At 48.4% G+C, this 115343-nt stretch carries 106 protein-coding genes and 4 tRNA genes (2 of these 110 cut by a window edge); 55 read left to right on the top strand and 55 right to left on the bottom strand.

What is annotated here, in order from left to right; genetic code table 11:
- From V4534_06490 to V4534_06455, 8 genes are all read right to left on the bottom strand, one after another.
- Positions 1-388, bottom strand: the 5' portion of a protein-coding gene (locus tag V4534_06490; GenBank protein MES2504510.1) for a hypothetical protein. Its footprint begins 314 nt before the window's first position; the window shows 388 of its 702 coding nt (coding positions 1-388); it begins with the start codon at positions 386-388; its stop codon lies beyond the left edge, outside the window.
- A gap of 57 nt (positions 389-445) precedes the next feature.
- A complete protein-coding gene (locus tag V4534_06485; protein MES2504509.1) occupies positions 446-1378 on the bottom strand; it encodes a hypothetical protein in 933 nt (310 codons plus the stop codon).
- Positions 1375-1860, bottom strand: a complete 486-nt coding sequence (locus V4534_06480) for a type II secretion system protein (GenBank protein ID MES2504508.1) — start codon at positions 1858-1860, stop codon at positions 1375-1377. Before V4534_06480 ends, V4534_06485 begins: the two co-directional genes overlap by 4 nt.
- 78 nt (positions 1861-1938) lie before the next feature.
- The gene (locus tag V4534_06475) at positions 1939-3699 is read right to left on the bottom strand and encodes an asparagine synthase-related protein (GenBank protein ID MES2504507.1); all 1761 of its coding nucleotides are present in this window, start codon (positions 3697-3699) and stop codon (positions 1939-1941) included.
- 43 nt (positions 3700-3742) lie between these two features.
- On the bottom strand, positions 3743-4939 hold the full coding sequence (locus V4534_06470; protein ID MES2504506.1) for a choice-of-anchor tandem repeat GloVer-containing protein: 1197 nt from the start codon (positions 4937-4939) through the stop codon (positions 3743-3745).
- Between the two features lie 7 nt (positions 4940-4946).
- A complete protein-coding gene (locus tag V4534_06465; GenBank protein ID MES2504505.1) occupies positions 4947-6395 on the bottom strand; it encodes a hypothetical protein in 1449 nt (482 codons plus the stop codon).
- Between the two features lie 9 nt (positions 6396-6404).
- Complete coding sequence (locus V4534_06460) at positions 6405-8639, bottom strand: hypothetical protein (protein ID MES2504504.1); 2235 nt, start codon at positions 8637-8639, stop codon at positions 6405-6407.
- Positions 8640-8868: 229 nt separating this feature from the next.
- The gene (locus tag V4534_06455) at positions 8869-9132 is read right to left on the bottom strand and encodes a hypothetical protein (GenBank protein ID MES2504503.1); all 264 of its coding nucleotides are present in this window, start codon (positions 9130-9132) and stop codon (positions 8869-8871) included.
- A gap of 161 nt (positions 9133-9293) precedes the next feature.
- On the opposite strand from V4534_06455, the gene V4534_06450 reads away from it, so the two are divergent.
- Both V4534_06450 and cysS read left to right on the top strand, forming a co-directional pair.
- Positions 9294-9827, top strand: coding sequence for a DUF4360 domain-containing protein (locus V4534_06450; protein ID MES2504502.1), 534 nt, complete (start codon positions 9294-9296; stop codon positions 9825-9827).
- Positions 9828-9860: 33 nt separating this feature from the next.
- Positions 9861-11252 carry a cysteine--tRNA ligase gene (cysS, locus tag V4534_06445; GenBank protein MES2504501.1) on the top strand — a complete coding sequence of 464 codons (1392 nt, stop codon included), beginning with the start codon at positions 9861-9863 and terminating at the stop codon, positions 11250-11252.
- 19 nt (positions 11253-11271) lie between these two features.
- Here the strand turns inward: cysS and V4534_06440 are convergent.
- A tRNA-Gly gene (locus tag V4534_06440) sits at positions 11272-11346 on the bottom strand.
- A gap of 91 nt (positions 11347-11437) precedes the next feature.
- Between V4534_06440 and V4534_06435 the strand changes: the two genes are divergently transcribed.
- A complete protein-coding gene (locus V4534_06435; GenBank protein MES2504500.1) occupies positions 11438-12919 on the top strand; it encodes an SET domain-containing protein-lysine N-methyltransferase in 1482 nt (493 codons plus the stop codon).
- 1 nt (position 12920) lies between these two features.
- Here the strand turns inward: V4534_06435 and V4534_06430 are convergent, their stop codons facing one another.
- A complete protein-coding gene (locus tag V4534_06430) occupies positions 12921-13331 on the bottom strand; it encodes a hypothetical protein (protein MES2504499.1) in 411 nt (136 codons plus the stop codon).
- A gap of 4 nt (positions 13332-13335) precedes the next feature.
- On the opposite strand from V4534_06430, the gene ftsY reads away from it, so the two are divergent.
- The gene (gene ftsY, locus V4534_06425; protein MES2504498.1) at positions 13336-14208 is read left to right on the top strand and encodes a signal recognition particle-docking protein FtsY; all 873 of its coding nucleotides are present in this window, start codon (positions 13336-13338) and stop codon (positions 14206-14208) included.
- On the top strand, positions 14168-14629 hold the full coding sequence (dut, locus tag V4534_06420) for a dUTP diphosphatase (GenBank protein MES2504497.1): 462 nt from the start codon (positions 14168-14170) through the stop codon (positions 14627-14629). The genes ftsY and dut overlap by 41 nt, the downstream gene beginning before the upstream one ends.
- Here the strand turns inward: dut and V4534_06415 are convergent.
- Positions 14626-15210 carry a hypothetical protein gene (locus V4534_06415; protein ID MES2504496.1) on the bottom strand — a complete coding sequence of 195 codons (585 nt, stop codon included), beginning with the start codon at positions 15208-15210 and terminating at the stop codon, positions 14626-14628. The genes dut and V4534_06415 overlap by 4 nt on opposite strands.
- A gap of 53 nt (positions 15211-15263) precedes the next feature.
- The gene (locus V4534_06410; GenBank protein MES2504495.1) at positions 15264-15680 is read right to left on the bottom strand and encodes a hypothetical protein; all 417 of its coding nucleotides are present in this window, start codon (positions 15678-15680) and stop codon (positions 15264-15266) included.
- Between the two features lie 311 nt (positions 15681-15991).
- Between V4534_06410 and V4534_06405 the strand changes: the two genes are divergently transcribed.
- Positions 15992-16276 carry a hypothetical protein gene (locus V4534_06405; GenBank protein MES2504494.1) on the top strand — a complete coding sequence of 95 codons (285 nt, stop codon included), beginning with the start codon at positions 15992-15994 and terminating at the stop codon, positions 16274-16276.
- Here V4534_06405 and V4534_06400 read toward each other — a convergent pair.
- Together V4534_06400 and V4534_06395 are read right to left on the bottom strand one after the other, a co-directional pair.
- Positions 16276-16348: transfer RNA gene (locus V4534_06400), tRNA-Gly, on the bottom strand. The two genes, V4534_06405 and V4534_06400, sit on opposite strands and share 1 nt — an antisense overlap.
- Positions 16349-16392: 44 nt before the next feature.
- A complete protein-coding gene (locus tag V4534_06395; protein MES2504493.1) occupies positions 16393-17502 on the bottom strand; it encodes a DEAD/DEAH box helicase in 1110 nt (369 codons plus the stop codon).
- A 153-nt stretch (positions 17503-17655) separates the two neighbouring features.
- On the opposite strand from V4534_06395, the gene V4534_06390 reads away from it, so the two are divergent.
- Positions 17656-18720 carry a hypothetical protein gene (locus tag V4534_06390; GenBank protein ID MES2504492.1) on the top strand — a complete coding sequence of 355 codons (1065 nt, stop codon included), beginning with the start codon at positions 17656-17658 and terminating at the stop codon, positions 18718-18720.
- Here V4534_06390 and V4534_06385 read toward each other — a convergent pair.
- Positions 18717-19193, bottom strand: coding sequence for a hypothetical protein (locus tag V4534_06385; protein MES2504491.1), 477 nt, complete (start codon positions 19191-19193; stop codon positions 18717-18719). The two genes, V4534_06390 and V4534_06385, sit on opposite strands and share 4 nt — an antisense overlap.
- 99 nt (positions 19194-19292) lie before the next feature.
- Here V4534_06385 and lepA point away from each other — a divergent pair, with 99 nt between their 5' ends.
- Together lepA and lepB are read left to right on the top strand one after the other, a co-directional pair.
- Positions 19293-21083 carry a translation elongation factor 4 gene (gene lepA, locus V4534_06380; protein MES2504490.1) on the top strand — a complete coding sequence of 597 codons (1791 nt, stop codon included), beginning with the start codon at positions 19293-19295 and terminating at the stop codon, positions 21081-21083.
- Positions 21084-21090: 7 nt separating this feature from the next.
- The gene (lepB, locus tag V4534_06375) at positions 21091-22305 is read left to right on the top strand and encodes a signal peptidase I (GenBank protein MES2504489.1); all 1215 of its coding nucleotides are present in this window, start codon (positions 21091-21093) and stop codon (positions 22303-22305) included.
- A 51-nt stretch (positions 22306-22356) separates the two neighbouring features.
- On the opposite strand, the gene V4534_06370 is transcribed toward lepB, so the two are convergent.
- The gene (locus V4534_06370; GenBank protein MES2504488.1) at positions 22357-24237 is read right to left on the bottom strand and encodes a long-chain fatty acid--CoA ligase; all 1881 of its coding nucleotides are present in this window, start codon (positions 24235-24237) and stop codon (positions 22357-22359) included.
- Between V4534_06370 and V4534_06365 the strand changes: the two genes are divergently transcribed.
- The 3 genes from V4534_06365 to V4534_06355 all read left to right on the top strand — a co-directional run bounded on the left by V4534_06365 (position 24189) and on the right by V4534_06355 (position 27508).
- Complete coding sequence (locus V4534_06365; protein ID MES2504487.1) at positions 24189-26315, top strand: prolyl oligopeptidase family serine peptidase; 2127 nt, start codon at positions 24189-24191, stop codon at positions 26313-26315. The genes V4534_06370 and V4534_06365 overlap by 49 nt on opposite strands.
- A 558-nt stretch (positions 26316-26873) precedes the next feature.
- A complete protein-coding gene (locus V4534_06360; protein ID MES2504486.1) occupies positions 26874-27113 on the top strand; it encodes a hypothetical protein in 240 nt (79 codons plus the stop codon).
- Positions 27110-27508 carry a type II toxin-antitoxin system death-on-curing family toxin gene (locus V4534_06355; GenBank protein MES2504485.1) on the top strand — a complete coding sequence of 133 codons (399 nt, stop codon included), beginning with the start codon at positions 27110-27112 and terminating at the stop codon, positions 27506-27508. The genes V4534_06360 and V4534_06355 overlap by 4 nt, the downstream gene beginning before the upstream one ends.
- 37 nt (positions 27509-27545) lie before the next feature.
- Here V4534_06355 and V4534_06350 read toward each other — a convergent pair whose 3' ends face one another.
- From V4534_06350 to V4534_06330, 5 genes are read right to left on the bottom strand one after another with little or no spacing between them, the layout of a single operon-like run.
- On the bottom strand, positions 27546-28079 hold the full coding sequence (locus tag V4534_06350) for a nicotinate-nicotinamide nucleotide adenylyltransferase (GenBank protein MES2504484.1): 534 nt from the start codon (positions 28077-28079) through the stop codon (positions 27546-27548).
- The gene (pncB, locus tag V4534_06345; GenBank protein ID MES2504483.1) at positions 28057-29202 is read right to left on the bottom strand and encodes a nicotinate phosphoribosyltransferase; all 1146 of its coding nucleotides are present in this window, start codon (positions 29200-29202) and stop codon (positions 28057-28059) included. The genes V4534_06350 and pncB overlap by 23 nt, the downstream gene beginning before the upstream one ends.
- Positions 29203-29211: 9 nt before the next feature.
- On the bottom strand, positions 29212-32367 hold the full coding sequence (locus V4534_06340; GenBank protein MES2504482.1) for a methylmalonyl-CoA mutase family protein: 3156 nt from the start codon (positions 32365-32367) through the stop codon (positions 29212-29214).
- Entirely contained in the window at positions 32364-32774 is a 411-nt protein-coding gene (locus V4534_06335) for a hypothetical protein (GenBank protein MES2504481.1), read from the bottom strand. The genes V4534_06340 and V4534_06335 overlap by 4 nt, the downstream gene beginning before the upstream one ends.
- Positions 32771-33400, bottom strand: a complete 630-nt coding sequence (locus tag V4534_06330; GenBank protein MES2504480.1) for a dihydrodipicolinate reductase C-terminal domain-containing protein — start codon at positions 33398-33400, stop codon at positions 32771-32773. Before V4534_06330 ends, V4534_06335 begins: the two co-directional genes overlap by 4 nt.
- A gap of 83 nt (positions 33401-33483) precedes the next feature.
- Between V4534_06330 and V4534_06325 the strand changes: the two genes are divergently transcribed.
- The 3 genes from V4534_06325 to V4534_06315 all read left to right on the top strand — a co-directional run bounded on the left by V4534_06325 (position 33484) and on the right by V4534_06315 (position 34280).
- Positions 33484-33559, top strand: a tRNA-Asn gene (locus V4534_06325).
- A gap of 61 nt (positions 33560-33620) precedes the next feature.
- Entirely contained in the window at positions 33621-33887 is a 267-nt protein-coding gene (locus V4534_06320) for a hypothetical protein (protein ID MES2504479.1), read from the top strand.
- 66 nt (positions 33888-33953) lie between these two features.
- A complete protein-coding gene (locus tag V4534_06315; protein MES2504478.1) occupies positions 33954-34280 on the top strand; it encodes a hypothetical protein in 327 nt (108 codons plus the stop codon).
- 7 nt (positions 34281-34287) lie between these two features.
- On the opposite strand, the gene V4534_06310 is transcribed toward V4534_06315, so the two are convergent.
- From V4534_06310 to V4534_06285, 6 genes are read right to left on the bottom strand one after another with little or no spacing between them, the layout of a single operon-like run.
- Positions 34288-34704, bottom strand: coding sequence for a biopolymer transporter ExbD (locus V4534_06310; GenBank protein ID MES2504477.1), 417 nt, complete (start codon positions 34702-34704; stop codon positions 34288-34290).
- 3 nt (positions 34705-34707) lie between these two features.
- Positions 34708-35175, bottom strand: a complete 468-nt coding sequence (locus V4534_06305) for a biopolymer transporter ExbD (protein ID MES2504476.1) — start codon at positions 35173-35175, stop codon at positions 34708-34710.
- Positions 35176-35179: 4 nt separating this feature from the next.
- Positions 35180-35857, bottom strand: coding sequence for a MotA/TolQ/ExbB proton channel family protein (locus tag V4534_06300; GenBank protein MES2504475.1), 678 nt, complete (start codon positions 35855-35857; stop codon positions 35180-35182).
- Positions 35858-35859: 2 nt separating this feature from the next.
- The gene (locus V4534_06295) at positions 35860-36516 is read right to left on the bottom strand and encodes a TonB family protein (protein MES2504474.1); all 657 of its coding nucleotides are present in this window, start codon (positions 36514-36516) and stop codon (positions 35860-35862) included.
- A 7-nt stretch (positions 36517-36523) separates the two neighbouring features.
- A complete protein-coding gene (locus V4534_06290) occupies positions 36524-37303 on the bottom strand; it encodes a tetratricopeptide repeat protein (protein ID MES2504473.1) in 780 nt (259 codons plus the stop codon).
- Between the two features lie 60 nt (positions 37304-37363).
- Positions 37364-40135, bottom strand: a complete 2772-nt coding sequence (locus V4534_06285; protein MES2504472.1) for a valine--tRNA ligase — start codon at positions 40133-40135, stop codon at positions 37364-37366.
- Positions 40136-40177: 42 nt separating this feature from the next.
- Between V4534_06285 and V4534_06280 the strand changes: the two genes are divergently transcribed.
- From V4534_06280 to V4534_06260, 5 genes are all read left to right on the top strand, one after another.
- A complete protein-coding gene (locus V4534_06280) occupies positions 40178-40708 on the top strand; it encodes a hypothetical protein (GenBank protein MES2504471.1) in 531 nt (176 codons plus the stop codon).
- A 28-nt stretch (positions 40709-40736) separates the two neighbouring features.
- Entirely contained in the window at positions 40737-41357 is a 621-nt protein-coding gene (locus V4534_06275) for an SRPBCC family protein (protein MES2504470.1), read from the top strand.
- A gap of 44 nt (positions 41358-41401) precedes the next feature.
- Complete coding sequence (locus tag V4534_06270) at positions 41402-42016, top strand: SRPBCC family protein (GenBank protein ID MES2504469.1); 615 nt, start codon at positions 41402-41404, stop codon at positions 42014-42016.
- A gap of 112 nt (positions 42017-42128) precedes the next feature.
- A complete protein-coding gene (locus V4534_06265) occupies positions 42129-42779 on the top strand; it encodes a hypothetical protein (GenBank protein ID MES2504468.1) in 651 nt (216 codons plus the stop codon).
- A gap of 11 nt (positions 42780-42790) precedes the next feature.
- Positions 42791-45859, top strand: a complete 3069-nt coding sequence (locus V4534_06260) for a carboxypeptidase regulatory-like domain-containing protein (protein MES2504467.1) — start codon at positions 42791-42793, stop codon at positions 45857-45859.
- Here the strand turns inward: V4534_06260 and V4534_06255 are convergent.
- Positions 45856-46365: a hypothetical protein gene (locus V4534_06255; GenBank protein MES2504466.1), complete on the bottom strand. Its 510-nt coding sequence runs from the start codon at positions 46363-46365 to the stop codon at positions 45856-45858. The genes V4534_06260 and V4534_06255 overlap by 4 nt on opposite strands.
- A 105-nt stretch (positions 46366-46470) precedes the next feature.
- Here V4534_06255 and V4534_06250 point away from each other — a divergent pair, with 105 nt between their 5' ends.
- Genes V4534_06250 through V4534_06240 form a run of 3 tightly spaced genes read left to right on the top strand, consistent with a single transcriptional unit; the run spans position 46471 to position 48032 of the window.
- A complete protein-coding gene (locus V4534_06250; GenBank protein MES2504465.1) occupies positions 46471-47118 on the top strand; it encodes a hypothetical protein in 648 nt (215 codons plus the stop codon).
- Positions 47090-47422, top strand: coding sequence for a DUF423 domain-containing protein (locus tag V4534_06245; GenBank protein ID MES2504464.1), 333 nt, complete (start codon positions 47090-47092; stop codon positions 47420-47422). The genes V4534_06250 and V4534_06245 overlap by 29 nt, the downstream gene beginning before the upstream one ends.
- A 31-nt stretch (positions 47423-47453) precedes the next feature.
- Positions 47454-48032 (top strand): hypothetical protein, encoded by a 579-nt coding sequence (locus V4534_06240; GenBank protein ID MES2504463.1) that lies wholly within the window; start codon positions 47454-47456, stop codon positions 48030-48032.
- On the opposite strand, the gene glmM is transcribed toward V4534_06240, so the two are convergent.
- Entirely contained in the window at positions 48012-49367 is a 1356-nt protein-coding gene (glmM, locus tag V4534_06235) for a phosphoglucosamine mutase (protein ID MES2504462.1), read from the bottom strand. The two genes, V4534_06240 and glmM, sit on opposite strands and share 21 nt — an antisense overlap.
- Positions 49368-49462: 95 nt before the next feature.
- On the opposite strand from glmM, the gene rpsU reads away from it, so the two are divergent.
- Genes rpsU through recF form a run of 8 tightly spaced genes read left to right on the top strand, consistent with a single transcriptional unit; the run spans position 49463 to position 60972 of the window.
- On the top strand, positions 49463-49675 hold the full coding sequence (rpsU, locus tag V4534_06230; protein ID MES2504461.1) for a 30S ribosomal protein S21: 213 nt from the start codon (positions 49463-49465) through the stop codon (positions 49673-49675).
- The gene (ribF, locus tag V4534_06225; protein MES2504460.1) at positions 49672-50505 is read left to right on the top strand and encodes a riboflavin biosynthesis protein RibF; all 834 of its coding nucleotides are present in this window, start codon (positions 49672-49674) and stop codon (positions 50503-50505) included. The genes rpsU and ribF overlap by 4 nt, the downstream gene beginning before the upstream one ends.
- Before the next feature lie 13 nt (positions 50506-50518).
- Entirely contained in the window at positions 50519-50899 is a 381-nt protein-coding gene (locus V4534_06220) for a hypothetical protein (GenBank protein ID MES2504459.1), read from the top strand.
- A gap of 16 nt (positions 50900-50915) precedes the next feature.
- The gene (locus tag V4534_06215; GenBank protein ID MES2504458.1) at positions 50916-51935 is read left to right on the top strand and encodes a hypothetical protein; all 1020 of its coding nucleotides are present in this window, start codon (positions 50916-50918) and stop codon (positions 51933-51935) included.
- Positions 51936-51946: 11 nt separating this feature from the next.
- Positions 51947-55789 (top strand): hypothetical protein, encoded by a 3843-nt coding sequence (locus tag V4534_06210; protein ID MES2504457.1) that lies wholly within the window; start codon positions 51947-51949, stop codon positions 55787-55789.
- A 12-nt stretch (positions 55790-55801) separates the two neighbouring features.
- Positions 55802-59359 (top strand): zinc-dependent metalloprotease, encoded by a 3558-nt coding sequence (locus tag V4534_06205; protein ID MES2504456.1) that lies wholly within the window; start codon positions 55802-55804, stop codon positions 59357-59359.
- Positions 59360-59399: 40 nt separating this feature from the next.
- The gene (locus V4534_06200; GenBank protein ID MES2504455.1) at positions 59400-59915 is read left to right on the top strand and encodes a hypothetical protein; all 516 of its coding nucleotides are present in this window, start codon (positions 59400-59402) and stop codon (positions 59913-59915) included.
- Positions 59905-60972, top strand: coding sequence for a DNA replication and repair protein RecF (gene recF, locus V4534_06195; protein ID MES2504454.1), 1068 nt, complete (start codon positions 59905-59907; stop codon positions 60970-60972). Before V4534_06200 ends, recF begins: the two co-directional genes overlap by 11 nt.
- On the opposite strand, the gene V4534_06190 is transcribed toward recF, so the two are convergent.
- From V4534_06190 to ppk1, 8 genes are all read right to left on the bottom strand, one after another.
- On the bottom strand, positions 60952-62535 hold the full coding sequence (locus V4534_06190) for a S8 family peptidase (protein ID MES2504453.1): 1584 nt from the start codon (positions 62533-62535) through the stop codon (positions 60952-60954). The two genes, recF and V4534_06190, sit on opposite strands and share 21 nt — an antisense overlap.
- A gap of 74 nt (positions 62536-62609) precedes the next feature.
- Positions 62610-64271 (bottom strand): S8 family peptidase, encoded by a 1662-nt coding sequence (locus V4534_06185; protein ID MES2504452.1) that lies wholly within the window; start codon positions 64269-64271, stop codon positions 62610-62612.
- A 47-nt stretch (positions 64272-64318) separates the two neighbouring features.
- The gene (locus tag V4534_06180; GenBank protein ID MES2504451.1) at positions 64319-65191 is read right to left on the bottom strand and encodes a 50S ribosomal protein L11 methyltransferase; all 873 of its coding nucleotides are present in this window, start codon (positions 65189-65191) and stop codon (positions 64319-64321) included.
- Positions 65191-65514, bottom strand: a complete 324-nt coding sequence (locus V4534_06175; protein ID MES2504450.1) for an ATP synthase F0 subunit C — start codon at positions 65512-65514, stop codon at positions 65191-65193. Before V4534_06175 ends, V4534_06180 begins: the two co-directional genes overlap by 1 nt.
- A 3-nt stretch (positions 65515-65517) precedes the next feature.
- Complete coding sequence (atpB, locus tag V4534_06170) at positions 65518-66234, bottom strand: F0F1 ATP synthase subunit A (GenBank protein ID MES2504449.1); 717 nt, start codon at positions 66232-66234, stop codon at positions 65518-65520.
- 48 nt (positions 66235-66282) lie between these two features.
- Complete coding sequence (locus tag V4534_06165) at positions 66283-66882, bottom strand: biosynthetic peptidoglycan transglycosylase (protein ID MES2504448.1); 600 nt, start codon at positions 66880-66882, stop codon at positions 66283-66285.
- Positions 66867-67682, bottom strand: coding sequence for a polyprenyl synthetase family protein (locus V4534_06160; protein MES2504447.1), 816 nt, complete (start codon positions 67680-67682; stop codon positions 66867-66869). Before V4534_06160 ends, V4534_06165 begins: the two co-directional genes overlap by 16 nt.
- Positions 67682-69679 (bottom strand): polyphosphate kinase 1, encoded by a 1998-nt coding sequence (gene ppk1, locus V4534_06155; GenBank protein MES2504446.1) that lies wholly within the window; start codon positions 69677-69679, stop codon positions 67682-67684. The genes V4534_06160 and ppk1 overlap by 1 nt, the downstream gene beginning before the upstream one ends.
- 56 nt (positions 69680-69735) lie before the next feature.
- Here ppk1 and V4534_06150 point away from each other — a divergent pair, with 56 nt between their 5' ends.
- Genes V4534_06150 through V4534_06135 form a run of 4 tightly spaced genes read left to right on the top strand, consistent with a single transcriptional unit; the run spans position 69736 to position 73075 of the window.
- Positions 69736-70428, top strand: coding sequence for a tetratricopeptide repeat protein (locus V4534_06150; GenBank protein ID MES2504445.1), 693 nt, complete (start codon positions 69736-69738; stop codon positions 70426-70428).
- Positions 70415-70897 (top strand): hypothetical protein, encoded by a 483-nt coding sequence (locus tag V4534_06145; protein MES2504444.1) that lies wholly within the window; start codon positions 70415-70417, stop codon positions 70895-70897. Before V4534_06150 ends, V4534_06145 begins: the two co-directional genes overlap by 14 nt.
- Complete coding sequence (locus V4534_06140) at positions 70894-71424, top strand: hypothetical protein (protein ID MES2504443.1); 531 nt, start codon at positions 70894-70896, stop codon at positions 71422-71424. The genes V4534_06145 and V4534_06140 overlap by 4 nt, the downstream gene beginning before the upstream one ends.
- Positions 71411-73075: a secretin N-terminal domain-containing protein gene (locus V4534_06135; GenBank protein MES2504442.1), complete on the top strand. Its 1665-nt coding sequence runs from the start codon at positions 71411-71413 to the stop codon at positions 73073-73075. The genes V4534_06140 and V4534_06135 overlap by 14 nt, the downstream gene beginning before the upstream one ends.
- On the opposite strand, the gene V4534_06130 is transcribed toward V4534_06135, so the two are convergent.
- From V4534_06130 to V4534_06115, 4 genes are all read right to left on the bottom strand, one after another.
- Positions 73072-74634 carry a proton-conducting transporter membrane subunit gene (locus tag V4534_06130; GenBank protein ID MES2504441.1) on the bottom strand — a complete coding sequence of 521 codons (1563 nt, stop codon included), beginning with the start codon at positions 74632-74634 and terminating at the stop codon, positions 73072-73074. The genes V4534_06135 and V4534_06130 overlap by 4 nt on opposite strands.
- Positions 74631-76580, bottom strand: coding sequence for a putative inorganic carbon transporter subunit DabA (locus tag V4534_06125; GenBank protein ID MES2504440.1), 1950 nt, complete (start codon positions 76578-76580; stop codon positions 74631-74633). The genes V4534_06130 and V4534_06125 overlap by 4 nt, the downstream gene beginning before the upstream one ends.
- Positions 76567-77817 carry a SulP family inorganic anion transporter gene (locus V4534_06120; protein ID MES2504439.1) on the bottom strand — a complete coding sequence of 417 codons (1251 nt, stop codon included), beginning with the start codon at positions 77815-77817 and terminating at the stop codon, positions 76567-76569. The genes V4534_06125 and V4534_06120 overlap by 14 nt, the downstream gene beginning before the upstream one ends.
- 97 nt (positions 77818-77914) lie before the next feature.
- On the bottom strand, positions 77915-78094 hold the full coding sequence (locus V4534_06115; protein MES2504438.1) for a DUF6496 domain-containing protein: 180 nt from the start codon (positions 78092-78094) through the stop codon (positions 77915-77917).
- A gap of 121 nt (positions 78095-78215) precedes the next feature.
- On the opposite strand from V4534_06115, the gene V4534_06110 reads away from it, so the two are divergent.
- Positions 78216-80501 (top strand): bifunctional SulP family inorganic anion transporter/carbonic anhydrase, encoded by a 2286-nt coding sequence (locus V4534_06110; GenBank protein MES2504437.1) that lies wholly within the window; start codon positions 78216-78218, stop codon positions 80499-80501.
- Here the strand turns inward: V4534_06110 and coaBC are convergent.
- A complete protein-coding gene (coaBC, locus tag V4534_06105) occupies positions 80458-81645 on the bottom strand; it encodes a bifunctional phosphopantothenoylcysteine decarboxylase/phosphopantothenate--cysteine ligase CoaBC (GenBank protein MES2504436.1) in 1188 nt (395 codons plus the stop codon). The genes V4534_06110 and coaBC overlap by 44 nt on opposite strands.
- A 71-nt stretch (positions 81646-81716) precedes the next feature.
- Here coaBC and V4534_06100 point away from each other — a divergent pair, with 71 nt between their 5' ends.
- From V4534_06100 to aroC, 3 genes are all read left to right on the top strand, one after another.
- The gene (locus V4534_06100; protein ID MES2504435.1) at positions 81717-82235 is read left to right on the top strand and encodes a biotin transporter BioY; all 519 of its coding nucleotides are present in this window, start codon (positions 81717-81719) and stop codon (positions 82233-82235) included.
- 78 nt (positions 82236-82313) lie between these two features.
- Positions 82314-83819 (top strand): hypothetical protein, encoded by a 1506-nt coding sequence (locus V4534_06095; protein ID MES2504434.1) that lies wholly within the window; start codon positions 82314-82316, stop codon positions 83817-83819.
- A complete protein-coding gene (aroC, locus tag V4534_06090; protein MES2504433.1) occupies positions 83819-84844 on the top strand; it encodes a chorismate synthase in 1026 nt (341 codons plus the stop codon). The genes V4534_06095 and aroC overlap by 1 nt, the downstream gene beginning before the upstream one ends.
- Positions 84845-85437: 593 nt before the next feature.
- Here aroC and V4534_06085 read toward each other — a convergent pair.
- Positions 85438-85815, bottom strand: coding sequence for a hypothetical protein (locus V4534_06085; protein ID MES2504432.1), 378 nt, complete (start codon positions 85813-85815; stop codon positions 85438-85440).
- Between V4534_06085 and V4534_06080 the strand changes: the two genes are divergently transcribed.
- On the top strand, positions 85793-86890 hold the full coding sequence (locus V4534_06080) for a DUF4215 domain-containing protein (GenBank protein ID MES2504431.1): 1098 nt from the start codon (positions 85793-85795) through the stop codon (positions 86888-86890). The genes V4534_06085 and V4534_06080 overlap by 23 nt on opposite strands.
- A gap of 13 nt (positions 86891-86903) precedes the next feature.
- Here V4534_06080 and V4534_06075 read toward each other — a convergent pair whose 3' ends face one another.
- Positions 86904-87386 (bottom strand): acyl-CoA thioesterase, encoded by a 483-nt coding sequence (locus V4534_06075; GenBank protein ID MES2504430.1) that lies wholly within the window; start codon positions 87384-87386, stop codon positions 86904-86906.
- A gap of 29 nt (positions 87387-87415) precedes the next feature.
- On the opposite strand from V4534_06075, the gene V4534_06070 reads away from it, so the two are divergent.
- From V4534_06070 to V4534_06045, 6 genes are all read left to right on the top strand, one after another.
- A complete protein-coding gene (locus tag V4534_06070) occupies positions 87416-87967 on the top strand; it encodes an SRPBCC family protein (GenBank protein ID MES2504429.1) in 552 nt (183 codons plus the stop codon).
- The gene (locus V4534_06065) at positions 87951-88805 is read left to right on the top strand and encodes a cation diffusion facilitator family transporter (protein ID MES2504428.1); all 855 of its coding nucleotides are present in this window, start codon (positions 87951-87953) and stop codon (positions 88803-88805) included. Before V4534_06070 ends, V4534_06065 begins: the two co-directional genes overlap by 17 nt.
- Complete coding sequence (locus V4534_06060; protein ID MES2504427.1) at positions 88795-89088, top strand: hypothetical protein; 294 nt, start codon at positions 88795-88797, stop codon at positions 89086-89088. The genes V4534_06065 and V4534_06060 overlap by 11 nt, the downstream gene beginning before the upstream one ends.
- A 141-nt stretch (positions 89089-89229) precedes the next feature.
- Positions 89230-89303: transfer RNA gene (locus V4534_06055), tRNA-Cys, on the top strand.
- On the top strand, positions 89304-90248 hold the full coding sequence (gene mvaD / locus V4534_06050; protein ID MES2504426.1) for a diphosphomevalonate decarboxylase: 945 nt from the start codon (positions 89304-89306) through the stop codon (positions 90246-90248).
- On the top strand, positions 90245-91111 hold the full coding sequence (locus tag V4534_06045; protein ID MES2504425.1) for a hypothetical protein: 867 nt from the start codon (positions 90245-90247) through the stop codon (positions 91109-91111). Before mvaD ends, V4534_06045 begins: the two co-directional genes overlap by 4 nt.
- Positions 91112-91169: 58 nt before the next feature.
- On the opposite strand, the gene feoB is transcribed toward V4534_06045, so the two are convergent.
- The 4 genes from feoB to folD all read right to left on the bottom strand — a co-directional run bounded on the left by feoB (position 91170) and on the right by folD (position 96737).
- Entirely contained in the window at positions 91170-92921 is a 1752-nt protein-coding gene (gene feoB, locus V4534_06040) for a ferrous iron transport protein B (GenBank protein ID MES2504424.1), read from the bottom strand.
- Complete coding sequence (locus V4534_06035) at positions 92921-93163, bottom strand: FeoA family protein (protein ID MES2504423.1); 243 nt, start codon at positions 93161-93163, stop codon at positions 92921-92923. The genes feoB and V4534_06035 overlap by 1 nt, the downstream gene beginning before the upstream one ends.
- Before the next feature lie 44 nt (positions 93164-93207).
- Entirely contained in the window at positions 93208-94407 is a 1200-nt protein-coding gene (locus V4534_06030) for a thaumatin family protein (GenBank protein ID MES2504422.1), read from the bottom strand.
- Between the two features lie 1475 nt (positions 94408-95882).
- On the bottom strand, positions 95883-96737 hold the full coding sequence (gene folD, locus V4534_06025) for a bifunctional methylenetetrahydrofolate dehydrogenase/methenyltetrahydrofolate cyclohydrolase FolD (GenBank protein MES2504421.1): 855 nt from the start codon (positions 96735-96737) through the stop codon (positions 95883-95885).
- A gap of 57 nt (positions 96738-96794) precedes the next feature.
- Between folD and hisC the strand changes: the two genes are divergently transcribed.
- From hisC to V4534_05980, 9 genes are all read left to right on the top strand, one after another.
- Positions 96795-97877 carry a histidinol-phosphate transaminase gene (hisC, locus tag V4534_06020; GenBank protein ID MES2504420.1) on the top strand — a complete coding sequence of 361 codons (1083 nt, stop codon included), beginning with the start codon at positions 96795-96797 and terminating at the stop codon, positions 97875-97877.
- 10 nt (positions 97878-97887) lie between these two features.
- Complete coding sequence (locus V4534_06015; protein MES2504419.1) at positions 97888-98631, top strand: DUF2608 domain-containing protein; 744 nt, start codon at positions 97888-97890, stop codon at positions 98629-98631.
- A gap of 21 nt (positions 98632-98652) precedes the next feature.
- Positions 98653-99720, top strand: coding sequence for an AI-2E family transporter (locus V4534_06010; GenBank protein MES2504418.1), 1068 nt, complete (start codon positions 98653-98655; stop codon positions 99718-99720).
- Positions 99721-99777: 57 nt separating this feature from the next.
- Positions 99778-100068: a co-chaperone GroES gene (groES, locus tag V4534_06005; protein MES2504417.1), complete on the top strand. Its 291-nt coding sequence runs from the start codon at positions 99778-99780 to the stop codon at positions 100066-100068.
- Positions 100069-100088: 20 nt separating this feature from the next.
- Positions 100089-101762: a chaperonin GroEL gene (gene groL, locus V4534_06000; GenBank protein ID MES2504416.1), complete on the top strand. Its 1674-nt coding sequence runs from the start codon at positions 100089-100091 to the stop codon at positions 101760-101762.
- Between the two features lie 183 nt (positions 101763-101945).
- Positions 101946-102257 carry a preprotein translocase subunit YajC gene (gene yajC, locus V4534_05995; GenBank protein MES2504415.1) on the top strand — a complete coding sequence of 104 codons (312 nt, stop codon included), beginning with the start codon at positions 101946-101948 and terminating at the stop codon, positions 102255-102257.
- A gap of 2 nt (positions 102258-102259) precedes the next feature.
- Positions 102260-104011 carry a protein translocase subunit SecD gene (secD, locus tag V4534_05990; protein ID MES2504414.1) on the top strand — a complete coding sequence of 584 codons (1752 nt, stop codon included), beginning with the start codon at positions 102260-102262 and terminating at the stop codon, positions 104009-104011.
- Positions 104008-105267, top strand: a complete 1260-nt coding sequence (gene secF / locus V4534_05985) for a protein translocase subunit SecF (protein ID MES2504413.1) — start codon at positions 104008-104010, stop codon at positions 105265-105267. The genes secD and secF overlap by 4 nt, the downstream gene beginning before the upstream one ends.
- Before the next feature lie 59 nt (positions 105268-105326).
- Entirely contained in the window at positions 105327-108989 is a 3663-nt protein-coding gene (locus V4534_05980; GenBank protein MES2504412.1) for a phosphodiester glycosidase family protein, read from the top strand.
- Here V4534_05980 and mnmA read toward each other — a convergent pair.
- The 7 genes in view from mnmA to V4534_05945 are tightly spaced (at most 41 nt apart) and all read right to left on the bottom strand, a layout consistent with a single transcriptional unit that may run on beyond the window.
- Complete coding sequence (gene mnmA / locus V4534_05975) at positions 108986-110074, bottom strand: tRNA 2-thiouridine(34) synthase MnmA (GenBank protein ID MES2504411.1); 1089 nt, start codon at positions 110072-110074, stop codon at positions 108986-108988. The two genes, V4534_05980 and mnmA, sit on opposite strands and share 4 nt — an antisense overlap.
- Positions 110071-110856 carry an inositol monophosphatase family protein gene (locus tag V4534_05970; GenBank protein ID MES2504410.1) on the bottom strand — a complete coding sequence of 262 codons (786 nt, stop codon included), beginning with the start codon at positions 110854-110856 and terminating at the stop codon, positions 110071-110073. The genes mnmA and V4534_05970 overlap by 4 nt, the downstream gene beginning before the upstream one ends.
- The gene (locus V4534_05965) at positions 110849-112177 is read right to left on the bottom strand and encodes an HD domain-containing protein (GenBank protein ID MES2504409.1); all 1329 of its coding nucleotides are present in this window, start codon (positions 112175-112177) and stop codon (positions 110849-110851) included. The genes V4534_05970 and V4534_05965 overlap by 8 nt, the downstream gene beginning before the upstream one ends.
- Positions 112178-112218: 41 nt before the next feature.
- Positions 112219-112953 (bottom strand): hypothetical protein, encoded by a 735-nt coding sequence (locus V4534_05960; GenBank protein MES2504408.1) that lies wholly within the window; start codon positions 112951-112953, stop codon positions 112219-112221.
- 12 nt (positions 112954-112965) lie between these two features.
- Complete coding sequence (locus V4534_05955) at positions 112966-114180, bottom strand: lysyl oxidase family protein (GenBank protein MES2504407.1); 1215 nt, start codon at positions 114178-114180, stop codon at positions 112966-112968.
- Between the two features lie 17 nt (positions 114181-114197).
- Positions 114198-115007 carry a DciA family protein gene (locus V4534_05950; protein MES2504406.1) on the bottom strand — a complete coding sequence of 270 codons (810 nt, stop codon included), beginning with the start codon at positions 115005-115007 and terminating at the stop codon, positions 114198-114200.
- A protein-coding gene (locus tag V4534_05945) for a TolC family protein (GenBank protein ID MES2504405.1) crosses the window boundary here: on the bottom strand, positions 115000-115343 show its 3' portion. Its footprint extends 892 nt past the window's final position; 344 of the gene's 1236 nt are visible here — the last part of the coding sequence; its start codon lies beyond the right edge, outside the window; its stop codon occupies positions 115000-115002. Before V4534_05945 ends, V4534_05950 begins: the two co-directional genes overlap by 8 nt.

The raw sequence follows: 115343 nt of genomic DNA, 5'->3' as shown, positions 1-115343 counted from the left end.
GAGCGGTGAATTTTTCGTCCGACATGAAGGGCAGCGGTGCCTTCATGATATTGCCTAGCTTAACGACATATTTTTTAACCGTTGTTGCAGTGAAATCGTAGATTAGATCGAGATCTCTGGCTGAGCATTTGGCGGCAATTTTATCTAAGTGTTCGGTGCCGAATTCATCTATTGCTGTAGTTCTTATGCGATCTTCGAGATAGTTGACGAGTTTGCTATCAATACCCATCTCCGCATATCGATTTCCCATTTTGTATTCCATACTTTGAAGTATCTGATGGAAGGTGTCAGCGAGCCGGTTGCCAAATTCTCTAGAAATATCATTTATACCGTGCGCGCACAGTAGGCTGCTTGAAAGCATGAAAGCTGCCAGGGTTCTTTTTTTCATTAATCGTTCTCCTGCGGAGAACAACGCTTGGTGGCGCGGCTTTTAGTTCATGATCGGCTATTGCTCCAGCGCAACCGTGACCGTTTGACCTCTTTGCGCTGCAGCAGCTGTCGCTGTTTTGGTTCCTGAAGCGCCGGTGGTGGGTTTGGGAACCATGCTGGCCAGGAGCGTTATGCCATTGGTGGTGGCGTCGCTTCGGATATCAAAAATTTCGGTCATGCCCGTAGGAGCCGTAAACGTCGTGCCCCGGTTGATCCCATGAAAGGTGACGATCATGGTGTCGGTCACGGTTGTGGTTACCGTTGGTGCCGCCTGCGCGGTGGCGGAAGCGGTGGCGGCCGAAGCAGAGGCGTCAATGGGGTTTGTCGCGTTGGCATTTCTGAAGGTTAAAATGCCGGCTACGACGTCCTGATTTGAGTTCAAGGTGAAGGTATAAGAAGCCGGCTCTGAGCCAGAGGCAGTTTTTCGGTAGATTCTGATCACGCCGGTATTCGCGCTGGTTTGCGTTTGTGTCAACACCAAGGTCCAACCGGCGGGCGTGGTAAATGTGACCGCATTGGTACGTGCTGTGACGGCCGCTAACATGGTGTCGCCATTTTGAGTGCCCGTTGGAACGTTGACGACTAAAGAGGTGGTGCCGGTGCTAGTGCTAGTGGCGCTGGCTACCAAGAAAATAACGTCTCCGCTGTATGAGAATGTATCTGTCGAGTTACCGTAAGTGCCTGCCGCTCTGACTGTGCCCGCGGTGCGCGTGAAAGTCCAGGATGTGCCTACAAACTGCCTCGCCGGAATCGTGCTGAGCACCGCATCTAAAAATAATTGACGTTTGGCGAATTCTAGCCCGGCTCTGGAGGAATAGTAGGCTTGCGTGTTTTGCAACTGGCCTGTTCTTAAAGCTTGGTTTTCGCTGACCAATACAGGCAGGCCCATGGACATGGTACCGATAATGCCGATAGCGACCACTGCTGCAATTAATGAAGTTCCTCTCATTGTTGGCTAAACCCTTGATATTCGTTGCCGGTATTGGGCATGAATACGCGTGTGCGTAAGGTGTAGGGTAAATCGGTGGTAAGGCTAATTTCAATGCTGCGTACGTTGGCGGGTGTGGCGGTAACCACGCCGGATTGGTCGTAATAGGCAAAATTGAGGCTAGTAATATTGGAGAGTAGCAAGTCTGAGTTCCGATATAAACCGCCTGCGTAGCTATAGTAGAGAATGGTAGTTCCTACCGGGTATTGAAAGACCACATATGTAGCAGCGATGTTGGTTAATTGAGCGCTGGCTGGCAAGAGCCTTAACTCGCGAATCATGCGCTCCATGGCGTTTCGAGCTTCGGTAACACCTTGTCTTCGCGTGGTAATTAAGACGTAGTTATCGACTGCTGCCTTAATGCCAGGTGCTACCGCAAAAGCGATAACGCCTAAAATGGCGATGCTTAAAACGAGCTCGACAATGGTAAATCCGCGTTTCATGAACCCAATAGCTGCAAATCGCCTGAGCCGCCAAAGTTGAATTCTGTCTCCAATTTGACGTCTGCGATTAAAATAATTTCAGGGGCTACCCAGGCCTTCTTTTCTTCTTCCACCATGTTCAATCCAACTGACATATCGGGCCAAGAAAAAGGCTCTAAGCCAGACAGTCCGATATTCTCCCTTCGTTTCACGCAAGCCTACCTCAAGTTTGGGCCAAGTTTCAATCATTCCCGAAAGGCGCGCAGCATCTACTAACGGAGATACGGTGGGACAAACCGCCAACTGGGCCCATTCTTCTTTCATTTGATGGTACGTCTCGTCTATCTTAATTGGCCAGTGAGATAGTTGGTCCCCTTTGTCGACTCGAAGCCTTATCTCTTCTGACAGAAAGCCTTTCATTGATCGGCGAATCAAACTGCGGTTCATGCCTTTGCTTACAAATTGGTTGTTCGGTAAGCCAAGGCAGAATTCGACCAAGGCTTGATCGTGCGTGGGATCACGGACTTCGATGCCCCAGATCGCTCTTTCTGCACTAAAGAAAGCCAGCGCCTCTTGGACGAGGCCGCCGCTGACCATGGCCATCCGAGGATTTTGTAGGCGCCAGTGGTGCCTGTGAAAGATTTCTTTTTTTGCGCTCGCTGCCTTTTCAGAAATGGCGCATTGCTTAAGGGCCTCAGCCCAGGGCCGACCCAGCCAGTTGGTGCTTTGGCGCGCGAGGCGCCCTAGCTGTTGTTTTACGGTGTGGCCATGCCAAGAAATTGTCGCATTTCCCATGGCGCCACTTAAAAGAGTTCTAACGTTGTTTTTTGCCGCGGCTTCGAAAATTTCGTCCGTCCAAACACGGTTCCACGGATTTAGGGGCGGTCCGTCCAAATAGGGGTAACTGTCATTCAGGTTTGAAAATAGGTTTTTATTTTCGGAGCGCAGAATGGTTGGTTTTAGATTTGGATTTTTTCGAGTCAGCGACAGAACGTGGTGGGTATCATCTAGATTCCAACCAGGTTTTTGTTGTCCAGTAAAGCCAATGGGGGGAAATGCGCTATAGGTATGGATCGTTTGTCCCATTTGCGCGGCAAGGGCAGCCACAGAGGACGAGTCCAGGCCACCACTCAAATGGGCGCCTATGGGATACAGACTTCGAGACCGGCTTTTGATGGCGCTGGCAAATAGTTCTAAAAAGGCTTCTTCGTAATCTTGAGGCTTGGCAAAGTGAATCGGTTTAATGATGGGCCAATGACTGAATTTTTTGGTCGTGAGCTGTCCTCTGGTTAGGTGCAAGCTGTGGCCAGGGGCAAGACGATGGATATCTTGATAAAATGTTTGCTCGGGTGCGGAACTCATGAGCATCAGAAATTCCGAGGCCTTGTCTTGATTGGCGCGTTGCCTGATTTCCGGCAACGAAGTTAAGGCACGGATGGTGGTGGCAAAGGCCAAAAACTTTCCTGGACGGTAGGTGTAGTATAAAAGTCGCTGCCCTACCGCGTCTCTGAGGCAGGTTAGCTCGCCAGAAGCATTGTCCCAAAGGGCGAGGGCAAAATCGCCCCGCAAATTTTTGAAACCTTCGACGCCGTGTTTTTTAAAAGTATTTAGAGCGAAATCTGCATCGCTGCCTTCAAATTCACCATCCAGGCGAATGTCGTGCAGATAGCCGGCATGTGGTTTGTGGTTTTTTGATTCGGGTGTGTTGTAACGCACCAGTTGAACAAATCTGGCGCGGTGGTCCCCAAAAAAATGTTGCTCGTCTGGTTGGTAGCGAACCAGATTTTCCGCCATATAGTGTATTTTTTGCTCGAGTACAGCTTGGCTGCTGAGTGAAATGTAACCTGCGAAGGCATTCATGCGGCTGATTATACAAAGCTGCTGTTTAAATTGGTGTGATTCGCTAATCAATTTCAATGAGAGAGCCCAACGGTATCTGGCCGGTGAAATCGTAGAGTACGGTTAAGCTCAGACTTTCAAGGTTAAATGTGAACAAAACGCCTTTATCTGACGCGCCACCAGCGCTTGTCAGCCCGTAGAGGGCTCCGTCGCTTGCTGCACGCACCAGGCTGTCTTCGGGCGTTGAGCCGTGAACATTGTCGAAATTGTACTTAACTTGATATGCTGGCGTGGCACCAGGCTCAAAGCTGAACAAAACGCCTTTATCGGACGTGCCGCCGGCGCTGGTCAGTCCGTAAAGCTGCTCGCCAACCAAAAGGAGAGAGCCCTTGGGGTACGATCCTGTGGTGTCGGTAAAATCATATAGATCGGTGTAAGTTTTGGTGTCGGTGTTAAAGCTGAACAATACACCACATCCGTTGGCGCCACCTTGATATGTCAGCCCATATAATAGTCCGTCTGCCCCCTGGATCAACCTTCCTCGTGGATTAGCACCGCTGGTTGGATCAAAAGTCCATTCTTTTTGATAGGTTCTGCTGCCCAGATCAAAAGAGTAAAGCGTCCCTGCGCCATTGAGACCGCCGGCATAGGCGTAGCCATACAGCTTTCCGTCGGCTGACTCGATGAGAGCGCCATAGGGATTGCTGCCATCCGATTCAGCGGCATCGAATTCATGGACTACCGTGTAAACATCGCCCGCTGGATCAAATTCGAAGATAACCCCATTTCCTGTATTACCGCCGCCGGTAGCGAGGCCCACCAGCTTGCCATTTTGAACCTGAATGAGCGATCCTTTGGGAAGTGCGCCGTCTGTATCCGCAAACTCGTGTTTAATGCGGTACTCGCCCGAGCTTGGATCTAGTTGAAACAAGACACCAAAGCCATGCGAGCCGCCAACACTATGAAGTCCGTACAGTTTGCCATCAGAGGCTTTGAGCATTGCCCCATAAGGTTCTTGGCCCTTGGATGGATCTAAGTTTTGAATGCTTTCAAAGCTGCCGCCGCCTGTGGGGATGCTAAACAAGCTGGTGCCAGTGCTTCCCACGAGCCGATGGTATTGTTGTGGATTTACGGGAGGCGAAGTGGGATTTGAAGCAGGGCTGTCGCCCGATCCTGTATCGCCATTGAGAGACGAAGCTGACTGCTGCCGCGTGCAACTGGTAGCACTGACGAGCAAGATGGCGGCAATCAGCTTCAACATAAGGTTTTTACTTCCTGCCCCAACCCCGGCCCCATGAGCCGTGGTTGCCGTTGTTGCTTGGGCGTCCATGACGACCATTGCGTCTATCGTCATTGTCACCGCAAGAGGGCTTGCTGTGGCTTCTGGTTTTCACATCTTCGATATCCAAAACCTTGGTTGGTACGCATAGTTCGCGGTCTGATTTAAACTTAACTGTTTCGCTAATGAACTGATCGGTAAGCAAAACGCTCACGTACTCTTTCAAGCTGCTACGTCTTTGAATATCGTAACAAACCAGATTATTTTGAGCACTTTGGTTAGATTCTAACACGGTGCCGTCTGACAACTTGACGTTCACTGGCACGCAAAACTGAGTTGCTTTTCTTAAGTCATAACCTAGAGCTGGCGTGATTGCGCTATTGGCCAGTGTCACGTCTAAGTCATCATGATGATAGCGAAGACCATGGTATTTTTTGCCATGCCTATAGTCACAGCGCGACGAGCCTTTAGCAGGACCTTTTTCATCAAAGCCTTTATGCGAATAACCTTGGTTAATATCATAACAGACATAGTAGCTGCCTACGCCAGGCGTAGTAGAGCCTACGCTGGTAGGTGCCAGCAACGTGGTAGGTCTGGATATGGTGTATTGAGCGTTTAAGGTCTCAAAAATATTTTCGAATTTAACCTTTTTAGAGTTGTTTGAGTAAGAGCCACTCAAAGGATAGACATTGTATTGAAGCTGTCTATTGTTGATATTAACCGTGCTGGTTCCGTAGACTATTTGAGTAGGCAACGCGACATCGCTTAGGTCTTTAATGCTGTAAACGTTATCTATGTCAAAATCATCATTTTTCAGGGCAACTCGATTGGTTTTTGGATTGCTGCTGCTACTACGGCCAATATCTTTAAACAGCATGTAATAATCAGCTGTGTCAGGTAAATTAACGGTACCGTTAGAAATATAAACAACTTTATCTAAACCTAAAACGCTCGGGAAATTGCAGTCAGCTTCGTTATGTGAGTTCGCTACGATGGCGTAAGTGCCTGAAAGGGTAAACGTGTAGTTCAGCAGTGTCCAACCTGAGTTTCCGGTTAGAACGTCACCGTAGAAAAGCTGTAAGTTGTCGTTGTTGGGAAATTCTAGGATGATCGAGCCACTATCGTTATAGGGCATCGAGTCCACTGGCTCAAAATAGGTCCAAATTTGAATCTGATCGCCAGCAACAGCTTCAAAAGACTGACGGATGCTGTTATCTCTACAGCCAGCAGGAATAGCTGCGAAATATTCGCCCCCCACCGGGATATAATTGGTGTTGGTTTTGACAACCACCTGGGCATCGCGTCCGACTAAGTCATCGCTGATGGTCCAGTCAGATAGGCTGCCAGTTTCAAAGCCTGGATTTAGAATAATATCTTCGGCAAAGGCAAATCCTGCGCCAAGGGTCAAAATAGCAAAAAAATAAGTTAATTTATACATACTTAGCTCCTAAACACAGGTCCCCCCGCAACCAGCTAAAGGTGCATCTGCTTGCAAAATTGCGCTGACAAAGGCGTCAAACGCGGCTCCAGAAAAGGCTGTTGTGTCATCGCCTTGGAGCGCTGGCTGATTAAGGAATGGAAAACCTCCATTATGATTGTTTCCACTGGTCACACTGCCTATATAAGAATGTGTCAGACCTGCCGCCAAAACAACGGTTCTGCCGCAGCGGCAATTGGGCGCAGAGCCTGAAGCAGCAATGGTATAGCTCACGATGGTGCTGCCTAGATCTCTGATCCCTCGATTACCTAGTGAGCTTAAAGAGAAAAGGGTTGAGGTTGTTGTGGAAGTCGCACTGCTGAGGCACACCGTATAGTCGATGGTGGGCGCACTGGCTCCTAGGGTAAATTTCGATATAAAAGCATTGGTGCCCCCGGCTCGACATGCGCCAAAACCAGCCGTATCGCCTGATCCAGCGGTAAAGTTGCTGGTAGCAATAAATCCAGCGGGGCTAGTCATGCCAGTGATGAATATGTTTTCGCTGGCATCCACATAAAGGCTCTGTGGCGCGTACTGTAGGTCGTCTCCAACGCCTCCTCGGTAGTTCCCTGTGGTAACTGCCAGTTGAGATCCCGCGGTGGCTAGAGTGGTGCTGTATTTGCCGACAAATATGTCCAAACCCCCAGGCCGACTGCCTCCAAAACCGGTAAGATTGGCGTTGGTCGTGCCGCTAATAATGAAGCTGGCAGTGGTGGAACCCGTTTCTAGCCCACCGATTGACTGAATCCCCCCCGATGTTGGTATGCCTCTTATCCAGTTGGTCGTGGTATTGGCTGCGGGAAGTAGGCCGGTGGCGCTGAGTCTGGCGACAAATAAGTTTTGGGTGCCTGCTAGAGTAATAGGTGCCGCGGTGGTGAGAGTGCCGTCTCCGCGCTTCCAGGTGCTGCTGGAACGCGTTTCCCCGGCGATAATAGGCACGTTTGATGGGCCCAGGATAATCGCCTGGCCGACATCTCGTCCCGTTCCACCAATGATGCGAGCAGCGATGCCCGGAGATGCTGTGGTAAAGGTTGAGCTTAACTTGATAAATAGCGCATCACCTAGGGTGTCGCTTGCGGTGGTAGTTCCCACAATGGCGGCACAGGCACTGCCCGCGGTTGTGCAGCCCGACGTGGTGGTGTCTAAGACGAGTTGAGTTGCCTGTTGGAAAGTGCTTCCGGTTCCATTGATTTGCACCGAATAAGTGAGTGTGTATCGATCAGTCGCATTTCGGGTCAGTTTGATGGCAAAGCCGTCAAAATCTCCTGAACCCGTGGTGCTCCAGGGTGTGGTTGGGTGAGGGAAAGCTGTGGAATTCGTGTAACCAACCGCATAGACATTGCCGGCGGTATCCATTTTTAGGCTACTGACCACGTCCGTTATGGTGCCGCCTACGAACACTGAATAGTTGATCGCGCTGCCATCGGAGGAAGTGATGGTTATAAAACCATCGGCACTGCCGCCGAGAGTGTTGTCATTATAGGATGATGTGGCGTTAAATTTCTTAAAAAAGTTACTCGATTTCGACCAGCCGCCCACAGCAATCGCAGAGGTTGCAGAATTGTAATCGATGGTTAGCACCACCTCTTGGGCACTGCCTTCCAAATAGGCAGAACCGCCCATGGCAACGACAGGGTCTATGACGAGTTCCTTGGAGCGATCATATGAGCCTAGGTCGAAAGCAACGCGCTTTTTGTCGATGACTCGATAGGCACTCGCAATTTCATTTTTGCCCGCTTGGTTTAGTTGGTAAGAGATAGGTTTTTTAAGCAGGATCCTGCCGACTGCAGAGCTTACTAGTAAATCGCCAGTTTTGGTTAATCGAGTGCTTTTTTGTCCATTTAGAGATAACTCAATTCGTGAGGCATCGGCTCCGGGGGCCACAATAAAGTCATATTCGATGGCGTTGTCGCTGGGATAAAAAACGATATCAATGCCCGGATACATTGATTTATAAACTATGCTGCCAAAATGTCTGACATTTTCGGCCCAATATAGCTGATTCCCTACATAGTAAGCGCTTTTGCCACCGGTGGCGTTACCGCCATATACCTCAGGGTTTGGATTGCTGTTTTGGAAGGAAATCTCTAGGCCGTTGTTTAATGTTAGCCCTTTTTTGGTGAAGGCAAATAGGCGCGACTCCCCGCCCCGTCCAGCAAACAAGACTTTTTCTGGCCATTGGCCGAGATTTTCTTCGAATCTCATAGGGGAGTTGGGCTGACTTTGCGCGTTACTTCCCCAGAGGCTTAGTGGCAATAATATCGCAATCAGTGTGGTAAAAATTATTCGTTCCATATACCTATTATTATATATGAACCAATGATTGACAGTGCCACTTAAGGCCTGATTTATGAATTTGTTTTAATTTACAAGCATTAAGAAGGCGTCAAAGCCTCTTTGACTTATGACGCCCATTTTTTATAGACCCGCGAGTTTAGAATGAACCTCGGGTGTCTTCATCGTCAACGTCTTCAGATTGGAAAGGTCTTTTCAGATCTGCTTGTCCAATAGCTGTACGTCCAGCTTCGTTACGGGTTGTTTGTTGTTCCCATGGCTGTTTCTTTTGATTAATGGCGCTTCCTTTATCAAAGCCTTCGGATTTACGACCGCCACCTTGATTTAGGTTACCTTGTTGATTTACTTGATTTTTTTGGTTCCAATTTTGATTGGCCATTTGGTCTTTATATTTATTAGCCATATGTTTCCTCCTCGCAACAGATAGTCACTTTGTGTACTTTCTGTTCCTCTATTTTTAGATTAGATTAACCGTACACTTTAAGTCAAGTCAGTGTTCACCTCGGGGTGTTAGTTGGCCGTAATTGCTCCAAAATTTAGCCGTTGGAGCTAAAGCCATTAACGATGAAAAATTTAAGCTTATGGTTTTTGATATTTGGGATGCGGGCCTTTGCTGGTGAAATCACCATCGATCAAGTGGTCGTGGGGGGCTCTGGGTGCATGCCTACTACAACAGAAACTTTTTTGAGCTCCAAGCACCTATCTATACGCGTCGAGCCAGAAGCTTACGAGGTTATTTCGGGCGGGCGCAAGACCTGCATGCTGGTGCTGCCGGCGCATCTGTCTGCTCAAACCAAAGTGAAAATCGCTTCGATTGAATTTAAAGGTCAGCATGATTTGTCGGGGGGCGGCAGAGCCACGATTCAGGCGGAGCTTTTTGCGGCTGGGACAAGTGCTAAGCCCTTGAGCTGGTCCATGGGCGGCGCATCCCGCGGCCTCGACACTGTTTTGTTGGCGCCTGATGACCAAAGCGCGGTTTGGTCAGGTTGTGGCTCTAACGACAGCACCTCGCTGCGAATCAACACCAGTTTGTTGGTGCAAAACGGCAATATGAAAATCACCAGTATGCGGATTAAGCTGAGCGTAAGTCCTTGCTAAAGCGTGCAATGGCTATAAAAACCATTGCCAGCCATGGAACTTTCTTTTTTCAATACGCTTAAGCGGCTCGTAGAAACCTTCAAACCCATTGAGCCTGGCAAAGCTGGCCTATATACCTGCGGCCCGACGGTTTATAATTACGCGCATATTGGCAATTTAAGAACCTACATTTTTGAAGATATTTTGAGCCGGACTTTGAGCCTTGCTGGCTTTCAAGTAGATCACGTGATGAACATCACGGATGTGGGCCATCTCGAATCAGACGAAGATGCTGGCGACGACAAAATGGCACTGGCGTCCAAGCGCGAAAAAAAATCGCCTTGGGACATTGCCAGATATTACGAAGAAGCCTTTTTCAAAGACTGTGCTGCGCTGAACTTGTTGAGACCGAATTTGGTCTGCAGGGCCACGGAGCATATCGAAGAAATGCAGACCATGATTTCGACTTTGATCGCCAAGGGGCTCGCTTATTCGGTTGATGGCAACGTCTATTTCCGTATCTCAAAGTTTAAGGATTACGCCAAGCTTTCCAGGAGAAATCTTGACGAAATGTTGGATGTTGCTCGGGTGGATGTGGATACCCGCAAAGAGGATCCCAGAGATTTCGTTCTATGGTTTTCTCAAAGTAAATTTCCCAATCAAATCATGAAGTGGGAATCCCCCTGGGGCGTTGGCTTTCCAGGCTGGCATATTGAGTGCTCCGCCATGGCGTCTAAGTATCTGGGTGAGCATTTCGATATCCACTGCGGGGGCATCGATCATATTTCCGTACATCACACCAATGAGATCGCCCAGTCCGAAGGATGCTTTGGGCACCAGTGGGTCAATGTTTGGATGCACGGCGAGTTCTTGGTTTTAGATAAAGGCAAGATGTCGAAATCAAGCGGCGAATTTTTGACGTTGCAAACGTTAATCAAAAACGGCTTCGATCCCATGCATTATCGATATCTATGCTTGGGCGCGCATTATCGATCACAACTGTTTTTCAGCTACGAAGCTTTAGAAGGGGCGAAGAACGCATTTGAATCACTGAAAAACAGAGTGATTGGCTGGAAGCTCGACCCGCAAAAAGGCAGCACGCCGGAAAAAGCGGCTGAGTACAAAGCGCGTTTTGAAAAAGCGCTCGCCAATGATTTAGATATGCCAGTGGCCCTGAGCGTTTTGTGGGAAATGGCGAAAGACGCAGGGCTAGGCAGCGCGGCGCAGCTTCAATTGATCGCTCATTTCGACCAAGTGTTGGGTTTAGGTGTGGATAAGTTTCAAAAGCCGACGCTTTCCGAAGATCTGATGACCCTAATCGCCGACCGCGAGAACGCAAGAAGTTCGAAAGACTGGGCAAAATCCGATGATTTAAGAAACCAATTAGCCGAAAAAGGCGTCTTCCTAAAAGACGGCGCTACCGGTACCGACTGGTACATAAGATAGGGCGCCTGTATGGGTGTTTTGGAGCGGGAAAAGGGATTCGAACCCTCGACTTTAACCTTGGCAAGGTTACACTCTACCACTGAGTTATTCCCGCGCGATGACCCGTTTATGCAGCGATCGACTTTGGGTGTCAAGGGGTTTTCTGACTGCCTTGATCAAATTTAACGCTGTTATATATTGTGGCAATGCGATTCTTATTATTACTTCTATCTTTAAATCTGTCTGCTTATCGAAGTTTCGATTCTGAATACGAACAGGCTTCAAAAAAAATTCTCGGCAGTTGTACAGCTTCGGAAAAAGCGAAAAAGCTGTGTAAGCTTACCCCGGTTCATAAGGCAGTTTTGGCCGGTAATCTTAAGGCCCTTAAAGATCTAGCCGCTGATGGTGCGAAAATAGATGGTCTTGCGCGGTCCGGGTTTACGCCTGCTCATTTCGCAGCCCTGGCAGCAGATCGAAAGATGTTAGACACTTTGTATGATCTGGGCGCTTCTCGGACAGTTCGCGATGCAAACGGTGGCACACCTGACGAAATCTGGAACCGCACGCATATTGAGGATGCGCAGGTCAATTTGTGGAATGATGAACTCTCTGCGGTTGAGGCAATTACCGGCGAAGAATTCACCTCTAGAACGGGCGCCCGGTTTGTGACTTCGATAAAGATCAGTCCGCTTACCTTAGCTAAGGAGTGGATGGACGGTTTCAGGCCAGTACCGAGTGGCGTAATTGCGGCGTTTAAAGACGGTATCACAAAATCCTACAGGTCTTTCGAAGCAGATCGATCACCAAAACTTTATATCAAGAAAGTTGATGATGCGGTGGGTTACGGCTTATTCGCAAGCCAGGATTTTAAAAAGGGCGATATTATCGCCGAATATGAAGGCGAATGGATGCGAAAGCCGCCTACGGTGGATTCGGATTATAATACCCCCAATGTGGACGGTGCTCATTTGCGAGGTTATGCCGCTTTCGCCGCCCATGGTCTACCAAATGCATTTCACACCCAGCACCCCAAGACTGGCGGATTGCAGATGGTCGAAGTTTTGGTTGCCTCTAGGGATATCAAAGCTCATGAAGCGATTATGTGGAATTATGGAACCCATGAGATTATTTGGGAAATGTACAAGGAACAATCGCCGGCAAAGTTGGATGCTCATATCCTAAAAAACGGGCTAAAATTTGCCTCCACAGGATTTAGTTGGGAAAACATGGATAATCAAAACATCTTTGTATACGTGATGCAGACGCCGACGGTTTTCTTTAGACTGCTATTTGAACAAAGGATTCCTGCCGATGAATTGCAATTTATTTTAGAGCATGAATTGCTCGGCATGGGTTCGCATGATCCAATATTTGCCGCGCTACGCACCCGAACGATTGAGGCAATTCGTTTGACTGACGGAATGGGTCAGGCGGAACGAAAAGTTCTATGGGATTTTTTGGCTGAACGTGCAGCAGAAGGCAATTCGCAGATTTTCATTCAATTTTTGGGAAGTATCCAGAAATACCTTCCTATGTTGCCAAAATATTCTGACCTGGCTTGGCGTAAAACTTGGGTGGATACCTGTGATGTTGTAGAAAAAGACAGTAAATATGCCAAAAGAGGCGATTGCCGAAATCCTATTGTCTCCGAGTATCGCGAGCTATTTGAGCGAAAAAATGATCTCTAATCTAGGTTAGCAGCTGTCCTAGATTATCCTTAAACCAGGTATCTGCCAGTTGCCCATCTTCGAATTCTTTCTCGGCCGCTTTGAAGGTCGCATGATGAATGCACCTTCTTCCTGACCGACTTTGTGTCACCGGAAATTTCTGATGCAGCATCTCGTGGTGCAGCACGCGTTCGACGCATAGTTTAGGCACCGATGCACGATCCAGTGCGGGATGGATCACGATTTTCTTCTCCCTCGAGCAGTAAGAGCCTAATTTGATCGATCGTCTGCGCTTGGTGCTGGGGCCAAATTTGCCCCAAGTGATTCGCGCGTTGATTGCATTGTCGAAGTACTTAATATTTAATTCTTCAAAAATTTTTTCCAAGTCATGATAGACCCCCTTAGACAGGGATTTTTTCAGGTGATATGCCATTTGCATGATGTTTAGCATAATTGGATTTATTCTGATGCTGGGTTTTTTGGGCGGAATTTGGGCCGTTTTCCGCAAAAAGCCGGCTCCAGCTTTAACCGGCCATGCTAAAGATTTGGAAACAGCCCTGCTGAAGGCTGATTTTGGCGCCACCACCACCCGGGCGCTCCTGGGTGAGTCTCAAACGACTGAAGGTCTTAAAGAGGAAGTTCGGCAGATTTTAAGCCAAAAAGTTGCCTCAGGCCTGGAGCAAAAAGATTCACCTACGGTGATTTTGTTTGTGGGCGTGAACGGTGTCGGAAAAACCACTAGCATCGGCAAAGTTGCCATGCGCCTCAAGAATGAGGGCAAGCGCGTGATGTTGGGCGCCGGGGATACTTTCAGAGCAGCCGCTGGCGAGCAGCTAGCGGTATGGGCTGAGCGGACGCAAAGTGAGCTGGTTTCAAGGCCAAATGCTGACTCTGCTGCTGTGCTTTTTGACGCAGTTGCCAAAGCCAAGCAGGAAGGCTGCGATTTCGTTTTGTGCGACACCGCCGGCCGGCTGCATACCAAAGACAATTTGATGGAAGAGCTGAAAAAAGTTCACCGGGTATTAGGTAAGGCGATGCCTGGCGCGCCGCATGAAGTATTTTTGGTGCTGGACGGCACCACTGGTCAAAACGCATTGGCTCAGGCCCGAGAGTTCATGGAAGCCGCTCCCATTACTGGTATTGTTTTGACGAAAATGGACGGCACCGCCAAGGGTGGAATTGTGGTGGCAATTAACAAAGAGCTTGGTATCCCTGTGCGCTTTATCGGCACTGGCGAACAAGCCAGCGATCTTAAACCTTTTGATGCAAATGAATTTACGGAGGCCCTCTTTGAACCATCTCAGAATTAATATCACGGCAAAATCGGAAAATTTGATCCCTAAAAAAGGCACCGCTCATGCGGCTGGCTTTGATCTTTGCGCCGATTTGGACTCGCCTCGCACGCTGTCTCCCGGACAACGTTTGTTGGTTCCAACGGGCATATCGATCGCCCTTCCCGAAGAGTATGAAGCACAGATTCGCCCGCGCTCTGGGTTGGCGCTGAAAAATGGCGTCACTGTCCTTAACTCCCCGGGCACCATCGATGCAGATTATCGGGGTGAGATTCAGGTTATCTTGATCAATTTAGGTAGCGAACCATTTGAGATCTTGCCAGGCATGCGCATTGCTCAAATGGTGATCGCGCCCGTCACCGTGTCCGATCTGGTTTGTATTGATGCTTTGACCGCCACCGAGCGAAACGCTGGTGGCTTTGGTTCGACCGGCCTTTAGTTGGCTACCACTCCGATCGGTTCGTTTGGCACTGCGGCGGGCTGCGCCGAAACGCTGCGTCCTCCGCAGACCAAAGAGGGGATCATGATACTCAGTCCAAGGCCGAAAACGCCTAGGCCTGCATACAGCGCATAGAGCGAGTGTGTGTAGGTAGGCTCATCTCTTCGTGTTAGCAGGGCTGCGTGGTCAGCGGAATTCGGATCTTTGCACCCAATCACTGGGCATGTTTGATGAACGGTTTGCCAGAAGGTGCACGTGCAGTAGCCGGAGTCGTAGTAGCAACCTTGAGGATTGTTGTATTGGTCGTAATAACATGTGGTTCCACTTTGTGTGCAGTAGTAATATTGGCAACTCTGATAGCTGCAATCCCGTTCTGCCACGATCGTTTTTTGGCTGAAGCGAGAGGTGGCATCGCAATATTCTTCGTGCGATGCGGTTCCCGCGACGCTCCCAGCAACAATCGCTGTAACGGCTCCGATGCCGGTTAAAGTAGAACCGACCACCACGCCTGGGTAGTTTGCACCAATGCTTAGCTGGCAAAATAGAATCAATGCTAAAAGCGATATTTGCTTAAATCTCATAGGTTCGTCTCCTTCACGGCGAACCTGGAGCAACGTGTATTTATTTCACAGGCTTATCTCCTGGTGTAAGCGTTATAGCCGAACATCACCGCTCCAAAAACGCCGCCAATGAAAGCTCCTGCTCCAAGCGCTGTTGGCATCAGTCCGCTTTGCTTTTGAACATGTTGATAAATTGCTTCTCGGAAATCGGCAGATGTCTCTGATTTGCAGATATAATTGGCACACGAAGGTGTTCTAGCCGAGCAAAAATGTCCGATAATGGTCAGTTTGGTATAGTTGGAGCTGTTGTCGCAGTAGGCATCACCACTATTTTCATTGGTTAGAGTGATGACCCCAAAGATAAAACTTGCCAGGCCACCAGCCGCAACAACACCGCTCAGGGCAGCCAGCCCGATAGAAAGCCTCCGCTCTGCTTGAACAGAAGAGGCAACTAGGGCGACCAATAGTAGACTTATAAAGAGTGATTTCATAAAAGACCTCCAAATAGCTTTGGTTTAACACCTGAGTCCGGCAAAGTTATTCGAAGTCCTTAAATTTAATGATGTAAAACCCGTGCGGACTATTTGGCTGTTTCAGTGTTGTTATTTTTGGTGTCATTGTATTGCATGGAAAATATACCAAAAAAAATTTTTGCGGACAATCAGGAAGTCTCTAGGCCTAGTACACCTGATTCCGACTTTGCGCCTTCTTCAAGGAGTCTAAGGTTGGAAGTAAAGACAAGTTTGAGGTTAACGCTAAGCCACCTAAAAGCACTATGCGTTTAGTCGGTATGCGGTTCGATGTGCCGAGCACGCCTCCGAGTTCACATTCAACGATTCCGCTACCTGTGGACTGGGAGAAGTTTAGAGATCTGCCCCTGAAAGAAACCCAAGAAGCTCATGCTAAGATGGTCAAATTCAATAAGGACAATTCTGATCATCACGAAGGAGAGATCCTCGAACGTATGCTTAAAATGTCTGTCGGCATGAAAGAAGAGGATGTTAAGGAAAAGGCAGCTGTTGATAAGCAAGCCAGACGTACGTTTCTGGGTCGGTATTCCACCTTGGTTCATAGTAGGTACAGTTGAGCGAGAAACGGGTCTCGAACCCGCGACCTTAAGCTTGGGAAGCTTACGCTCTACCAACTGAGCTATTCTCGCGTGCTTCGCTATTATGCCAGAATAAACTTAAGCTTTAAAGTAGGTCAGCGTTTTATACTTTCTAGCTGCTCTATCAAAGGCTGGTCTCGCTCGGTGACCAGGTTTATCACCGTTCCCTTTCGGCCTGCTCGCGCCGTTCTGCCAACGCGATGGATGTAGTTTTCGATTTGCTGCGGCAAATGATAGTTAATCACACGCTCGACATGTTCAACGTCTAGGCCTCTAGAGCCTAGATCAGTGGCTATCAAATATTTGATGGTGCCTTCGCGGAAGGCTTTTAAATTGCCGCGGCGCTCGACTTTGTCCATTTCGCCCCGATAAATGGCGCATGGCATGCCTTTCTTTTTAAGTTCGTCGGCTAGTTTGTCGCACTGTTCTCTGGTGTTAGTGAAAATTAGGGTTCCGCCGCGAACGGATTCGGCCAGAATTTTTTCTAAGATGATAAAACGTTTGCCGTCGATGACTTTGGTGTTGATGGTGGTCAGACCTTTCACTAAGCGATGACTGCCTTGGCTGCGAACTAGTTCGACTTTCGAAAATAGCTTATCGATTAAATTTTGAACTTTGCCTGAAACTGTCGCTGAAAAGAGCGCCATTTGGCACGATTTAGGGCAGTCCGCTGCGATTCTTTCGGCATCGGGCAGAAAGCCTTGGTCGAGCATTTGATCTGCTTCATCAAAGACCAAGACTCGAACGTCGCTTAAGTTGACTAGGCTTCTATCGAGCAATTTGATTAAGCGGCCTGGTGTTGCGATGAGGACTTCAAAAGGACCAGCAATATTCTTTTTAGCCACGTCAATGGTTGAGCCGCCCAGCACGGTACGAATTCGAAGGCGGGTGGCATGGGTAAAAGGCTTAAATACGCGCGAGACTTGCTCGCCTAGCTCTCTGGTGGGTACGATGATTGCGGCTCGTGGCTGGCCATCTACGCTGACCGGGTTTCCGCCGGTTTCTAGAGTTTTCAGTAGGTGCAGAATGGGCAAAGCAAAGGCCAGGGTCTTGCCGCTGCCAGTTTCGGAAACGCCGACTGCTGAACCGCCATTTAATAAAATCGGCACCACGCGCTGTTGAACTTCCGTCGGTTTTACAAAACCATTTTCCGTTAAAGACGTTTGGATAGATGGGAGCAAATTGAAATCAGAAAATGCGTTCATAATAAGAGCTTATTCTTTAAGAAGAATTAGCGTGATCTGCAAGCTGATTCTGATTTAATGTATAATAAATAATATATGGTCTCAAGAATGGGAGGCAGTGAGTCAGCCAATAAAATCACGTTCGGACCTGAGAGCCGGACCGGAGTTCGTCAGGTGGTTGATCAGCTACATGACGAATTTAAGGTCGATCCGGGAGTCAACCCGCTCATCCCCAAATATGGCTATCAAGCCCAAGTTCTTTCTCATTACGTTACGCCTGGGTCCCATGCTTGGCGCAATTATGGCGAATTGGGTAAGCAGATTGATAATTTAGGCAATATTTCACTGCGAATTGGAGAGGGGGAGCTCCCCCCGGACACTTATTTGGAGCATTTGTCCCATCATATCGCCTATCACGACTTACAAGTAGGGATGATACTGCCAGGGCCGAAGGCTGGCACCTTTTTAGAAGTAAAACGCATCTTTAAAAATGCAGACGGCTTAATTGCTTTTGGTTTGGAGTCAGAAAATCCCACCGTAAAACCCATACTCCTCTTTCAAGGCACCGATTTCGAAAATATGGCGCACCTGCATTTAGATACGGATCCAGATATTGGCGCCGAAGCCGTAAGAGCAAGTTTACCTCAGCTGGGCGAATGGTTAGATGAGCACCCTGGTGCAACTTTAACGGGTCATAGTTTAGGAGGCGCCAAAGCGCAGCAACTGGCGGCAAGACATCCGGCAGGCGTTAAAAGCGTGGTGACCTTTTGCTCGCCAGGCATCAAGCGCGAAACAGCTAAAATGCTACCTTCGTCCGTCAAAGAAGTTAGGCATTATATGACGGAAAAAGATCCCGTACCTCTTTTTGGCGAAACGCATTTAACAGGAAAAATGATCAATTTGTCCGGGTCGCACACAGTTGCTCAGGCACACACCGTGTCTGCATTGCTCGAAAGGAATACCCAAAGGGACAAATATTCGGTCAGGGACTTTGAAGGCAATCCACAACAGATCGGCACATTGGAAAAGATTCGCTCCGCACAGGCCGTTCAAAAAAGACTGCATCAGGCCATTGAAGAAAAGGCAAGGCCCCAATCCCGATCCAGAAGAAGCCCGCTCCATCCTGACGAAGGCGGCAGTGAGATGTTTTCCGTAACTCATTTCGATAAAGCTGATGAGAAGGAGATGCTAGCGGATATTAAACGCAAGATTCAGGCAGAAAAAAATGCCAAATCTTAAACGCGAAGGCGGATATAAGTTCCAAGTATGGTGAGAAGCCCTAGGCCGGCGACACCGGCATGGACGTAAACCGCAATCAGCGCGTTTGAATAGTGCGGCTCTACGTGCCTGGTCAAAATGTTTGCCTTGTCGCCTGTATTTGGATCTTGGCAGCCGTAATCATTACAAGTGCGATCAACGGTTCGATAGTAGGAGCAGTGGCAGCTGTTTGTCTTACCGTTACTGCTGCAACTCTGAACAGCACAGGTTTGATAACTGCAGTCATGCGTACCAACCACTACTTTATCCTTAAACCGCGAGGCCGGGTCGCAATACTCTTCTTTATCGGTCACACCAGCGATAATGCCGCCGACGATTAAGCCAATTGCACCTGCTGTGAAGATCCCGCCGCCAATTTTGTAGCCTAGCGGCATGGAAAAGCTGGCGGTGCTAAAGATGAGTGCTGTCGTGATGAGTAGTTTTCCAAAGTGCATATAATTCAAACTGCCAATTTAGACTGTTTATTCGCCAGCCCAGCCCCCACCACACACCGATTGATTGGCCCTCCTACTTGTGCGATAGCCTTAGGCTGCATGCAAAATATCCGGAATTTTTCAATTATTGCTCATATTGATCATGGCAAGAGCACATTGGCCGATCGAATTCTGGAATTTACCGGCGCGCTCTCGTCTCGGGAGATGAAAGAGCAATTTTTGGATAAAATGGAGCTTGAAAGAGAGCGGGGCATTACCATCAAGTCTCAAGCGGTTAGGCTGCATTACGAGGCCAAGGATGGCCAAACCTATCTGTTTAATTTGATCGATACGCCGGGGCACGTGGATTTTGGTTATGAAGTCTCGCGCTCTTTGTCTGCTTGTGAAGGCGCGCTGCTTGTTGTTGATGCGTCGCAAGGGGTACAGGCACAGACGCTCGCCAATGTTTATTTGGCACTGGACAACAATCTGACCATTGTACCGGTGATTAATAAAATCGATCTGCCGAATGCTGAGCCGGAACGAGTTCGACAAGAGATCGAAGATATTATCGGTATTGATGCCTCTCAAAGCGTGCTCGCTTCCGGCAAGACTGGCCTTGGTATTGAGGATGTTTTGGAGGCTGTGGTCAAACAAGTGCCGCCGCCTTCTGGGCCTATCGATGCACCGCTGCAGGCCCTTATTTTTGACAGTTGGTTTGATGCCTACCGCGGCGTTGTAGTGCTGGTGCGGGTTGTGCAAGGGTCACTTGCGCCTGGAACGCCTATACGCCTCATGCATACTGGCAAAGAATTTGTGGTCCAGGAAATCGGCGCATTTTCACCGCACCCGGTCAAGCTGCCGAGTCTGAGCAGTGGTGAAGTGGGTTTTGTGATTGCGAATGTGAAGAGCGTCACGGATGCTCGCGTTGGTGATACCATTACCACCATCAATAACCCTGCGCCGGCACCGGTTCAGGGCTTTAAAGAAGTGAAGCCGATGGTGTTTGCGGGGATCTTTCCGACAGAAACTTCGGACTATGAAAACCTTCGGGACGCGCTTTCTAAATTGGTTTTGAATGATGCTTCATTGGTTTATGAGCCAGAGACCAGTCAGGCTCTAGGGTTTGGATACCGATGTGGATTTTTGGGCTTGTTGCACATGGAAATTGTGCAAGAAAGGCTTGAGCGCGAGTTCGATCTGGATTTGATTACCACAGCGCCTACCGTGATTTTTAAAGCTCATCTGAAATCCGGTGCGGTGATTAACATTGATAACCCGTCCAAAATGCCAGAGCCAACGACGACCGAGTTTTTGGAAGAGCCTTACGTTAAAGTGAGCATTCATGCGCCGACGGATTATGTCGGATCGATCATTACGCTTTGCGAAGAGCGTCGGGGCGAGCAAGTTGGTATTGATTACCCGAGCCCAACGCATGCGGTGGTTTTGTACATGTTGCCTATGGCAGAGATCGTGTTCGATTTCTTCGATCGCTTAAAATCGCTGAGCCGTGGTTATGCCAGTTTGGATTATGAACTTGAAGGCTATCGCAGATCCAAGCTTGTCAAAGTAGATATTTTGCTAAACGGCGATCCGGTCGATGCGTTGTCTTTGGTGTTGCACCAGACAACGGCGCATCAACGCGGCAAAGTTATCTGCGAGAAGATGAAAGAGATTATCCCGAAGCAGCAGTTTCAGGTGGCAATCCAGGCAGCCATCGGCGGCAAGATTATCTCTCGCGAAACCATTTCAGCGCTTCGAAAGGACGTAACCGCCAAATGTTACGGTGGGGATATCTCCAGGAAGCGAAAGTTGCTTGAAAAGCAAAAAAAAGGCAAAAAGAGAATGAGGCAGATTGGGAAGATCGAAGTGCCGCAAGCTGCTTTCTTATCTGTGTTGAAGATTGATTGAGGACAAAATGAACCAATATTTGAAACCTGGCCGCATTATCGCGTGCATTTTATCTGTGACTTTGGTGTTCACTGTCTGGGGCTTGGTTTATGAGCCAGGCGGACTCGGCTCGAATATTTTACTCGGTTTGGCTGTGGCGATTATGATCGTTTACTACGGCACTAAGAATCTAGGCGCGTTTTTGGACGACCTGTTTTTTGAAGACGGTTCTCGCGAGAAAGCGTTCACCATGCGTCGGGCGCGCAATGAATTGAAATTGTATAGAGAGAAGCTTGCCAAAAGCTCTAAGAAACTCCGAGCAAATCGGCCGCAGCAATTGCTAGCGTTTGAAACTTCATTAAATGAGCTTGAACAGCATACGTTGAATCCTCGGCCTAATCTGAAGTTGGTGGAACACACCATGAAACAGGTTGATGTGAACGCTAAGGCGTTTTTGGGTAAAGTGCCTCGAAAAGGTTTAGTCGGTGGTTTTGAATCACTGGTGTTTGCTTTGCTTGGTGCTTTGGCTTTGAGAATCTTGATTGTTGAGCCGTTTCAGATTCCTTCAGGCTCGATGATTCCGACTTTGTTGGTGGGCGATCATTTGTTTGTATCCAAGCTGAGCTATGGGGTTATGAATCCGTTTTCCAGACAGCCGTCGTATTTGGTGCGATGGGCTTCGCCTAAGCCGGGGCAGGTCATGATTTTCGAAGCACCCGAGTATGTGCCGAGCAATGCAGGTGCAACTTGGATTAAGCGCGTTATCGCCGGACCAGGTCAGCGTGTTCAGGTTAAAGACAGCGTGGTTAATGTAGATGGTAAGCCGTATCAGCATGTTGAAAAAGATAAGCTGATTAAGTTCTACGACTATTATATGTCGCACAATGTTTGGCATGAGCTGTCGGCATTTGAAAATCGCGAAGAAGTGACGCCGAGTGTGACTCATGCCATCTATATGGCTGAGCTTGATGAGAAATGGCCAACGGCGGATCAGCGTGAACTGCCAGGTCTTACCTGCGATGAGAATTCATGCTTAGTCGCAGACGGCCATATCTTCGTTATGGGTGACAACCGTGGCGGCTCCGCAGACAGCCGCATGTGGGGTGCGCTGCCGATCGACAATGTCAAAGGCAGGGCGTTGTTCGTCTGGATGAGTGTGGATGGTAGGAAAGAGTGGTTTTCATTAGGACGGTTCTCGCTGCCGCAATTTAGATGGTCTAGATGGTTTGGGGAAATCCGCTAGCAGCGGCCTGAATGCGGCGGACGCTGGCTCGAGGTTGGGGGCAACGGAACGCTAGTACAACGCTTCGATCTGCTGTTGGTAGTTGCTGTTAATCACCTTGCGTTTGATTTTCATCGTTGGCGTTAACTCGCCACCTTCGATTGAGAAATCCTTGGCGAGAAAGTTGAAGCGTTTAATCTGCTCCACCGATGCCAGCTCGCGGTTGATTTTATCCACATGCCTTTGGATTTCGCTACAAATTGCAGGATGGGCAATAAGTTGCGTCAGGTTCATATCACCCAGATTATTTTCTTTGGCGAATTCCTGCAGTGCTTCCAAATTTGGGGTTAACAGAGCCGACAGATATTTGCGCTGATCACCAATCACCACCGCGAAGTTAACCAGCGGAATCTGCTTCAAACGCCCTTCAATGTTTTGCGGAGATATGTTCTTGCCGCCCGCAGTGATAAGGATGTCTTTTTTGCGGTCGGTTATATACAAATAGCCTTCGGTGTCGAAATGACCGATGTCGCCTGAATGCAGCCAGCCGTCCTTAAGGGCTTCATGGGTAGCGGCTTCGTCTTTGAAGTAGCCTTTAAAAACGTTGGGGCCTTTGAGGCAGATTTCGCCGTCTTTTTCGATTCGGACTTGAAGGCCCGGTAAAGGTTTGCCGACACTGCCTGTGCGGCTTGCATTTGGCGTATTGAAAGAAGTCGGCCCGCAGTCTTCGGACTGGCCGTAAACTTCATAAACGGGCAAATCAATGGTTTCGAAGAAAGCGATGATTTCTTTGGACAGTGGCGCAGCACCGCTGACGCAGGCTCTTACTTTACTAAAGCCCATAGCGGCTTTCATTTTACTGAATACGAGTTTGCGGGCGAGTCCCATTTTTGCGCCCAGGGCAGCTGAGATTGGGCGATTATGGTGCTGATTTAACCAGTAGCTCTTAGATGAGTTTCTTGAAAAGCTGAGCAGTTTCGATTTAATGCCTTTGGTCTGCGACATCTTCGATTGGATTTTTTCGCAGAACTTTTCGTAAACGCGCGGTACGCCAAAAAATAACGTTGGTTCGACCTCTTTCAAGTTGCCCTGAAGGTTTTCGAAAGATTCGGCAAAATAAAGGTTCATGCCGGTGTATACGGGCGCGTATAACGAGAACATTTGTTCTGCGATATGAGCCAGCGGTAGGTACGAGAGCATGCGGTCAGCGTCTGTCATGCTGAACAGTTTGACGCAGGTGGATACGGTCCAGCTGATGGCGCGGTGAGACAGCATGACGGCTTTGGCAGGTCCCGTTGTGCCGGATGTGTAGATTAAGCTAGCCACACCTTCGGAGCGCACGCGGCTGCGGCGGTCGTTGAAACACTTGGGTGAGAGGCCGGCGCCTCGTTCGCAGACGCTGGCGAAGGTGATGACCTGTTCGTTGTTTTCAATATCATCAGGCTCGATCAAGATGACTTTGCGAAGCGCAGGCAGTTTGTGCAAAATTGGTTTGATTTGTTCTCGGAAGCGCTTGCCGTTTTCGACCACCACAAACGGTGCTTCTGAGTGACCCAAAATATAAGCGATTTCATCAGGCGAGCAGGAGTTGTAGATCCCGGCGCAAATACCGTGGCTCGCTTGTGCAGCCAAGGCAGCGATCAGCCATTCGGCTCGATTATAGCTTAAGATGGCCAAGGGATCGCCTTCTCTAAAGCCTAGCGAGATCAGGCCCTTGGCAAACGATTCCACCTGCTGTCCGATTTGTCCCCAGGTTTTGGCGGTATAGGTGCCGTTCACTTTGCTGAAATAGGCGGGTTTTTCCGAGCAGGTTCTGACGCGCGTAAAGAAGCGTTCGACGCAAGTATCGTTAGTCATGGAATTAGGTATCGGCAAGAATAGAAATTTGGTGCAGGTTTGCTCAGATGAATATTCTTTGGCGGTGCTTTCAAACTTTCTTTGTGTCGATGTCATTGTTTGGATATCCGAAGACTGAACAAACAAATCACTTCGATATTTACCATGGCGTTCAAATTTTTGATTCGTACCGCTGGCTTGAGGATGAACACTCGGCTCAGACCAAAGCTTGGATCAAAGCGGAGAACGATTACACGCAGGAATATTTAAAGCGGATTCCAGAACGAGGCGAAATTAGGGCTCGGCTGGTTAAGCTGTCGGATTACGTTCGATATGGCGTGCCATTTAAGCAAGCAGGCAGATATTTCTTTAGGCAAAAAAGCGGAGCTCAAAACCAGGGTGTGGTTTCTTTCTCGAATGCACTGCACGGCAAACAACGCGTACTGCTGGATCCCAATTTGCTTTCCGCAGAGGGCACGATTGCCTTGGATGCCTATGAAGTCAGCCCAGATGGCAAATGGTTTGCTTATGGCTTGTCCAAAAATGGGTCTGATTGGCAAGATTGGCGTATCAGGCAAATTGGTACGCGGCGGGATCTGCCGGATCAACTCTCCTGGATTAAATTTAGCGGCGTGGCTTGGGCTGGGGACTCAAAAGGTCTTTTTTATGTGCGTTATGCGCAGACGGACGCCAAAGAGAAATTGACTGCTGCCAACTATTTTAGCCAGATTTTTTATCATCGTAGAGATACGAAGCAGTCGGCTGATAAGCTGATATTCGAGCCTGAACAGAAAGATTGGAGCCTATTTCCGAAGGTAACCGATGATGGGCGTTATTTGGTCATTGGAATTACACGCGGCGATGACACCAAAAACCGCGTTTACTATTTGGATCTTAAAAATCCAGCCGCTAAGTTGGTTAAATTGATCGATTGGTTTGAAGCCGATTATACTTTTATTGCCAGCAAGGGTTCGATCTTCTGGTTTAAAACCACGCAAGATGCTCCTAGAGGTCGCCTGATTGCCGTTGATATCAATAAGCCAGCTGCGCCTGCTAAAGAAGTAATCGCTCAGGCCGCTAACGCCATTGACCAAATCACGTTGGTTAATAACCAATTTGTTGTTCATTACTTCCAGGATGCTGCTAGCCAGGTGAAGATTTTTTCCACAACAGGCCAACTAGTGAGGCAACTTGATATTCCCGCATTCAGCACCGTTGTCGGTTTCACGGGTGAATCGTCGGCCAAGGAAACTTTCTATTTAACAACTAGTTTTACCACGGCACCCAGTGTTTATCACCTCGATATGAAAAACGGGAAGAGCACGCTGTTTGTAGCACCAAAGGTTGATTATCAGCCAAGTGATTTCGAAACCAAACAGGTGTTTTACAGTAGCAAAGACGGCACCAAGATTCCCATGTTTTTGAGCTACAAACGTGGCTTAGAGTTGAACGGCCAAAATCCAACGCTTCTTTACGGCTACGGCGGCTTTAATATTTCGATCCCACCAAGCTTTTCGCCTAAACGAATCTTGTGGATGCAAATGGGTGGTGTCTATGCTTCTGCGAATTTACGCGGCGGTAGCGAATATGGCGAACAGTGGCATCAAACAGGCACAAAGCTAAAAAAGCAAAACGTCTTCGATGATTTTATCGCCGCTGCCGAATGGCTGATTGAAAACAAATATACTTCTCCAGCAAAACTAGCGATTTCTGGTGCCAGCAACGGCGGCTTGCTTGTGGCAGCCTGCGAGATCCAGCGGCCAGATCTTTTTGGTGCAACGCTACCCGCTGTCGGTGTCATGGATATGCTCAGGTTTCAAAAGTTCACAACCGGTTGGGCTTGGACTAACGATTATGGATCGTCCGATGATCCGGAAGAGTTTAAGGCTCTTTTGGCCTACTCACCGCTGCATAACTTAAACGAAGGGGTGAGCTACCCGGCAACGTTGATCACCACAGGCGATCATGATGACCGCGTGGTGCCAGCGCACAGCTTCAAGTTCGCCGCGCGGATGCAAGAAGTGCAGACAGGTGACAAACCGATCTTGATCCGCATCGATACCAATGCCGGCCATGGCGCGGGCAAACCGTCCAGCAAGGTGATCGATGAAGACACCGACGTACTGGCATTCCTACTCCTTGAGCTAAACGTCATTGCGAGGAGCGTAACGACGCGGCAATTCATCCCCGATTGAGTAGCTAGATTGCCGCGTCGCTACGCTCCTCGCAATGACGCTGTTATTTACATTTCGCTACATATAAGATTCACCATGGCAAAATTGCAAACCAACTCTTTCGCATATTATATAGTCGAAGATTTGCTCGCTCCTCTAGGCATAAACGGTAAACGAATGTTTGGAGGTGTAGGTTTATACGCCGGTCAAACATTCTTTGGTTTGATAGGTAACGAAAGCTTTATTTTAAAGTCGATGAGAATACCCAGCGAAAGTACATTGATGCAGGCATGGGCCCATTTCAACCCAACAGCAAGCAGGTGCTTCGGTCTTATTATCAGGTTCCGGCACACTTATTAGATGATGGTGAGGAATTAATGCGCTGGGCAAAAGAAGCGATTCTTGTAGCGCGCAATAAATCCAAGTGAACACCCCTCTGTCACCCCGGCCCCCGCGCCGGGGCCCAGAGTCATGCATGGTGCGGGATCCCGGGTCTGCGCTCGGGATGACAAAATGGTCTTGTATTACGGTTATTGTAACCATTGTTATGCTATGGTATAATCTAACTGAGGTCATCAAATGCAAAAAAATCTAACCGCTATAGGTGGAAGCTTAGGTCTTATCATCGATAAACCAATCGCTGAGTTATACGGGTTAGATCGCAATACCCAGGTTGAGGTAACTCCGAAGGAAGATGGTCTCAGTATTCGTTTTCTGAAGGAGAAAAAAGACCGCCAGGCCTCAGATGAAGAAGTTTTGCTGGCCGCTCATAGCGTCAATGAACGATATCGCAAAATGATGAAGAACTTGGCAAAATGACCATAGAGCCGAAGTTCTTAACATTAGATCAAGTTCTCGTTTTGCATCAAATGCAGATAGAATTATTTGGTGGAATTGGTGGGGTGAAAGATGAAGGTCTTCTTAGATCTGCATTGGCTCAACCTGAATCCGGGTTTAATGGAGTTTATTTTCATGAAGAATTATATGACATGGCGTCTGCCTATCTTTTTCATTTAGTGAAAAATCATGCTTTTATTGATGGAAACAAACGCATTGCGGCTATTACCGCTGCGGTTTTTTTGGAAGTGAATGGTTTGACGGTGATAGCTGATGAGAAAGAATTTGAGAAGATTGTGATGGATGCCGCTCAAAGTCTTCTGACCAAGAAACAAATTGCTGACTTTTTTCGAAAAAACGCGAGTATTATTTCTTAACTGTCACCCCGGCCCCCGCGCCCGGGATGACTGTGGGTTACGCGTACAGGTTATGTTTTTGAATATAAGCCCTGACTTTAAGGTCTAGGTGGCTGAAGTCTTGTTGTTTGACGGCTTGGCGAATTTGTGTGCTTTGCGCGCCAGGGAGCAAGGCTTTGCGGTCGAATATGTTTAGTTTGGCCAGCTTACGGATGTCATCGGCGCCTTCCCAGGTGTCGAAGTGGTCCATTAGATCGCTGCCCATGACTAAGGATAGGTTTAAATCGGGTCTTAGCTTAGATATTTCTTCCAGCGTTGCGATCGTAAAATTGGGTGTTGGCAGTTTCTGTTCAATATCCACGATGTGGACGTTTTTGAGTTGCGAGAAGGCCTGTTCACACATGTAAATGCGGTGCTCAAAAGATGTGAGCGGCTTTTGAAAAGCATGCGCGGCGCAGGGCATGACCCATACTTCGTCGATGGGCGTCGTTGCCAATGCGCTGAGAGCCAGCAGGGTATGCCCCAGGTGAGGCGGATCGAAGCTTCCACCTAGGATGCCTACTTTGGCATTAAGTGGGGAGTTTGGTAGCATAGGCTCTGATGTCATGAAGTGAGGGAGATTCGTATAGGCACTCGCCGTTTTTGAAAATAGGTATCAGTTGATTGCCTTGCATAGGCAGGAGTCCTGGCAGGCTAGATTTGAATTCATCGTCTGAAGTTTTGTGACAATCGCGCCAGCTGCCGTCATTGTTTTGAATAGATGCGAGTTTGCAAACACCCGTGAGTGCTGGTTCTTCGTAAGCAGTCACCAGACGAGTACCGACGCCCCAGACATCGATGGGGGCTTTTTTCTGCTTCAGTGCGCGAATTTTGTATTCGTCTAAATCGCCGCTGGCGATGATTTGAGTTTGTTTTAGACCTGCTTGGTCTAATAGGTGCCTGGCTTCGAAGCTTAAGGTGCCTAGATCGCCGGAGTCTAGCCGGATGGCTTTCAATTTTCTGCCTAGAGAAATGGCGTTTTTAACGCCATTTACGGTGTCATAGGTGTCAACGGTCACGATGCAGGCGTCTGGGAAAACCTCTAGATAGGCATCAAAGGCTTCAGGTTCAGATTGAAACGCCATAACCCAAGCATGTGACATAGTGCCTTTAATGGGAATGCCGAATGCTTTGCCTGCGGCCACGTTTGAAGTTCCTGCGCAGCCGCCAATATAGGAAGCTCTTGAGGCCGATAATGCGCCGTCGAAACCTTGTGCGCGTCTGAGGCCGAACTCGATCACAGGATCATCGCCTGCCGCCTTGCAGACCCAGGCAGCTTTGGTGGCAATCAAGGTTTGGAAGTTTATGATGTTGAGCAAAGGCGTTTCTAGGATTTGGCATTCTAGGATGGGCGCGGTGATTTGCAGCATGGGCTCTTTGGAGTTCACCCACGAGCCTTCACGCACGGCTTTGACATCACCGGTAAATTTGATCGTAGACAGATAGGTCAAAAAACCTTCTTCGAATATTTGGAGAGTTCTGAGGTAATCGAGATCGTCAGCGCTAAATTTGAAATTGTTTAGATGGTCGATTGCGCTCCCAAGGCCGCAAGCCATGGCATGGGTGCCGCCGAAGGGCGGTTTTCGATAGTAGAGCTGAAAGCTGGCTAGCTGTTTCGCGTTACCGCGTTTCCAGTGAGCATAGGCCATCGTCAGTTGGTAGAAATCGGTGTTCATAATCTCAGCTCACATATTACGTCGGTAAGCGCCACCGACTTGATACAACGCTCTGGTAATATCTCCCAGAGTGCAACGGCTGCAGTTTTCTACCAGTTGTTCAAACAAATTGGCGCCTGAAAGCGCGGCTTGCTGAATTTTTTGCAAGGCGGCTTCTCGTTCGGGTGCAAAATGTTCGTGATACCAACGAACTTGGTCGACTTGGGTTTTCTTCTCGGAATCGCTGGAGCGGATGAGCTCTTGTTTGGCGTGGTTGGCCTTTTCGCGCCCGAGGAAAGTATTAACGCCTATGATTGGCAGCTCGCCGGAGTGCTTTTTATGCTCGTAATCCAGACTTTCTTCTTGGATTTTACTGCGCTGATACATCGTTTCCATCGCGCCCAAAACACCACCGCGATGATCGAGGGCATCAAAAGCTTGTAAAACGGCCTCTTCTACTTGGTCGGTTAGTTCTTCGATGAAGAAGCTGCCTTGAAGTGAATTTTCGTTTTTAGTAAGTCCGAGTTCTCGATTAATAATTAACTGGATGGCCAAAGCCCTGCGCACCGATTCCTCGGTCGGAGTGGTGATAGCTTCATCATAGGCGTTGGTATGCAGTGAATTGCAGTTGTCATTGATGGCATATAGCGCCTGCAAGGTGGTACGAATGTCATTGAAGGCGATCTCTTGCGCATGCAAGGAGCGGCCGGAAGTTTGAATGTGGTATTTGAGCTTTTGGCTGCGCTCGTCTGCGCCGTAAACCTCTTTCATGGCAATGGCCCAGATGCGCCTGGCGACGCGCCCGATGACGGCGTATTCGGGATCGAGGCCGTTGGAGAAGAAGAAGCTTAAGTTTGGAGCGAAGTCGTTAATGTTAAGGCCGCGAGCTCGATAGTATTCGACCAAAGTAAAGCCGTTAGCTAGGGTGAATGCCAATTGGGTAATCGGATTGGCACCTGCCTCGGCAATATGATAGCCGCTGATGCTGACGCTGTAAAAGTTGCGAATCTTATTTTCGGTGAAATAGGCTTGAACATCGCCCATCATGCGCATTGCGAACTCGGTTGAGAAGATGCAGGTGTTTTGGGCTTGGTCTTCTTTTAAGATATCTGCCTGAACCGTGCCGCGAATGTTTTGCAGGACTTCTTGCTTTATGCGCTGATAGAAATCAGGATCGAGGACTTCTTTGGCGGAGAGTCCCAAAAAACCTAAGCCGGTGCCGTCATGGCCTGCGGGCAGTTCGTCTGAACGATATGAGGGCTGGTTGATACCGCGGCTGGCAAACCAGGCGGTGATTTTTGTCTGGGTATCGGGCCATTTGCCTTCTTGCTTTAATTTACGTTCACATGCTGCGTCTATGGCGGCGTTTAAGAAAAAGGCCAAAATGGTAGGTGCTGGGCCGTTGATGGTCATCGAGACCGACGTTGTTGGCGAGGCTAAATCGAAGCCTGAATAGAGGCGCTTGGCGTCATCCAATGTGCAAACAGAAACACCGGCATTGCCTATTTTTCCGAAAATATCGGGTCTTAAATCGGCATCTTCGCCGTAGAGTGTGACCGAATCAAAAGCCGTGGACAACCTATGAGCTGGTTGTTCGCCGCAGAGGTAATGAAAACGTTTGTTGGTTCTTTCGGCGATGCCTTCGCCGGCAAATAAACGCGCTGGGTCTTCGTTTTGGCGTTTGAAAGGAAACACGCCGGCGGTGAAGGGAAAATAGCCTGGCAAGTTTTCTCGGCGGATAAATCTGAAACGATCCATGGCGCTTTTGAGATTGGGCACGGATACTTTTGCGATCGGTAGTTGGCTTAAGGAGAGGGTGTGGTTGGTGACTGGGACCTTTCGTCCTCGAATTTCATAAGTTTGCGTTTCTTGTTGGTATTCTTTCGCTCTGGCGTCAAAATCGTTTAATGCTTTTGCCACTTCGGGGCGCTGTGTTTGTTCGCTGAGTAGTTCAGTTTGCGCGTGGTAAGAGCGCACTGTTGTGGCGATCTCGCCTAGGTAGTGTGCTCGAGCGATTGGGATGAGGTTGTGATTTTCAGGCTCGCCTTCGGTGAGATGCGTTCCGAAAAGCGCGTTGAATAGTCGGTTGGTGCCAGGGTCGTTGAAATGGTGCGCGCAGGTTCCGAATACGGGCATGTGCTCGGGTTTGTCTTCAAAGCGCGAGCGGTTGCGTTGGTATGCTTTTCGGACGTCTCTTATGGCGTCTAGGGCGCCGCGTTTATCGAATTTATTGATGACGACGAAATCCGCAAAATCGAGCATGTCGATTTTTTCGAGTTGGGAGGGCGCCCCGAATTCAGGCGTCATGACGTAGATGGATCGGTCTACCAGCTCGATAATTTCGCTGTCGCTTTGGCCGATGCCTGCGGTTTCAAGAATGACTAGATTGAAATCGCCGCAAGTTGCCAGGTAATCAAGCACAGGCTTGGCGGCTGCATGTGTACTGAGATTGGCGCGCCGAGTGGCCATGGAGCGAACGAATATACGCTCGTTGGCAGCAGAGTTCATGCGGATGCGATCGCCCAGCAGGGCGCCACCGGTGCGCTTTTTGGTGGGGTCGATGCTGAGGACGGCCACTTGGTGGCCTGGAAACTCGCGCAGATAGCGCAGTAAGATTTCGTCGATTAATGAGCTTTTGCCTGCGCCGCCTGTGCCGGTGATGCCTAGCGTTGGGGCGCCTTTGGCTTGTGAAGCGGGCGCTGCGTTGCCGTTTTCAATGCCCGTGATGGTTTGAGCGATTTGTGCAGGGCGGTAGGTTTTGGATTGATGCGTGGTGATAGGCTTACAGACATCCAGCATCCATCGAATCATGCCGACGAGCCCAAGTTTGAGGCCGTCGTCTGGGGAAAATATTTTTGATACGCCGCGCTGATGCAAGAGTTCAATTTCTTCAGGCGAAATAACGCCGCCGCCGCCGCCAAAAACTTTGATGTGCTCGGCATCGTATTTTTTGAGCAATTCGAGCAAATAGGTGAAATACTCAATGTGACCGCCTTGGTAACTGGAAATGGCGATCCCTTGAGCATCTTCTTGAATGGCAGCTCTGACAACTTCTTCAGCGCTTCGATTGTGACCCAGGTGAATAACTTCAGCACCTTCGCTTTGCAGAATTCGACGCATGATGTGGATGGCAGCATCATGGCCGTCGAATAATGACGTCGCGGTCACAAATCGAATGGGGATCACAGATTATCCAAGTACTTGGCTCTTTTCTTACGAATGGTAGCAACTAGTTTTTGTACGGTCACGATATCGCCTGAATACACGCGGTCGACGATTTTGGAATCGGCCAAAAGATGGAGTGCTTCATCGATAGCGCCAGCGGATGAGGCGGATTCTTTGTTTGGAAAAAGCGCTTCCCAAACTTCGTGACTGCCCAGAGGCTCCATGTGGGATTCCATGAAGCGGTTAAAGTCCGAGCCGGGCCTTAAATCGATTCTTTGACTGGTAGCGTAGCGTTGAATGCGATACTGCGTGTAATAGAGCTCACACAGGCTATAGGCGGCTTCTTGGCGCCAATCGAGCTCCATGCTCTTAGGCGTATTTTTTTGCGTCACCGCTTCGGTTTCGATCAGTTTTTTCCAGTCAATCATTGTTTAAGTCCTAACACGTCTTGCATTGTATATAAACCAGGCTTTTGCTCACTTAAAAATCTTGAGGCTAAGATAGCACCTTCGGCAAACACTTTTCTATCGGTGACTTCGTGCCTCAAGGCAATGCTTTCGTGGGCGCCGGTGAAGACGATCTCATGGATGCCGACGGCATCTTCGACGCGGTAGCTGCTGATGTCGCAAGGACGGCCTGCAGCTTGCTGTAGGGTTAACGCAGTGCCGCTGGGCGCATCTTTTTTATGCTTATGATGAACGTCGTTTATAGCGATTGGGAAATGCGCGAGCGTTGTTGAAGCGATTTTCATTAACTCAAAAAGCAAATTTGCGCCGAGAGAGGTGTTTGATGCCCACAGGACTGGTATTTTTTGAGCTACTTCTTCCATCATTTGGAAGTGGTCAGGACTTAGGCCAGTAGTGCCGACCATGTAGGGGCAACTTAGCTCTAAAGCCGTTTTGATGTGCGTTTCAAAAGCGTCTGATGACGTAAAATCGATGATGGCGCAACCTTGGGTGGGTTGTTTTGATACTTCGATATCTGCATGGGTTTCTGCCAGTTCTGAAATGGCAAGACTCATGCGGCCTTTGGTTCCAAAAATAAATAATTTCATTACTTTAACCCTGTAAGACGGAGCTAGGGTGAAATCAAGGCTTGACTTCATCCTCTAGCTCTGATTGATAAGAAGACTGGTATTCCGCGGTAGCTCAGTTGGTAGAGCAGGTGACTGTTAATCACCGGGTCGGCGGTTCGAGTCCGTTCCGCGGAGCCATTTTCCTTGGCGCGTTCTTCGTGTGGTTGTTACATATGCGTAACAACAGCGGAGGTGCCTTATGAATCGCTCGTTTATTAATGGTTTACTGGGTTTCGCAGTCTTTTTAGGCTACTCGGTCGACCAAATTGCGTTTCCGGTCGCTTCTAAATGCGTATCGGTTCAGCCTAATGGCCAGCAATATAGCTTCAAAACCGCGAATAAAGCTGTGCTCGCGTCCAAAACGGAGGCAGGAACCTATGCCGTTCATGTCAGCGGTGGCGAATTACGCCCAATGTTTGTTAACATACCTATAAATGCTTCGGCTTATTGTGAGCCGGCCGAGTAAGGTTTTGCTATGAGGATATTTCATTTAGTCATTTTTGCTGCGAGTTTTATAGGAGCATCAGCTCTGATGGCTAATAATGAATGGATGGCTGAAGGGATCATCGCCAGATCCTGGGGCGATCCCCAAGTGGTTAATTCAGCCCAATTTTATTGCGAAAATCTGATCGCCAGGGGGCATTACGATTGGCATCTGCCCAGGGTGGGTGAGCTCAAAGAATTGCCTCGTTTAAAACTGCAAACGGCAGGTTCTCTCTTTTGGTCGAATGACCCAGAGCCTTTGGTTGGGCAGCGAAAAGCCAAAAGAGCGTACGCCTTCGATCTAGTTACCGGACAGCCTCTATTGGCTGATATCAACTTCAAACTCTGGGTAATCTGCGTTCGCGAAACGGATTAAAGGCTTATTACGACACCGGGGTTAGTTTTAGGGCCATTAAGACGGCGCCAGCGCTTTTGGCCATGCCCATCCAGCCTACCACTTCGCCGTAGGGGACTTCGTCTTCAGCCGACACGAATAGCTTTTTATCGCTTCTGGTGGCGAAGGTTTCTTTCAGTGTTTGCGTGAAATCTTTGTGCTGGATCTCTTTTTGGTTCAATCTAGCGCTGCCATCCGCAAATAACTCTAAGACCATTTGATCGTTCGCGATCACTTGACTGTCGTCTAGTTGCGCCGGTTTGGGTATGGCGTTGGCTAAGTAAGTCGAATCGCCTGGGCTTACCACCATGAAGATGATGAGAAGGACCAGCACGACGTCTACCAATGGCGTGATGTTGATTTCAGCTTTCGCCGCGCCTTTTTTGCCACCTACGTTTGCGCCCATATTCTATGACTCCTCAGGGGTGATGGTGCTGACCAGGCCGGCTTGGGAGACGCCTTGATCTCTTAGTGTGCCTAAAAGTTCGCGGATTTTGACGAATTGCAGCGCTTTATCTGCGGAGAGATAAACGGCTCTGCCGGGATTTTTAGACAGCTCTTTGGTGATGGTTTCAGCGACTTGGTCTAACGGAACGATGTTATCGCCGATCTTGATCTCGCCGGATTTTTTCATGACGATTTTGACATCGTCTAATCTGCCGTTTACCCTTTCCGGATTAGCAGCGAAGGGTAATTCCAAGCCATCATTGATCATGGGCGTAACGACCATGAAGATGATGAGCAACACCAGCACCACATCAACCAAGGGCGTGATGTTGATGCTGGCGTCTGCGCCTGAGCTCTTAAAGCTTTTGAGGCGGTTCGTTCTAGACGCCGTGTTGAGCATTTCGAGCCTGCGCAGGATTGGACCGTTCATTTGCTTATGCCTTTCTGTTGTCTAAAACGACTGCTTCGACCATTTCTGATGCCACTTCGTCCATATCCACAACCAACTTGTCGGCAAGGCCAGTGAAGTAGTTGTAGAGCGCGACAGATGGTATCGCTACCAGAAGTCCGAACGCGGTAACAACCAAGGCTTCTGAAATCCCTGCACTGACAGTGGCTAGACCTCCGGATCCTGTTTGGGACATGGAGTGAAACGCGTTGATAATTCCAAGCACGGTGCCGAATAAGCCGACGAAAGGCGCTGTGGAGGCAATGGTGGCCAGGCCGCCTAGACCCTTTTTGAGGACGTTGGTTTGTCTTTCAATGGCTCGCTCTACGGCTCGGTTGATCCCAACGACTAAATCTAAGGCTTCGATCTGATTTGATTTTTTGAGAAATGCTTCAGAGGCAGCGTCAACGACTGGGGACAGTGAGCTGTCTTGATGTGTCTTCGCGAGCTCTCTAGTTGAGTTGAGCGAAGCAGCGCCATCCCTTTGGAGCAGTTCTCGAAGTCTGGTGACCAAGAGATTATCGGACTTCTTGCCCTTATTGAAAAATCGCCATCGCTCAAAGCTGACGCCGACCACATAGATAGACATAAACAGTAGCACGAATACGACGAGCCGGGCTGACATGCCCATCGCATGCCACATATCAATGATATTAAGTTCCATTTTTACTCCTTCAGGTTGAAGTTGAAATACACTGGGAAACAAGCAGGAACTGCGGTGCTGCCGGCAATGTAAGGTTGATATTTCCATGTCATGAGCGCTTTTTGGACGGCAGCGTCAAAGGCTGGCGAGCCGCGGAGGATTTTCACACTGGTGACATCCCCTAGAGCAGAAATGCAAATTCTGGCCGCGATGGTTGCCATCAGACCTTGGGCTTTGGCTTCTGCTGGAAAGACTGGCATTTGACCGGATAGGCGCTGTTGCGCCTTTACTAGGACAGTTGCAGATAATGAGCCGCCGACCACCCCGCCTTCTACGCCGCCCTCAACACCGCCTTCGACGCCAGCTGGATTTGGGGGCGTTTGGTCTGGTTTGGGCATTTCTTTTGGGGCGTCATCAGGTTCTTTGAGGGTGTCTGGTTCTTTGGGCTTTACTTCTTCTTTCTTTACTTGCTCGCTGCCGCCGGGCGGTGGGGGCGGTGGCGGTGGAAGCGATTCAAAAACAGCCAGGACGGACGTTGGCATTGGAAGTTCGCGAATAACCGCTAAGGGCGCAGCAATAACGACGACGGCAACAAATGCGTGAACTAGGACCGATAGACCGATGGGCTTTTTAGCTGTGTTCAGATAGGCTGCCTGATTCAAAAAATAGGAGTCAAACATTTTATCTTCAAGCTCCTTTGTTTCTGGCTCTCACGCGTTCCAGTAATTTTTTGGCTTCAAGCAAATCATTTTGAGAAGCCTTCGAGTCTTTTTGCCGGGCGGCGCGCTGCCTGAGCAGTAAGCCTGCGTAAACCAATGCTGTGGGATGTTTTGGATCCTTCGCGTCGGTTTTCATCGCTGCGTCTAGACCAATATTGGCAATCTCAATGGCTTTGCTAGAATCCTCTGCTTCACTTGCTCTCAACCATTCCCAGCATAGGATAGCTTTGCCGGACGTAATTTGGAGATCTTCAGGCTCAAGTTGCTGCCTTTTTTCATAGGTATCGAGCGCGGCTTGATAGTTGCCGCGGTGCACTTCTATCTGACCTAGGATTTGCCAGCCTTCTGGATCTTTTGGAAATTTTTTGACGTATTCTTGATAGTAGGTTGATGCCTCTTGCAGACGGTCCGTTTGTGTCCAGGCTTCGACCAGCACTGCTCCGAGTTCTTTGTCTTCGGGAGTTTGTTTGAGGACTTTGAACAATGCATCTATGGCTTGGTTGTAATGGGTGGTCGCGTCTGTGGGATTTTCTGCAGTCTTGGCGAGCTCTAAGTGGCTGAGGCCGAGATTTTTTTGCAACGAGCGATTATCTGGAGAATTTTGAAGGGCAATTCCGTAGTGTTCGATTGCGCCGGCGTAGTCTTTCTTGTTAAATGCTTGATAAGCTTGGTTCGCTTCGACTCTCGCATCGAGCGCAGCGCATCCATTGATAAAAAAAAGTGAAATGACGCCCAGGATAACTCGCATTAACCTCTAGTTATCTGAACTGGAGAAGGCGAAAATCGGGCGTTTGACGTAATCGCTAATTTATTTGAGTCGCTGCAGGCTTGCTTCTAATTGCGCACGTTTTTGAGTTAAGTCCGCCAACTGTTGGCGATGCTGTTCTAGCACATGAGCTGGCGCTTTTGAGACGAAGCCTGGATTTGCCAGTCTGGTCTCTAAACTTTCAAGCTCTTTGGATGTCTTCTCGAAGTCTTTGGTAAGGCGCGCGCTTTCAGCCGCTGGGTCCATGAGCCCTTCCAGCAGCAAAATGGCGTCGAATGATGCGCTTGAGTTAGTAGCCGCTAGTTTGGGTACGTTGAATCCAGCTCGCTGGGAAAACTGTACTGATTCTAGTAGGGCCATTTTGACAATCGCATCGCGGAAGTTGTTGAGAAGGCTTAAGTCTTCGGCGGAGTCAGCCAAGATAATGGCTGGCAGCTTCTTTTGCGCAGGCAAATTGGATTCTTGTCTGGCATTTCGGACCATGACGATGACTTCTTGTAGCTTTTTGAACTCTCTTTCGGCGGTTTCATCGATGAGATCTGAATTTGCTTTTGGAAATTCAGCGAAGGAGCAGTAGCCTTGTGAGCCTGGCAGATTTTGCCAGATTTCTTCCGTGACAAAAGGACAAAAAGGGTGAAGCAGTCTGACGCTGACCGATAGCAGTTCGACCAAAACAGAGCGCACTTCTTCCGTTTCAATGCGAATCTTCGCCAGCTCAATGTACCAGTCGCAAATCTCGGTCCAAAAGAATTGATAAATGGTGTCTGAGGCAACGGAAAACTCATAATTGCTGATGGCTTTATCGGTTTCGGCAATCACTTTTTGTAAGCGGGACAGAATATACCGGTCTTCAAGAGCCAACTTCGCTTGCACGTCTGCAATCGGCAAAATAGGGCTGTCGCCCAAGCGCATGAGCGCAAAGCGCGTGGCGTTCCAAATTTTATTCAAAAATGCGCGATAGCCGGAAACTCGTGGAATAGCCAGTTTTACATCGCGCCCTTGACCGGACAGCATCGCCAGGCTGAGGCGTAATCCATCCGCGCCAGAGGCAGGCAATCCTTCTGGGTAGTCCTTTTTAAGGCCTTCCAAAACTTGGGGCAGCATTTTTATAGGCACTGGATAGGTTTTGGTTTTGGCTAATAAATCATCGAGGTTAATGCCATCCACAACGTCTGTTGGATCGATGGCATTGCCTAGAGATTTAGACATTTTACGGCCATGAGCGTCGCGTACCATGGCATGCAGGTAGATATCTTTAAAAGGCGCCTGGCCCATAAAATGGATGCCAAACATCATCATTCTGGCAACCCAGAAGAACAAAATGTCAAAGCCGGTTTCTAAAACGGCCGAGGGGTAGAACATTTTTAGATCTTCAGTCTGCTTAGGCCATCCCAAGGTCGAGAAAGGCCACAGGCCGGATGAAAACCACGTGTCTAGAACGTCCGCTTCTTGGATATATTTGTGCGCGCCATGCAAAGCGACCAAGTCTTCTGTGCTGGCAATGGATACTTCGCGCATCTCGCTTTCGGACAAATCATCCAGCTTTCTGCCGGCGAGCTTTTCCAAATCGTAGAATACGGGAATACGATGTCCCCACCAAAGCTGGCGGGAGATACACCAGTCTTGGATGTTGAGCATGAAATGATCGTAGGTCTTCTTCCAACTTGCTGGGATGATGCGCGTCTGTCCGGTCTCAACGGCATTATAAGCAGCCTTAGCCATGCTTTTGGTGTTGATGAAGTATTGCTTGCTCAGCATCGGTTCGATGTCTTCGCCCGAGCGCGAAGATACGCTGACGTTGTGTTCGAGTACTTCGCTGCCGCGGTTAAAGCCCAGAGCTTCTAGGTCGGTGATGAGTTTGCTGCGAGCCTGGCTGCGCGTTAAGCCTTGGTAAGAGCCGCCGTTGGCACTGATTTTGCCATCGATGGTAAAGATAGAGATGCGCTCTAAGCCGTGCCGTTCGCCGGTCGCAAAGTCGGCCGGGTCATGAGCGGGGGTGATTTTGACCGCGCCAGTGCCGAAGTCGATATCAACCATATTGTCAGCAATGATGGGTATGTGCCGGTTTGGGAAAAATGGGTGTATGACGGTTTTGCCGACCACTTGGCTATAGCGCTTATCTTTTGGATTTACTGCAATCGCCGTATCGCCCAGCATGGTTTCAGGCCGGGTAGTGGCTACGATGATTTCGTCCGTTGAGCCATTAATTTGGTAAGCAAACTTAAACAGTTCGCCTTTTCGGGTAATGTGCTCAACCTCTTCGTTGCTCAGCGCGGTTTGAGTGCCAGGGTCCCAGTTAACGAGTCTTTCGCCTCGATAGATTAGGCCATCGTTCCATAGGCGGACAAAGGCTTCGTTGACTGCATGGATGCAGTCGGGATCTAGCGTAAATTTTTGGCGGCTCCAGTCGGCTGATGCGCCTAGGCGTTTCATTTGGTCAATGATGGTGGCGCCGTTTTGTTTGACCCAGTCCCAAATGCGTTTGGTGAATTCTTCTCGGCCCAGCTCGTGTCTGGTTTTGCCTTCAGTTTTTAGGACTTCTCGCTCAACGACGGTTTGTGTGGCAATGCCCGCGTGGTCGGTGCCAGGTAGCCAGAGGGTCTTTTTGCCTTTGAGACGATTGAATCTGATTAAGACGTCTTGCAGTGTGACGAATAAAGCGTGACCATTGTGAAGTACGCCAGTGACATTTGGCGGAGGCATAATGATGACGTATGGGTCATCTTTTTTTTGGTCTGGTTCAAAAAACTTGACACCATCGAAAATTTTTCGCCATTTTGACTCTACACTTTTGGCATCGTACTTAGGGTCCATAGTGCCAGGGACGCTAGCTTACTCACGCACCGGAGAAAAGACATGATTCGCTCGAAACTACTGATGATCGCTTTAATATGCTGCAATCCGATCTTCGCACAGAGGCTGGATCTATCCCCTGGTGTGATGACTGCCGGTGGGCAGGCTATGCTTAAATACCACAGCGATGATATTGCCAGTTGGTCTGGCAGCAATATTAGCCTCGGCATTGCGACCACGTGGGGGTTCTTCGTGATCAAAGATTTAGCGGTTGTCTTTGACCTCAATTTGACCGGGCAGCTTTCCAGTGGCTTTGACAAGAATCGGCGTTATCAGTTTGGCTCTGGCGCACTCTATGCCATCGAAACCGATACCAATCTGCGGCCATACTTTCAGCTGCTGGCTCATGGTGCCTATGTTGAATCGGGTTGGTCTTGGGGCTTTTCGCCTTCGCTTGGTTTGTTGGTTGGTTTAAGTGAACAAGTGGCTTTGGATTTCGGTATTAACTCGCGATTTGATTTTGCGATTTCAAGACAAGGGACGACGCAAATTGATATGGGTGCCGGCTACGTGGGCATTCGGGCCTTTTTCTAGCTGGATAAATAGGTTATAAGTAGGCACTATGAGAATTCTACCCACGCTTGCAATGCTTTTATCTGTGTGTGCTTTGGCAAAGAATTTGGAGCCTTATGGCGCGAATCCCACTTTGGATTTGACCACAGAACAAAAAGCCAAAGTCGAAAAAGGTGAATTGGTGTTTTGGGATAAGTCAGAAGACCTGCCTCAAAATCGTTTTTTAAGAGAAGGGTCGGCTATATTTCGGGTGAACGCTGCGCCTGAAGCAGTTTGGAAAGTCATCAGTGATTTTAGCAAATACCCGCAATGGGCCTACAAAGTAGGTGACGCCAAAGAATATAAGCCGACTGAAAGCGGTAAGCATCATGTTGAGTTTAAAGCGCAGATTGTCGGTAAAAAATATTATGTTGTACATGATTTCCCTGTATCCAACCGCGGCGTCGGAACCTGGCATAGCGATCACGATAAAAAGAGCGAATGCGTTTTGGACACTGTAGGCTTTTGGCGCGTGGATCCTGTGAAGGAACACCCGAATCAAAGTGATGTCTACTATTCGGGCAAAGTGATTTTGAATCGCACCTGCGCGAAAGGCTTTTTGGGCGTTGGCGGTTTCAATGCCAAAGACATGGCGCATCAAACCTTCGACAAAATTAAAAAGCGCGTCTAAAGCCAAAATCGCCATCATGCCTCTAGAATTCATCGGAGGTTATGATGACAAAATTTTTGTGTACACTCAGCATGCTTTTGAGCCTTAGCGCCCTGGCCGATTTTTCTCCTTACATGGGTGAGCCGCCCATGGTTCATCTGACATCGGCTCAACAAGCTGATGTTGCAGCGGGTAAGTTGGTATTTTTGATCGAAAACACCAAAGGCGAATTTAATGAAGGCTCAGTAGCTTTTAGAGTAAACGCTAAGCCTGAAAAAGTATGGAAAGTATTAGCTGATTTTAGCCAGTACGCTGATTGGTCGTATCGTGTAGGCGATGCCAAAGTTTACAAACAAATCGGCAATGATACCATTTTCGTTGATTTCACGACCGACCGTTTGAGCAAGCACTACTATGTGATGAACAAGTTTCCTATGAAAGATTGGTCCACCTGGGCAACTGACCATAGCCGCTCCAACGACTGCGTCTTGGACACCGTAGGTTTTTGGCGCGTTCAAGAAGCTCCAGGCAACCCAAACGCCAGCGATGTGATTCAATACGGCAAGCTACAATTAACCAGCCTCTGCGCCAACGGCGTATTCGGCATCGGCGCATTCAACGCCCGCGACATGGCAAATACGATTCATCGCAATCTAAAAGCAAGAGCCGAAGCTCTGTAAATAGACCCGTTTAACGACGACATATTAAAAGCAGCAGGTGTGAGCCTGTTGCTTTTTTTGTTTGGTTAATGAAAAAGAGTGGCGACGTACTTCAAAAAGGACTCTGGTGAAAATGAATACTCGCATACGACCTCAAAAACGCTGGATTCTACTTGCACTTTCATGCTTTGGCATACTGCTTGCATCATGCGCAGAGGACCCTTTGGCTCCGCCTGATTTGGTTGAGGGCCGCTTTATTGCCGGTGATATTTCGAAAACTCAAAAGACTTTGCCGCAGAGGATTCTCCCGGTTGACTGGTCGGTACAAGATCCGGGCGCTTTGAATTTTGACGAAGCTCCCACCTTGTCACCTTCGGGTTATCTGGTGCTTGGTTTTTCTCAAGTGCTTCAAGGCTCATCCATAGAGACAATTAATGGCGACCCGAACAAGATTACAGGATTTACCGCGATACCTGGTGTTATCGAAATAACTCAAAATAACATCTCTCTTCCAGCTTCGGCATACGCTATCACTTACCGTCCGGACGGTGGTTATATTGCGCCACCTGATACTTCGTTTAGCGATCAGCCTTTGCCCGCGATCGACATTCAGTTCACCACGCCTCTAACTGCTGGCGCCAATATCACCATCTATGTGATCGCCGGCACAGTAGCGAATACCGATGGTGCACCGATGCAGGCGCAACAAAAAGACGGAGCCCAGGTGAAGTCTCCGTCCGGCAAGCCGGTAGCGGGCGCCATTCTATTTAGGGTTTCACAGTGATTAAGGGGCCAATGATGAAGATTCTGTTTTTTGCGTTTCTAGTCTCTCAAGCTCTTTTTGCTGGTATCACCGGAAATATTAAAGGTGTGATCGTTGATGAAAAGGCCGAAGCCATTGGTGGTGTTACGGTGGTCGCAACCTCGCCTTCATTGCAGGGTGAGCAGGTCGCCATGACCGATGAAAAAGGTCTTTACGTCATCTCAAACTTGCCAGCGGGTATTTATACTTTGAAAGCCATGTTTGCTGACGCGACGAGCGAGCGTAAGGGCGTTGAAGTTTATATTGAGAGGACTGTTAGTGGAGATATGACGCTGAAGCTGCTTAATGCAGGCGGCGAGGTTTACCAAATCACAGAAAAGGCAAACCATATTGACGTTGCATCCAGCACCGTTGGCGTTAACCTAACCAAGGATTATATCCAAAATGTCCCTATGGGCAGGGACCGTAACTTTAGCAATGCCATGAAAGCGCTGCCGAGTGCAGGCAGCGATGCGATGGGCGAGTCAGTCGGTGGCGCGACTTCACCCGAAAACGTTTTCGTGGTGGATGGTATGAATTCTACCGATCCTTCTTCTGGTCTAAGCGGTACCCGCATGGTGCTGGAATTCGTGGACCAGTTCGACGTTAAAGAAGGTGGCTACGGCCCTGAATTTGGACGTGCGACCGGTGGTGTTGTCAACGCCGCCACTAAGAGTGGTGGTAACGATTTTCATGGAAGCATCTTTACCTATTATCGGCCGGGCTTTTTGCAAGCCAACCCTCGTTTGGTCAGTCGTGTAAATGACTCTGTTACCCGTAGAGGAAAGCTCGGTTATTACTTAAATACCGGCTTTGAGCTTGGCGGTCCTATTGTCGAAGATAAATTATGGTTTCACATTGGCTATTCGCCTGAGCTTCAAAAAGATTTCTGGATTAGAGATTTAAGTGCTGTCACTGGCACGGATTCATCGGGACAAAGTACTTTCGGACCGACTTTTTATTCGCAGGAATTTTCAGGCTTTGCACAGTCGCATCAGTATACCTTCAAGTTAACTCATGAAATCGATGATAATAACCGGCAGAGCTTGGGCATTCGCGGTGCGCCAACCTTCTTTGAGGGAGCCGTGGGGACACCGTTTGATTCGGATGCGCCAACTTTGAGTCTAAATGGCGATCCAAGCACATTTCAATTTAAGCAATGGGGCGGCAACTTGGCGACCGGTGTTTATAACTATGCCGGTAAATATTGGAATGATAAATTGAAGCTGGATGCGACCGTTGGTATCCATCATCAACAAAGTCATTGGTGGCCAACGGCTCCAGGTGGATCTTCGCCTCGCGTGACGTACATGTCCAATGTCGGCCTAAATACGGTTTGGGACAACATGCCTAACGACAGCAATTTTTTGGATAATGCGTCAAAAAGTACTGTCCGTAATTATTCAAAAGGTGGAATTGGCAGCTTTAATGACTCTTTGCTGACCCGTATTTCAGAAAAAGTGATGCTAACCAGCTTGTTCGATTTCGCTGGCCTGCATCAGCTTAAATACGGCGTGGATTTTGAACAGCTGCGTGGATCTAAAGAGCATGGTTATACGGGCGGTGTTTACTACCAGCGCTACGAAAATACGCTTAAGGAAACCATGTATAATATCCGCGGTCAGGGTATCGTGGATGCAGCTCATGGTTTTAAAATCCCGTCGCTTTCTCAGACTTTGAACTGGGGCTTGTTCGTGGGTGACAGCTGGAATCCGACACCTCAGTTGACCATCAACTATGGTTTAAGATGGGAAGCACAAGATTTTTATGGTGTTAAAACACCAGCTTATGAACTGAAAAATCTTTCGCTGGAGCGTAAATTTTCGATTTTGGATAACGTTGCACCGAGAGCAGGTTTGGTTTGGGATTTCCTAGGCAACGGAAAAGGAGTCGTGCGATTTAATTACGGTCGTTATTATGAGTCAATTCCGATGGATATTAACGAACGTGCCTTCGGTGGTGAAGGCTCGCGTATTAGGGTCTATAATTGTCCCCCAGGTAGCGACTATTTAACCTGTGCGAAAACGCCTCCCACGGACAATACAACCTTAGGCGGCTTGGATTCCATCGTGGCACCAGGTTTGAAAGGCCAATATTCGGATGAGTTGATTTTAAGCGCTGACTACGAGCCTATTTCATCTTGGGTGTTCGGGGTGGCGGGCGTGTATCGTTCGTTGGGTCGCGTGATCGAAGATATGTCAACCGATGGGGGCCAAAGTTATATGTTTGGTAACCCAGGGCAATTCGATGTGAATACGCTGGGTGATATTCGCAATGAAATTAATCATGAACAAGATCCGGCAAGGCGAATGCAGTTGGAGCAAAATTTTCAAAATCTGTCTCGTATCACCGAATTTCCTGAGGCTATTCGAAATATTTGGCAACTTCAGTTCCGGTTGGACAAGAAGCTCTCCGATAACTTTGTTATCTTAGGAACGTATGTGCTTTCATGGGCCAAGGGTAACTATCCTGGGCTATTTTCAGCAACCAATGGTCAGCTAGATCCAAACTTAAGCAGCCAGTTCGATTTGCCGCAACTTTTGCTTAACCGCATGGGCTATTTGCCTCAAGATCAAAGGCATCGCATCAAGTTGAGCGGATTTTACAAAGCTGGACTTAAAGAGTTTGGTATTGATGTTCCTTTAAGTTTTAATATCGGTCTTTCTGGGGTGGTTCAAAGTGGGACGCCTTATGAAGTCCTAGGCGCTGACTTGTTATACGGAAGTGATGAAATCTTTATCTTGCCTAGAGGATCCGGTGGTAGAACGCCTTGGACTTGGTCTGTGGATCTGAACGTTGGCATGGGCTACGATATTACCCCTGAAGTGACCGCGGAATTGTTTGCTTCGTTCTTCAACTTAACCAACAATCGCGATCCGGTCGCTTACGACGATACCTATACTTACGATTTCGTGAGGCCAATACGTGATGGCGATAAGAGTCAGCTGGATTATGCTGTGAATACCAGCGGTAAGCCTGTCACTAAGAATCCAAACTACGGCAACGCGGTGGCATTCCAGGCGCCGTTTAGTACTCAGGTTGGATTTAGACTGAAGTTCTAGTTTTCTCCACCAGTCCGAATGGGGTCCAAAATGGGCCCCACCACTGAGTAGACCTCTCGCACATTGCCAATGCCACTTTGCAACTCCCGCCATAAAGGTAGAGTGTCTAGCGTGGTGTGCGCCGCCGCATGCCACCCGGAGCCGACAATGTCGTTCCAATGTGTGGCAATATAATCACTTTTGCCCGAATGAGTCCAATAATCGGTTTGCGAGCCGCTTTCCAGGTAACCACCCACGTGACCGATATGGGTAAAAGTGAGTACGTAGCCATTTCGGCCCGAGATGGCAAACATCACCGCATTATCGTAGCTATTTGCGCTGGAGTTATAAATTCCTCCCACAAATTGGTAAGTTCCGTTTGGCCACATCAGAACAGAAGCCGAACCGATCAACAGCGGTTCCCTCGAAAAAGTGACTGGATTCCATGTTGCTTCGTATTTCTCGATGGCCAGCGTTACAGAAGGCAGCGCTAGCATTATCAGCGCAATGAGAAGGTTGTTTTTCATGCCTAAAGTATGAAGTAACTTTCTACTTCTACCTTCGGCTAATCACCCGATAAGGCCTTGTTGGGATGACTGAAAAGGGTATTGCATCGCTTTAGGACATTTTAAATGCAAAATTCAAAAACATATTTCTTGATTTTTTTTCTTGCTACGTCTGCATTGGCAGTCGAGTCGTGGCCTGTTTGGCATATGCCACATGGGGCGTCTCGTGGTGTAGAAAGGGGTTACAGTGTTTTTGTTGGTCAATTGCCCCGTGGTCGCAGAGAGTCTGTGCTTCAACAATTGCACAGCATACTTCATACTTTAGGTTTTTCGCCGTGGTATGTCCACGCTGGTCGATCAAATACAGCGTTTGTCGGCTTTGCTACGGCCGAAGAGGCGGATGCGTTAATTTCATATCACAAAAAAATATTCTGGAATTTTCATGACGAAATTTTTTTGTTTCAGTCGGATAGAGGTAGCTTGGTTTTTGAGCGTCCTCATTCAGCGAGGTGGTCGCCCCCCTCTTATCAGTCGCAATTTGAAAGTTCCGATTTTTATTCAGGTTTTCACGATTCTTTCCCTGCGCCAGCTGGCGAACCCATGGGATTTCGGCTCCGCTTGGTAACTCAACAGTCCATTGACTTAGCTTCCCGGTGGGGCATTTTGATGGGTAATCATACTCACGGTTACTGGGCGGATTTTGATGATGCAAGTTACGGTCAATTTTTACAGGAACTACACCAACATGACGGAGACTGCGCTGCGACGGCTTAGTGGTTTACTTGGCTTTAGTGCTATTTTGCTTGGCGCCATTGGTGCGCACGCTGTGCCGCTTGGAGTGATGTCTACAAGTTTTGAGACAGCGACCAAGTATCAGCTCTTGCATGCTTTATTGCTTTTGTATCTTTCAGATAAAAGCAAAATTGGCAGTTTGCTTATCATTTCAGGTTGCGTGTTTTTTTGTGGTGGGATCTATCTAAAGGCTTTCACGGGCAACCCTATTTACACGGGATTGGCACCTGCTGGCGGTATTTCATTTATGCTGGCTTGGCTTTCTCTAGCATTTGCCAGAAATTAGTGTATTTAAAAAATAACTATTTAATGGAGCAATGATGCTAAGGTTTACTTCTTTATTTCTTTTTTTTGTAACTGGTTTGTTTGCACAAGATGATTGGCATTATGTTGAGGCGAAAAGAGCCGATCGAGAGACGGTGGCGACAAATCACGTTGTAAGGGTGGTCGGGTATGACTTTTTGAGTCCGGGTGCTTCATCATTCCTGCAGGGTATAGTAAATGCTCTGGTGCCACTTAACAACGGCATCGCTGTTGACTCGAATGGCGTGGCGCACGTGTATTTTCCTACGCAGGAAGCAGCATTGGGTTTTGCTGATCATAATGCGCAAATATGGATGAATTGGACTCACGCTTTAGCCTCCGCTGCGGCTGATTTTCAATTTCGCCTCTATCCTACAAATACGACCAATACTTTAAGCTTAAATGTTGTTATAGCTGCGATTCCGTTGGTGGGGTGCTGGAAGTTGGTTACCCCGAGGGAGCACGAGCTGGCTCAAAATTTTACTCAGGCTGGGTTATGTGTCGTATTAGAAGATTTCGCTTATTTTCAGCATGACATATGTCTACAGAGTTTTAGGGGCGAGTTAGGACGTTTACAAAGAATGTCTAAATAGACTGGTTTGGATTTCGCCGATTATTGTGTCGGCGAGTTGTCCGGCCATACTATTTATTTCTGATTGTTCTGGCCCTTCGATGAGGATGCGCAGTTTTTTTTCCGTGCCGCTATAGCGTACAAACAAACGACCGTTTCGGCTTAGGTCTGCTTTGATTTTTTGCATCAAAGCTGTTGAGTTTGGCAAATCTTCGAAGGGTATTTTTTCCGGGACCGGGCGATTTTGTATGGCCCTTGGCATTGGCTTGAAGATGTTTTTTAGTTCCGACAATGGTTTTTGAGCTTTCTGCAGGAGAGAGAGAACCATGAGTGCGCCGGCTAAGCCATCGCCGGTTGTGCCGTGGTTGGTGAAGATGAGGTGGCCGGATTCTTCGCCGCCGAAGGTGTGACCGCCTGCACGGAGGCGCTCTAGTACGTAGCGATCTCCTACATTGGTGCGTTCTACTTTGATACCATGTTCAGCCAGGCATTTTTCGAGAGCCAGGTTGCTCATGTCAGTGCATACCAGCGTGGGCACTTTGAGGTGTACCGCCAATAGAGCTAAAAGTGCATCACCGAGGACGATTTCGCCCTTTTCATCAATTAGCACCAAGCGGTCAGCGTCGCCGTCTAAGACAATGCCTAGGCTGGCGCCGGTTTGGCGGACCATCGCCTGTGCAGCTTGTGGATGTAGGGAGCCTACCTGGTGGTTGATGTTGATGCCGTTTGGCCGATCGCCCAGAATGATAACCTCAGCGCCGAGTTCTGTTAAAACTTGTGGGGCGACTTTGTAGGCGGCGCCGTTGGCGCAATCGAGAACGATCTTTTTGCCTTTGAGGTCGAAATCTAGGGGCAAAATCTCATGCAAATGTGTGCCGTAACGACCGGTGGCATCGTTGATGCGTTTGGCTTTACCGATTTGATCGTAAAGCGGGCTTTCGAAGTGAGGCTCTAGGATGAGCTTTTCTAGGGCGAGCTCTTGGGCGTCCGCGAGCTTGAAGCCGTCGCCGCCGAAAATCTTGATGCCATTGTCATGGTATGCATTGTGACTTGCCGAGATCATGACGCCGGCATCGGCTTTGATGGCTCTGGTGATATAGGCGACGCCTGGCGTTGGCAGAGGTCCTAGGAGGCGCACATCCGCGCCCATGGAGCATACGCCTGCAGCCAGCGCTTGTTCGAGCGCGTAGCCCGAAAGCCTGGTGTCTTTGCCAATGACAATGGTGCCGCGGTGTCCGGGCTTATGAACCGAATGGGCCAAAGCGCGGCCGAGGGCCAGCATTACTTCAACCGTGATGGGGTACAGATTGGCCTGCCCCCGAATGCCATCGGTTCCGAATAATTGTCTTTGACTCATGAGGGCTTAAAACTAGCAGAAAAAGGGCCTATTGCAAAGTGAGGGCAGCTTTGTTAACCAGTCGGTTCCTTGTTGAAGGAAGGGAGGTGAGTGTTTTGACAAAAGTAGCAGTAAGAGATGGCGAGTCCATCGAACGTGCCCTGAAGCGTTTCAAGCGCAAAGTGGAGCAATCCGGCGTTTTGAAAGAAGTCAGAAAGCGTGAACACTATGTAAAGCCTTCCGTCAAAAAGAAGCTGAAAGCTCGTGCCGCAGAAGCCCGTGCTAGAAAGCGTGAAAAACGCGTGTTCCCTAAGAGCAACAACGCTTGAGCGTCGTAGCGATTGGAAACTTTGATGGCCTACATCTAGGCCATCAAGCCCTCCTCAAAAAAGCAGTCTTGATAGCAAGTGAAGCTCAGCTTCCTTCGATTGCCTATACTTTTACCCCTCATCCTAGAAAAGCACCGCGTCTAATGTCGGATGCGCAAAAAGCCGCACGGATTACCGAGCTGGGCATTACCCAAGCATTTTTTCAAAAATTTGACACGAGTTTTGCTTCGCTGACTTCGCTTGAATTTATTGAGCAAGTTTTGATTGGCCAGCTGCAGGCGTTGCATGTGGTTATTGGTCCGAATTTTGCTTTTGGCGCAGGCGCCCGTGGTGACGCGGATACGCTTCGAAGTGAGTCTCGTTTAACAACGCACGTGGTTCCGCCAGTTTGCATCGATAGCGAAGTTTGTTCGTCTAGTTTGATTCGTGCAGCGGTTGTTGCCGGTGATTTAGCCAAAGCTACCAGATTGCTTGGGCGAGAATATTGCCTAACAGGTGAAGTGATTAAAGGCGATGGCCGTGGCCATCAGCTCGGCTTTCCAACAGCCAATATGAAGGTGCAGCAAGAAATCTTGCCCCCTTTTGGCGTGTATGAAACCTTTAGCCCTCGGTATGGCAAAGGCGCTACCAATATTGGCATTAGGCCAACTTTTAAAGATCACAGCTCAGCCCAGATCGAGACATATTTTCCAGACTTTTCGGGCGATCTTTACGGCAAAGAAATCGAAATTATATTAAAGCGCAAGATTCGCGATGAAATGCGGTTTGCATCTGTGAGTGACTTAACACAGCAAATTAGGCGTGATTTGGAAATAATCGATCAGGCATAACGCCTGAAAGGCTATGAAACTCATAGCCTTTTGCGTTTTGATGACTTCCTGTGCTTTTGCAAACAACCTTTCAAGCCAAGATGAAAAAGATCTTTTGCAGGAAATCGATACCATTTGTGGTGATACCTGGTGCGAGGGTGATGCGGATTATCAATTTAATACTTTTAAATGCCGGTTTTCCGAGGGCAAATGCCTGATGGGCTTTGATGTCATTCCGAACAATCATCGACGAGCTAAAAAGAACTGTCATTTTGAAGGCATCCATTCTGTCGATGAATTATTTATGCGCATGCAATACCGTCTAGATCTATCCGACGTATTTTTTGACAAACTGAGCGACTGCATCAATGAAAAAACCGATGAGGCTTCGGGCCGGAAATATCGTAGGTTTTAAACTTGTTTAGCCTCAGATGGGGCTTTTAAAAATTTTAGCTGGCCTGAGCCTGTCTGTCTCGCTTTGGGCAGATGCACCGCCGATCAAAGACTGGCGGGTTGGCGCTAGCCTCAGTAACTTTGTGGGCGTTGGCAGCTTTATTGCCGGCTACGCCGCTGAGCCGTCTTGGTCAACTTCTTTAGCGCTGAATCCCAGCTACAAGCTGCCGGTATTTTGGGGAATGCCCCGGATCACGGTGGCTGGCAACGTGTCAATGATGATGTGGTGGTTGGCTTCCTATCAAACCACTGCGCTCAATTATGACCATCGAGTTTCTTTTACGGATATCGGAGTCGATTTGTCGATGCCGGAAATCTTGGCTTTTGGGCCTGGTTTTTCTTTTGGTGCTTCACTTGGTTTGAACGTGCCAACGTCTGTTATCTCTAGGGCGGTTCATCGCATCGTTGGAATTAATGCTGGGTTGCCAATCAAATGGTCGAAGTGGGGCTTTAGCGTTGGGCTAACGCCAGCGGCGACTGGCTGGGTATATTCTCAGAGTAACATTACCGGTCCCTGTTTTCAGATGCCTCAAACGGCGATTAACCCGCAAAATATTAATGCAGACATGGGTCAGCTCAGCCAAGGGCTGGTGATCGTCCGAAACCAAGAAGAAAATTTCGGGGATGGCACTTGTTTAACCTCAGGTCGTCAGATTATCTGGACGTTAAACAACATGTTGTCGCTCGGTTGGTCGAATCCTAACCATTCGGTCGGTGTGGGACTCGGATGGTTTGTCAATTTTCTTAGACCACTTCAGCAGCGACCCGAGGTCAGCAGTGAGTTCTCTACTGGCCAAAACTTTACCGAGGCTACGCTCGGGCGAATTGCTTACACATATCGCGTTCCAATTGAAACCGAGCTCAGCTTTGGTGCTGGGGTCATGAGTATCCAATCAAGTCGAACGGGCGCTGGCGATTTAGCCTTTCCATTTTTTGATTTCGTTACCCCGGGAAATAACCAAACCCAAATTTTCTTTCAGGCGACAGTGGGGATTTAAACGGCATGTTGATGCGGCAAATTATTTTAGCGCTACTGGCAATCACGCTTTGGACTGCTTGCTCCGGTCGAAATAAACCGATCAATCGCTCTGTGGATTCGTATTTTGATAAAGCGCAGTTCAACCCCAATTGGGAGTCGAGTCTGCTGAGTCCTGAATGGTACTATCGCATGACAGTGATTGATGCCCCTCCTGGTAGTAAGGCACTCTCTGTCGGAGACGGGAATTGGCTGCATGCCGAATCCATTCGATTTGAAATAACTGAGTTCCACTTAATTGGCTGGAGAAGCCACGCGTCAGTTCCTGGGTCCGACAGAGATTTAAGTCCTGGGGCACAGGAAAATTACAAAGGCGCCCCAGTAGTGGCCTTCAAAATTATTAACCATTTTGATTTGGCACCTAATTACGATCCGATGACATCAGCGAGGGGAAACCTACTTGTTGAAAATAAAACGGATCGAAGTTGGTACAAACGTCGCTTTATTAAAGTCGATTTCAGCAAAAATTTAGCGCAAGATTTGAACCGACATGATGAAGCCTCATGGATGTGGGGTTCACCCAATATTGGCCTGGAAAATTCTTTCGCCATTGGGCAAAATGAGCCAGCGAATCCAAAGCGATCGAGGTTTGAAGACGGCTATTTCGATGTGACCACTAGACAAGGTGTCAAGGCTGATATCATGGGATATTATGGCGGTTATGGCGATCCGTTTCAAATGGATTCCTCTGCGCCGGTATTTGATATTCGTTACTCGTTTTTGAAAAAGCCTGAAAAGACAAATTATAAGCCTTTGAATTATACAGACGATTTGTTTGACCAGTTTGGCTTTTATCGAACATCGTTCACGGGCCAGCAGAAATGGGATCCGTATCGCGGTAGTTTAGAAAGCCAAAAAAATTACAATGTCACACGGTTTAATATTTGGAACGAAGATGGATCGCCTAAGCCGATCGTTTATTATACTAGCGTTTCGCACCCTAAAAATTTGATGAAAGCCTCAAGACGCGTGGAGTCTGAGTGGAATCGCTTGTTCAAAGAATTGGTCTTCGAAATGAAAAAGGGCACCTACACAAGCGTGAGTGACGTGCCCGACATGTGGGTTTTGAGAGAAAACGCCTGCAATATTGAAAACGTGAGCAAGTTGCTTTCAGAAGATCTGAAAAACAAGGTTGAGGAATCAGCAGGTGTCAGATTGGCAAACGTTCAGGAGCGGCTAAATGCCGCCAACGATTTGACCAACAAACGGTCGTTTTCCGAAAATCATGCGAAAGAAGCAGCTGCTTTGGATGATTTGGAAAAAATTTGCGCTGCGTTTGAGTACTACACACAAGGTAAAGAGACCGCGTTTAGCTATCAACGCGCAGGAGACTTGCGCTATAATTTGCTGAATCTTATCAACAAGCGGCTCATGACCAATTGGAGCGGACTTGGCCCCATGTTTGCAGATATGCAAACGGGTGAAATTATTCAGTCAACCGCAAACGTTAATCTTTGGTACTTGGATCGCAGAGCGCAGCAAGCAGCGGATCACATGGACATGATGACGGGCAACACGCGCTTTCGGGATCTAATTTTTGGCAATGACGTTCATAGTTATATGGCTCAAAAAACCAGCCAGATTCAAAAAGATCAAATGAAGATGCCGGATGCAGCAAGCTTAACCACGCTGAATAATAAGTTTGCACTGCAATCCGGCAAGATCGACACACTGCCTGCAGCGGATGTTGATATTCGGTTGAACGCCATAAACGACACCATGTTTTTGCCAAAGATTTATGTGGAGCAGATAAACCCAATTCGTGATTTCGAAGCGAAGCAGCGGCGCCTACACGAACAGGCCCTGGGTATTTCGGATCCGCCAGAATTTTTGGATAACTTGGTTGTCGGTAGCGCGCTGCAATTTTTGAAGGCCGATCCTAAAGAGCGCTTTCTGAAAATTCGTGAAGCCGTTTATATCGCAACCATGTTGCATGAGGTTGGTCACAATATGGGCCTGACGCACAACATGTCTGGCTCTGCGGATCCGCTCAATTATGCACCTGAGTTTTGGGAGTATCAAAAATTGCCGCCCAATCCGATTGAGGCGCTTAAGGTGGTGAAGTCAGATTCAGACATCGCGAGCAAGTTGGCAAAGTGCGCAAAAGACTCCGCTGCTACCTGGAAGATGCTTGTCTCAACCCAAGATTGCCTGCGGCAGTCTGAGTATATGTACTCATCCATCATGGATTATCATGCCTCTTGGAATGCTGATTTGGCTGGTCTGGGTGCATATGACAAAGCTGCGATTTTCTTTGGATACGGTCAGTTGGTTGAAACTTTTAATCCGGGCCAGTTAACAACTCTCGCGAAAGACAAAGGACTTTCTCGTTGGCTCTTTTTGAATGACTGGCGAAAGATACCTGGCGGCTTTGTGGGAGATGCGGACCAAATTCACGATCGAAACTGGATCTCTTACGAGAAGGCTGACCCTAAAGCGCGTGTGCCGTATCGATTCTGCTTGGATTCCAGTGGTTGGTATGGACCACATTGCCGTGCTTTTGATTTCGGTGCGGATATGAGAAGCCGTGCCGCGCGTAATCGCACACTCTATTGGGGACATTACTTCCTGACGCATTTCGCCAGAGATCGCATTTGGACCATGGGCAACGATCTATCTTCTGTGGTGGGTCAAGATTTGGCGGTGTTCGATGACTTTAATCAGATCATGCGTTGGTATGGATTTTATGCGCTGACGGATCCGGAGTTTAGAGATTCGGATGCAGGCAAAGATTATTTAGCTGCGACGGTCACCGGTCTTAACCACTACTCCCACGTGCTGGGCCATCCGGTATCGGGAGAGCATGTGACAACGCTTGAAGATAACAAGGTGCTTAGAGCGGTCGATCAGTTGGATAATTGTGCGCTCGATAATGTCACAAATAAAAACGCCAAGGACGAACGCACAGCAATTGAGAACCACCGTTATACAACTGTGTATTTGGGCGATGGTAGGCCGTTCGCTTTTGGGCTTAACAGTGATTATGAAGACTACCATCTGAATTTTGTGGGCAGTTTCCATGCGAAGTTGGCGGCTGGTTATTATTTAGCCTATCCAGGTGGGCTCTTCCCAAGAGTCGATGGCATGAAGGATGAACGCCTTTTCCGCATGAATTGGTATCGCATTTTCCCCGAAGAAATAGCCGACTTGTTTTCAAAGCTAATTCGTTCGCAATGGGATGAACTTGGACCTCTCATTGACGAAGATGGGGAGCTGATGCACCGGGATATTTTGGATCCGGTCACGCTACGACGCCCGGATTACACCGGTCTCATGGCCATCATGCCTGCATCTGCAGATATGCTGCCTTACCGATCGCTGTATTATGCGAGTGCTTTGCTTTCGATTCCGCAGCTGACGGAGTTTAATCCGATTCATTCGCTTCAAATTGGTCTTGAGGGCGGCAGCGATGACCGAAAATCCGCCTATGCGTCGGCATTATCCGATGATGTTGCGGTGTTCGAAAATCCGTCTGACGGCAGGCGTTACTGGGCAAAGAAAGCCGGGAAATCGCCTATCGCTTATGACTATGTGGTTAAGCTGGGTGTGTTGAAAGATAAAGTGAAGGCGGTAGAAACTTGTCTTGCGGACGTTGAGTTTAGAAAAAAAGCACCTGAGTGTGTTTGTTTCGACACGATGGTAAACGGCGAGTGTTGCGCTCCCGGTAATACCGCTTGTCCCGCCGCGAAGCCTCGCCCTTGCAATAACGAAGAGCTTAACAAAAAGCTAACGCAGCAGAGAATCGATATGGAAAATGCCGTCGGTTTTGCCGATGACATGCGCTTTATCGTCAAACGTTACACCATGCTCAACTAGGAAAAAATTGCGATGAAGATGAATCTAAAAATATTCCTATTCACGGTCAGTCTGTTGAGCTTGATTTCCTGCCAGGGTGCCAAAGATGTTAACCGTGTGAGCGGTGGCTATTTCGATAAATCCGTATTGAAGGGCGAATGGTATTTTGGGGCGTCGATTGTTGACAAACAATATCATAACGCCAGTTCTTTCATTGGTGCTGCATGCGCCAGCGATCGAATTCGGTTTGAGCTGACTGAAAACATGCTTTACGCCTATCGCTCATATGAAAAAGTTGCTGGTACGGAAGCCGGTAATCCTGGCTCTCAAAATTTGCTGGCGGCCTTTCCGGTGCTTAAGCACTTTGACGTACAACGCGAATACAATGAAGTGAGTGGCGTTGAAAATAACGTTATCTCGGAAAATGATTACGATAAAAAATGGTACAAACGTCAATTTGTGCGCATCGACTGGACCAAAAATATGGCGCCAGACACTGACTGCAACGAATGGTTTACCATGAGCTCGTTCGCGCAGATTCAACGCGAAACCCACCCCAGGGAGCCCTACCGTGTTCGTGTTTCCAAAGATTACATCGAGAGTACTCAAGAAGCGCTGATTAAGCCTAGCCAAGAAGCTTGTGACTCAGTGGGTGAATGGAGTTGCCAGGCATCCAGAGTCAGGATGAAGTTATCGTTTAAAAAAATTCAGCCCACCAACTATACGCCCAAAAGTTATCCCGACTCTATCCCGCTTGAGTATGGTGTGAAGAACAAGGCACTTTGCTTTAAAGGCGAGCAAGGATGCGAAAATCTGCAAGCGCTGTGGACCTATGCTGGTCCAGGTGGCACTGAGATTTGCGATCCGATGCGGCATAATATTGACGAATGCACGCAGCATGAAGTACCTGTGTTCTCAAGATTCGGCTTTTTTAGAACCGAAAAACATCAGTTCAACCGTGAAAATGGCTTTACGCTGACAGGTCGCTCGCAGCTAATTAACCGTTGGAACATTTGGGAAGATGCAGACAAAAAAGTGCCCAAGCCAATTGTCTATGTTGTTAACGTTCAGTTTCCAGAGGAGCTTTTTGAAACCGCGCAGGAAATGGCTAGGGATTGGAGCACGGCTTTTGAAGAAGTTACCCACACCAAGGACATGTTCCAGATTCGGCGAAACACCTGCAACATTGAAAACGTGAAAAATTATATCACTGAGTTTTCGTTAGGTGAACATGTAAAAAAACATGGCATCAATCAGATTGATAAAGGCAACCTGGAAGAAGTTTGTGCGGTACTCGAATGGGAATCCTCGGCTAAAAAATTGTCCAAGATATTTAAGTGGGAGCAACTTGGAGATATTCGCTACAACATTTTGAACTATAGCGACAAGGCCGAACTCGCAGGCCCGCTGGGTTATGGGCCGAGTTTTGCTGACCCAGTGACGGGCGAGATTGTCCATGGTGCAGCCAATATCTATGGGGCTGCATTGGATACTTATGCGGCCATGGGCGCGGATATTGTTCAAAGTCTTAATAGGCAGATTTCAAACAGCGATTTAATGAAAGATGATAAAAAGGCGATTCCGGTTTCTACAATCGACAGCTTTTCGAGATTGATTAAGGCAAGAACGAAAGACCTAACCAACGACACTTATTTTGTTAAAATTGCTGATGGAACGCCTAATAACTGGGACTTGCTGAAAGATTTACACCTGGAAGATAAGTATTTGCTGAAAGAGTTTAGGCCTTCTGAGTTAGCAGGACAACTCGAAGCGTTGGAGAAAAAGGTCGCGTTCTTTGGAAATCGCAGTGCCTGCTATTTGTCAGATATGGTTGAGCCACAAGTGGCTGACTTGGCTATGCAGCTCAAAGATAAATCCTGGATGGAGGTGTACCAACATATTCGCGCGGCTGTGTTTAGAGGCGTTGCAAGCCATGAAATCGGTCACACTTTAGGTCTCAGGCATAATTTCGCGGGTTCGGTGGACGCTCTGAACTATTTCCCAAGCTTTTGGAAAGAAGAAACCAGGAAAAAATCCGAGCTTCGATATTCATCGATCATGGATTACATGCAGCGATTTAATAGCGATTTTTCAGGCATTGGCCTTTACGACCGAGCGGCGATCAAGTTTGGCTACGGTGATTTGGTAGAGGTGTTTGACGAAACCGGTGGCGCGTTTGTTCCAGCTTACTGGAACAGCAATGCGAAATTGTTTCATTATACTGACTTGCCTTACTTGTACGCTGGTGGCGAGTTGAATGATAAACTAAAAGCTCATTACACACAGGTAAAAGCAAACTTTGATGGCGGCGGCGATGCGAAGATTGACATAAAATCACTCGGCGTTGCGCCTAAATCGGATAACTTATATCGGCGTCGAAACATCTCTTTTGATGAGTTTTATTTAAGTTCTGCTCGTAAAGTTTTTGGAAAAAAAGATCAGCCTATTGTTTATGAGGTTCCATACCAGTACTGCTCCGATGCTTATGCCTGGGGCGGTGGCTTAACTTGTAACCGTTGGGACATGGGTGCCTCTGCCGAAGAAATTGTTGATAACGCGGCTGAGCTTTACGAAAACTATTACTGGTTTAATAGTTTTAGGCGCGATCGAATTTCTATTAGCCCCGGTGGTTATATGGCCAGACTGTATGGCCGAACCTATCAACCGATGCTGAATCCGTTTAAATATTTGTATCGCTACCAACGAACGTCGCTTAACATTTGGCCGCTGGTGAGAGACTGGAACACAGCTGCCTATAAGGGAATTAACTTCTTGGGCAAGGTGCTGCAAAGTGTTGAGCCTGGTCGATATTGCTTAACCAAAGACAACATGTATTTGCCGGAGATTGAGGTTCCCAAATGCGAAGGTGCGATAGAAATCGGCATGGATCAGGGTCGTTACTACGACACGCATTACAGTTCTCAATTCTTTTATAAACCCAACAACATTGGGCACATGTATGACAAGCTGCTTGCAATGTATGCACTGACAGACTCGCGCGCTTATTTTATGCGAGATTTTTCAGACAGATTTAATCGCGGTGCATTCTCGATTGGCTACTATCGCGTTTTTGCGCCTGAGATGATTAAGTTGTTCAGCGGACTGATGCTGGATAATAAAAAGGATATAAGTCCATATCTGCTGCTCAAAGATGGTGTACCTGAAATTCAGTACCGGCCGGTAATTGATATTGAAAAGAAAAACGTCGACTTGCCTAGAATTAAATCGAGTGGGTCTTGGATGATGCGTCATTATTCATTGCTTCTGCCGGTCATTAACTTCTCAAGTCCGGTGGACGGCCAGCTTGACTATATTAAGAGGGCTCGCATTACTTTGGTCGGTAGCCAGCACGATCCGGCAACGGCAAGCAAAGTGCAGCAGCTGATTTTTGAAGATCCTAAGAGCAAGAAGCAATATCGATCTGTGGTGGTGGATTCGGAAGAACTATCGCCAGGGTATCAACTGCTGAACGAAGCGAAGGTTTTTGCAAGCGATGCGGATATGCCTCGCAAAGATTTGGATCTTTATGAGCGATTTTTGCTGATTGATATGCTTCGGATGCTAGGCGATGCTTTGGATGGTGGCAGGTAGAAAGTTGCATTCGCAAGCTCTTTAATGGCATAACTTAACCATGGGCAATCCTGAGGAACTTTTATCCAATCTCCAGCGCGCGATTTTGGATGTCGAAAAGGCAAAAAAGGCGATTTTAGCGCTCTCTAGAGACTCGGAGCCCGCTGTGCGGGTTTTGTACCGCTTAGGGCTATATTTGCTCCACGAAGAGCACGATTTGGAAGGTGCTGCCAGCATATTCTCCAAGTTGTCTGCTTGTACGATTGATTGCGACTCGCGCAGTCATGCTCGCCTCAGCTATTCGCTGCTTTTATGGACGCGGGAGCAATATGACGCCTCAATCGATTTACTGAAGCGCATGGTGGCAGAGGACAAAGATCCGAACGTTCAGGCGCTGGCTTTGGATTACTTAAGAACTTTTATGAAGGAGCATGGCGCATCTGGGCCTGCTCTTGCAAAAATTGATGAACAACGTATCCAAACCTTGCAGTCATTACTTGCGCAGGAAAGCGATAAGAAGCTTAAGGCAGATTATCAAACCCGTTTGGATGCTGCATTAAACGAGCGTGAATCTTAAATCCATTAAAGCAATATGCTTTAGAAATCTACAATCTGTTCAACTCGAGCCCTTCCCAGGGATGAACCTGTTTATTGGCCCAAATGGTCACGGTAAGACTAATTTACTCGATGCGATTTCATTGGGCTGTCAACTTAGGCCCATTAGGCCCATTAAACAGAATGCTGATCTGATTCAATTTGGTGCGCCAGAGGCTCGTATTGAGACTACCTTTGATTTCGGCACAGTGTCTGTTCAGATTAACTCGGAAGGCAAGAAGGTTCGCGTTAACTCTAAAGCGACGCGGGATTCTAACGTGTTGGCTGACAAAGTGGCGCTTGTTTCATTTGTGCCTGAGGATTTAGGCGCTATTACCGGCGGCGCCGCCCAAAGAAGGCGGCTGCTTGATCAAATTGCTGCAAGTCTATTTCCTAATTATGTGTTGTATTACCGGCAATATGAACGCGTTTTGCTGCAGCGAAATAGACTATTGAAACAGCCTCTGATTGACCTGGTTGAACTTGATTCTTTCACGCAGGTTTTGGCTGGGGCGGGCGGTATTATTGAAAAAGCCCGATTGCAGGCTTTGGAATTGATTCGGCCGCGGTTTGCCGGATCGCTTGAAGCCTTATCGGCATCGAAGCTTTCTTCCGAACTGGTTTATCGTCCTAGTAGCCAAGGCGACTTAAAGCTAAGTTTGGAGCGGATGAAGAATGAAGAACGCATTCGTAAGACCACGCTGCTCGGTCCCCATTTGGACGATATGGAGATTAGCATCAATGATCACGCGTCCCGCTATACGGCCTCTAGAGGTCAGGCGCGAATATTGGTGCTGGCGCTTAAAATAGCGCAACTTCAGACGGTTTTCTTACATAGGGGCTTGGTGCCTATCTTGCTTTTGGACGATGTTGTCGGTGAACTCGACCAAAACCACGCGATGCAGCTCTTGAGAGCGGTTGAACATTTAAAGGCGCAAACCTTTATTACCACAACCCATTTAGAGGCTCTGCCTACCGATTGGCAAAGTAACAATATATTTTCAATTTTTGATGGAAATTTAGTTGGTAACCGTAACTAATACTTTTTTATCGAATGAAGTCGGAAAGTGGAGTTGGTATTTGCCTTTGGCGACCGGTGTAAATTGGCCATTAAAGACCCCATCGTTGGGCCAATCATCGCCCTTTTCCCCTTGGTCGTTCAGCCCAATCCGAATCGATGAATTTGTAGGTCCCTGCAGAACTGTTAAAAGCGTTTTTGCCGAAGCATGTGCACAATTGATGTCTATCACAGATAGAGCCAGAGATTCACCGAGTTTCATAACAATGATGTCACCCACGGGTTTTAAGCGGGCGTTTATTGTTTGGTCTTTGCAGGTTAGCGCGCCAAATCCGCTGCTGTCCCACATCCGTATTTGTCTACCGGACAGGGTTTTCATCTCTTTGTCGGTCAAAGGCTTACCGCTGTCAATCAGCAAATTCTTAATCGAAATCCAGTCTAAGCTAGTATCAGAGGCTTTTAGAAGTGCCGCGGCTCCAGATACGTGGGCCGTTGCTGTGGAAGTTCCGCTGAGGTAGGCATATTTGCCCTGGGCTACAGTGCTAATGATATCGGCTCCAGGGGCAGCAACATGCACGGAGCGTTTACCTATATTAGCGCCCTGGAGAACTTTTCCATCGGCATCGTGTGCGGTGACAGAGATCACATTGCTCAATGTTAGGTTGGCAGGATATACTGGCAGTATATCATTGTTATTTCCTCGTGTGTTGGCCGCGGCAATGAATAGGATGCCTCGTTTTTGATGTTCTTTGAGGGCTGCGAAAAATGCTTCTGAGGGTCGGTAGCCTGCTACCCACGAATTGTTGGTAGCTATGATTGTAACGGGCTCTATGCTGCGATCAGCTAATTCGGCAAAATAGTTTAGACATGTAATAGCGGATGCGATGTCGCCTTTACCGTCCGCATTCATAAATTTGCAGGCAGCGATCGATACTTTGGGAGATACCCCTGAGATTCCAATTTGATTGTTGCCTTCAGCGCCGATAATGCCTGCCATATGTGTACCATGATCGTTGTCATCCATCGGATCCCCACTGCCGGTGATAGCATTGATCCCATAAATATCATCGATATAGCCGTTCTTATCGTCATCAACACCGTTGCCGGGAATCTCCAAGCTGTTTTTCCATATATTTCGATATAGATCAGGATGCGTGTAATCGATGCCCGTATCGATGAGGCCAACTACAATGCTTCGGTCGCCCATTGTTTTTGACCATGCGCTTTCAATATTAACTCCGCGTGGGCCTAGCGCCCATTGAATGGGAAAGAGAGGGTCATTTACCTGTGCTTGAACATGAGTATCGTAGTTCGGCTCAATGTAATCAACCAGCGGGTCGGAACGATATAGGTTTTCTGCTTCTTCGAAAGACGCGCCTGCGTCCACTTGAATCAGATATAGCCCAACGGGAATGAAGAATTTTTTGATAACCACAGCGTGGGCTTTTTGGTGGAGAGCAGCAAGTTCTGAATCTGATGCTCCCTTTTTACACTTAACTAAATAACTGCCAGGCTTAGCTTCTCTTTCGGCTGCGTTTGCGGAAACAGCGAAAAAGAATATTAAAATGAGATTAAATATAAACATGCCCCCTCTCCTAAATAAAGGATAATCCAGCGGGTCTTTTTAAGTCTATCGAACGCCTCACCTTTTTTGGGCATTTATTCGGTAACCGTGACAGCAACAATATCGTTTCCTGGAAAGATTAGATTATATGTTGCAGGCACAGTAGGCTTAAAAACGCCGTTAAATACGCCGTCGTAAGCAACTGCGTCGGCTCCGGTGCCCAGATCGTTGAGTAGTCCGGTGCTTGGTGGCAAGCCTACTTGAGCTGATTTTGCGCAATTAATTTTTAGAGTGGACAAAGACAAAGATTCCCCCACTCTCATGCGCAAAGAGTCTGATTTCGGCGCGAGTCTGGCTGTAACAATTTGATTGTTGCATGACAGCGCGCCTAACCCATTGATATCTCTGGCTTTGATTCTCCGACCAGAAATCGTTTTTTCCTTTGCGGCAACGGTAGGTTGTCCGCTCGATATAATTAAATTTTTGATCGATATCCAGTCCAGCGTTGGATCTGACGCTTTGAGAAGCGCAGCGAGGCCAGTGACGTATGGTGCGGCCATGGATGTCCCGTCTAAAAAGCCATAATCGTCTCCTAACACGGTGCTAAAGATAGCGACACCGGGAGCGGCAACGTGCACTGAGCGCTTGCCATAGTTGGAAAAAGTGGCGATGCCGTCTTTCGGATCGCTTGCAGCTACTGTCACGACATTGCTCGCCGGAATGTTTGCCGGCACAGATACCGTCGTGTCATTGTTCAGTGAATCATTGCTGGCTGCGGCAATAAATAAGATACCTAAATCTCTATGGGCTTCAACAGCTTCTTGGAGTGCGAGCATGGTATCGCCACCCGACCATGAATTGTTGGTTGCTACGAAACTAATTGGATCCTTGGTTCTCGTGGCAAGAATGGCGAAATATTCTAAACAAGCAAGCGCGCTGGCTGTATCTCCTGATCCAGACGCATCCAAGAATTTGCAAGGGATAATGGTGACATTTGGAGAAATACCCGAAATGCCAAAGCCATTGTTTGCCTCTGCGCCGATAATGCCGGCCACATGAGTTCCGTGTTCATTGTCATCCATGGGATCACCTGTATGCGTGATGACATTAACGCCGTGAACATCGTCAATATATCCGTTTTTGTCGTCGTCTAGATTGTTGCCTGGAATTTCTTGGGCGTTTACCCAGATGTTTTTCTTGAGATCTGGATGATTATAGTCCGCGCCCGTATCAATAACACCCACAACGGCTGCTGGACTACCTAAAGTGATATCCCATGCAGAAAGTGCGCCCAGGTCTACGCCCAGGGTTCCCCCAAATTGCCCGTTGTTTCTTAACGACCATTGAGATTTAAAAAAAGGATCATCGGGCTCGAGTGACGTTCCATGAATAATCCAATTTGCTTCGATAAATTGAATGCTGGGTTCCGTCTGATATACCGCCACAGCAGATGCGGTAGATGCACCGGGATTTACCTTGATGAGCTCTAAACCCGGTAGTAAGCGATTATAACGTTTTACCGTGCTGGTATGAGCTTTGGAATGAATGGCAGCTGCGGTTGCCGCACTGCTTGCGTCATTATTGGGTTGAGTTGTGCAATGTACCTGGGATTGGGGCTTGCATTTTGCCATCGAAAAAAATGTCATTTTCCTTTTGATGATAAAGCTACCTGCAACTGCTGGCGCGGCTGCCAATGTCGGGTTTACGGATATCAGAGCTAGGAAAATAGCGGTTACAAATATGTTTAAATAGGTCATTGAAACACCTCTTTAAACTATATTTTAATATATTATTAGATTGAATATCAAATATTGCTGTTTGATAGACTGATAAGCACCCAATCTCCCAGATGTTTGGTTGCCAAATGCGTTAGGCCTAAATTCTCATAAGCTTGTTGTACGCCTAAAGCCTGTGAGTTTAAGATGCCGCTTAAAAGCAATAGACCACCGCTGGTCATCGCCTGCACCATTTGAGGCGCTAACTCAATCAACGGATTTGCCAAGATGTTGGCTACCACTAAGTCGAACTGAGGGCCGAATTGATCCGGGGTTTTTAACGTAAGTTCGAATGCAAGGTCATTTTTACCCAGATTTTCTTCTGCAACGCGAAGCGCCAGCGGATCGTTGTCTGTTCCGACGATTTTTATTGCGCCAGATTTGGCGGCAATCATGGCCAAAATGCCAGTTCCGGTGCCGACATCTAAAACTTGCTTTCGGCCTGTCTCAACAGCTTCGCGTACAGCATGCGCGCATAGGGTGGTTGTTTCATGATGCCCAGTCCCAAACGCCATGCCAGGATCCATTTTCAGTACGAGTGCTCCCTTGGGAGCGATAAAGTCCGCGTCCCAGGAAGGAACCACCCAGATATTTTCCCCGACTGTAAAAGCTCGCCAGGTTCGGATAAATTCGTTTTCCCAATCGCCGTCGATCAAATCCTGAAAATGAATTTCGTATTCAGGAAAAGCTTCGGAGATTTGGGCTTCTAGCTCTGGGCTTTTGTCAAAAGTGCCCGTTACCACAGCAATGTGTTGCGGCGTAAAAGGCCTTTCGGGTATTTCTAACGATTCGTCGTCTTGGATTTGCAGTCCCAGTGCACCGAGATCCAATAAAAGATGCTGGACTCGGTCGGAATCATAGTCAGGAATCGTGAGGACGGCTTGTCGCCAACTTTCGGTCATTAAGCAATCTTGCCAAACAACATGAAGGCAATCAATAGCCCAAAGAGCACCAATGATTCGATCAATGCCATGCCCAAAATCATAGGCACGAAAATTTTACCTGATGCACCAGGATTTCTAGCAATGCCCTCGAGTGCTGCTGCTGCTGCACGGCCTTGACCAAGTGCGCCACCCAAAATGGCTAAGCCCATCATGATGCCGATGGCGATGGCGAACCAGGCAAAGTTGCTAACGCCGGTTGAGGCTACGACCACTGGGGCGGCTTCATTGGCAAATACGGTGGTGGCTGCAAAACTGACGAATAGGCCGATGAACTTTTTCATAGCTTAGTGACTCCCTGTTTCTTGTGTGTGAAGTGAAATGTAAACGCAACTCAATATGCAAAAGACCGCTGTTTGGATAAGCCCAACCAACAGGCCCAAAGCGAAAAATGGCAAAGGCAGCAAAAAGGGCATAATCGCTGCAAAAGCAAATAAAACCTTGTGATCGCCGATCATATTGCCAGCCAAACGAATGCCCAGCGAGAAGGGTCTGACGCTCATACTGATCAATTCAATGGGAAACAAAAGCGGCGCTAGGAACCAACCCCACCATTCGCCAATTGGATTGGCCAGATGGGTGATATGGCCAATGCCTTGAACCCTGATGCCTTGAATATTGAAATAAATAAACACGATTAATCCGCAAGCGAGTGTCGTATTTAAGTTGTCTGTTGGCGGCACAAATCCAGGAATGAGGCCAAGTAAGTTGGAAAATAAAATAAACAGGGCCAGCGTACTAATCAAAGGAACATGGCGTTTGTAATCGTGGCCAATAATGTCCTTCATCAGGCCCATCAAGCCTTCGATGAGTATCTCGAAAAAATTTAAAATAGAAAGCTTGGGAGACGGCACGAGGCAAGCTTCAAGATTTTTTAGCCGTCTATTGCTCACAATCGCCATCAAACACAACGTGGCGAAAACCAGTAAGGCCGCAACAATATGATGTACGCCATGGCCTGGATACCCCGGTAGCAAGTCATACCAAGACTGATGATGATCCATAGACTGAAATCAATGGATCAACTCTGCCATAACGTCAATGGGTTTTAGTTACTGGCGTTGACGGAACGCTCGAAAGTTTTTAACCGGAGATGGTAGTCCAGCGATGAGTATTGCGCACTCGCTGGCATTTAGCCTTTGAGGCGTTTTGCCAAAATAAGCTTTTGCGGCCGCTTTGAGTCCATAGATGCGCGGCCCAAACTCCACGATGTTGAAATACCAAGTCAGCTGTTGTTTTTTTGTCATAGTAAGATTGAGCAGCAGGGCTCCAATCACTTCTCTTGATTTGCGCAAATAACTTTTGTTGCGCGACAAAAATAGGTTTTTCACCACTTGCTGAGTAATCGTGCTGGCGCCGAAGCGAATTTTGCCACGCTTCTCGTTTTTTTTCATGGCCTTTTGAATGTTTTCAGGATCGATTCCATGATGCTCATAAAAGCTCATGTCTTCAGATGCCACCAAAGCTCTTTTACAACTGCCGGGAATTTCATTGGTAGAGACCCAGTCGCTAAAAAGAGGGCCGGCAATTCTCCAATAGCGCTCTTGGCCATCTGGTTCATAAGGTCGGTAGATGACAAAGCCAAGCTGCAACACGAATACCCAAGGTATAAACCAGGCCAAAAACAGTGTTAAAATTAGGAAGCGAAACATGATAATTGGTCAAGCCAGATCTTAATTTGCTGGCCGCCCTCCGTATCTCTCCATTTGCCTAATGATTCAAAAGCCAGCGCTGCTTGAACGCGCAGTTCTGCCTTGCAGGCGTCTACTGGCTCTGTGTGACCGTTGAGTGACAATAACCTAGGGTAAGAGCCTTCTAAATTTTTCAGATCTTCTTGAAGATCGCTTAAATCATCCACAAGTTGAAACACGGTTCCGATGTGATGTCCAGCTTGCTTAAAGGCCTGCGCCGCAAAGTTGTCGCCAGCATAAAGCGCCACAGAAGTTCCGCAAAAGGCAAACAGCGATCCAGTCTTACCGGTGGCCATCAAACGCCAATCGTCAATGGTATGCACTTTGCTGTTACGCATTTGCAGCTCTAAGATGGCGGCGCGTGTCATTTCGTCCACTACGCTAATGGCTTCCTGTGTGATGGCGGGTGAGTACGGCTTGAGCTCTCTAAGCGCCAATGACAACAAATGGTTGCCTGATAATACGGCCACTGAGTTGCTCCACTGCGCGTTCACTGTGGGTCTGCCCCGACGCATTTCACCCGCGTCGACGACATCGTCATGAAGTAGGCTTGCCGAGTGAATCAATTCGCTGGAAATAGCGAAGGGTATGATGTCTTGCGCAGGGATATTGAGCGCCGAACCAAAATACGCGGTTAATAATGGTCGCACTCTTTTCGCGCCGGAGGCTAGGCAAAGATGCCCGCCGGTTTGGCTGAGTAAAGTATTTGACCCAAAAGCAGATTGAAGCCTTACTTCAATGTGGCTTAAAAAATCGTCCATTAGGATTCTTTACGCTCTGATGCCAACTCCAACAAGAGTTTTTCTTGAGCCGAGATTTTTTCACCTATGACCGCTGAGCGCCTATAGCTGCCGTCTTCTTGCAGATCAAAGCTTGCTGAATTATCTAGCCAATAAAGGTCGATTGATTCGTGAATGACGCGCTTTTGCAGCTCTGCATTCTCAATGGGGAATGCCACCTCAATTCTTTGAGATAAGTTGCGGGTCATCAGATCAGCGCTGGATAAATATACTTCCGGATCCCCGTTGTTTTCGAAGTAATACACGCGGGCGTGCTCCAAAAATCGGCCTAGCACGGAGCGGATCTTAAGGTTAGCGGCTGGTTTTAACGAACACATGCCCCGGACAATGAGATCTACCTGAACCCCGGCCTGAGCTGCTTTTTCGAGCAGCTCCATCATTTCCAGGTCAGCCAAACCGTTCATTTTGGCTTTGATGTGCGCTGGGCGGCCGGCATTTTTATGAGCAATCTCCCGTTCGATTTTATCTTTAAATGCTTTGCGCAGGAGAAACGGTGCATCCAGGCATTTTTGCAGCTCACCCACTTTAGAGAGACCGGTAAGTTCCATGAAGATTTGATGGACATCGTCTCCGAATGCCGCATCGCAGGTTAAAAAGCTGTAATCGGTATACTGGCGTGTCGTCTTTGAGTGATAGTTGCCCGTTCCCAAATGTACGTAACGAGTAAGGCCCGTGGCCTCTCTGCGGACGATCAGCAGCATTTTTGCATGTGTTTTGTAACCTACAACGCCATAGACCACGTGAACGCCGGCTTGTTGCAGACGAGCTGCCAGCGAAATATTGGCCTCTTCATCGAATCTCGCTCTAAGCTCAATGACCACCATCACTTCTTTACCCAGACGAGCAGCGTCTAATAGGTAATCAACAATGACCGAGTCGGCCCCGGTTCGATAAAGGGTTTGCTTAATGACCAACACGTCTGGATCCTGCGAGGCCTGCTTTAACAGATCCGCAATGGCTGCAAAGGATTCAAAAGGATGGAGCATGAGCAGGTCGCTCTTTTGCAGACTCGCAAACGAAATGGTTTGATGATTTGGGGTTAGTGTCGGGTATTTAAGCGCGGGCCGGTCTACTAATTCTTCTAAGATAGAGAGCCTGCTTAAATTCACCGGACCGTTCACGCAGTAAACATCTTCAGGTGTTAGCAGGAAATGATGGCGCAAGAATTCGACCAGTCTTTCGGGGCAATCGGATTCGATTTCCAGGCGCACCGCGTCTCCATAACGTCTGGAGGGCAGCTCACCTTCAAGGCTGGTGAGCAGGTCTTCGACTTCTTCTTCGTCCACAAACAAGTTGCTGTTTCGAGTGACCCGAAATTGGTAACTTTGCGTAACTTGCATGTCTGGAAACAAGATGTGTACGTGCGCCCTGATAATGGCTGCCAACGAAATAAACTCGTACTCCATTTCAGTATAGGCGGCCGGCACCCGGATTAATCTGGGCAACGCTCTTGGGGCTGGCACAACGGCCATGCCGATTTCGCGGCCAAATGCATCTTTGCCCTCTAGGGCTACGATGAAATTGAGGCTCTTATTGGGAATCTTCGGAAATGGATGCGCAGGGTCAAGACCGATAGGGCTTAAGATTGGGAGTAACTCTTGGGTGAAGTACTCTGAAGTCCATTGCTCGTGCCGAGTGGTCCATTCGGATCTGCGATTTAACTGGATGCCTTCTTGCGTCAGCAAAGGCCTCAAAACGTTGTTAAGAATGTGGTACTGCTTTTCGACCAGTTGATGGGCTTCTCGACTAATCTGCGCCAGAAGCTCGTGATTGCCGAGGCCGGCGAGGGCTTTTTGTTTTAGGCTTGCAACCCTTATCTCAAAGAATTCGTCCAAATTGCTGCTTGAAATGCATAAAAATTTGAGCCGTTCTAATATTGGAATATTAATATCTTCAGCAAGCTCTAAAACTCTGGAGTGGAAACTAAGCTGACTGAGATCTCGATCCAGATACATCATTTGAATATAGCCCCAGTTGTCACATTTTTGTTCAGATTTAGGTTATTCTAATAACCATGGGGGAAAAGGCTGAACACGAAGGCTTTTTTTGGGGAAAAGGCGATAAAATAAAGCATTTCACGCTTAGCTCGATTTCAGGCAAGGGTGCGCTTATTGCCATAGGCGCGATTTTATTGGGCAGCGGAGCCGGCTATTTTGGTTGGCGCGCACTTTATCCGGCTAATCAACCTGTGATGATGGCGGTGAAGCCGATATTGCCCAAAGCCCAACCAGCCGCAGATGATGCTGCTCAAGCCAGAAAAGCGTTCGCTGAAGGAAAGCGCGAGGAAAGCGTCGCATTTTTTCAAAAGGCGACCGCGAAAAGTCCCGACGATATCAGTCTTTTGAATGATTTTGCCTACGTTTTGTGGCAATTAGGCAGACTGCCCGAAGCCGAAGACATCTATCAAAAGGTTTCCATAAAGGACCCGAATTGCGCTGTGTGCTTAAACAACTGGGCGATGATCAAAGTAAAGCAGGATCAGCTTCTTGAAGCGGAGCGCCTCTTTAACCGAGCGATCATCGCAGATGCAAGTTATACCGAGCCTTTATTCAATATTGCCGTTTTATATGAAGGCCACGGCGATTTAGCTAGAGCCAAGTTTTTTTACGAGGAATTCATTCAGAAAAAGCGTGAAAAGAAAGAAGGCAAAGATGAGATTGTTGCTCAAGTAAAAGCCAGGCTGGAGAAGCTCAATGAAGCACATTAACTTTGTTGAAGCGCGGCCAGGCATGAACCTGAAAGCTGGCAAGTTTGAACTGAATTATTTTCTCATGGTTCTCATCGCTTTGGGACTTGCGGCGCTGTTTGGCGCCATTGCTGTGATTCAAAACCGCCGAATTGCTGGTTACGAACAAACATTGCAAGCTGAGCAGCAACGCATGGCTAAAGCCACGGCCGTTATGGCGCCAGAAGCCGTGCAAATTATGGGCATCGAGTGGTCTAAACTGCTGAAGCGATATACCGAAACTTTCCCGCCTGACATATATTTAGACAGCATTGTGGGTTCTATAAAAGATGGCAAGAAGCTTGTGTTCCAAGTTATCGGGATGTCTCCGTCGGATGCCATCCGGGCGAAGCGCAGCCTTGCTCAAAATGGCATGTGTTTAAAAGCCAAACTTCTAAACGTTCATGAAGAAGAAAATGGCGTTCGTTTCGAATTGGAGTGCACTTTGTGATTAAATTGCCAGATATCATGACCCAGCTGCGGCAAAAGCCGGCAGGACGAGAAAAAATTCTTTTTGTGGGCATGTTGCTGGTTATTTCCGTACTTGTGGTGCGTTCTTGTATTTGGGACTCTCACCAGCGCATTTCAACACTGCAGAGTGAAATCGAATCGCTCAAAAAAGTGCCCCCAGTGCCGCCGAAAGCGGTGAAGAAAGCGCCAGAAAAAGGCGAAAAGAAGTGGGTCGGTACGGCCCGCGCCGTGGAAGATACCTTTGAGATCTTGATCACATCCGCCCACTTGCACAGCATTAAGCTGACAAACCACCAATTTTCTCAGCCGCGGCAAGAGGGCGGGTATATGAAGGAAGATGTGTCGTTAACGGTTTTAGGCAGCTATGGTGCATTGGAAAAATACATATCCTATCTTGAAAATATGCCCGCGCCTTTGGTGATAGATAGTCTCAGCATCAAACGATCTTCAGTCGATCGTGATATTCTCAGCATGGATTTAAGCGGGGGGTTATATGGCGCGAATTAGTTTAATGCTGCTTTTTATGGCGATTAGCGAGGCATCGATAGAAGCGCCAAAGCCATTGTCCAATCTCAACTTAGAAGGCTTTAAACAAACCCCCTCCGAAGATATTTGGGAACGAAACCCGTTCGCTCAGGAAGAAGATGACATCGATTTGAAAAAACCGAAACTGACGATGATCGTTTTAGGCAAGGACACCTCAGCGGCTTTGATTAGCGGACGCGGTGTTCGCGTGAAAGATAAAATTGGCAGTGCGCAAGTCGTATCGATTAAATCAGGCGAAGTTATCCTCAGGACGCTAGGTGGATTAACTCGCTTAAGACTAGAAGGTACCCAGACCAAAAGCCGTCAAAGTGGACTTTACAGCGTAGAGATTAAAGAAGCGCCTTTGGGCGATGCCATTAAATTGCTGGCCACCCTACAGAATAAGAACGTTGTTATGCCAAGTAAGCTGGAAGACATTATCACCGCCAGTTTCCCGCAGATAAGCTTAGCTGGAGCCATGCAAGCGCTTCTGGAATCCAGAGGCCTAACGGCTGACGATCGCAACACAGTGGTGCGCATTGTCACCCAAAAAGAACAGGAAGCGCTAGGTGGCGATCTACTGACGCGCGTCTTTCCGCTCAAATACGCCAAAGCCAAAGAAATTAAAGAGCAGGCCACTGCGCTCATCTCGGCACGTGGAACGGTGATGGTGGATGAGCGGACCAACAGTCTGACGATGAGAGACACGCCCAACTATATCAAGAACATGCAAACTTTCATTGAGAGCATCGATTACATCGATAAGCAGGTTCTTATTGAAGCCCGCGTGGTAGAAGCCTCTACCAAATTTGTTCAAAGCTTTGGCGTGCAGTGGGGAGTCAAAGTCGACACCACCAACTTTCGAATGGATGGCGTACCTGGAACCAATGGATCCGCCGGCCCTCAAAATACCACCGGCATAACTGGCGCCAGCGGTACGACGACCGGAGCAACCACTGATAACACCACTTCAACTGGATCCAGGTATATTAATACTACCAGAGCTGTGAATCCATTGGCAGCGCTCGCTATTGGAATTCCCTTTACTAACGCCGCGCTAGATTTCGAACTTTCGGCAGCAGAGAACGATAATAAGGTCACGATTCTTTCCCGGCCATCGATTATTACAATGAACAACCAACCCGCGACCATTCATAGCGGCAGCAAAGTATTTCTCCAGGTGCCTGCGGCCGTGGGCGTTGGCGCTGGGGGGCAATTAGGCGCAGTGGGAGGCCTTCAAAATATTAGCGCTGGCATCACCATGGTGGTAACACCGCAAATTACCATTGATGGCAAGATTAGGCTTTTAATCGATGTGACTTCTTCCCAGTTTGATGCTTCCAGCATTGGCTCAAGCCAAGTACAGGTTTTCGACAACAACGCCAAAACGCAAATCTTACTGGAAGACGGCCAGACCACGGTCTTGGGTGGCTTGTATCAGTCTTCAAATTCAAAATCGAAGGGTGGCATCCCCTTTTTAGCCAGGCTGCCCTTAATCGGCGCCCTGTTTAGAAACAGTACGAATGCCAAGGACAAGCGTGAGTTGCTGGTCTTTATCAAGCCAAAAATTGTCCAGTCCGCCCTTCAAGAATTGGATAGAACCGAAAGAGAGGCTGTTAACCCGATTCCTTAAAGTATAATCCAAAGAATTAGATTAACCAAAACGTACCCAGCCAGCCGAATGCTTGCTTGCCAGGGTGTGAGATCCACTTGGGGCACCGGCTCTTCGTCTCTTTTGCCAAAAAACATCTTAGAGTATGCGCGTATCAGTGCGATCCCGTTGATAACAAACACCAGGTTAAACAAGATTAAAAACCAAATGCCTCGCTGCAGGGCTTGATTGGTTAAAAGATCCTCTCCGATGAATGTTACCGAAAGGGGAAATCCTAACACGCCCAAATACCCAAGCAGAATGAGCGAGGCTGCGAAAGGAAATCTGCCAAAAGTAATTTTCTCGTGCTTTTTGACATATGCCAGTCCTTCGAAAGCCAAAAGCCAAGAAGCCAACACGCCCAAAATATAAGTCCAGCTCGGGAAAGGCCAAAATAAAAAAGCGATCACGAGCTCGCAAAAAACCACTTGGTTTAATGAGCCGTAATAATTCAGTAAAAATTGAAACGGTTTAACAAGTTTTAGCGTGATGGCCTCTAGATAGCCTTCGTTCAGCGCAAAGACATATAAAGTCTTGCTGACCGGATTTCTTCCCTGCCAGCTTTTGCCATTCAATGCATGATAGGTATGCAGATGATCCGCTTGAATTGAGGAGGAAATCAGCAACTGAAAGCTTCGTAGGCAGGCGTTGAAAACTAGATGTACCAAAGCTATTTTAGGAAAGCCTAAAGCAAGTTCGATCAGCATAAAGCCAACATGACTGATAGACGAGTAGCCGATCTGCCCCTTCATATTAGATTGCACCCGACTGGATAAACTGGCGATAAATGCTGTTACCAGCCCGACGCCGCCGACCACCCAGATAAACCCTGGTGTACCGTGCCAAATCGGATAAGTGCGCAACAGCAAAAACACCCCGGCATGAACAGACAAAGCGCCGTAAAAAATCGCACTTGAAGGCGTAGGCCCTTCCATTGCCCGAGGCAGCCAGTAGCTAAAAGGAAACTGAGCTGACTTGCCCAAAACCGGCAGCAAAATCACTAAGCAAAGTGCCCATTGCTCAATGAGCGGCACCGTTTGCCAGTGTTGGTGAAAGATCTGATGGTCATGCCAAATAACTGCGGCAATGAGCGCGCTTCCCAATAGTCCCAAATCGCAAAATCGATAAATGTAATACGCCCTGTCGGCATTTGAAACGGCTTGTGGCCGATGCCAATAAAAAGCGATCAGTAAATAAGATGAGACCCCGACAATCTCCCAGCCCGCAAACAGCAAAAGAAAATCGCCCGCGATGCAAATAATGGTCATGCCGGTCACGAACAGCAATAAGATAAGAAAGAATCGCCGGTAGCCATGCTCTAAATGCATGTATCGCTTCGAAAAATGCACAATCACATTCGATATGGCTGCTATGAGTGTCAAAAAGACAACGCCGTTCAAATCCAGATAGAGTCCAAAAAATCTGAGCGATTTGCCAGACGATAAGACCCAAAGCCCCAACAAAGATAGTGCTGCTAGAAAATATGCTGCAAATATGCCGGTGATGAATCTAGAAAAGGCGATTTCTTTTTGGATATTCATGGTTGCACGCACTCAATAAAGAGCCACTCGTTTTTGACCCATTGCAACACCATGGGATTATTATCGATCACTTTTTGAACTAACTCTCTGTCTTGCTCAATGACAATAAGCATTCGAATGGGTTCATGCATGTCTGTCATTTGCGTAGGAAGGCCAGTCCTTAAATCGTCGTCAATGCCGTTGTACACGCCTATCAAGGCACAGACATTATGAGACAGCTTGGTGCCTGCACCGTAAATATGCGGTTCCACCCTCGAAAAGTAATATTCGAGGTTGATGCCGCCGCACACCGGCACTACGGCATTTAAGATCGAATTCAGAATACTGCCATCTGGATCATTGTGTGGATCGTAGGAATTCAGAAAGGCTCGCCGGTTCAAAAACAGACCTTTGGTCAAAGCACGCCGCCCGATAATGCATAGAGCATTATTGGCATGATTTAGTTCGGGCCTTGGCTCAAGCAAAGCCTCGGAGCGATGCCTAGCTTCTTTTAGGGCATCAGGCGCTGAGATATTAGGATTGGTAAGCCCAAAACGTTTGCAGCGCTCTTTGGCATTTAAAGCGCGTGCTTCGTCCAGACTGCGAACGAATGATGGTCTAAGGGTGCCGCTGCCTAGAAATGTAACTTCATCGCTGCAGGTGTCGTGAAACGCTGGAATGAAGTTCGTTCCGTCGGGGATTGCAATCCCTTTTTGTTTGACCTGCTCTCGCACTTCATAACTGTTGGCCATCTGGCAAAAAGCTCGGGCATTAGGAGCACCTGGATTTCCTGAACATGCACCGCAGTTATAGGCGGAAAAGTAAGGGTTGTTAACACTGCTTGAGCCGTGCGCTACAATCAGCACTTGTGAGGCAAAGTGCTTTAGCCCCATGCTGTTTAACACAGCGAATACCCGCGCTGCCATATCCTCTGTGCTAAAGCAGCTTAAATCCAGCTCTGACGGCACATCGATTAAAGTCTTGCGGGTCAGCAAATATCCCAGTGAATGCCTGAGGCGTTCGGAGAAAACAGCCCCTTTTTCGCGCTTATGTCTTTGTTTTTCAAAATCCTGGTGATGACTGTCGTGCGGATTTTCAAAAACTGTGTACTGAGGCGTCATCGGCGCAGGGCAGAGCTTTTTGGGCTTGCTGTCATTGAGAGACTGGAAAAACATGTCGATGCCAAAAAAGCCAGCTGTCGCAAATGTTTCCAGCCGCGGTTCTATGGCTTCCCAATGCCTTCGAAGGGAGCATTCTCTGTCGTCGATGCAAAAAACCGCCTGGAGCTCTGGAGCGACCTGTGCTGTTAGGCCTTTGTTTTGATTAATCATCCTGAGAATACGGTCGTAATAGCGGCGCTCACTCTCTTTTTGATTCGCCGGGATGCTGGAGGCTGGATGTGTGGTTTTTTGTTTAGGCTCAAAGCCGTATTCAGATTGCAGGGCTAGTTTGAATGCTAAGAAATCGACTAGTTTGATAGGCCTTGGCTTAAACAGACTTTCTGGGTGGTGCTCCAAATAATTAACCATGCCCGACCAGCCTGGATGCTCCAGAAGCGTTTCTTCCACATAGTTGTCCGGCAAATTGTGTTGGGCGAGAATTTTTTGGATGACCTGCTCAGGCGGAAGCTCAAGTAGTGCGTTAAATCGTCTGCGCTTAATATAGCTTGCGATGGGCAGCCATGATTCTAGGCTCAACGATGCCATTGAAGCCAAAAAGCCTTCAATTCGATCGGGAAATTCCCAAGTACTGACGCCTTGGTCGAGATAGTTGGCCGTTAGGCGAAATAAGGTTGAGTTGACAGGATGATGCGTTGGTTCACGATAAAATTTCGATGCCTCGAACACCGCCTTTTCGAACGGTAAGTGCATGAAAGCGTGCAGCGTATTATGATGAATAAATCCTTGAATGGGGCCTTGAGCAGGAAGCTTTTTCCTCAAAGGTCCTAATAGTTCATCTAGATTCACTGCGCACTCGTTTCGCATGGGGAATCAGGTTTAGCAGATAAGTTAAGACTACGCCTGCAAAAACGCCTACCAGCAAGTCGACGCGCAATGTGACAAAAAGCGTGATTAAAAATGGCAGGAGATGATTAATGCCTTGATTGAACATGTGCACAAACATTTTTGGCGATGCCAGCCTAATCCCGGTAATTATTAACAAAGCAGCCAAAGCCGACAAAGGAATCTCGTGAATTATTGGTACGAGCAGCGTCACTGCCAATAACAGAAATAGACCATGATAAAAATTAGACCAGCGGCTCTTAGCGCCCGAATCGATATTGGCTTTACTCCTAACAACCTCGGAAATCATCGGCAGCCCGCCAATAAAGCTAGCGATTAAATTGCCAACCCCCACTGAAAACAGGTCTTTGTCTAGATTGGATTTGTGTTTCGATGGGTTCATGGTGTCGATAGCCATCACGGTCAATATGGATTCTAGACTTCCGATTAGCGCTAGCATTATAACGTATTTCCAGGCAACCAAAGTTGAGAGCGCGCTAAAGTCCGGAAAGGCAAGCGAGGTCCAAATCTGATTTGGCAAAGTGACCAAGAATTTCGGCCCCACTTCGAAGCTCTGGCCCTCGAACCAATAGACGTGATCTAAGTCTAAATGCCAATAGATCGCCAGAGGCAAGACAAATACCAGCGACATAAGCGATGCGGGCACTTTTTCGGTCATCTTTTTAGGAAGCAGCGGATAGGCAATCACAATGGCTAGTGTTAAAAGACCCAGTGCCAGGATTTCGGGGTTAGCGTTCATGATGCTGTGAGGAATTTCAGCGATAAGCTGAAGTGGCTTTTTGCTGGAAGGTAAAACCCCAAGCAAAACGTGAATTTGTTTCGCGATGATAATAACGCCAATGGCCGCGAGCATCCCGTGGATGACTGCCAAAGGCATCAACTTGCCAATTTTCGAAGCTTTCAGCCCGGAAAAGATTATTTGCAAAATCGCTGCAGCGACCCCAACCGCTAGGCATTTCTCGTATCCAAGCTCGGAGACCGCGTCGACCATAACAACGATAAGACCAGCCGCAGGACCTTTGATGCTTAAAGGCGAGCTGCCGAGAAAAGTCGGAATTAGCCCTCCAATGATAGCGGTGAGTAAACCAGCGATTGGCGGAAAGCCGCTCGCGATCGCAATTCCTAAACACAAGGGCAGCGCGATTAAGAAAACCAAGAGCCCGGATCGAATATCGGCCATAGATACCTCCACATATCTCTTTAGGCCCACAACCTGCTTTAGTATTCCACGCTTTGACCGATGTAAAAAAAACCGGCGGAAATTCCCGCCGGGGTGCCTATTTTTTGGGCTTGGGTGCCTTTGCACCCTTCTTCCGTGCTTCAGATAGGCGGATTGCAATTGCTTGCTTTCCAGAGGTGACTTTCTTAGCGCTCCCACCAGTTTTTAAAGTGCCTTGATGCATTTTATGCATAGCACTTTCAACTGAGTCTTGAGCGGATTTTCCGTACTTTTTGATCTCTACCTCCTCTAATTACATAGTACAGATGTGCCCAGAAATTGCAAAATTTAGGGCTAATTTCCACCACCGACGAATGACTGATTTGCACCTCGACGTTATGTGAAATTGTCCATCGCCTATGATAAACTTACAATCGCTTCGTTTGGATTTAGGTTTTAGGTCGCTGTTGCCGCAGTGGCGGCTTTTAGCTGGCCCTAAACACTGGCGAGAAGATATTTTTGCGGGTATCACATTGGCGTTGGTTGCGGTTCCTCTGTCTTTAGCTATTGCCTTAGCTTCAGGGGTTGAGCCTGCCGTTGGTATTATCACTGCGATTATTGCCGGGATTGTATGTGCGTTATTTGGCGGCAACCCAATTTCAGTAAGCGGGCCTGCGGCAGCCATGGCAGTGATTGTTGCTTTAGCCGTTGAGCAATATGGGTTAGCAGGCTTGCTCATTATTGGGCTTATTTGTGGGCTTTTGCAAATTTTGACGGGCGTGTTTGGTTTTGGGCGCTTTGTAAGGTTAATGCCTATTCCTGTCATCGAGGGTTTTACTGCGGGGATTGGGGCGATTATTTTAATTGCGCAACTCCCCAGAGCGCTTGGTCTTCCGCCCCCGAGCGAGTCGCATGTTATTGATGTTATTACTCATATCGGAAACTTGATAAGCGAAAGTCAGGCAGAAAGTGTGATTATCGCTGCCAGCGTTATCTTCTTGCTTTGGGCCACGCCTAGGATTTCCTCTAAACTTCCTGGACCTCTCATTGGAATCGCCCTGCCAAGTCTTGCGGCTTACTATTTTGGGAGTGCTGGGCTTGCCAGGATAGGAGAGATTCCGAGAGCATTTCCCATACCTAAGTTTCCTGTTTTGCCGGAAGGGATTGATTTGCTTCAGCTTTTAGGGACCGCTTTATTGGTCTACGCATTGGCTTCACTGGAAACACTCTTGTCTTCCACGGCGGTCGATAAGTTAGTCAAAGGCGCGCGCAGTGATTTAGATCAGGAGTTGATTGGTCAGGGCCTAGGAAACTTGGCTGTGGCTATGTTTGGTGGCATTCCGGTAACTGGGGTTATCGTGCGTTCGGCAACAAACGTTATTGCTGGGGCGAAGACTAGACGCTCTTCCATTATTCATTCACTCCTATTAATCGGCACTGTCCTTCTTTTTGCGCCGTTGATTGGCCAGATCCCAATCGCCGCCTTAGCTGGCCTGCTGCTCTTTATTGCAGCAAGGATGGTTAATCCCGAAAAGCTGATTAATCTATATCATGTGTCTCGCAGCGATGCCTTGGTTTACGCCATCACCTTGAGTGTGATTGTATTTGTTGATTTGCTTGAGGGCGTGCAGTGGGGGCTCGTTGGCGCTCTGGCTATTTTGGCATTTCAGATTGGTCGAACCAATATCAAAATCTATGGGTCGGGTACGGGCGGCGAAGGGCCTTACCGTTTCGAATTACAGGGTCCAATTACTTTTTTATCGTCCCTCAAAATAGACGAGTTGAAAAGCAAAATCGGAGGGTTGGACCCGTCCAGAGGTGTTGCAATTGATATGCAGGGCGTCACTGAAATCGACGGCTCTGGCGCGGAAATGCTGTTCGAGGTCGTAGAGGATTTGCGTGGCCGAAATATTAAGTTGGCTATCTCAGGGCTGCCAGAAAAAGAGCGAAAATTTTTGGTCATGGCCGATGCCAATCATAAGTTAGACCATATGATTGCATCGACGGAACAGGAGCTGCTGGAAATCCTAGGGGGACGCGTCCCGAGCGATCCAGCCGAACGCCTGGACAAGGGCTTGCAAAGATTTTTGCAGGAAGAAAGACATCGCTACCAAAAGTTGTTTGGCAAATTGGCTCAAGGGCAATCTCCGCACACCTTGTTTATCACCTGCTCTGATAGCCGCATTCAGCCTAATCTCATGACCTCAACGGATCCTGGCGAACTATTTATTGTTCGCAATGTGGGTAATATGATCCCGAGGGTCCAGCCAGGCTCTGTGTTTGCAGAAGCTGCAGCGGTTGATTTTGCTGTCGGCATTTTGGGCGTCAAAGAAATTGTTGTATGCGGACATTCAAGCTGCGGTGCGATGATGGCCTTGCATGGAAACAAAGAAGTACCGGCGAATTTGAAGAATCTTGAGGCCTGGCGCAAAGAAACCATGGAGAACGAATCGTATCACCCGATTCCGAGCGAGATTGGGCTCGACGAAGTTGCCCGAATTAATGCTCTTTATCAGCTGGATAATTTACGTTCTTACTCAATCGTCAGAGATCTAGAAGCATCGGGAGATTTACAGCTCCACGCTTGGTTTTTCGAAATCAAAAATGGCGAAATTGAGATTTGGTCCCCGGAACATAAACGCTATATTAAGCAGTCGAGTCTCACGAATCAGCAAATGCACCACTCGCCAATGATGGTCTTATAAGATCCAAGATTTTATGTGCCAAAGTCAGCTTATCCTGTCTTTCAAACCTGGCGACGACACCACTTTGGTCTGCCACGATCATTTGGTTGTCATCGTCCCCGAATGGAAAGTGGGAAGCGCTGATTTGGTTGCCGCAGATGAGGTCGCAGCATTTCTTTATGCATTTTTGTACGGCATTTGCTTCAAGATCCTCTGTTTCTGCTGCAAAGCCAACCAAGAATGGTTTTGATTTTTGAGAGCCCAAGGTTTTCAATATGTCTGGATTTACCGTTAGGTTCAGCGCGTAGCTGTCCGATTTTTTGATTTTCTCATTGTGCCTGTTGGCCGGTTTAAAGTCGGCAACGGCAGCGCATAAGATGGCTAAGTTCGATTTAGGTGAGAGCTCTAAGCAAAAGGACATCATATCCAGCGCACTTTTGACGGGAAAAAGTTTCAGCCCTTGTATTTTGGGGATTGAAACTTGCAGCGGCCCGTGCACCAAGCTCACTTGCGCGCCGCGTTGCACCAGAGCTTTTGCCAAGGAAACGCCCATTTTACCTGATGAATAGTTGCTAATATAACGAACAGGATCAAGCTCTTCGATGGTTGGCCCTGCGGTAAGCAGAACCGATACATCTTGAAAATCTTTCGGTGAGAGACTGGCTTCGGTGGCTTCGATAATAACTTCAAGGTCGGCGAGACGGCCAACGCCGGTCCGTCCGGAAGCCAAGGGACCTTCTTCTGGCTCAATTACCCGAACGCCGCGTTTTTTTAAAAGTGCGATGTTGTCTTGTGTGGCTGGATGCTGCCACATATGCGCTTCCATGGCAGGGGCTAGCAATACAGGTCCGGTGAAGGACAGGTAGGTCTGCAAGAGCGTGTTGTCAGCAATGCCGTGGGCCATCTTTGCAATCATGTTGGCGGTTGCCGGAGCAATTAGTAGAGCATCGCCTTCATAAGCAGATTCGATATGCTCAATGCCGCCGCTAGGCTTTTGGCCTGTCAAAGTTTGGATGGAAAGCTGCGTTATGAACTCCAAGGCACCTTGGGTTGCCATGGCAAACACACTGGCGCCACGTTGGCGAAGTAAACGGATTAGCTCCAAACTGCGGTAGGCCGCGATGCTGCCGCTAATGCCCAAGATGATTTTTTTATTAGATAGCACTGCGCTACGGCTAGAACAAAAATGCGTCGGCGTCTATTGCAGGCCGTCTTTCTTATTGTAGTCTAGAGCGCATGACAACCTTGATTTTGCCCCGGTCGCAATTGCTTACTATTGGCGTCGGCGTTGCTCTTTTAAGCGTGAGCGCTCATATCCAAATTCCCTGGCAGCCAGTCCCTGTCACACTTCAGACATTGGCCGTGATGGTCATCGGGCTTTATTTTTCGCCTAAAGAGGCGCTTTGGTCAGTCAGCACGTACGTGGCATTAGGTTTGGCTGGTTTGCCGGTTTTAGCTGGACCTTTTGCGCTAACGCATTTGGGTTATTTGATCGGCTTTATTGCGGCTGTATGGGCGATGGGGCTGTGGCGTGAGCGCTTTCGTGGAAATGATTTTTTGTCTATTGGTGTTGCCACTTTGCTGGGTACAATCTGCGTGTTTGGTTTGGGTGTGGGATTTTTGGCTGTGATCATCGGGCCTGAAGATGCGGTGCTTTTGGGACTTTTCCCTTTTATAATCCCAGGGTTGATTAAATGCGTATTGCTGATTTTGGTTTGTGGATTTTTGCAGCGCGGTTCCGTAATTAATAAATAAACAGCAGAGCCTGGCAGGCCTTGTCCCTCATCCCCTCCTCTTATTGACATTCCTGCCAGCGCTCTCTTATGCTCGCGCATGCCCTATATCACTGTGTTATTGCTATTGCTGGTTGGTTGCGCTCATAAGACGGCGCTAACGGACCCTCAACTGTATAAGCTATGGGCGGGCTATCCCATTTCAGACGAAGCTGTTGAGGCTGGTAAAAAGAAGTGGGTCACAGACCAAACTTTGCTCGATATGCAAGAAGGCCTCAACTTGCTGCGCCGTGGTGAGCTGACACTTATGGAGATCAAACGCGCTCAAGGATACTTAGAGAACGCGTTTAATCAATTCGATGATTTGAGAGACCCCGAAAATTTCAGCAAAGCTTTCACACCTGACAGTAAAACGCCTTTCAAGGGCAAGCCTTACGAGCGCATGCTAACCGCAATGTTGCTTGGCATGATTGATGCCTCGCAAAATCGTTGCGACATTGCGATGCCTGCGTTTAAGGCAGCCGAATTTCTTGATGCCCGTTGGCAAGCTTATATGTACGGCAGCGATGCGCCGATGATTTACGCGATGACCTTGCGTTGCCAGTTAGAAGCGCATTCAGCTAGTTCGGACATCGAACGGACCAGAGAAGGCCTTGTCAAAGCCTTGAGACTTCAAGTGATGCTAGAGCCTCTGTTGGATGCATTAAATTTCTATGCAGGCAGCATCCCTAAGGAACCAGGCTCTCAAATTGCCATCGCTTTGCTTGAAGTCGGTTTGCCGAGTGCATTATTGGTGGCGCCTGCTCACGCCAGCATTAATGAGATATTGGGCACCGCATCGGCAGAATCGTTGCGCTTTTTATCCAAGGCAATAAAAGAGAAAGAAGAACCGTACTATAGCGTCATAACGCCCATGCTTAAAAAGCTAAAACAAGATACTTCCAAAATTGAAGTAGCACTGGTGAATATCGAAAAAGTGGTGTCTGAAAAAGCGCATCTAAAAGATCTTTTATCTAAGCCCGGCGAATTGTTGGCTCGCATTGAGACTGCACTCAACCAGCCTGTTGCTGCGGTTTATTTTGATGGCATCGGGCCATCTATACAAAGTGAAGGGGTATATAAGGAAATCGCAAAAATCGTGCCCCGTGTGGCCGGCGATCAGTTACCTGGTGTAAGTCAAAAAATTATTTCTGTGACCGCCCCATGTGGCATTTCGAATCCGGGAGGGAATTTAGTATTCGCCTTTTGCCGCAACGCTAACCTAGAGCGCGCCGTTGAGGGGGAATACTTAGCTCTGAAATTGTGGTCTTCCAGTTTTCAGGCAACGACTACCGCTGGGCGCAGATTTGATAAAATCCTCAAGGGCCGAGCGCAATTTCGCATGGGAACTGAGGTGGCGGCTGTTGTGGGTGCTTATGTGGGCCTTGCTCTATTGGATGCTGGCCTTCGGTCCAGAAATTCAGATATGCAAGCAGCAGGCGCCGTGGTGGGCGCGATTGCTTTGGGTGCTTATTTGGCCGGCAAAGCATCAAATCCGGAGGCAGATATTAGGCAGGTATCGAAAAACCTGGAGTCAGGTTACTTATTGCTGCTAAAACAACCTTAATGCCAGGAAATAATTTTGGACAAATTTTTCGCGTAACCACTTTTGGAGAATCTCACGGTCCGGCGATTGGGGTAGTGGTGGATGGCTGTCCGCCCGGACTTCAGGTTGACGAGCAAGATATCCAAAATGATTTAGACCGGCGCAGGCCTGGCCAATCCGCCATTACCACGCAGCGACAAGAAAAAGATCGTGTTGAAATTTTATCTGGCATCTATCAGGGATTGACCACCGGCGCGCCCATTGCCGCGTTGATTCGCAACGAAGATCAGCGTTCTGAAGATTACGATAAGATCAAAAAAGAATTTCGGCCTTCTCATGCCGATTTTACTTACCAAGCGAAATATGGCCATCGCGATCCTCGGGGGGGCGGGCGTTCTTCTGCTCGTGAAACCGCCGCTCGCGTGATGGCTGGGGCAATTGCCAAGAAGCTTCTTCATGCGCAACACGTCCAGATCTTGGCCTATGTGTCACAGGTCGGCGCCATTAAATGCGATCTGCTCCCAGAGCAAGTAGACGCGGCTCTGATTGAGAACACACCGGTAAGATGTCCTGAACCTTCTGTCGCGGCCGAGATGATTAAGCTCATTGAGCAAATCAGAGATGAAGGTGATACCATCGGTGGCGTCGTCACGGGTTTGATTCGAGGATGCCCGGTCGGTCTAGGCGAGCCGGTGTTCGATAGACTTCATGCAGACTTGGGCAAAGCAATGCTGAGTATTAATGCTGTGAAAGGCTTTGATTTCGGTTCTGGCTTTGCGGGCATTGGTATGAAGGGCTCCCAGCATAACGATGAATTTATCGAGGAAGCAGGCGTGATGCGCACCAAGACCAATCATTCAGGCGGGATTCAGGGCGGGATTTCCAATGGAATGGACATTGTCTTCCGAGTGGCGTTTAAGCCGGTGGCCACTTTGCTCAAAAATCACGTCGGTAGACACGACCCTTGCGTACTTCCGCGAGCGGTCCCAATTGTAGAGGCGATGGCCGCGCTCGTTTTAGCGGATCATTCCTTACGATCTAATTAGTGGAACAAACCTTATCTCCTAAAAGTTGCCGCACTTAAGGAGATTCGCATGAAAATGTTGACAAAGACTTTATGTCTTTTTCTGTCAGTATCTTTAATGATACCTGTTCAGTTCGCTAGTGCCACATCCAAAACAAAATATGGTAAATGTAACACCGAGGACCCGAATAAGTGCACAGAAGAAGACGATGACGATGACTATGATGTTAAAGACAAGCGTTATCGCCAGGGCCACTGGGAAGGAAATTGCCGCGATGATGATGATGATAAATCGCCAATTTGTTACATCCCTAAGGATAACCCTAAGGGTTGCTACACCATGCAGGTTCCTCATAAGAAGCTGCCTGGCTATATTAAAACTGGTTCTTATCCAGGGAGATGCGACTCCAATGTTATTGTTTGCTATCGATCCAAGCATTACACCGTCAGTAAGAGCGATTTAAACGATTGGCTCAAAAAAGGCGCGACGGCAGGCTACTGTGATGATGTTGATGATAAAGACTGTCCTTACGATTACGATTATGACATGTGTCAGTATCCTGATACAAAAAATGAAAAGTCAGTTCGTGTAAAATCTTGTAACTATAAAAAGTATCACAATAGCGGTTGCAGACCACACAGATGCAAGCCACAAACAACCACCCGTGCGCCGACCACGACGACCCGGGCACCTACAACGACCACGCGCGCTCCAACGACCACAACTCGTGCTCCAACGACAACAACCCGGGCTCCTACAACCACCACACGGGCACCAACTACGACGACCCATGCACCAACCACAACAACTCGTGCTCCAACGACAACTACTAGGGCGCCCACTACAACAACCACTGGCGCCCCAACAACAACGACGCGTGCTCCGACCACGACAACGACACGTGCCCCCACTACAACAACGACAACCAATGCTCCAACCACCACAACGACCAGAGCACCTACTACAACAATGCCGCCTGCAACGACGACCACACCGGCGCCGACATGTCCTCGCTGCCCGGTACCAGTATGCGGCAACTGTATTCTGGAATCAGGCGAAGAATGCGATGACGGCGATTTAGGCTATAACAAAACTTGCTTGCCTGGTTGCAAATGGGCAACCTGTGGTGATGGCTACGTGCGCGCGGGCGTCGAAGAGTGTGATCCAGGTCGCGGTGGTGACACCAGAACCTGTAATCGTGATTGCACCATCTCAAGATGCGGTGATGGCGTTGTAAATATGGTCGCTGGCGAGGAATGTGATTTGGGTAGATTGAACGGGCCTACTTCAGGATGTTCCACCCAGTGCAGACGTCAGACCGTGTGCGGAAATAATCTACTTGAAACAGGTGAGCAATGCGACATGGGCGTGATGAACAGCAATTCATCCTACTGCTTAAGCACATGTAACAAAGCAAGCTGCGGTGACGGTCTATTGTTTGGCGGATTTGAGCGATGCGATGATGGTAACTTTATCGACAGCGATAGTTGTACAACGAGTTGCGAAGTGTCCTATTGCGGAGACGGTATCACTGGTCCGGGTGAAGAATGCGATGATGGTCGCGGGCGAAATACCGGTCTTTGTCTCAGTAACTGCAAACGCAATATCTGCGGTGATGGGTTTGCTTTCTTTGGTATCGAAGAATGTGATCACGGTGCTCTAAATGCTAATAATGCATCTTGTACCCCCGGATGCGTCCTGAATGTTTGCGGCGATGGCATGGTACATGAAGGTGTGGAAGAGTGTGACAATGGCTCTTTAGATCCAAACAGTGAATGTACCGCAGGCTGCAGAAATGCTTATTGCGGCGATGGCTTGTTGCATGAAGGCTTTGAAGTCTGTGATCAGGGCACGAATAATGGCAATGGCGGTGGCTATTGTAAGAGTGACTGTTCAGGAATCGAAAAGCACGATTGGTGGGCAGAAGGCCATAGACGAACCATTGTTGGCGCCGTTATTGGTGTTGTAGCAGCCTCCGTTTTGGTTGGTGCTGTGGTCGCGGGTTTGCGCCACTACTACCATGGCAAAGCAAGGGCCGCAGAGGCAAGGACGCCTCGGCAAGAGTAGTTGGGGTCAGGTCTCACCCAACTTCATTCGGATGAGGCCTGCTTTCCAATCTGACGCTTCTGCGTTTGTGTGCAGATTGTGCACGACGCATGTCGTCTGGGTTGCTGGAGCTAAGCTCCGGCAGCTTTTTCGGATGTCCGGATTCATCCAAAGCAACAAAGGTACAATAGGCTCTGCATGCTTTATGTCTTTCGCCTGTGAGCGGATCTTCAGCAATTACAATGACACCAACTTCCATGCTGCTTGAAAAAACAGCATTGACTTGTGCTTTCAAAATGACCACTTGGCCTTGTTTGATGGGCTGAATAAAGTGGACGCTATCGATTGAGGCGGTGACCACGGGCATTCTCGCGTGCCTGCCGGCTGAGACTGCAGCGCATATGTCCATCCAGCTTAAAATTTGGCCGCCGAATACAGTGCCAATGCTGTTGGCAAATTGTGGCAGGACCAGCTGCGTCATTTCTACCTGCGTATTTTCTACCGTTTTTATTGCCATGAATGCACTCCGTGTGAGACAGTTCTATCATGAATATACTCAAAAAAGCACTCATTGCAGTGGCAGTTTTACTGGTGATTTTGGTGGCGATTGGCTTTGTACTGCCTTCCAAAGTGGAAGTTAAAAGAAGCATTGTCATCGCAGCATCGCCCGCTCAGATACAGCCCTTTGTTGCTAATTTAAAGGAATGGAGTCTTTGGGCGCCGTGGAACCAGGAGATGGATCCCACCGTGGTTTACACTTATTCCGAACCTTCAGTCGGCACCGGCGCCCACATGAGCTGGACGGCTGAAAAAATTGGTTCCGGCGTTTTGACCTTAACCAAAGCAGAGCCCGCCGAAGGCATCTGGTACGATATTGGCTTTAACAACGATGGCATGATTACCAAAGGTTCCATGATTTACGCCCCGAGCGACGGCGGTACTTTGGTGACCTGGACTAACACCAGCGAGCTTGGCGGTAACCCGGTGCATCGTTACTTTGGGCTTATGATGGATGCCATGCTGGGAGCCGATTTTGACAAAGGCCTTGCCAAGTTGAAGCTGGTTGTGGAAAACAGTCAGGTTGAAAAAGCAAAATAATATTCTCGTTGCCTTTTGGCTCAATCTGGTTTTTGCGCTGGTTGAGCTTGTTGGAGCGTTTTTTACCAATAGTGTGGCGATTGCCAGTGACGCCATTCACGATTTGGGCGATAGCCTATCGATTGGCATCTCGTGGTATTTAGAAAAATTCTCTGACCGGGAAAGAGATATTCGGTTTTCGTTCGGCTACAAGCGCTTCTCGCTTCTAGGCGCGCTGATTAACTGTCTGATTTTGATTTTCGGCTCGCTCTTTATTTTAAGAGAGACCATCCCTCGCATTTGGCAACCGCAGGCCATTCATACAGATGGTATGCTTTGGCTGGCGATTATCGGCATCGCATTCAACGGCTTTGCGGCTTTTAAGTTGCACCATGGTCACAGCATTAACGAAAGCGTTCTGTCGCTGCATTTTTTAGAAGATGTTTTGGGTTGGGTTGCTGTGCTGGTGGTGGCCATTGTGATGCAATTTTGGGATTTTCCGATTTTGGATCCGATTTTAGCTTTGCTGGTGGCAGCATGGGTGATTTGGAATGCCAGCAAAAGACTGCGTCAGACGCTCCGTATTTTTCTGCAATCGACACCTGATGAGCTGGATATGGCTGCGATTGATCGTTTGATCCAGCAGCACCCCGAAGTGACCAGTGTGCATGATACGCGCGCATGGTCTTTGGACGGTCGACACCATGTCCTCAGCACGCATTTGATGATGGCCCCCCAATTGTCTAATGCCGCGCTGACTGATTTAAAGTGCGCTATTCGAAAAGAGTTGGGTGATTTCGGCTTTCAGCACGTCACACTTGAGATCGAAAACGAAGGAGACGCGTGCAATGAATTATGAGCTCATACAAAGACTTTCCAGCGTAGAACAAAAAACACTTTTACAACGCATAGTCAAGCTTCAAGAGGAAGTAGGAGAGTTGGCGCAGGAAGTCCTAATCCATGAAAAAGCATCCGGCTCTCAACACAAGTCGCACGGCCCTGACGGAATTCTAGGCGAATGCATCGATATTACGCTGGTCGCGCTATCCATTTATTTCGCTCAAGGCGGTGACATAGAAATGTTGCATAAACAAAGCGAAACCAAATGCGCAAAATGGGAAAAAAACCAAATCCGCTCATAATGGTCATTGCGAGCGCAGCGAAGCAATCCATGTCTCCTTAGGCGGTGGATTGCCGCGTCGCTTCGCTCCTCGCAATGACGGGGTTTTTATTAGCTGGTTGACCAGTCTCCTGCCTTGTGGCATAGCCTCGGGCAGCTTTAGGGTGCCGTGCCCGAGTGGTTAGGGAGCGGTCTGCAAAACCGCGTACATCGGTTCAATTCCGATCGGCACCTCCAATGAATCCTGTTAGCGCCATCGCCCATACCAATATTGCGCTCATCAAATATTGGGGCAAAGCGCAGCAGCAGAATAATCTACCAGCGACTGGGTCTTTATCGCTCACACTGGATGCGTTTTACACCAAAACAACTTTGAGCCTGGCAGAATCAGACAGTTTGATTTTAGATGGACAAGCGGAGTCTGGTGAACGATTTTATCGGGTCGCTCAATTTCTTGGTCATCTCCGGCTGCTTTCAGGCAAATCATTTAAATGCGCCGTTGCTTCTGAAAACCATGTGCCAACCAGTGCTGGTCTCGCATCTTCGGCGTCTGGATTCGCAGCTCTTGCGCTGGCTGGGGCGAAGTTTTTTGGCCTGGATTTAGATGGTAAAGCTTTAAGCGAGTTGGCTCGTATTGGATCTGGGTCAGCTGCGCGCAGCATTTTTCCCGGCTTGGCACGCATGCACACGGCAGGTTATGCAGAACCTGTTTTAGACGCGCCGCTGGATTTGTGTTTAGTGGTCGTATCATGCAGTCGTAAACAAAAGGCGATCGATTCCCGGGAGGCCATGAATCTGACAGCACAGACATCGCCTTATTACCCAGCTTGGGTGAGCACGCATCAGGCGGATTTAGATGGTGCTTTGGCGGCAATTCAAGCGGGCGATTTCGACGCGCTGGGCAGGCTGGTCGAGCACTCCACGCTTAAAATGCATGCGAGTCTGATGGCCGCTCAACCAGGTCTATGGTATTTCGAGCCCTTAAGCTTAACAGTCATGGCCGCGGTGCACTCGCTCAGGCAACAAGGCCTTCCGGCTTACTTTACTTTAGATGCGGGGCCGCATGTCAAAGTACTGTGTGAGCAAAAAAATGCAGAAGCTTTACAAAGAGAACTCTCGAATATTGTAGGGGTATCAGGCGTCACCTTGGCAGGGCCAGGCCCCGGAGCCTATTTGCTATGATCGAAATTAGCGCACCTGGAAAGCTGGTTCTCGCTGGTGAATATGCGGTGCTCGAAGGGCATGCAGGTCTTGCCATGGCTGTTGGGCGCAGGGTTTTTCTGAAACCTTCATCCAAAATCCATCGCTCAGAGTTGTGGAGCGCAATCAAAACGCCTGACGCCGACGCGCATTTCGCCATTGATTCGAGCGCGTTGAAAGAAGGGGCTTATAAACTGGGCCTGGGCTCTTCCGCAGCCAGCGCTGTTTGCATGGCGGCGTTGATTGATTCGGAGGACGCATACCGGCTCGCATTGCAAGGTCACAAACGTTTTTCCGCCGGCCTGGGTTCAGGAATCGATGTTGCGGCCTCATTTTACGGCGGGCTGATTCGGTTTCAGCAGGGCGAGGCGACACCTTTGATTCCGTCGAAGGAAGCAGCTGAATATTTAATGACCGTTTTTGTGGGTAATTCGCAAAATACTCGGTCTTTTCTAAAGCAGGTGTTGGATTTTAAGGCAGCCAAATCCAATGAGTATGCTGCGATTATTGATGAACTAGGCGCGCTGACGAATGAGTTGCAGAGTTTTTATACTGGCACGTGCGGATTCGATTCGTTGGCGAGTATCGTCAGCAAAAATCTTGAGTTGCTGAGTCGTCTTGGAAGCGAAGCAGGCATTCCGATTATCAGCCAAGAGCAGCGCAATCTTCAAGGATTAGCAAACGAGCATGGTGGTTTTAGTAAGCCATCAGGTGCCGGTGGTGGAGATATTTCCCTGTGCTTTATCCCACCTGAGCGGCAAAACCATTTTAAAAACGCTTTAAGCGCGCCGATGCGAGCGCTTGATTTGGACTATTTCGCTCCTGGGCTTTTGATTGGTCCATAGGTATCGCCGGCCTAGATCATAAGCGGCCACAGCGACAATCAGGGCAGTGATAACAATATCAATACCCAAGCGCGCTCCCAGTCTGGAAAATTACGAATGATGACAGCCAGGCAAGTGAGGTCATGAAAACAAACTGCGCCAGTGGCCAGCTCCAGGTTTGGGTTTCTCTGCGCATGATTGCCAACGTGCTGGTGCATTGCATCGCCAAGGCAAAAAATACGAGCAACGATACGGCGACCAAAGGTGAATAGGCCAAAGCCCAATTCGCATCTAAACCGTAAATAACCCCTAAAGTAGAAACCATCACTTCCCGCGCGCTGAAGCTTGCCAGCAGGCCAATGCCGATTTTCCAGTCAAAACCCAACGGAGTGATTAAAGGCTCAAGCCAGTGGCCCAGTTTACCAGCGTAACTAAGCTCAATCGGTGCACCCAAAGGAAAGTGAAATAGCGCCCACATTAAAACGCTCATGCTTAAAATTAGCGTGCCAGCTTGTTTCAAAAACGAGCCAACTTGTGTTTTAACATGGCGAGCCAAATGCTTAAACCGCGGCATGCGATAGCCGGGCAGCTCAAGTATCAGCTCGTCGCTTTGAATCTTGAACCAAAAGCGCTTCAAAAAATAACCGGATAATAACGCCGCCACGACTCCAAGAGCATAAAGCCCGAGCATCACCAGCGCGCCCTGCCAAGCTGGAAAGAACGCTGCGATCAACAGCGCATACAAAGGTAGCCTGGCAGAGCAAGACAAAAACGGTATGACAAACATGGCAATGAACCGGCTCTTCTTAGAGCGGATCACGCGCGTCGACATGATGGCCGGGATGGCGCACGCAAAACCAGAAAGCATCGGGACAAACGCCCTGCCCGAAAGCCCCGCTCTAGACATTGGCCGATCGAGCAAAAAAGTCGCCCGCGCTAAATAGCCACTTTCTTCCAAAATGCCTAAAAGAAAGAACAACAGGGCAATGAGCGGCACAAAAGCCACCAGCGTGCCAACCCCGGCGATAACCCCGTCAACCAACAAAGAAGCAAGCAGCGGATACCCCGTGAGCGAGCTCAAAAGTTCACTGCCAAATACGTCGAAAGTGCTTTGCAAAAAATCAGCCATGGGTTTTCCCAAGGCAAACAGGGTCAAAAAGAGCGCTCCAAAAATACCTGCAAGAACCAATAATCCCCAAAATGGATGCAGCAGCAAATCGTCCGCTTCCCATTTAGGACCAACTTTCTTGCTTTCAATGCCTGCAAGCAAAGCATCGATTTCCGCGTAACGTATTTTAGGAGACTCAGGCGAGGCGACACTGGCAAGCAGAGGTTCAATTGGTGAAACAATAGCCGATTGCAGCGCCGAAATACCTTCCCCTGTGCGGCTAGACACGGGGATCATCGGCACACCGAGTCGCCTGCTTAAAAGCTCTATCTGAATGTCGATTCCAAGTCTTCGGGCTTCATCCATTTGGGTTAAAGCCACCAAAATAGGACCCTGATTTGCATCAATCAGTTCGGTTAGCAAAAAAAGGTTACGCCTCAGCTGAGTGGCGTCCATAACAAATAAAATTAAATCCGCTTGGCTATCGACATCCTGAAGCACTCTTAATGCAATGCGCTCTTCGTCAGAAAAAGCTTTTAGGCTGTACAGCCCAGGTAAATCGACCAATTGAATATGATGACCTGACGGCAGATAGCAGTCAGCTTCTTGTTCTTCGACCGTCACGCCTGCATGGTTAGCAACTTTAGAGCATTGCCCGGTTAAAGCTTCGAACAATGAACTTTTACCGGCATTAGGATTGCCTATGAGTAGCACGCGCCGCATTATATAACCTCAAACCACGCAGCTTCTTCCCTGCGAATACCAATTTTTGTGCCACTAATTTCGAATAATAGCGGGCTCCCCATAGGGCCTTTGCGCAGTAATTTCACCTGCGCACCATCCACAAACCCGAGCTCTTCGAGGCGCTGTTGCTCCAGAGATGGCTGGCTTTTCACCTGACATTTCAAAAGGCCACTTTGGCCAACTTGAAGCTTATGCAGGAGTATCGGGCTATTGAGAATCATTCTCAATAGGAATTAGCACCTGCTGGAAAAGCGCGCAACGGGTGTTAGGGCATGACGTAGGTCGTGTCGAAGAAATTAACGTAATAACCTGGTGCAGAGCCTGCAGTTTTGGTCGCTGCGCTTGCCTGGCAGGTGAAGGTTGAGGTCACGTCATCATATGGGAAGGTGTATGCTGTTGGGCACGTGGTTTTCAAAGGCGCGATCCAAGGTTGAATGTATTCTACCCAATCAGGATTCGAGTTGGTGCAGTTGTTGGTGACAGCAGGCCCTGGTTGCGGCCAAACTGTGCCTAGGTAGGGGTTTCCCTGGGCAGTAGGACAGCCGCATCCGATTGAAGTCCCGGGGAGGTTAGTTATACTTTGCGCGCTTGCGCCGCATTGAGCACCCGTTTGATAGCAAGAAAATCCGTCTGCACCAATACAACCCAACAGGTTTATCATGTGTGTTTGCATCGCATTTTGGTTTGTTGATCCGTCGGTGGTGCAAGGAAGCGGATACAGATTAGTTAGGGTTGTACCACCGGGAGCTATAGTTCCGCATATTTGATCAGCCGTCCAATATGCTTTTAAATCTGTGCCACAAGTCTGAACAAATTTTGCTTGCGTGGTGTTTTTGACGTTGATTGCTAATCCACAGACCTGGCCAGGAGTTGTACAAGGGCAGGCGGGGTATTCTGTGTCTAAAGGATTGACTAAGACAGGTAACACTTGCCTCAGCAAATTAGTTTGATCTCCTAACTTGTCGATTGTTAAGTTAACTGTCCAGGGACAGGGCTTTAGATAGCTTTGCCCGCTCGCTTGGGTTTTAGCACCTGGGGTACCACAGGTATACGGATTACTTTGATCGGTGGCTGCAAAGCTCAAATCGGGGGCCATTGAAATGCCCATGTTGATACCGTTAATAACGCTGACGTCATAAAAATCTGTGCCTGTTAAAGTGAACTCGGCCAAGGTTGCAGGAGGCTGTCCGCCTTCGCCCAGATTGCATAGACCGGTTTGTGGCGCACAGGTGCCGTCATTGGGACATTCCTTTTCGTAAGTGCTGCCAGGTGCGACTTTATGGCTTGGCCCGCATGGATTGTCGAGAGTGCAGTTTTTAGGACATTCGTCCCCGGTGCAGCCTGACGGGCATAGAGCGTTGGGGCAGTATGGCAAAGCCTGGTTGCTGCTGGCTAAAACATTGACTGCACAGTCCGCTGAAGCGCAGTTTTGTCCATTTGCGTCACATCCGTGTCGTGCGAACATATTGCCACTCCATTGGAAGTTGCCTCCGGTCGTCTTTGGGGAAGGGAAGCAAATTTTTAGAGTGTCGCCTTGATTCGGCATGTGCGCGGATGGTATTGCCTGGCTTTGACCCACGATTCTTGGTGGATTCCAAAAACAGAAATGCAGCGTTGTTCCCGAAGGTGGAGGCGTCAATGCACCGGTAACATTGGTTTGGATAGCGCAGCTCGCCAAATTACCACATCCGGTTGTACCCGCGTTAGTTGTGCTACAAGTGCAAACCCCGGAAACTGTTTGGCCGTGAGGGCCTGGGGTTAAGGTGGTCGGAGTGCAAGTTCCGCCGAAGTCTAGGCAGTCTGTCTGACTCTTACAAGAAATGGAGCCGCTGGTTAGCCCAAGCCAAACATCCTTTGTGGATGCGTTGGTGACCAGCATGGGACGCTCACCGGCATTGCAAAAATCTAAGCCGCCGGTTTGAGGTTTCGTGCAACCGGCGCTACAAGTTGCTCCATTTCCTGGAGTTCCACAACAAATGTTGCTTTGGCACTGGTTCGCATGAATACAGGGCGAGCTATTGGGTAGTAGGTTCTGGTTGCTGCTTTTACAGCCACAAACAGAAAACAAAATCACTCCGATGATGGTAACTAAACGCATGATGGTACTAATGTAATATAGATGAGACTTCTGTGTTTACTTGCAGCTCTACAATTTATAACCGCCTGCGGGCAGTCGGCAGAAACAGATGCGGACATCAATGCGGCATCGTCTTGCCAGAGCGTTGGTGACTCGGCGGCTTGCGGTCAGAGTTCTTTTGGTGGAATTGGCTGTTATTGGAATACGACACCCGGTACTGGTCAAGGTTCGGGCTGCTTAACGATATCTCAGTGTAGCCAGGCTGTTTCAATGCAAAGTTGTCAGTCAGCTTCGTTGGGCTGTCAGTGGAACAATGGGTCCTGCGCGCAAGCATCATCGACCCCTATATTGCAGCAGAATGGTTGTTATAATGCGGTTAGCCCTGTTTCACTTAAGGACTGCGTTAATTCTTATCAGCCGCAATTTACCGAAGAAATAGTATTTAACTGCCCGAGTCTGCCTTGCCCTGCAACGCAATGCGCTGTGTTCAGCCTTCGGAACGTACCGACTTGCGGCCCTACTTATCCTTGCACAGCCAGCTATGCTGAGCTTTGTACGGCGGTTTCAGGATGTGTTTGGAAGCGCGAATCTCCTTATTGCGCGGTAGCGGCACCGCTTCTATGTACGAATATTGGCGGGCAATGTTGTCCTTTGGGAAGCGCTAGTTGCGCTCAGACGGATCCTAACTGCATCCAGACCTCGGTGGGTGGCAACATTCAATGTACTGACCGTGCGGTGATTACTTGCACTCCCAATGATCCCACTAATCCAACGGCTTGTTGCGCTGGTTCTGCGACGGATTGTACTGCGAGCAGTGTGGGATGCATCTTGCTGAACAATGAGCAGTGTTATTCGACTTAAAGTTATGTTGACATTTGGTAGGCTTGGTGGGTGTTTTCCATGAGCATCGCTAAGGTCATGGGACCTACGCCGCCGGGGACGGGGGTGATGGCTTTGACGATGGGCAGGAGCGCTTCCGTGTCTGCATCGCCTACGATTTTGCCGTTTGGGAGTCTGGTGATGCCTATATCTAGGACCACGGCGCCTGGTTTAACGAAATCGGCTTTTATTAGATGCGGGGAGCCAGTTGCGGTGATTAATAGGTCGGCTTGTCGGGTGAAGGTTTTTAGATCTTGGGTGTTTTTATGACAAACGGTGACGGTTGCTTCTGAGTTGAGCAGCAGTTGGGTCATGGGTTTGCCAACGATGTTACTGCGTCCCAGGATCACAGCATGGGCACCTAGTAGGCTTATACCCGTACTTTGGGCAAGCAACAGGCAGCCTTTGGGGGTGCAGGGGATGAAGCGGGGTTTACCGATGGATAAAAGGCCTACGTTTTCGGGATGAAAACCATCGACATCTTTGTTCGGGCTAATGGCTTCCAAAATAGCTTGCGGGTCGATTTGGGCCGGTAGAGGGAGTTGGACCAAAATGCCGTCGATTTCGGGATTTTCGTTAAGTTCATGAATTAAGGCGACTAAATCGGACTGGCTGGTGTTTTGGGACAGGTTTTTGTGAAAGCTTTTGATGCCAATGCTGGCAGCCTGCTTGTTTTTGTTGTGAACGTAGATTTGAGACGCGGGGTCTTCGCCAACCAAGACAGTGCATAAGCCTGGTGGCCGAGTGCCTTTGTGGGTTGCTTCAGCAATTTTTTGCTTTAGGGACGCCAAGATTTCGTCCGCCAGTAGCTTACCGTTGATGATTTTCGCGCTGTGCATCCAAATTCTCTAGCATAAAGGAAGTAATTGGGTGAGTACTTGGATAATCTAGATAATATGAGACCTTTGGCGCCCGAGTATATTAGGCAATTAGATCCATATATTCCAGGCCAATCAATTCCTGATTTAATTAAACTTGCTTCGAATGAAAACCCATTTGGTCCATCGCCGAAAGTTTTGGAAGCTATTCGGGCGACTATGTCGGATGTTCATTTGTATCCGGTGGCACATCGTAAAGCGCTGAAGGAAAAGATTTGTGATCTGAATGCCGGCTTTAGTTTGCGAATCGATCAAATTGTTTTGGGAAACGGCTCAACGGAGTTAATCACCCTCTTGGTACGATCGTTGGTTGGTCCGGAAGAGATTGTGATGACGGGCTGGCCTAGCTTTCTGATGTACCGACTGGCGACTCGGGCGCATAATCGAGTGGAGCTTGCGGTGCCGCTGACGCCTGAGCTTGAATATGATTTAGATGCGATGGCTGAAGCTTTGCACGGCCCTGATAAAGATCGAATTAAGATCATATTTTTGGCTAATCCGAATAATCCCACCGGTAGATATATCAGCGCTGAGAAGTTGGATCGCTTTTTGGTCCAGGTGCCGCCGCAGGTGGTGGTGGTGTTGGACGAAGCTTACATTGAATATGCCAACGCACCTGATTATCCAAATGGCTTGAGAATTGTAGCCACTCGACCCCGGACGGTTGTATTACGAACTTTTTCTAAAGCTTATGGGCTGGCCGGCCTTCGCATTGCTTATGCCGCTTGCGATCCGGCCATTGCAGAACTGCTGCAGCGGGTGCGAGATCCTTTCAATGTGAATAGTTTAGCGCAGGCAGCTGCGCTCGCTGCTTTAAACGATCAGGAGTATTTGGAGCGGTCGATTCGCTCGAATGCTAGCCAAATGGCACTTTTTTTTCGAAAATTTGATGAATTGGGAATAAAAGCGACTCCAAGCGCGGGAAACTTTGTTTTGGCGCACTTTGGCAACGCTGCTGCGGTGCATGAAAGTTTAATCGACAACGGAATCATTGTCAGACCAGTGGCCAATTATGGGCTCACTGGCTCACTTAGAATCACGGTTGGGCGTCCTTTGGAAAATGAAGCTCTATTTACAGCGCTGAAATCGCTTGGTAGTTAGACAAACCTCCATGAACACTAGATTTCAGGCGCCGATATTCGCTCTTCTTGTATCTGTTCTATTTGCGGTCTCTTGCGCAACCGTTCCCAAACAGGAACTGGCGGGCAGGGCTCACCCCAGCCTCGAGATTTATCAAATTTCCAGTATGGCTGATGTCGAAAAGTGGATTGTGCCCGATACCTTGATCCTGCTTGACTTGGATAATACTTTGTTTGAAGCCAAGAAGGGGAACATGAAAGCCCATGCGAACTGGTTTCACGATTTGTTGAAAAAATACCCGACAGAACGTCAAAAAATTCTACAACATCACCGCGCGGCGATAAAAACTGCTGAGTATCAGCCTGTTGAAAGCATTACACCTGAGCTCATCAAAGATTGGCAAAATCGCGGTATTGCGGTGATGGCGCTGACTTCCCGGAATATGGTTTTGGTTGAGGCGACCCTTCGCCAAGTTAAATCGGTTGGCGTTGATTTTTCGCTAACTAGCCCGCGCCGCAAGGAAAAATCCAGGTACTTCCAGCAAGGTATTTTGTTTGCGAATAATCAATTCCCTAAAGGCGAAGCGTTAACTGCTTATTTGAAAGAAACAGGCTTTGTCCCGAAGCGAATTATTTTGGTGGACGATTTGCTGCCAAATCTTGAAAGCGTTTGCAAGTCTACTGGCGCCATCGGTTTATTCTATCCATTAGTGGATGACAAACGACCTACCGAATGGGACGAAAAAGAAGTAGAACGCAGTTGGTTAGAACAGTAAAAGCATGATAATAGCCTGAGAATGGCCAATTCTCGGGTTACGCTTGCTGTCTTTTTAATCATTTTATTATTTACTTTATCTCTGGTTGTTCAATTATTTTGGATTTTTGTTACCCCCATTGTGCTTGGGTTGGTGCTGGTCTCCATTTTTAACCCGCTTTACGCCAAAATCCTGAGACGCTGCCGATACAATAAGCATATTGCTGCCACGCTGACGCTGTTGGTGATTATTCTTTGTGTGAGTCTGCCGTTTAGTTTTTTTATTAGCCAATTATCGCAGCAGGCTTTTGCTTTTTACCAAAGTAAAAATGTTAAAAACCTTTTTGGTGAGCCGTTTTCAGTTTTCTCCAGCCAGCACCCGATGGTTTTGCAGATACATAACTTAGCGGCCGGATTTGGTATTCAGGTGTCGGCCGATAAAATCGTTGAAAGCGTGAGTCAGCTGATTGGCTCTTTTAGCTTGATGCTCTATGACCGCCTAAGCGAGCTGGCCAGCAATGCGCTTTTAATAGCATTTAACTTTGTTGTGACCATGATGATTGTGTTCACTTTCCTGGTCTCGGGGAGCGATCTCAAAAAATACATCATGGATATTTCTCCTCTGCCTCAAGACGAACAAGAATACTTGGTCAGACAATTCAGCGAAATCAGCAAAGCCGTGTTTGTCAGCAATGGCTTGGTTTGCTTGATCGAAGGCGTGTTGGGCGGTCTTGGAATGTACGCGTTTGATTTAGGGCCAGGTTTTTTCTGGGGTCTGGTAATTGCCTTATCTGCTTTGATACCCGTGGTGGGCGCTTGGGTGATTATTATCCCGGCGACCATGGTTTTGATGAGTCAGGACCGCGGTGGGGCGGCCATGACCTATTTCATCTATAATGGATTGTATCTGGGTTTGTGCGAACTGGTACTCAAGCCTCGTTTAATTGGCGGTAAAAGTCGGGTGCATATTGTGTTGGTGCTTCTGTCCATTTTGGGCGGGGTGCACCTGTTTGGTATTCTAGGCATTTTTTATGGTCCGCTCGTGGTGACGATGTTTTTGACTTTGATTGAAATCTACAAAGCGCACTACAGGCAACATTTAGCCCCTTGACCGGCCGGCCCACGCGCTTATGCTTACTCCCAAGTTCAATTAAAAAAGGAGTGAAGCATGGCTCAGTTAAAACCGTTGCATGACCGCGTATTGGTCAAGCGTATCGACAGCGAAGAAAAGACAAAAGGTGGTCTTTATATTCCAGACAGCGCTAAAGAAAAGCCGCTTGAAGGCGAAGTGGTAGCCGTTGGCTCGGGCAAAGTGCTCGACAATGGTACCGTGAGACCGCTTTCTGTTAAAGCAGGCGATAAAGTTTTGTTTGCAAAATATTCAGAAACAGAAGTGAAGCTAAACAATGAATCATTCTTGCTACTTAAAGAAGATGATTTGTTAGGCATTATTGGTTGATTTGAAGGAGATTAGATAACATGGCAGCAAAAGAAATTATTTTTGATACCAACGCACGTGAGAAACTATTGCGCGGCGTTAACATTTTGGCGAACACCGTCAAAGTTACTTTGGGACCTAAGGGCCGCAATGTTGTGATTGAAAAGAGCTGGGGCTCTCCGACCATTAGCAAAGACGGTGTGACTGTGGCCAAAGAAGTCGAGTTGTCCAACAAGTTTGAGAACATGGGCGCTCAGATGGTGAAAGAAGTAGCATCCCGCACTTCCGATCACGCAGGCGATGGCACCACGACTGCAACCGTACTGGCTCAAGCAATTTTTGCTGAAGGCTCCAAATACGTTGCTGCTGGCCATAACCCAATGGAAATCAAACGCGGTTTGGACAAAGCAACGAAATTGATCGTTGAAGAACTCAAAAAGCTTTCTAAGCCAACCAAAGATCATCGCGAAATCGCTCAAGTTGGAACGATTTCCGCTAACGGCGATAGCACCATCGGTGAAATCATCGCTGAAGCGATGGAAAAAGTAGGCAAAGAAGGCGTGATCACCGTTGAAGAAGCGAAAAGCCTTGAAACCACGCTTGAAGTGGTCGAAGGGATGCAATTTGACCGTGGCTATCTATCTCCTTACTTCGTGACCAATGCAGAACGCATGGAAGTTCAACTCGAAGACCCATTTATCTTGGTTTACGAAAAGAAGATTTCAAACCTCAAAGACATGTTGCCTGTTTTGGAACAAGTGGCCAAAAGCGGCCGCCCATTGCTGGTGATTGCTGAAGAAGTCGAAGGCGAAGCCTTGGCAACTTTGGTGGTTAACAAGCTGCGTGGCACGTTGAATATCTGCGCTGTTAAAGCCCCGGGCTTTGGCGATCGCCGCAAAGCGATGCTTGAAGATATCGCAACCCTTACAGGCGCTCGCTTCGTGTCAGACGACATGGGCGTGAAGCTTGAAAGCGTTGGCCTTGCAGACCTTGGTCGTGCAAAACGCGTCACGGTTGATAAAGATAACACCACCTTGATCGATGGCGCCGGCAAAGTGGATGAGATCCAAGCTCGCATCAAGATGATTCGTGGTCAAATCGAAGCTTCAACATCAGATTACGACAAAGAAAAACTGCAAGAACGTTTGGCTAAATTGGCCGGCGGTGTTGCTGTTGTTCGCGTTGGTGCTGCAACTGAAGTCGAAATGAAAGAAAAGAAGGCTCGCGTAGAAGATGCTTTGCATGCAACCCGTGCTGCTGTTGAAGAAGGCATCGTGCCTGGCGGCGGTGTTGCTTTGCTTCGCGCCATAAAAGCCTTGGATGGCCTAAAACTCGCTCCAAACGAACAGTTTGGTGTTGAGCTGCTAAAGCGCGCCTGTGAAGAACCACTTCGCATGATCGCTGCAAACGCTGGTCATGAAGGCTCAGTTGTTGTGAACAAAGTTAAAGAAGGCACCGGCTCATTTGGCTTTAACGCTGCAACTGAAGAATACGGCGACATGATCGCTTGGGGTATTATCGATCCAACTAAAGTAACCCGTACTGCGCTTCAAAACTCTGTTTCGGTCTCTTCATTGCTTCTGACAACAGAAGCGATGATTGCTGACAAAGCAGACGACAAAAAAGACGCAGCACCTGGCGCCGGAATGGGCGGCATGGGTGGTGGTATGGGCGGAATGGGAGGCATGGGCGGTATGGGTGGAATGGGCTTCTAGCTCAACCCCCCCGCTGTTACCCCGGCCCTCGCGCCGGGATGACTCTGAAAGGCCTCGGGAAACCGAGGCCTTTTTATTTATTGCAGGCCCCAGACGACAATGGAGAGGGCTTCGAGCACCATTTTTATTGTGCTTGCGCAAAAATCAACTTAGAGTGCGTTTTTTAACAAGGAGTTTTTTCAAATGGGCGAATTATTTGGGCAAAGCGGTGAAGGTGGTGGCATGTTGTCGATGATTATGTTGTTCGGCGGGATGTTTGCCATTATGTATTTTATTCTGATTCGTCCGCAACAAAAGCAACAGAAAAAACATCAAGAATTGATCAGCACTTTGAAGAAAGGCGACGAAGTTGTTTTGAATAGCGGAATCGTTGGCAGGGTGTTCGCTGTTGAAGATAAATACGTCATTCTCGAGATGTTGGACAAAAACAAAGTGAAAGTGTTAAGACACGCGGTGCAAGCGTTGCTATCTGCTGAAACTCAAAACGGAAAATAAAAATGTTCGAAAGCTGGAAAACACGACTTTTCTTTACAGGGCTGCTGGTAGGTTTTGCGGTTTATCTTTTGATACCGACCGCAATCTATTTTAACTTAGACGAGGCCAAGCTTCGCGAAGTTCGCAGAGACAAACATGCTTTCGCTAAGATGCTGCCGTCATGGACCATCGACAGCCATATCGTGCCCGGTCTGGATCTTCAGGGCGGCATTCATATGGTTTTGGGGGTTGATGTCGACAAGGCATTGAAAGATCGGACTGCCCGAACCGCTGAGCGTCTGAAAGATTATGCCAAAGAGCAAAAAATTGCCTTTTTGGAAATCGACCCGGCGTTGAAAGCGACTTTCGTTTCGAAGGCGGATTTGACGGCTTTTAGCAGCTTTGTTGAAAAGAAATTCCAGGAAGTTAAAATCAGCTCCGAACAAGACTTGGCATTGCAGATGGAACTAGACCCAATGTTGGTGCAAACCGTTCGTAGAGACGCAGTTGACCAAACCATCAATACGATCAGAACGCGTATTGATAAGATGGGTGTGACCGAACCGACGATTTCCAGACGCGGTGGAGACAAGATCCAAATCCAGCTTCCGGGCTTTGATAATCCCGAAGAAGCCAAAAGCATGATCGGTCGAACGGCCCAGCTTGAATTCCAAATGTGCGATGACAAGACTGATTTCTTAACAACCTTGAAAGATTTACCAGCCGGCGTGCAGTTGATTCGTAGTTCCTACGGACGCCCGAATGGCACACAAGGCAAAGATTATTTCTTGGAGTTTGCAGATGCCAAATTGCCCGAAGTAAAAGCCTATCTGAAAGATAAAGTTCCGGCTGAAAATGTGATTAAGTATGGTCAGCTTGGATCAGGACACATGCGAACTTACACTTTAGAACGCCGCGTGGTCTTGACTGGTGACGATTTGATTGATGCGCAAGTTTCTCAAGCAAGCGATATGGATCCAAGACCAGCCGTGTCTATGACCTTCAGTGCTGCTGGCGCCCGTATTTTTGATGAGCTGACCAAAGTAAATATTGGCAACCGTATGGCCATCGTGTTGGAAGAACGCGTAGACAGTGCGCCGGTGTTTAACTCTCGCATCCCAAATGGTCGTGCCAGCATCACCATGGGTGGCGGTCGCTCTCACGAAGAAGTGCTGAGAGATGCGAATCAGCTGACCTTGGTATTGAAATCGGGTGCTCTGCCAGCGCCGGTAACATTTAGAGAAGAAAGAAGCGTCGGACCATCGCTTGGTGCTGACTCCGTTCGAGAAGGTCAAAAAGCTTTCTTGGTCGGCAGTATCTTGGTTATCCTGCTGATGATTTTCTACTACCGCGTGTCAGGTATGTTCTCCGTGATTGCGGTGCTTTGTAACTTGCTGATGATGTTGGCTGCTTTGGCATGGCTGGGGGCGACGATTACGCTGCCGGGTATTGCCGGGCTATTGTTAACGTTCGGGATGGCGGTGGATGCGAACGTTATTATTAACGAGCGCATTAGAGAGGAGCTTAGGCGCGGAAAAATGCCTAAGCTTGCCGTTGAGACTGGTTATAAATCAGCGTTTACAGCGGTCTTTGACTCTCACGTGACATCGTTTATTGCAGGTGTTGTGCTTTGGGAGTTTGGAACTGGGCCGGTGCAGAACTTTGCGATGATGTTAATCATCGGAACGGTTCTCTCGATCTTTACCGCTGTCTTTATTACCCGAGTGTTCTTTGACATGGTGACCGCTCGAAATCCACAGGAGTTGTCCATATGAGCCGCAAGATGTTTCGTTTTTTCGACCCTAAGAGCGAAGTTAATTTTGTTCGCTACTTTAAGGCATCGTTAGTGTTTGCTGCCATTGTGCCCGTGATCGCCATTGTTGGCACCATGGCATTAGGCCTAAACTGGGGAATTGATTTTAGCGGCGGGACCGAAATGCAGGTTCAGTTCTCTAAAGACGTTCATGCAGATGAAATCAGGAAAGTCTTAGAAGAGCTTGGCTATAACAAAAACCAAGTTCAGTCTTATGGCGCAAAAGATAGTCATGAAATGCTGATCCGTATCGAAAGAATGGATACGTTTGCCGATGCTGACTTGGCCCGTGTGCAGACGCTGACGGCTACAGAAATGGATTTTGCCGAAGTAAAACGCCATCCAAACAGCCAAGACCGTTTGTTGGTTCGCCTGAAAGCGCCTGAAGATGGTGATTTGAATGCGATCAAAGAACAACAAGCTAAACTTGCCGAACTGTTAGACAGCAAAAGTGGTTTCAGGCTGCGCAAAGGCGCAGATTTGGCCAGCGCGATCATGCACGGCGATGTAGAGAATGGATATGTTGAATACAACGTGTTGTTCATGGGCGTTTCGGACAAGATTGCGGAGGCATTGTCGGCTAAGTTTGGGCAAGTAGAAGTCAGACGCGTTGATTTCGTGGATAGCCAGGTGTCGGAGCAGTTAAGAACAGACGGCGCCTTGGCGGTGTTCTATGCGATTTTAGCGATTTTGATTTATATTGCGATTAGATTCGATCTTTTCTTTGCGCCCGGCGCTGTGGTTTGTTTGATTCAGGATACTTTTGGTGCCTTTTTGGTATTCGTATTTTTGCGATACGAGTTCGATCTGCCGTCGGTGGCAGCGCTGCTGACCGTTGTGGGGGTGTCGATCAATAATACCATTGTGGTGTACGATCGAATTAGAGAAACGCTGCCTCCTGGTGAGCGCAGCAATTTCTCAGATGCGGAAATCACAGCGGTGGTTAACAAAGCGGTCAATGACACTTTGAGCCGAACCATTAATACCGCGCTGACCGTGTTGTTTTCATCGATCTCTTTGTGGATCTTTGCTGGTGGGGTGATCCAAAGCTTTGCCGCGGTGTTAACCATCGGTCTAGGCTTAGGGGCGTTTTCCTCAACCTTTGCAGCTCCGGCAGCGTATCTATTTATGATGCGTCACTTCAGAAGCCGCATTGGTAAAGTTCAGGCCACTAATCAGGGCTTTTCCAGAGAAGACAAAGCTCGGGGCGTTGTTTAGTTACTGAGCTCCAGTCTAGTGCCCCTACAAGTTATGATACCCTTTAAGAGAGGGGACTTGTGGGGGTTGAACTTAGGCCGGGTGCCGTTTTGGCATTTCATGCAAACGAAGCGGATCTCCCGCCTCATGATGATGCGCCGTTGGGCGATCATTTTGAAGAGACCGACGGGCCTTTTTTAGAAGCATACAATGCTTGGAATCACGCCTATATTGCTGCCACGCCTGAAGCTGGTCGGCCGGTAAGCCTGAGGCCGCCAAACTGGCAAGCAGTCTATAAATTCGAAAAAGAAGCAAGCGCAAAGGCAGCGCACGCTGAACCTCAGCTTCGGCAAAATTTCCAAAGTGAAATACAAAGTGCTTCTTTAGAACATCTCATTGAAGCACATTTTGATATTGCGCAAAAAGAAGTCCGCTTCTTACGGCCCAAGGCATCTTATGGAGGATTTGGCGCGCTGGTAGGTTCGGCTAAAAAGTCCAAGGATCCAGAACAATTAGCTGCGTTGCAAAGCCATTTGCTTGAGACGATCGAACTGCTTAATGGCATGCCTGAATACGATGCTATCAAGCAGCGATATAAGGACTTATTGGCGCAATGTGGCGAACCCATCAATTCAAGCACAGGCAGGCAAGAGCTTCAAAGTAAGTATGAGGCCCAGTTGCAAACGCGCCACTCGAACGATGCCCCTCGGGGTATGTCTGAAACTGCCAGAATCATACTTGGAACCATGGCGCGGGTAGCGATGCTAGCGCCTGAAATGGGTTTTGGGCCTGGTGCCTCTCATACGGAGGGCCGCGCCGAGAGTAGATCTTTGATGGATGTTGGACGCCTGCAAGAGGGTGGCCTAAATTCATTGAGCACCCAGTATGTGGCAAGTGTGGACCCGGTATTCGTCGAGATTCCCGAGCGAATTCATGAGCTTCAATTTCCCAACGAAATGCCGCCACGCGACCGGGCTGTGCTGCAGGCGTTAATTCCAAATGCGACCATGGTGGAGCCGGTGGTAAGATCTGGTATTAATACCCCTTATCGCGTTTACACCAGCCATGGCGATGTGATGTTTTTTAAGACTTTTATTGGATCAGAAGAAAATACGCTTAAATTGGCTGAGCATTTACTGCCGAGGCATGAAGCCGCTGCTTCAACTTTAGCAAATCATATTAGCGCGGGACTTTTGCCTGAAGGAAAGGCTTTGGGAAACAGCATTGCCTATCCATTTAATGAAATAGACTGGACTGCAACCGACAGAATTTTTCATAGCCCGCAGCTCTACTCTCAGCTTAATCATGTTCAGAGAGTTGACCTATTTGTTAGCATGCTGACAGACATCGTTTTGCAAAATACAGATGTGCATGCAGGGCAATTCGGAGTGGGTCAGGACGGTCATCTCATAGCGTTTGATAAGGGTCGGAGTTATTGGAGCGTTTATGAATCTAATGAAGATTTTTCGAACGGCCCGGTTCTGAAAGATAGACGTGTGTATGACCAATTTATCGCTGGGCTTAGGTCGCGCCCGGACGATTTGAAAGCTTTATTGCTCGACGAGCGAGTCGGCGATGCCCTCCTTCGCGTTCGCCAGCTGACAGAGGCGTCTGAGCAAGAGAGTGTGGAACAACTGCTAGCACCTATTTTTTCTACCATTGCGGAGCGTGTCAATAATCGCCAGAGCGAAATGGAGCGCATCAAAGCAAACTATTTCAAGATGCTTAGGGGCATTCCCCAATTTTTAGCACAGGAGCTTGGTGTTGAAATTTCCAGGATACCGACATCTTCTCGAGTTCATGCGATCCAGGTGGATGAATTGAGCCCCTCGACCACTGCGTTGGTTTTCGATCCTAAAAAACATCAGATGCGTTTGGTGGCACCTCTATCTGAGGGCTATTCTGCAGGAGGACGCGTTGAAGATATCACTCGCAACGCCGGGGCAATCGCAGGTGTGAATGCCGGCTTTTTTTCCGGCGGCGCTGGGGCGAGATGGTCGTTGGGGTGGATGGTTGGTAAAGCGAAGCAATTCTCCGGTGCGGAAACCCAAGCTTTTCCTAGCGCTGTGCTCAAAGTAGGCGATCAACTCCTATCTGATACAGACGCTTATCAACCTCTGATTGGTTGGAATCAGGATGGTTCTCATTTCGAATTCGGTGAGGTCAAGGTTGCTTGGCAAGCAACGTTGGTGCCCGGCTCGACCCCAATACCTTTGATCAGGGTGACGCCCATCAGCACCCACACGGCCCTCGCCAATTTTTATTATGATGATGCAGGTGTGACTCATTCAATTGAGGTTCAAAATGGCGTTATTTCAAAAATTGAGCACGATGTTAAAGTGGATGAAGAAAAGCCCAACGGTTATGTGTTAAAAACACCAGTCGCTACTGGTATCGAGCGGTTTCGGGCCTTAAAAATTGGTGACGGTTTGAGTCAAGCCTATGCATTAGAAGCGAAAGATCAGACTCAGACTGCACGCATGGCCGGCTTGGATTACATGGTATCGGGTAGCGATATTTTGATTCGAGAAGGTGAAGTTTCAGGGGACTTTTCTGATCATACTAGTATAGAAACCCGTCGTACAGCTGTTGGCTTGATGCCTGATGGGCAGGTGATAATTATCGCAGAAACAGGCGGGACGACTCTGCCGGCTTTTGCAAAGTTAATTCGCGATAAATATCAATGTCGATATGCAATTAATTTAGATGGCGGTGGGTCTACCACGCTGGTGACGCCTCCAGATGCCGATGGTATTTCTCAGCGATTGGGCACAAACATAGTGGTTTCTGACGCAATTGTGGTGATGCCAAATGATTCTGCAAAATTATCAAGTAGGCTACAACGAGACGATGACGCAGTCTTTAGAACATTGCTTCGAGGCGATTTTGAGCAATTGGAGGCATTTTTAGCCGCAAGTCCAGCTCGAATCCACAGCCGAAATCAAAATGGCCAAAGTCTTTTACAGGTGTATCTCCGAAAAACTGAACACGGAAAAGCGGACAATCAGATCATTGGGTTGCTGCTGAGTAAAATGGCGGAAATCGATTTGGAGCATCAAGATCTATTCGGCGAAACCGTCATCCATACTGCCCTTCGCTCGGGTTATGACGACCTAGCCAAAAAGATGTTGAGCAGGCTCGAGCCAGGGTCCGCTGTCTGGGACAAAAGAGGGATCCACGGCCAATATATTGATGAAATTGGCGGTTCATTTCCAGTTTCTGACGAAAAGATAGAAAAACGCGCGTTTGAAGATATGGCAAACCAGCGGCAAGCTTCGGTGATTCAAAAATCAATCACAGACTTAGCCGAAGGACGGCGCGTGGACTTGGCCATTCGGATTGCAGAAAAGGCGTTGCTGGAATTTGGTGATTATGACGATGATATTCAGTACAGAAGTCTCAATTTAATTGATGGTTTACTTGCTAGTGGTTCAGTTTCAGAAGCACAAAAAGAACACTTTTTGATGGCTGTCATTCATGCGAAAGACGCGTCCGAATTTTTCGATTTCGTAACGATGTATGCACGAGAGTCAGCTATTTCATCCATGATAGCTCTGGCCGGAAAACTCATCGAAAGTTCTGATCAAAATGCACGCCAGCAAGGCTTAAGATGTTTAGCTGAACTTGTTCAGCGGGGTTATGGTAATTCACAAGTTGCTGCCCTGCTGGTTTCGCTCAAATTATCTTGGTCGGAAGCTGCCATTTTAATGAAGGCAGCAATGTTTCAGTCATCGCCTAATTAGATTTTTCTCGGAAACTTCCCATCTAACCGGCCGGTGATGAGCCCGCCGCCAAGCATGGCGTTGTTATCGTATACGACGGCCGCTTGACCAAGAGCGACCGCATAGGTCGGCTCCAGAAAATCAAAAATCAGCTGGCCGCTATCATCGATGGACCATCTCGCCTGTTGTGGCTGATGTCTCGCTCTGATTTGAACTTCCACGATCTCTGGCCATAAATGGGTCGGCACGATTACCCGGACAGGGCCGGCACTGATTTTGGTGCACGCCAAGGCCGATTTAGGACCTAGAGTGACCAGCTGCTTGTCAGCATCTAAATCAGCCACATAAGCTTTCTCACCAAGCCCAACGCCGATACCGCGGCGTTGTCCGATGGTGAAGTGATGCACGCCTGCATGGCTAGATACTTGCTTACCTTCGCTATTCACCATTGCCCCACTTGGCATCGGCCCGCTCGCCCCTTCAACCACGCGGGCGTGATTACCATCCGGTACGAAGCAAATTTCGTGGCTATCTGGCTTGTCGTGGACTTTCATGCCCATCTTTTTGGCAAGTTCTCTAACGGCTGGTTTATGCAACCCGCCTAAAGGAAGATGCAAGCTCTGCACAACTTCCGCGTCTGTACCGTATAAGTAATATGTCTGGTCTCTCGCCTGATCTTCAGGCCGCGCCAAGGTTTTAACGCCTTGATAATCGATTACCTGCGCATAATGTCCGGTCGCTAGCTGGGCGCCTAAACTTTGCGCGGTTTTATATAAATCGCCAAATTTAACTTCATGATTGCACGCCAAACAAGGGATAGGGGTAATGCCTTGCCGATAGGCTTTAATAAACGGGTCAAATACCACTTCTTTAAACTTGTCTCTGGAGTCGATGGCGTAAAATGGGATACCCAACCGATCGCAAACTTGCCGAGCGTCGGTCATATCGTCTATTGAACAACAGCGCCCCTCGCGTTTCTCAAGAGAGCCATTATCATCAGGAGCGAGTCTCAACGACACACCAATAACTTCATGGCCCTGCTCCTTAAGAAGCAGAGCTGCAACAGAGGAGTCCACCCCTCCGGACATAGCAACCACGATTTTCATTGATTATTTAATATATCAATAGATGTTTTATGCAAATGCCCATTGCTGGCCAAGACAGTGCCTTGAAAAATATCCAATTTTTCGTCTTGGTAGTTCGACAACTTTCCACCAGCCTCTTGGACGATCAATGCGCCTGCTGCCAGATCCCAGGCCTTGAGGCCTTTTTCCCAGTACATATCTAAGCGCCCCATGGCCACCCAGCATAGATCGAGGCTAGCGGCGCCCGCTCTTCTTAGGCCGAGGCAGCTTTGGATGAACCTGTAGGCTTCGGGCAGGTTGCTGGTTTCGAAAGTCAGATCGCCCGTATTGAAAAATCCTGTGGCAACTACAGCGTCTGATAATTGATTAATTGTGCTGACATGAATGCGCTCGCCATTTAAGTAAGCGCCTTCGCCTTTAGCTGCCCAAAAACACTCATTAATAAATGGGTTAAAGACGCAGCCAACGAGAAGTTCCTGGCTAGCCAAATCATATGCTCCGATTGAAACCGCCGCATGCGGCATACCGCGAGCATAGTTGGTCGTTCCATCGATCGGATCAACGATCCATAATACTCCCTCTCCATTTAATGGAGAGGGCTGGGGTGAGGTGCTTTCTTCAGCTAAAATCTTGGATGTGGGAAACGCCTCCATCAATCTGCGGCAAATTAAATCGTTCGACGCTTTATCTGCGTCTGTAACCAAGTCGAAAGCAGCTTTTTTCTCTATGTGACGCGGCTTTTCGGAAAGCTCTAAAATTAATTGACCTGCCTCCCTCGCGATTTGAATACATGTATTAAGCATGGTGCTGCTTAACCCAATCTAGAGCATCTTCCAATGTTTCAAACTCGCCCTCGATCTGAGCTTCGTAGGCTTTTTTGAGCAACCGGCCCATGGCTGGTCCTGCATGCATACCCAGGTCAAGCAGATGCCTGCCTTGCAGGAGGGCCTCGAGAGGTTTGTTGGTAACGGCGAGCCTAGCGGCTTGCTCCCGAAGCCAGGCGGTAGAAGGGTCATGACCTGCCAGTGCTTCTTCAGTGGTACGACCTAAAAAGTCGGCTTCAGCAACCAAGCAGAGATTTTCGATATTAACCCGAGTCGCCAGTCGTTTGATGGCGGCATCTGAAACTTGATCTCGAACATTGTACAGCTGGCATGGCTTGAGATGATCTTGTACCAACGGCGTTATCTCATTGATCAGATCTTGTGCAATCGCCAGCCTTTGCAAAAATTGCTGCGTCGGTGGAACGCCTGCCGCTTCGTGGTTCTTGCTGCGCCAGCGACCATCTTCAAACTTGGTTGTGGGAGGCTTGCCCAGGTCATGACAGAGTGCGCCTAAACGAATTAATAACTGATCGCTGATACGAGCTGCTTGATCCACGACCATGAGAGTATGAATCCAAACGTCGCCCTCAGGATGCCATTTGGGATCTTGTTGGCAACCGATAAGCGCTTCAAGTTCAGGAAAAAGACCTAAAGCCCGAGTATCTAAAAGCGCCTGCAGGCCAATAGATGGCTTGTTGGCCATCAACAGCTTTTTAAACTCTTCCCCGATACGCTCTTTCGGCAGAGTTTTAAGCTCAGGCAATAAATTGTGGCATTTTGTCAACGTGTCCGGATGAATGCTAAATTCTAGCCTCGCCGCAAATTGGCATGCACGAAGTACGCGCAATGGGTCTTCATCAAACGCATCTGATACATGCTTAAGCGTGAGAGTTTTTAGATCGTTCTGACCACCGTGCGGGTCAAGCAACTCGCCCGTCGCCAAATCAATGCCCATGGCGTTCACAGTAAAATCCCTGCGTTTTGAGGCCTGCTCGAAAGTTAAGCTTGGGTCACTTTGTACCACAAAACCTTTATGTCCCGCGCCTTGCTTGTTCTCGGTTCGGGGCAGGCTGATGTCAAAATTAAACAGCTTAAATACACCGAAGCTTTTTCCGACCGCGTGCACAGAGCCAAGCTGATTTAGCACGCTTTCAAGCGAGCCTAAATCGAGACCGTAGACTTCGATGTCGAAATCTTTAGAATCACGGCCCATGAGGCGGTCGCGAACACAGCCGCCAACAAGCACGGGTTTTCCGCCTGCCTGACTGATGGCGGATGAAATATCTTCGAGAGAGCGCATTAGCTCAGGCTATGCTGAACTCTCGAATTTGTAAAACCACGTTATACTTGCTGCTGCAGGGCTGGCCCACCTGGAGCTTGAGGTCCCCAAAAGCGATCGTAGAATGCTTGGCTGATCTTAACGAACCCAAACACCACGTAAGGCACTGTCGGTACGACCGCGCCTATGGCTGCGGAGAGGGCCATTTGTAGTTTCCCTAAAGTAGGCAAGGAAATGCCGTCGCGATAGGAGACGCCGAGTTTGGCCATCATGCCGACCGCGGCCAAGTTCATGATGCCGGCGATCATGCCCGAGATCACGCCGATTTTTGAGAAAACATGGACGTTTTCTATGTATTTCTCTTTTTCTGCAAGATTGCATGCCATCGCCCCAAGAATAGCTGCAGATATGCCAAAGTTTATCGCTGCAAATGCCGCCGCTATGGTGGCGACGACATCTACGTTTATCGTATGTTCGCCGTATTCGCGATATATCTGACTGTTTCTCATGCAGGCTTGCCCGCAACGCTTATCCTCTAAGGCCACGCCGTCTTCTTTATCGTCTTGCAGGCTATCTTCCATTTTCATCAACGTCGGCAGTTGCAAGGTTTGAAAGTAGGCAGCCATCGCAGCGGAGCCAATGCCTAGTGCCAAGAAGGACGCTTGGAATACAACTTTGCCGTGGTCTCCTAAGTGGTGATACCAACCGTATTTTTCTGGTTGTTCCGCAGGTTCGGTAGCATGAACCCCGAGGCTCAAGATCGTCATCCCAATGATAAGTCGAAGTTTCGTTGTCATGTTAGATCCTAGTTAAATGTTGGGGACGACTTCACCGCTCAAGACGGTGGCATTGACGTAGACACCATGGCGTATGCGTTCTTTGCTGCCATCCATCGGTGGAATAACCACTTCCACAATCCCGCGGTTGTTGGTCAAATTCTTGTCTTGATAGTAGATTCCGAGCGGATTGATGGTCAAAACCAGCTGATAAGTACCTGCCGGCAGGCCCGTGATGTCAATCCATTGGCAATCTGTTTCGGAGCCATAGACGTCTGCCCAACCTGAAGTAATTCCCTGCAGAAGATCGCGGGTAAATTGTGGGCTGCCGCAGTCGAATTTATTCTCATACGAACCGCTAATTCGTCTTGAATCTAGGTAGCAGTAGCCGGCTTTGTGCCCATGATAAATCTGGCGGACGGTATTGTTGGAGGCATCGAGCAGCTCACGTTTGAGAAAATGGCTGGCGGTGTTTTGACCGTGATAATGTTGGTGACATGGACTCCACACAGGCGTTAATTGGCTTTCAAGTCCTTTGACGAAATCCCCTTCGCCCTTGTTGTAGATAACTTCGTCCCATCGTAAAAGGCGACGCTCGCCTGGACCGTCGATACAACCCTCGACAATGGCGCAATTGTCTTCAGAGAAAGTATTCGCGGTGATTCGCATGGATTCCGCGGCTAAATCAGCTAAAATTACAACGTCTGCTTCGCCTTTATCTTTGTGCCATTTTGTTGATTCTCTGGCTTGTTTGGAGCCAAACTGCGCCAAGAAGTCGGTCTGTATGATCCAGAATGCCACGTGGCCGATACTGGTCAGAGCGCCAAAGCCTAACAGCCAAATGGGACCTCGTTTTTCTTGTCGAATCTCTGTGATAGGTTTGTGTCTTACGGCTGTGTAGAGCGTGAGCAAGGAGCCCGCGACGACTTCGACTCCTAGTCGAGCAAGGCCCATCGGCCATAAGCCTAAGTGAAACCAGCCGACTGGAAACAGCCAACCTAGGCCGGCTTCCAGGGCCCAGGCGGTGTTAGGATCTCTTTCACCCATCTGGTGATCGCAGGGTGCATCTACGCTGTCTCTGAATCCTGGATTGCAATAGCAATGCTGATTATTGCAACTACCGGTGCCGCAGTCTTGGCTGGTTGTGCAGTTGAAGCTCGATGTTCTAAACCGGGCGGTGTCGAACTCGTCTGCATAGGCGCTGGTAAAAAGCAAAATTGACGCGGTGATAAAAAGGAGTCTTGCCATTTAGGCATTAGAACTTTTCAGCGCTCGAATTTATTTCTGGGGGCAGGTTGTTCGACGGTGAACCGGACATCGCTTACTTGCTCAAATTCTTTGATTTGATGAAGCCTGCGAATGATTTCTGCCTTTCGATAAGACATTTCGTGGGCAACCGAAGATGATTTGACCGATATTAGAATGGTTTTTTGCGTTTTATCGGCAAAACCGACGGGCTGGATATGCTTAAGCCATTCTTCACCGAAAGCACGCTTCATGATTTCAGGAGAAAAGCAGCTGGCTTGTTTTAGCAAGGCAGCCAATGGACTTTTTAAGATCAATCCACGGATATCTTGTTTGGGCAGCTGAGCGCCCATGGACTTTGGTAGAGACAAGATTTCGAGCAGGCGGTCTTGCTCATTCGGGTCGATAAATACTTTGTCGCGATGCTCACGACGCTTAGATTGCAGAAAACGGGCGGCGCCTCTAGCGGCAGCTGCTTCATCAGTTTGCCCTTCCATTTGTTCCGAACGAATGAAACCCATCAGCCTTTGTTTTTCGAGCTGTGTTTTTGATTTAGTGGAAGCGAATTGCAAAACCAGCGCGATGCTTTGTTGCACAAATTGCAGCAAGATCTTGAGGTGGTTGCTGTGCTTTAGCTGCAACGCCAGTTTGGTAAGCTCGGTGCTGATTTGTCTTTTTTGCTCGGCTTTGAGAAATTCCGCAGGCCAACCCGGTCTAGATAGATGCATCAAAGCTAAGCTAGGTGCACTTTGCCATGCCGCGTCCAATGAAGGGCTAGCTTCAAAATGAGAGCGTAAAACTTTTAGCAAAACCGTGGTGGTGTCATCCATTTGCAAGCGCCTTTCTCGGATCACCTAAAATATACGCCAAACGCAGGCGCGCTGCGTAGAGTGACACACCAACTTTCTCTAAGTTATTTTGCGCCTCGAAAAGGCGCGTTTGTTCATCCAGCACGTCTAAGCTCGTTGCCTGACCCAAAGCATAGCGATTTTCGGCGCTTTTAAATGACGCTTCGCCGATGGCAACTAGTTGTAGCTCAACCTCAAATAGCTCTTTCTGTTTTTGCACTTCGTTTAACGCGCCTTCGACTTCTAACAAGATTTCGCGCTCTAGGAGCTGCTTTTTGTATTTTTGACTCAGCGTGTAGGCACGAGCGCTTTGCAGCA

It is taken from the genome of Myxococcota bacterium (assembly GCA_040387835.1).
In the GTDB taxonomy this organism is placed as follows: domain Bacteria; phylum Myxococcota; class UBA727; order UBA727; family JABDBI01; genus JAZKCZ01.
Note: the sequence above shows the minus strand (reverse complement) of the source record. Positions and strands in the feature narration are given on the sequence as shown.

What these genes read in the sequence shown, in the direction of transcription:
- V4534_06485 (MES2504509.1), bottom strand. Translation starts at nt 1,378, where the DNA reads ATGAGAGGAACTTCATTAATTGCAGCAGTGGTCGCTATCGGCATTATC.
- V4534_06480 (MES2504508.1), bottom strand. Translation starts at nt 1,860, where the DNA reads ATGAAACGCGGATTTACCATTGTCGAGCTCGTTTTAAGCATCGCCATT.
- V4534_06475 (MES2504507.1), bottom strand. Translation starts at nt 3,699, where the DNA reads ATGAATGCCTTCGCAGGTTACATTTCACTCAGCAGCCAAGCTGTACTC.
- V4534_06470 (MES2504506.1), bottom strand. Translation starts at nt 4,939, where the DNA reads ATGTTGAAGCTGATTGCCGCCATCTTGCTCGTCAGTGCTACCAGTTGC.
- V4534_06465 (MES2504505.1), bottom strand. Translation starts at nt 6,395, where the DNA reads ATGTATAAATTAACTTATTTTTTTGCTATTTTGACCCTTGGCGCAGGA.
- V4534_06460 (MES2504504.1), bottom strand. Translation starts at nt 8,639, where the DNA reads ATGAGATTCGAAGAAAATCTCGGCCAATGGCCAGAAAAAGTCTTGTTT.
- V4534_06455 (MES2504503.1), bottom strand. Translation starts at nt 9,132, where the DNA reads ATGGCTAATAAATATAAAGACCAAATGGCCAATCAAAATTGGAACCAA.
- V4534_06450 (MES2504502.1), top strand. Translation starts at nt 9,294, where the DNA reads ATGAAAAATTTAAGCTTATGGTTTTTGATATTTGGGATGCGGGCCTTT.
- cysS (MES2504501.1), top strand. Translation starts at nt 9,861, where the DNA reads ATGGAACTTTCTTTTTTCAATACGCTTAAGCGGCTCGTAGAAACCTTC.
- V4534_06435 (MES2504500.1), top strand. Translation starts at nt 11,438, where the DNA reads ATGCGATTCTTATTATTACTTCTATCTTTAAATCTGTCTGCTTATCGA.
- V4534_06430 (MES2504499.1), bottom strand. Translation starts at nt 13,331, where the DNA reads ATGGCATATCACCTGAAAAAATCCCTGTCTAAGGGGGTCTATCATGAC.
- ftsY (MES2504498.1), top strand. Translation starts at nt 13,336, where the DNA reads ATGATGTTTAGCATAATTGGATTTATTCTGATGCTGGGTTTTTTGGGC.
- dut (MES2504497.1), top strand. Translation starts at nt 14,168, where the DNA reads ATGAATTTACGGAGGCCCTCTTTGAACCATCTCAGAATTAATATCACG.
- V4534_06415 (MES2504496.1), bottom strand. Translation starts at nt 15,210, where the DNA reads ATGAGATTTAAGCAAATATCGCTTTTAGCATTGATTCTATTTTGCCAG.
- V4534_06410 (MES2504495.1), bottom strand. Translation starts at nt 15,680, where the DNA reads ATGAAATCACTCTTTATAAGTCTACTATTGGTCGCCCTAGTTGCCTCT.
- V4534_06395 (MES2504493.1), bottom strand. Translation starts at nt 17,502, where the DNA reads ATGAACGCATTTTCTGATTTCAATTTGCTCCCATCTATCCAAACGTCT.
- V4534_06385 (MES2504491.1), bottom strand. Translation starts at nt 19,193, where the DNA reads ATGCACTTTGGAAAACTACTCATCACGACAGCACTCATCTTTAGCACC.
- lepA (MES2504490.1), top strand. Translation starts at nt 19,293, where the DNA reads ATGCAAAATATCCGGAATTTTTCAATTATTGCTCATATTGATCATGGC.
- lepB (MES2504489.1), top strand. Translation starts at nt 21,091, where the DNA reads ATGAACCAATATTTGAAACCTGGCCGCATTATCGCGTGCATTTTATCT.
- V4534_06365 (MES2504487.1), top strand. Translation starts at nt 24,189, where the DNA reads ATGAATATTCTTTGGCGGTGCTTTCAAACTTTCTTTGTGTCGATGTCA.
- V4534_06370 (MES2504488.1), bottom strand. Translation starts at nt 24,237, where the DNA reads ATGACATCGACACAAAGAAAGTTTGAAAGCACCGCCAAAGAATATTCA.
- V4534_06360 (MES2504486.1), top strand. Translation starts at nt 26,874, where the DNA reads ATGCAAAAAAATCTAACCGCTATAGGTGGAAGCTTAGGTCTTATCATC.
- V4534_06355 (MES2504485.1), top strand. Translation starts at nt 27,110, where the DNA reads ATGACCATAGAGCCGAAGTTCTTAACATTAGATCAAGTTCTCGTTTTG.
- V4534_06350 (MES2504484.1), bottom strand. Translation starts at nt 28,079, where the DNA reads ATGCTACCAAACTCCCCACTTAATGCCAAAGTAGGCATCCTAGGTGGA.
- pncB (MES2504483.1), bottom strand. Translation starts at nt 29,202, where the DNA reads ATGAACACCGATTTCTACCAACTGACGATGGCCTATGCTCACTGGAAA.
- V4534_06335 (MES2504481.1), bottom strand. Translation starts at nt 32,774, where the DNA reads ATGATTGACTGGAAAAAACTGATCGAAACCGAAGCGGTGACGCAAAAA.
- V4534_06330 (MES2504480.1), bottom strand. Translation starts at nt 33,400, where the DNA reads ATGAAATTATTTATTTTTGGAACCAAAGGCCGCATGAGTCTTGCCATT.
- V4534_06320 (MES2504479.1), top strand. Translation starts at nt 33,621, where the DNA reads ATGAATCGCTCGTTTATTAATGGTTTACTGGGTTTCGCAGTCTTTTTA.
- V4534_06315 (MES2504478.1), top strand. Translation starts at nt 33,954, where the DNA reads ATGGCTAATAATGAATGGATGGCTGAAGGGATCATCGCCAGATCCTGG.
- V4534_06310 (MES2504477.1), bottom strand. Translation starts at nt 34,704, where the DNA reads ATGGGCGCAAACGTAGGTGGCAAAAAAGGCGCGGCGAAAGCTGAAATC.
- V4534_06305 (MES2504476.1), bottom strand. Translation starts at nt 35,175, where the DNA reads ATGAACGGTCCAATCCTGCGCAGGCTCGAAATGCTCAACACGGCGTCT.
- V4534_06300 (MES2504475.1), bottom strand. Translation starts at nt 35,857, where the DNA reads ATGGAACTTAATATCATTGATATGTGGCATGCGATGGGCATGTCAGCC.
- V4534_06295 (MES2504474.1), bottom strand. Translation starts at nt 36,516, where the DNA reads ATGTTTGACTCCTATTTTTTGAATCAGGCAGCCTATCTGAACACAGCT.
- V4534_06290 (MES2504473.1), bottom strand. Translation starts at nt 37,303, where the DNA reads ATGCGAGTTATCCTGGGCGTCATTTCACTTTTTTTTATCAATGGATGC.
- V4534_06285 (MES2504472.1), bottom strand. Translation starts at nt 40,135, where the DNA reads ATGGACCCTAAGTACGATGCCAAAAGTGTAGAGTCAAAATGGCGAAAA.
- V4534_06280 (MES2504471.1), top strand. Translation starts at nt 40,178, where the DNA reads ATGATTCGCTCGAAACTACTGATGATCGCTTTAATATGCTGCAATCCG.
- V4534_06275 (MES2504470.1), top strand. Translation starts at nt 40,737, where the DNA reads ATGAGAATTCTACCCACGCTTGCAATGCTTTTATCTGTGTGTGCTTTG.
- V4534_06270 (MES2504469.1), top strand. Translation starts at nt 41,402, where the DNA reads ATGACAAAATTTTTGTGTACACTCAGCATGCTTTTGAGCCTTAGCGCC.
- V4534_06265 (MES2504468.1), top strand. Translation starts at nt 42,129, where the DNA reads ATGAATACTCGCATACGACCTCAAAAACGCTGGATTCTACTTGCACTT.
- V4534_06260 (MES2504467.1), top strand. Translation starts at nt 42,791, where the DNA reads ATGATGAAGATTCTGTTTTTTGCGTTTCTAGTCTCTCAAGCTCTTTTT.
- V4534_06255 (MES2504466.1), bottom strand. Translation starts at nt 46,365, where the DNA reads ATGAAAAACAACCTTCTCATTGCGCTGATAATGCTAGCGCTGCCTTCT.
- V4534_06250 (MES2504465.1), top strand. Translation starts at nt 46,471, where the DNA reads ATGCAAAATTCAAAAACATATTTCTTGATTTTTTTTCTTGCTACGTCT.
- V4534_06245 (MES2504464.1), top strand. Translation starts at nt 47,090, where the DNA reads ATGACGGAGACTGCGCTGCGACGGCTTAGTGGTTTACTTGGCTTTAGT.
- V4534_06240 (MES2504463.1), top strand. Translation starts at nt 47,454, where the DNA reads ATGATGCTAAGGTTTACTTCTTTATTTCTTTTTTTTGTAACTGGTTTG.
- glmM (MES2504462.1), bottom strand. Translation starts at nt 49,367, where the DNA reads ATGAGTCAAAGACAATTATTCGGAACCGATGGCATTCGGGGGCAGGCC.
- V4534_06220 (MES2504459.1), top strand. Translation starts at nt 50,519, where the DNA reads ATGAAACTCATAGCCTTTTGCGTTTTGATGACTTCCTGTGCTTTTGCA.
- V4534_06215 (MES2504458.1), top strand. Translation starts at nt 50,916, where the DNA reads ATGGGGCTTTTAAAAATTTTAGCTGGCCTGAGCCTGTCTGTCTCGCTT.
- V4534_06210 (MES2504457.1), top strand. Translation starts at nt 51,947, where the DNA reads ATGCGGCAAATTATTTTAGCGCTACTGGCAATCACGCTTTGGACTGCT.
- V4534_06205 (MES2504456.1), top strand. Translation starts at nt 55,802, where the DNA reads ATGAAGATGAATCTAAAAATATTCCTATTCACGGTCAGTCTGTTGAGC.
- V4534_06200 (MES2504455.1), top strand. Translation starts at nt 59,400, where the DNA reads ATGGGCAATCCTGAGGAACTTTTATCCAATCTCCAGCGCGCGATTTTG.
- V4534_06190 (MES2504453.1), bottom strand. Translation starts at nt 62,535, where the DNA reads ATGTTTATATTTAATCTCATTTTAATATTCTTTTTCGCTGTTTCCGCA.
- V4534_06185 (MES2504452.1), bottom strand. Translation starts at nt 64,271, where the DNA reads ATGACCTATTTAAACATATTTGTAACCGCTATTTTCCTAGCTCTGATA.
- V4534_06180 (MES2504451.1), bottom strand. Translation starts at nt 65,191, where the DNA reads ATGACCGAAAGTTGGCGACAAGCCGTCCTCACGATTCCTGACTATGAT.
- V4534_06175 (MES2504450.1), bottom strand. Translation starts at nt 65,514, where the DNA reads ATGAAAAAGTTCATCGGCCTATTCGTCAGTTTTGCAGCCACCACCGTA.
- atpB (MES2504449.1), bottom strand. Translation starts at nt 66,234, where the DNA reads ATGGATCATCATCAGTCTTGGTATGACTTGCTACCGGGGTATCCAGGC.
- V4534_06165 (MES2504448.1), bottom strand. Translation starts at nt 66,882, where the DNA reads ATGTTTCGCTTCCTAATTTTAACACTGTTTTTGGCCTGGTTTATACCT.
- V4534_06160 (MES2504447.1), bottom strand. Translation starts at nt 67,682, where the DNA reads ATGGACGATTTTTTAAGCCACATTGAAGTAAGGCTTCAATCTGCTTTT.
- ppk1 (MES2504446.1), bottom strand. Translation starts at nt 69,679, where the DNA reads ATGATGTATCTGGATCGAGATCTCAGTCAGCTTAGTTTCCACTCCAGA.
- V4534_06150 (MES2504445.1), top strand. Translation starts at nt 69,736, where the DNA reads ATGGGGGAAAAGGCTGAACACGAAGGCTTTTTTTGGGGAAAAGGCGAT.
- V4534_06145 (MES2504444.1), top strand. Translation starts at nt 70,415, where the DNA reads ATGAAGCACATTAACTTTGTTGAAGCGCGGCCAGGCATGAACCTGAAA.
- V4534_06135 (MES2504442.1), top strand. Translation starts at nt 71,411, where the DNA reads ATGGCGCGAATTAGTTTAATGCTGCTTTTTATGGCGATTAGCGAGGCA.
- V4534_06130 (MES2504441.1), bottom strand. Translation starts at nt 74,634, where the DNA reads ATGAATATCCAAAAAGAAATCGCCTTTTCTAGATTCATCACCGGCATA.
- V4534_06120 (MES2504439.1), bottom strand. Translation starts at nt 77,817, where the DNA reads ATGGCCGATATTCGATCCGGGCTCTTGGTTTTCTTAATCGCGCTGCCC.
- V4534_06110 (MES2504437.1), top strand. Translation starts at nt 78,216, where the DNA reads ATGATAAACTTACAATCGCTTCGTTTGGATTTAGGTTTTAGGTCGCTG.
- V4534_06100 (MES2504435.1), top strand. Translation starts at nt 81,717, where the DNA reads ATGACAACCTTGATTTTGCCCCGGTCGCAATTGCTTACTATTGGCGTC.
- V4534_06095 (MES2504434.1), top strand. Translation starts at nt 82,314, where the DNA reads ATGCCCTATATCACTGTGTTATTGCTATTGCTGGTTGGTTGCGCTCAT.
- aroC (MES2504433.1), top strand. Translation starts at nt 83,819, where the DNA reads ATGCCAGGAAATAATTTTGGACAAATTTTTCGCGTAACCACTTTTGGA.
- V4534_06080 (MES2504431.1), top strand. Translation starts at nt 85,793, where the DNA reads ATGCCGCCTGCAACGACGACCACACCGGCGCCGACATGTCCTCGCTGC.
- V4534_06075 (MES2504430.1), bottom strand. Translation starts at nt 87,386, where the DNA reads ATGGCAATAAAAACGGTAGAAAATACGCAGGTAGAAATGACGCAGCTG.
- V4534_06070 (MES2504429.1), top strand. Translation starts at nt 87,416, where the DNA reads ATGAATATACTCAAAAAAGCACTCATTGCAGTGGCAGTTTTACTGGTG.
- V4534_06060 (MES2504427.1), top strand. Translation starts at nt 88,795, where the DNA reads ATGAATTATGAGCTCATACAAAGACTTTCCAGCGTAGAACAAAAAACA.
- mvaD (MES2504426.1), top strand. Translation starts at nt 89,304, where the DNA reads ATGAATCCTGTTAGCGCCATCGCCCATACCAATATTGCGCTCATCAAA.
- V4534_06045 (MES2504425.1), top strand. Translation starts at nt 90,245, where the DNA reads ATGATCGAAATTAGCGCACCTGGAAAGCTGGTTCTCGCTGGTGAATAT.
- feoB (MES2504424.1), bottom strand. Translation starts at nt 92,921, where the DNA reads ATGCGGCGCGTGCTACTCATAGGCAATCCTAATGCCGGTAAAAGTTCA.
- V4534_06035 (MES2504423.1), bottom strand. Translation starts at nt 93,163, where the DNA reads ATGATTCTCAATAGCCCGATACTCCTGCATAAGCTTCAAGTTGGCCAA.
- V4534_06030 (MES2504422.1), bottom strand. Translation starts at nt 94,407, where the DNA reads ATGTTCGCACGACACGGATGTGACGCAAATGGACAAAACTGCGCTTCA.
- folD (MES2504421.1), bottom strand. Translation starts at nt 96,737, where the DNA reads ATGCACAGCGCGAAAATCATCAACGGTAAGCTACTGGCGGACGAAATC.
- hisC (MES2504420.1), top strand. Translation starts at nt 96,795, where the DNA reads ATGAGACCTTTGGCGCCCGAGTATATTAGGCAATTAGATCCATATATT.
- V4534_06015 (MES2504419.1), top strand. Translation starts at nt 97,888, where the DNA reads ATGAACACTAGATTTCAGGCGCCGATATTCGCTCTTCTTGTATCTGTT.
- V4534_06010 (MES2504418.1), top strand. Translation starts at nt 98,653, where the DNA reads ATGGCCAATTCTCGGGTTACGCTTGCTGTCTTTTTAATCATTTTATTA.
- groES (MES2504417.1), top strand. Translation starts at nt 99,778, where the DNA reads ATGGCTCAGTTAAAACCGTTGCATGACCGCGTATTGGTCAAGCGTATC.
- groL (MES2504416.1), top strand. Translation starts at nt 100,089, where the DNA reads ATGGCAGCAAAAGAAATTATTTTTGATACCAACGCACGTGAGAAACTA.
- yajC (MES2504415.1), top strand. Translation starts at nt 101,946, where the DNA reads ATGGGCGAATTATTTGGGCAAAGCGGTGAAGGTGGTGGCATGTTGTCG.
- secD (MES2504414.1), top strand. Translation starts at nt 102,260, where the DNA reads ATGTTCGAAAGCTGGAAAACACGACTTTTCTTTACAGGGCTGCTGGTA.
- secF (MES2504413.1), top strand. Translation starts at nt 104,008, where the DNA reads ATGAGCCGCAAGATGTTTCGTTTTTTCGACCCTAAGAGCGAAGTTAAT.
- mnmA (MES2504411.1), bottom strand. Translation starts at nt 110,074, where the DNA reads ATGAAAATCGTGGTTGCTATGTCCGGAGGGGTGGACTCCTCTGTTGCA.
- V4534_05970 (MES2504410.1), bottom strand. Translation starts at nt 110,856, where the DNA reads ATGCTTAATACATGTATTCAAATCGCGAGGGAGGCAGGTCAATTAATT.
- V4534_05965 (MES2504409.1), bottom strand. Translation starts at nt 112,177, where the DNA reads ATGCGCTCTCTCGAAGATATTTCATCCGCCATCAGTCAGGCAGGCGGA.
- V4534_05960 (MES2504408.1), bottom strand. Translation starts at nt 112,953, where the DNA reads ATGACAACGAAACTTCGACTTATCATTGGGATGACGATCTTGAGCCTC.
- V4534_05955 (MES2504407.1), bottom strand. Translation starts at nt 114,180, where the DNA reads ATGGCAAGACTCCTTTTTATCACCGCGTCAATTTTGCTTTTTACCAGC.
- V4534_05950 (MES2504406.1), bottom strand. Translation starts at nt 115,007, where the DNA reads ATGGATGACACCACCACGGTTTTGCTAAAAGTTTTACGCTCTCATTTT.